General features: G+C 72.6%; 87 protein-coding genes and 3 pseudogenes. 40 read left to right on the forward strand and 50 right to left on the reverse strand.

Features of this window, described 5'->3' with window-relative positions; all coding sequences use genetic code 11:
* Positions 1-81 precede the first annotated feature (81 nt).
* The 8 genes from ACIRJT_RS26150 to ACIRJT_RS26185 form a co-directional block, all read right to left on the reverse strand.
* Positions 82-3,801 carry a ThuA domain-containing protein gene (locus ACIRJT_RS26150; RefSeq protein ID WP_403913433.1) on the reverse strand — a complete coding sequence of 1,240 codons (3,720 nt, stop codon included), beginning with the start codon at positions 3,799-3,801 and terminating at the stop codon, positions 82-84.
* Positions 3,802-4,092: 291 nt separating this feature from the next.
* Positions 4,093-5,097, reverse strand: a complete 1,005-nt coding sequence (locus ACIRJT_RS26155; protein WP_403913435.1) for a sugar phosphate isomerase/epimerase family protein — start codon at positions 5,095-5,097, stop codon at positions 4,093-4,095.
* Between the two features lie 18 nt (positions 5,098-5,115).
* Positions 5,116-6,348 (reverse strand): Gfo/Idh/MocA family protein, encoded by a 1,233-nt coding sequence (locus tag ACIRJT_RS26160; RefSeq protein ID WP_403913438.1) that lies wholly within the window; start codon positions 6,346-6,348, stop codon positions 5,116-5,118.
* Between the two features lie 71 nt (positions 6,349-6,419).
* A complete protein-coding gene (locus ACIRJT_RS26165) occupies positions 6,420-7,454 on the reverse strand; it encodes a substrate-binding domain-containing protein (RefSeq protein WP_403913441.1) in 1,035 nt (344 codons plus the stop codon).
* An 82-nt stretch (positions 7,455-7,536) separates the two neighbouring features.
* Positions 7,537-8,589, reverse strand: coding sequence for an ABC transporter permease (locus tag ACIRJT_RS26170; protein ID WP_403913444.1), 1,053 nt, complete (start codon positions 8,587-8,589; stop codon positions 7,537-7,539).
* A complete protein-coding gene (locus ACIRJT_RS26175) occupies positions 8,586-10,109 on the reverse strand; it encodes a sugar ABC transporter ATP-binding protein (RefSeq protein WP_403913447.1) in 1,524 nt (507 codons plus the stop codon). The genes ACIRJT_RS26170 and ACIRJT_RS26175 overlap by 4 nt, the downstream gene beginning before the upstream one ends.
* Positions 10,110-10,365: 256 nt before the next feature.
* Positions 10,366-11,547: an ROK family protein gene (locus ACIRJT_RS26180; protein ID WP_403913449.1), complete on the reverse strand. Its 1,182-nt coding sequence runs from the start codon at positions 11,545-11,547 to the stop codon at positions 10,366-10,368.
* A 170-nt stretch (positions 11,548-11,717) separates the two neighbouring features.
* A complete protein-coding gene (locus ACIRJT_RS26185) occupies positions 11,718-12,677 on the reverse strand; it encodes a beta-ketoacyl-ACP synthase III (protein ID WP_403913451.1) in 960 nt (319 codons plus the stop codon).
* A 252-nt stretch (positions 12,678-12,929) separates the two neighbouring features.
* Here ACIRJT_RS26185 and fdhD point away from each other — a divergent pair, with 252 nt between their 5' ends.
* Entirely contained in the window at positions 12,930-13,778 is an 849-nt protein-coding gene (gene fdhD / locus ACIRJT_RS26190) for a formate dehydrogenase accessory sulfurtransferase FdhD (RefSeq protein ID WP_403913453.1), read from the forward strand.
* A 48-nt stretch (positions 13,779-13,826) separates the two neighbouring features.
* Here the strand turns inward: fdhD and ACIRJT_RS26195 are convergent, their stop codons facing one another.
* Both ACIRJT_RS26195 and ACIRJT_RS26200 read right to left on the reverse strand, forming a co-directional pair.
* Positions 13,827-14,042: a DNA-binding protein gene (locus ACIRJT_RS26195; protein ID WP_403913456.1), complete on the reverse strand. Its 216-nt coding sequence runs from the start codon at positions 14,040-14,042 to the stop codon at positions 13,827-13,829.
* On the reverse strand, positions 14,035-15,111 hold the full coding sequence (locus ACIRJT_RS26200; RefSeq protein ID WP_403913458.1) for a bile acid:sodium symporter family protein: 1,077 nt from the start codon (positions 15,109-15,111) through the stop codon (positions 14,035-14,037). The genes ACIRJT_RS26195 and ACIRJT_RS26200 overlap by 8 nt, the downstream gene beginning before the upstream one ends.
* 249 nt (positions 15,112-15,360) lie before the next feature.
* Between ACIRJT_RS26200 and ACIRJT_RS26205 the strand changes: the two genes are divergently transcribed.
* From ACIRJT_RS26205 to ACIRJT_RS26220, 4 genes are all read left to right on the forward strand, one after another.
* Positions 15,361-16,254, forward strand: a complete 894-nt coding sequence (locus tag ACIRJT_RS26205; protein ID WP_403913460.1) for a LysR family transcriptional regulator — start codon at positions 15,361-15,363, stop codon at positions 16,252-16,254.
* 343 nt (positions 16,255-16,597) lie between these two features.
* Positions 16,598-18,397, forward strand: coding sequence for an AMP-dependent synthetase/ligase (locus tag ACIRJT_RS26210; RefSeq protein ID WP_403913463.1), 1,800 nt, complete (start codon positions 16,598-16,600; stop codon positions 18,395-18,397).
* A gap of 126 nt (positions 18,398-18,523) precedes the next feature.
* Positions 18,524-19,360 carry an aldo/keto reductase gene (locus tag ACIRJT_RS26215; RefSeq protein WP_403913465.1) on the forward strand — a complete coding sequence of 279 codons (837 nt, stop codon included), beginning with the start codon at positions 18,524-18,526 and terminating at the stop codon, positions 19,358-19,360.
* A 118-nt stretch (positions 19,361-19,478) separates the two neighbouring features.
* Entirely contained in the window at positions 19,479-19,946 is a 468-nt protein-coding gene (locus ACIRJT_RS26220; protein WP_403913468.1) for an RICIN domain-containing protein, read from the forward strand.
* 38 nt (positions 19,947-19,984) lie between these two features.
* Here the strand turns inward: ACIRJT_RS26220 and ACIRJT_RS26225 are convergent, their stop codons facing one another.
* On the reverse strand, positions 19,985-20,932 hold the full coding sequence (locus ACIRJT_RS26225; protein WP_403913470.1) for a class I SAM-dependent methyltransferase: 948 nt from the start codon (positions 20,930-20,932) through the stop codon (positions 19,985-19,987).
* On the reverse strand, positions 20,929-21,939 hold the full coding sequence (locus ACIRJT_RS26230; RefSeq protein WP_403913473.1) for a cupin domain-containing protein: 1,011 nt from the start codon (positions 21,937-21,939) through the stop codon (positions 20,929-20,931). The genes ACIRJT_RS26225 and ACIRJT_RS26230 overlap by 4 nt, the downstream gene beginning before the upstream one ends.
* Positions 21,940-22,067: 128 nt before the next feature.
* On the opposite strand from ACIRJT_RS26230, the gene ACIRJT_RS26235 reads away from it, so the two are divergent.
* Together ACIRJT_RS26235 and ACIRJT_RS26240 are read left to right on the forward strand one after the other, a co-directional pair.
* The gene (locus ACIRJT_RS26235) at positions 22,068-23,030 is read left to right on the forward strand and encodes an NmrA family transcriptional regulator (RefSeq protein ID WP_403913476.1); all 963 of its coding nucleotides are present in this window, start codon (positions 22,068-22,070) and stop codon (positions 23,028-23,030) included.
* A 185-nt stretch (positions 23,031-23,215) separates the two neighbouring features.
* The gene (locus tag ACIRJT_RS26240) at positions 23,216-24,178 is read left to right on the forward strand and encodes a LysR family transcriptional regulator (protein WP_403913479.1); all 963 of its coding nucleotides are present in this window, start codon (positions 23,216-23,218) and stop codon (positions 24,176-24,178) included.
* Between the two features lie 118 nt (positions 24,179-24,296).
* On the opposite strand, the gene ACIRJT_RS26245 is transcribed toward ACIRJT_RS26240, so the two are convergent.
* Positions 24,297-24,602, reverse strand: a complete 306-nt coding sequence (locus ACIRJT_RS26245; protein ID WP_403913482.1) for a 4a-hydroxytetrahydrobiopterin dehydratase — start codon at positions 24,600-24,602, stop codon at positions 24,297-24,299.
* A 100-nt stretch (positions 24,603-24,702) separates the two neighbouring features.
* On the opposite strand from ACIRJT_RS26245, the gene ACIRJT_RS26250 reads away from it, so the two are divergent.
* Positions 24,703-25,560 carry a helix-turn-helix domain-containing protein gene (locus ACIRJT_RS26250; RefSeq protein ID WP_403913484.1) on the forward strand — a complete coding sequence of 286 codons (858 nt, stop codon included), beginning with the start codon at positions 24,703-24,705 and terminating at the stop codon, positions 25,558-25,560.
* A gap of 93 nt (positions 25,561-25,653) precedes the next feature.
* Here the strand turns inward: ACIRJT_RS26250 and secD are convergent, their stop codons facing one another.
* From secD to ligA, 4 genes are all read right to left on the reverse strand, one after another.
* Positions 25,654-28,065 (reverse strand): protein translocase subunit SecD, encoded by a 2,412-nt coding sequence (gene secD, locus ACIRJT_RS26255; protein ID WP_403913486.1) that lies wholly within the window; start codon positions 28,063-28,065, stop codon positions 25,654-25,656.
* 35 nt (positions 28,066-28,100) lie between these two features.
* Positions 28,101-28,781 carry a hypothetical protein gene (locus tag ACIRJT_RS26260; protein WP_403913489.1) on the reverse strand — a complete coding sequence of 227 codons (681 nt, stop codon included), beginning with the start codon at positions 28,779-28,781 and terminating at the stop codon, positions 28,101-28,103.
* A gap of 38 nt (positions 28,782-28,819) precedes the next feature.
* A complete protein-coding gene (locus ACIRJT_RS26265; protein WP_403913491.1) occupies positions 28,820-29,536 on the reverse strand; it encodes a rod shape-determining protein MreC in 717 nt (238 codons plus the stop codon).
* Positions 29,537-30,119: 583 nt separating this feature from the next.
* Positions 30,120-32,258: an NAD-dependent DNA ligase LigA gene (gene ligA, locus ACIRJT_RS26270; protein ID WP_403913493.1), complete on the reverse strand. Its 2,139-nt coding sequence runs from the start codon at positions 32,256-32,258 to the stop codon at positions 30,120-30,122.
* 216 nt (positions 32,259-32,474) lie between these two features.
* Between ligA and ACIRJT_RS26275 the strand changes: the two genes are divergently transcribed.
* The 3 genes from ACIRJT_RS26275 (at position 32,475) to ACIRJT_RS26285 (ending at position 35,246) form a co-directional block, all read left to right on the forward strand.
* On the forward strand, positions 32,475-33,434 hold the full coding sequence (locus tag ACIRJT_RS26275) for a DUF1996 domain-containing protein (RefSeq protein ID WP_403913496.1): 960 nt from the start codon (positions 32,475-32,477) through the stop codon (positions 33,432-33,434).
* Positions 33,435-33,532: 98 nt separating this feature from the next.
* Positions 33,533-34,159 carry a DUF305 domain-containing protein gene (locus ACIRJT_RS26280; protein WP_403913656.1) on the forward strand — a complete coding sequence of 209 codons (627 nt, stop codon included), beginning with the start codon at positions 33,533-33,535 and terminating at the stop codon, positions 34,157-34,159.
* A gap of 34 nt (positions 34,160-34,193) precedes the next feature.
* On the forward strand, positions 34,194-35,246 hold the full coding sequence (locus ACIRJT_RS26285; protein ID WP_403913499.1) for a LacI family DNA-binding transcriptional regulator: 1,053 nt from the start codon (positions 34,194-34,196) through the stop codon (positions 35,244-35,246).
* Positions 35,247-35,319: 73 nt separating this feature from the next.
* On the opposite strand, the gene ACIRJT_RS26290 is transcribed toward ACIRJT_RS26285, so the two are convergent.
* A complete protein-coding gene (locus tag ACIRJT_RS26290; protein ID WP_403913502.1) occupies positions 35,320-37,497 on the reverse strand; it encodes an alkaline phosphatase family protein in 2,178 nt (725 codons plus the stop codon).
* 325 nt (positions 37,498-37,822) lie between these two features.
* On the opposite strand from ACIRJT_RS26290, the gene ACIRJT_RS26295 reads away from it, so the two are divergent.
* Together ACIRJT_RS26295 and ACIRJT_RS26300 are read left to right on the forward strand one after the other, a co-directional pair.
* Positions 37,823-38,599, forward strand: coding sequence for an MBL fold metallo-hydrolase (locus tag ACIRJT_RS26295; RefSeq protein WP_403913505.1), 777 nt, complete (start codon positions 37,823-37,825; stop codon positions 38,597-38,599).
* Positions 38,596-39,246, forward strand: coding sequence for a DedA family protein (locus ACIRJT_RS26300; RefSeq protein WP_403913508.1), 651 nt, complete (start codon positions 38,596-38,598; stop codon positions 39,244-39,246). Before ACIRJT_RS26295 ends, ACIRJT_RS26300 begins: the two co-directional genes overlap by 4 nt.
* Positions 39,247-39,327: 81 nt before the next feature.
* On the opposite strand, the gene ACIRJT_RS26305 is transcribed toward ACIRJT_RS26300, so the two are convergent.
* On the reverse strand, positions 39,328-40,560 hold the full coding sequence (locus ACIRJT_RS26305; protein WP_403913510.1) for an aminotransferase class I/II-fold pyridoxal phosphate-dependent enzyme: 1,233 nt from the start codon (positions 40,558-40,560) through the stop codon (positions 39,328-39,330).
* A gap of 241 nt (positions 40,561-40,801) precedes the next feature.
* On the opposite strand from ACIRJT_RS26305, the gene ACIRJT_RS26310 reads away from it, so the two are divergent.
* The 3 genes from ACIRJT_RS26310 (at position 40,802) to ACIRJT_RS26320 (ending at position 43,685) form a co-directional block, all read left to right on the forward strand.
* Complete coding sequence (locus ACIRJT_RS26310; protein WP_403913513.1) at positions 40,802-42,310, forward strand: bifunctional phosphatase PAP2/diacylglycerol kinase family protein; 1,509 nt, start codon at positions 40,802-40,804, stop codon at positions 42,308-42,310.
* Positions 42,311-42,427: 117 nt separating this feature from the next.
* A complete protein-coding gene (locus ACIRJT_RS26315; protein WP_403913516.1) occupies positions 42,428-43,237 on the forward strand; it encodes a class I SAM-dependent methyltransferase in 810 nt (269 codons plus the stop codon).
* Between the two features lie 94 nt (positions 43,238-43,331).
* On the forward strand, positions 43,332-43,685 hold the full coding sequence (locus tag ACIRJT_RS26320; RefSeq protein ID WP_403913519.1) for a VOC family protein: 354 nt from the start codon (positions 43,332-43,334) through the stop codon (positions 43,683-43,685).
* Between the two features lie 22 nt (positions 43,686-43,707).
* Here the strand turns inward: ACIRJT_RS26320 and ACIRJT_RS26325 are convergent, their stop codons facing one another.
* From ACIRJT_RS26325 to ACIRJT_RS26355, 7 genes are all read right to left on the reverse strand, one after another.
* Complete coding sequence (locus tag ACIRJT_RS26325; protein ID WP_403913522.1) at positions 43,708-45,693, reverse strand: DUF5107 domain-containing protein; 1,986 nt, start codon at positions 45,691-45,693, stop codon at positions 43,708-43,710.
* 207 nt (positions 45,694-45,900) lie between these two features.
* Positions 45,901-46,137 carry a LapA family protein gene (locus ACIRJT_RS26330; RefSeq protein WP_403913524.1) on the reverse strand — a complete coding sequence of 79 codons (237 nt, stop codon included), beginning with the start codon at positions 46,135-46,137 and terminating at the stop codon, positions 45,901-45,903.
* A gap of 140 nt (positions 46,138-46,277) precedes the next feature.
* Positions 46,278-48,035 (reverse strand): CocE/NonD family hydrolase, encoded by a 1,758-nt coding sequence (locus ACIRJT_RS26335; protein WP_403913659.1) that lies wholly within the window; start codon positions 48,033-48,035, stop codon positions 46,278-46,280.
* Positions 48,036-48,288: 253 nt separating this feature from the next.
* The gene (locus ACIRJT_RS26340) at positions 48,289-49,251 is read right to left on the reverse strand and encodes an LD-carboxypeptidase (protein ID WP_403913527.1); all 963 of its coding nucleotides are present in this window, start codon (positions 49,249-49,251) and stop codon (positions 48,289-48,291) included.
* Positions 49,248-51,263 carry a S9 family peptidase gene (locus ACIRJT_RS26345; RefSeq protein ID WP_403913530.1) on the reverse strand — a complete coding sequence of 672 codons (2,016 nt, stop codon included), beginning with the start codon at positions 51,261-51,263 and terminating at the stop codon, positions 49,248-49,250. The genes ACIRJT_RS26340 and ACIRJT_RS26345 overlap by 4 nt, the downstream gene beginning before the upstream one ends.
* Before the next feature lie 41 nt (positions 51,264-51,304).
* Entirely contained in the window at positions 51,305-52,648 is a 1,344-nt protein-coding gene (locus ACIRJT_RS26350; RefSeq protein ID WP_403913532.1) for a M20/M25/M40 family metallo-hydrolase, read from the reverse strand.
* Positions 52,641-53,474: a M55 family metallopeptidase gene (locus ACIRJT_RS26355; RefSeq protein ID WP_403913535.1), complete on the reverse strand. Its 834-nt coding sequence runs from the start codon at positions 53,472-53,474 to the stop codon at positions 52,641-52,643. The genes ACIRJT_RS26350 and ACIRJT_RS26355 overlap by 8 nt, the downstream gene beginning before the upstream one ends.
* A 337-nt stretch (positions 53,475-53,811) precedes the next feature.
* On the opposite strand from ACIRJT_RS26355, the gene ACIRJT_RS26360 reads away from it, so the two are divergent.
* Together ACIRJT_RS26360 and ACIRJT_RS26365 are read left to right on the forward strand one after the other, a co-directional pair.
* Positions 53,812-55,200 (forward strand): PP2C family protein-serine/threonine phosphatase, encoded by a 1,389-nt coding sequence (locus ACIRJT_RS26360; RefSeq protein ID WP_403913536.1) that lies wholly within the window; start codon positions 53,812-53,814, stop codon positions 55,198-55,200.
* Between the two features lie 183 nt (positions 55,201-55,383).
* Complete coding sequence (locus ACIRJT_RS26365; RefSeq protein ID WP_403913539.1) at positions 55,384-57,087, forward strand: purine-cytosine permease family protein; 1,704 nt, start codon at positions 55,384-55,386, stop codon at positions 57,085-57,087.
* Between the two features lie 6 nt (positions 57,088-57,093).
* On the opposite strand, the gene ACIRJT_RS26370 is transcribed toward ACIRJT_RS26365, so the two are convergent.
* Entirely contained in the window at positions 57,094-58,098 is a 1,005-nt protein-coding gene (locus ACIRJT_RS26370; protein ID WP_403913541.1) for an aldo/keto reductase, read from the reverse strand.
* Between the two features lie 129 nt (positions 58,099-58,227).
* On the opposite strand from ACIRJT_RS26370, the gene ACIRJT_RS26375 reads away from it, so the two are divergent.
* On the forward strand, positions 58,228-59,133 hold the full coding sequence (locus ACIRJT_RS26375) for a LysR family transcriptional regulator (RefSeq protein WP_403913544.1): 906 nt from the start codon (positions 58,228-58,230) through the stop codon (positions 59,131-59,133).
* Positions 59,134-59,182: 49 nt separating this feature from the next.
* Here ACIRJT_RS26375 and ACIRJT_RS26380 read toward each other — a convergent pair whose 3' ends face one another.
* From ACIRJT_RS26380 to ACIRJT_RS26390, 3 genes are all read right to left on the reverse strand, one after another.
* On the reverse strand, positions 59,183-61,669 hold the full coding sequence (locus tag ACIRJT_RS26380) for an MFS transporter (RefSeq protein ID WP_403913547.1): 2,487 nt from the start codon (positions 61,667-61,669) through the stop codon (positions 59,183-59,185).
* Between the two features lie 248 nt (positions 61,670-61,917).
* A complete protein-coding gene (locus tag ACIRJT_RS26385; protein ID WP_265598252.1) occupies positions 61,918-62,361 on the reverse strand; it encodes an SRPBCC family protein in 444 nt (147 codons plus the stop codon).
* 87 nt (positions 62,362-62,448) lie between these two features.
* Positions 62,449-62,841 carry a VOC family protein gene (locus ACIRJT_RS26390; RefSeq protein ID WP_403913550.1) on the reverse strand — a complete coding sequence of 131 codons (393 nt, stop codon included), beginning with the start codon at positions 62,839-62,841 and terminating at the stop codon, positions 62,449-62,451.
* 136 nt (positions 62,842-62,977) lie between these two features.
* Here ACIRJT_RS26390 and ACIRJT_RS26395 point away from each other — a divergent pair, with 136 nt between their 5' ends.
* Together ACIRJT_RS26395 and ACIRJT_RS26400 are read left to right on the forward strand one after the other, a co-directional pair.
* Positions 62,978-64,009, forward strand: a complete 1,032-nt coding sequence (locus tag ACIRJT_RS26395) for an Rv2578c family radical SAM protein (protein WP_403913553.1) — start codon at positions 62,978-62,980, stop codon at positions 64,007-64,009.
* Between the two features lie 155 nt (positions 64,010-64,164).
* Positions 64,165-65,751, forward strand: coding sequence for an alpha/beta hydrolase (locus tag ACIRJT_RS26400; protein ID WP_403913556.1), 1,587 nt, complete (start codon positions 64,165-64,167; stop codon positions 65,749-65,751).
* Positions 65,752-65,770: 19 nt separating this feature from the next.
* Here ACIRJT_RS26400 and ACIRJT_RS26405 read toward each other — a convergent pair whose 3' ends face one another.
* Complete coding sequence (locus ACIRJT_RS26405; RefSeq protein ID WP_403913558.1) at positions 65,771-66,343, reverse strand: adenylosuccinate lyase; 573 nt, start codon at positions 66,341-66,343, stop codon at positions 65,771-65,773.
* Positions 66,344-66,699: 356 nt separating this feature from the next.
* Here ACIRJT_RS26405 and ACIRJT_RS26410 point away from each other — a divergent pair, with 356 nt between their 5' ends.
* Complete coding sequence (locus ACIRJT_RS26410) at positions 66,700-68,481, forward strand: 3-hydroxyacyl-CoA dehydrogenase family protein (protein ID WP_403913560.1); 1,782 nt, start codon at positions 66,700-66,702, stop codon at positions 68,479-68,481.
* A 91-nt stretch (positions 68,482-68,572) separates the two neighbouring features.
* Positions 68,573-69,391, forward strand: a complete 819-nt coding sequence (locus tag ACIRJT_RS26415) for a TetR family transcriptional regulator (protein WP_403913563.1) — start codon at positions 68,573-68,575, stop codon at positions 69,389-69,391.
* Here ACIRJT_RS26415 and ACIRJT_RS26420 read toward each other — a convergent pair.
* Positions 69,378-70,172 (reverse strand): restriction endonuclease, encoded by a 795-nt coding sequence (locus tag ACIRJT_RS26420; protein ID WP_403913566.1) that lies wholly within the window; start codon positions 70,170-70,172, stop codon positions 69,378-69,380. The genes ACIRJT_RS26415 and ACIRJT_RS26420 overlap by 14 nt on opposite strands.
* Positions 70,173-70,350: 178 nt before the next feature.
* On the opposite strand from ACIRJT_RS26420, the gene ACIRJT_RS26425 reads away from it, so the two are divergent.
* From ACIRJT_RS26425 to pssA, 8 genes are all read left to right on the forward strand, one after another.
* Positions 70,351-71,148 (forward strand): GNAT family N-acetyltransferase, encoded by a 798-nt coding sequence (locus ACIRJT_RS26425; protein ID WP_403913568.1) that lies wholly within the window; start codon positions 70,351-70,353, stop codon positions 71,146-71,148.
* Between the two features lie 353 nt (positions 71,149-71,501).
* Entirely contained in the window at positions 71,502-72,839 is a 1,338-nt protein-coding gene (gene ccrA, locus ACIRJT_RS26430; protein ID WP_403913571.1) for a crotonyl-CoA carboxylase/reductase, read from the forward strand.
* A 9-nt stretch (positions 72,840-72,848) separates the two neighbouring features.
* Positions 72,849-74,861 (forward strand): protein meaA, encoded by a 2,013-nt coding sequence (locus ACIRJT_RS26435; RefSeq protein WP_403913573.1) that lies wholly within the window; start codon positions 72,849-72,851, stop codon positions 74,859-74,861.
* Positions 74,858-75,832 carry an HpcH/HpaI aldolase/citrate lyase family protein gene (locus ACIRJT_RS26440; protein ID WP_403913576.1) on the forward strand — a complete coding sequence of 325 codons (975 nt, stop codon included), beginning with the start codon at positions 74,858-74,860 and terminating at the stop codon, positions 75,830-75,832. The genes ACIRJT_RS26435 and ACIRJT_RS26440 overlap by 4 nt, the downstream gene beginning before the upstream one ends.
* A gap of 2 nt (positions 75,833-75,834) precedes the next feature.
* A complete protein-coding gene (locus tag ACIRJT_RS26445; protein WP_403913579.1) occupies positions 75,835-76,338 on the forward strand; it encodes a MaoC family dehydratase in 504 nt (167 codons plus the stop codon).
* Positions 76,339-76,387: 49 nt separating this feature from the next.
* Entirely contained in the window at positions 76,388-77,593 is a 1,206-nt protein-coding gene (locus tag ACIRJT_RS26450; protein WP_403913582.1) for an acyl-CoA dehydrogenase family protein, read from the forward strand.
* A 180-nt stretch (positions 77,594-77,773) separates the two neighbouring features.
* Complete coding sequence (locus tag ACIRJT_RS26455; RefSeq protein WP_371626902.1) at positions 77,774-78,421, forward strand: phosphatidylserine decarboxylase; 648 nt, start codon at positions 77,774-77,776, stop codon at positions 78,419-78,421.
* Positions 78,422-78,443: 22 nt separating this feature from the next.
* On the forward strand, positions 78,444-79,271 hold the full coding sequence (gene pssA / locus ACIRJT_RS26460; protein ID WP_371628047.1) for a CDP-diacylglycerol--serine O-phosphatidyltransferase: 828 nt from the start codon (positions 78,444-78,446) through the stop codon (positions 79,269-79,271).
* A gap of 116 nt (positions 79,272-79,387) precedes the next feature.
* Here pssA and ACIRJT_RS26465 read toward each other — a convergent pair whose 3' ends face one another.
* Genes ACIRJT_RS26465 through ACIRJT_RS26475 form a run of 3 tightly spaced genes read right to left on the reverse strand, consistent with a single transcriptional unit; the run spans position 79,388 to position 81,953 of the window.
* Positions 79,388-80,140, reverse strand: a complete 753-nt coding sequence (locus ACIRJT_RS26465) for a PIG-L deacetylase family protein (RefSeq protein ID WP_403913585.1) — start codon at positions 80,138-80,140, stop codon at positions 79,388-79,390.
* Between the two features lie 29 nt (positions 80,141-80,169).
* Complete coding sequence (locus tag ACIRJT_RS26470; protein WP_403913588.1) at positions 80,170-80,793, reverse strand: papain-like cysteine peptidase; 624 nt, start codon at positions 80,791-80,793, stop codon at positions 80,170-80,172.
* Between the two features lie 11 nt (positions 80,794-80,804).
* Complete coding sequence (locus ACIRJT_RS26475; protein WP_403913590.1) at positions 80,805-81,953, reverse strand: hypothetical protein; 1,149 nt, start codon at positions 81,951-81,953, stop codon at positions 80,805-80,807.
* 432 nt (positions 81,954-82,385) lie between these two features.
* Between ACIRJT_RS26475 and ACIRJT_RS26480 the strand changes: the two genes are divergently transcribed.
* Positions 82,386-83,243, forward strand: a complete 858-nt coding sequence (locus ACIRJT_RS26480) for a hypothetical protein (protein ID WP_403913593.1) — start codon at positions 82,386-82,388, stop codon at positions 83,241-83,243.
* Between the two features lie 32 nt (positions 83,244-83,275).
* Positions 83,276-85,468, forward strand: a complete 2,193-nt coding sequence (locus ACIRJT_RS26485) for a bifunctional serine/threonine-protein kinase/ABC transporter substrate-binding protein (RefSeq protein ID WP_403913596.1) — start codon at positions 83,276-83,278, stop codon at positions 85,466-85,468.
* A gap of 33 nt (positions 85,469-85,501) precedes the next feature.
* Here the strand turns inward: ACIRJT_RS26485 and ACIRJT_RS26490 are convergent, their stop codons facing one another.
* The 5 genes from ACIRJT_RS26490 to ACIRJT_RS26510 are packed head-to-tail and all read right to left on the reverse strand — an operon-like array spanning position 85,502 to position 90,395.
* The gene (locus tag ACIRJT_RS26490) at positions 85,502-86,755 is read right to left on the reverse strand and encodes an ABC transporter substrate-binding protein (protein ID WP_403913599.1); all 1,254 of its coding nucleotides are present in this window, start codon (positions 86,753-86,755) and stop codon (positions 85,502-85,504) included.
* Positions 86,752-87,921 (reverse strand): branched-chain amino acid ABC transporter permease, encoded by a 1,170-nt coding sequence (locus tag ACIRJT_RS26495; protein WP_403913602.1) that lies wholly within the window; start codon positions 87,919-87,921, stop codon positions 86,752-86,754. Before ACIRJT_RS26495 ends, ACIRJT_RS26490 begins: the two co-directional genes overlap by 4 nt.
* Complete coding sequence (locus tag ACIRJT_RS26500; protein ID WP_403913605.1) at positions 87,914-88,804, reverse strand: branched-chain amino acid ABC transporter permease; 891 nt, start codon at positions 88,802-88,804, stop codon at positions 87,914-87,916. Before ACIRJT_RS26500 ends, ACIRJT_RS26495 begins: the two co-directional genes overlap by 8 nt.
* Positions 88,801-89,601 carry an ABC transporter ATP-binding protein gene (locus ACIRJT_RS26505; RefSeq protein ID WP_403913608.1) on the reverse strand — a complete coding sequence of 267 codons (801 nt, stop codon included), beginning with the start codon at positions 89,599-89,601 and terminating at the stop codon, positions 88,801-88,803. Before ACIRJT_RS26505 ends, ACIRJT_RS26500 begins: the two co-directional genes overlap by 4 nt.
* Positions 89,598-90,395 carry an ABC transporter ATP-binding protein gene (locus tag ACIRJT_RS26510; protein WP_403913610.1) on the reverse strand — a complete coding sequence of 266 codons (798 nt, stop codon included), beginning with the start codon at positions 90,393-90,395 and terminating at the stop codon, positions 89,598-89,600. Before ACIRJT_RS26510 ends, ACIRJT_RS26505 begins: the two co-directional genes overlap by 4 nt.
* Positions 90,396-90,643: 248 nt before the next feature.
* Here ACIRJT_RS26510 and ACIRJT_RS26515 point away from each other — a divergent pair, with 248 nt between their 5' ends.
* Positions 90,644-91,363, forward strand: coding sequence for a PucR family transcriptional regulator (locus tag ACIRJT_RS26515; protein WP_403913613.1), 720 nt, complete (start codon positions 90,644-90,646; stop codon positions 91,361-91,363).
* A gap of 250 nt (positions 91,364-91,613) precedes the next feature.
* On the opposite strand, the gene ACIRJT_RS26520 is transcribed toward ACIRJT_RS26515, so the two are convergent.
* The gene (locus ACIRJT_RS26520) at positions 91,614-92,732 is read right to left on the reverse strand and encodes a glycerate kinase (RefSeq protein ID WP_403913615.1); all 1,119 of its coding nucleotides are present in this window, start codon (positions 92,730-92,732) and stop codon (positions 91,614-91,616) included.
* Positions 92,733-92,883: 151 nt separating this feature from the next.
* Between ACIRJT_RS26520 and ACIRJT_RS26525 the strand changes: the two genes are divergently transcribed.
* The gene (locus ACIRJT_RS26525; protein WP_403913618.1) at positions 92,884-93,381 is read left to right on the forward strand and encodes an NUDIX domain-containing protein; all 498 of its coding nucleotides are present in this window, start codon (positions 92,884-92,886) and stop codon (positions 93,379-93,381) included.
* 123 nt (positions 93,382-93,504) lie between these two features.
* Here ACIRJT_RS26525 and ACIRJT_RS26530 read toward each other — a convergent pair whose 3' ends face one another.
* Positions 93,505-93,705, reverse strand: a complete 201-nt coding sequence (locus tag ACIRJT_RS26530; protein WP_403913621.1) for a DUF2191 domain-containing protein — start codon at positions 93,703-93,705, stop codon at positions 93,505-93,507.
* Positions 93,706-94,251: 546 nt separating this feature from the next.
* On the opposite strand from ACIRJT_RS26530, the pseudogene ACIRJT_RS26535 reads away from it, so the two are divergent.
* Positions 94,252-94,563 (forward strand): annotated as a pseudogene (locus ACIRJT_RS26535) (SDR family NAD(P)-dependent oxidoreductase); the annotation flags it as partial.
* Positions 94,561-94,971: pseudogene (locus ACIRJT_RS26540) on the forward strand (PucR family transcriptional regulator); the annotation flags it as partial. The pseudogenes ACIRJT_RS26535 and ACIRJT_RS26540, both read left to right, overlap by 3 nt.
* Before the next feature lie 31 nt (positions 94,972-95,002).
* On the opposite strand, the gene ACIRJT_RS26545 reads toward ACIRJT_RS26540, so the two are convergent.
* Complete coding sequence (locus ACIRJT_RS26545; protein ID WP_403913623.1) at positions 95,003-95,407, reverse strand: (2Fe-2S) ferredoxin domain-containing protein; 405 nt, start codon at positions 95,405-95,407, stop codon at positions 95,003-95,005.
* Between the two features lie 375 nt (positions 95,408-95,782).
* Here ACIRJT_RS26545 and ACIRJT_RS26550 point away from each other — a divergent pair, with 375 nt between their 5' ends.
* Positions 95,783-96,367, forward strand: a complete 585-nt coding sequence (locus tag ACIRJT_RS26550; protein ID WP_403913626.1) for a TMEM165/GDT1 family protein — start codon at positions 95,783-95,785, stop codon at positions 96,365-96,367.
* A 65-nt stretch (positions 96,368-96,432) separates the two neighbouring features.
* On the opposite strand, the gene ACIRJT_RS26555 is transcribed toward ACIRJT_RS26550, so the two are convergent.
* The 5 genes from ACIRJT_RS26555 to ACIRJT_RS26575 all read right to left on the reverse strand — a co-directional run bounded on the left by ACIRJT_RS26555 (position 96,433) and on the right by ACIRJT_RS26575 (position 101,511).
* Positions 96,433-96,969: a methylated-DNA--[protein]-cysteine S-methyltransferase gene (locus tag ACIRJT_RS26555; RefSeq protein WP_403913629.1), complete on the reverse strand. Its 537-nt coding sequence runs from the start codon at positions 96,967-96,969 to the stop codon at positions 96,433-96,435.
* A gap of 22 nt (positions 96,970-96,991) precedes the next feature.
* A complete protein-coding gene (locus ACIRJT_RS26560; RefSeq protein ID WP_403913632.1) occupies positions 96,992-98,464 on the reverse strand; it encodes an AlkA N-terminal domain-containing protein in 1,473 nt (490 codons plus the stop codon).
* 111 nt (positions 98,465-98,575) lie between these two features.
* A complete protein-coding gene (locus ACIRJT_RS26565) occupies positions 98,576-99,109 on the reverse strand; it encodes an O-acetyl-ADP-ribose deacetylase (protein WP_403913635.1) in 534 nt (177 codons plus the stop codon).
* A 45-nt stretch (positions 99,110-99,154) separates the two neighbouring features.
* Positions 99,155-100,570, reverse strand: coding sequence for a phytoene desaturase family protein (locus tag ACIRJT_RS26570; RefSeq protein ID WP_403913638.1), 1,416 nt, complete (start codon positions 100,568-100,570; stop codon positions 99,155-99,157).
* A 95-nt stretch (positions 100,571-100,665) separates the two neighbouring features.
* On the reverse strand, positions 100,666-101,511 hold the full coding sequence (locus ACIRJT_RS26575) for an inositol monophosphatase family protein (protein ID WP_403913640.1): 846 nt from the start codon (positions 101,509-101,511) through the stop codon (positions 100,666-100,668).
* Between the two features lie 381 nt (positions 101,512-101,892).
* Here ACIRJT_RS26575 and ACIRJT_RS26580 point away from each other — a divergent pair, with 381 nt between their 5' ends.
* Positions 101,893-102,588, forward strand: coding sequence for a type 1 glutamine amidotransferase domain-containing protein (locus ACIRJT_RS26580; RefSeq protein ID WP_403913642.1), 696 nt, complete (start codon positions 101,893-101,895; stop codon positions 102,586-102,588).
* A 40-nt stretch (positions 102,589-102,628) separates the two neighbouring features.
* Here ACIRJT_RS26580 and ACIRJT_RS26585 read toward each other — a convergent pair whose 3' ends face one another.
* Together ACIRJT_RS26585 and ACIRJT_RS26590 are read right to left on the reverse strand one after the other, a co-directional pair.
* Positions 102,629-102,997 carry a Zn-ribbon domain-containing OB-fold protein gene (locus ACIRJT_RS26585; RefSeq protein ID WP_403913662.1) on the reverse strand — a complete coding sequence of 123 codons (369 nt, stop codon included), beginning with the start codon at positions 102,995-102,997 and terminating at the stop codon, positions 102,629-102,631.
* A 137-nt stretch (positions 102,998-103,134) separates the two neighbouring features.
* The gene (locus tag ACIRJT_RS26590; RefSeq protein ID WP_403913664.1) at positions 103,135-103,917 is read right to left on the reverse strand and encodes a TetR family transcriptional regulator; all 783 of its coding nucleotides are present in this window, start codon (positions 103,915-103,917) and stop codon (positions 103,135-103,137) included.
* Between the two features lie 169 nt (positions 103,918-104,086).
* Here ACIRJT_RS26590 and ACIRJT_RS26595 point away from each other — a divergent pair.
* Positions 104,087-104,169 (forward strand): annotated as a pseudogene (locus ACIRJT_RS26595) (electron transfer flavoprotein subunit beta); the annotation flags it as partial.

The raw sequence follows: 104,169 nt of genomic DNA on the forward strand, positions 1-104,169 counted from the left end.
GGGGGATGTCGGGGGTGGAGGACGACGGGCGGGGGAAGGTGTGTGTGCTTCCCCCGCCCGTCGTCGGCAGAGGCGGCCGCCCTACTTCGAGGGCAGCTCCTTCAGTTGGATGTTGCGGAAGGACACCTGGTCGTCGGCTCCGTGGTTCTGGAGGCCGATGTAGCCGTCCTTCAGACTGCGGGCCGGGTCGGTGTTGGTGAAGTCGTTGATCTTCGCTCCGTTGAGGAAGATCTGCAGACGTTCGCCCTGGACCTTGATCTCGTAGCTGTTCCACTGTCCCGGCGGCCGCAGGACGCGGTCACGGGCCTTGATGTTGGCGGATTTGAAGGTGTAGACGGCGCCGGTGGTGCGGTCGGCGGCGTCGGTGGCGTCGATCTGGATCTCATACCCGTTGTTGACCGCCGACCACGGGTCGTCGGACTCCGGGAAGCCCACGAAGATGCCGGAGTTGTCGTCGCCGGTCATCTTCCAGTCGAGCTTCAGCGAGTACGACTTCAGCTCCTTGGCCTGGTAGGTGAGCAGGCCCATGCCGCCCTCGGAGTGCAGGGCTCCGTCGCTGACGGAGAACTTCCCCGGGCCCGCCTGCTTCCAGCCGTCCAGCGTCCTGCCGTTGAAGATGGGCCGGTAGTCCTTGTCCGGCTTGCAGTCGGCCTTGACCTGACCGGTGGCGTAGCGCAGGCCGCCCAGCACGTGGCTGCGGAAGGCCGGCTCGGCGTAGGACTCCTTGGTGTGGCCGAGGCCGGTGTAGAAGGAGCGGCCGCCCTCGTAGGTCTGGCACCAGGAGATCGGGTGATCGCCCTTCATGTTCCCGCCGGTGTAGGTGGTCTCGTCCAGTGTGGCGAGGACCTTGGCCTTGTCCCGGGGGTTGGTGCCGTAGTTGTACCACTCGTCGGTGCGCTGCCACTCCTCGTCCAGGTGGGCGGTCGCGGGATGGTCGTGGTCCTCCACGCGGACGGTGGCGGGCTGGATCTGCGGGTGGGAGTCGAAGTAGGCGCCGACGAGGCCGCCGTAGAACTCCCAGTCGTACTCGGTGTCGGCGGCGGCGTGGATGCCGACGTAACCGCCGCCGGTGGCGACGTAGTTCTCGAACGCCTTCTGCTGCTCGGCGTTGAGGACGTCACCGGTGGTGGAGAGGAACGCGACGGCGTCGTAGCGGGCCAGGTTGCTGGTGGTGAACTGGGCCGCGGACTCGGTGGAGTCGACCGTGATGTTCGTGTCCTTGCCGATCTCCTTCAGTGCCGCGATGCCCGTGGGGATCGAGTCGTGGCGGAAGCCGGCGGTCTTGGAGAAGACCAGGACGCGCTTGGCCGTCTTGTCGACGGGGGTGTTGGACAGTTCGAAGTCGTCGACGTCGTAGAGCGCTCCGTCGCCGCCCTTGAAGACCAGGAAGAGCTCGGTCTGCTTCTTGGGCGCTCCGCGCAGCGGGATGTCGATGTCCTGGAAGGTGTCCCAGCTGCCGGTCACGGGCACGGGGCCCGAGCCGAGGATCTTGCCGGTGGGCGATCCGGCGCGCACTTCGAGGAAGCCGCCGGAGCCGGCCGACGAGACGCGGGCGGTGAGCTTGGTGGTGGATCCCAGGACGTACGTCTTGAAGGAGATCCAGTCGTCGTTGTGGATGTCGCCGACGGTCTTGCCGCCGTGCGCGCTGGACTTGTTCGGGGTGGTGACGCCCGAGGAGGCGTCGAAGTGCTCGGCCTGGCGGTGCTTGGGCTGGAGCCGGGAGGCGTCCTTGCCGGTCAGCTTGGCCTGGCCGCCGCCGCCGTTGTCGGTGTAGGAGGCCGAGATGCCGCCGTAGATGTTGGCGTTGGGGTCGTGGCCGCCTTCCATGGCGGTCTTGATGGTGCCCTCGCAGCCGTGCTCGGTGGTGATGTCGTGGCCGTGGCTGTCGTGGCCCAGGGTGAACTTGACCTCGACCTTGGAGCAGTCGATGGTCCCGTCCTCCGGGTCGCTGACGTTCACCTTGAACGGCACGGCGTCACCGAACTCGAAGAGCTGGCCGTCCTCGGGGAGCACCAGCTCCACGGTCGGGGCGGTGTTGCCGACGGTCACGTGGACGCTGGCGGAGCCGGTGCGGCCGGTGGGGTCCTCGGCGGTGAGGGTGGCGGTGTAGGTGCCGTTCTTCTTGTACGTGTACGTCGGGTCGGCGGCGGTGGACGCTCCGCCGTCCCCGAAGTCCCAGGCGTAGGTGAGCGGGTCGTCGTCGCCGTCCGCCGTGCCGGCCGAGGAGAACTTCACCTTCAGAGGTGCGGTGCCCGACGTCTTGTTCGCCGAGGCCTCGGCGATGGGCGAGCGGCCTCCGGTGGCGTTCTCGATGCGGTAGAGCGCGGAGTTCTCGTCGCCACCGAACCAGGCGAGGCCGTAGTCGAGGACGTACAGGGCCCCGTCCGGGCCGAATGCCATGTCCATGATCTGCGTGCCGGACCACGGCACGTCGTTGATCGACTGGACGCCGCCGTCGGCGTCCTGCTCGATGCGCTTGATCCACTGACGGCCGAACTCACCGGCGAAGAAGTCGCCGTCGTAGGCTTCGGGGAACTTCACCGGGGAGTCCAGGTCCGCGTCGTAGCGGTAGACGGGGCCGCCCATCGGGGACTCGGAGCCGGTGCCGAACTCGGGCACGGAGCCACCGTCGTACGGGATCCACGCGGCCTCGGCCGGCGGCAGGTCGACGAGTCCGGTGTTGTGCGGGGACTCGTTCTTCGGGGCGGCGCAGTCGAAGGCGGCGCCCGATGCCTTGGTGCCGAAGTCGTAGTCGATGTACGGCTCGTTGTCGCCGACGCAGAAGGGCCAGCCGAAGTTGGCGGCCTTCGTCACCTTGGCGAACTCCACCTTCCCGGCGGGTCCCCGCTTGGGGTCGGCCGCGCCGGCGTCGGGGCCGTAGTCGCCGACGTACACGGTGCCGGTGGCCTGGTCGACGGAGAAGCGGAACGGGTTGCGGAAGCCCATCGCGTAGATCTCGGGGCGCGTCTTGTCCGTCCCGGGCGCGAAGAGGTTCCCCTCCGGAACGGTGTACGAGCCGTCCTCGGCGACCTTGATGCGCAGGATCTTGCCGCGCAGGTCGTTGGTGTTGCCCGAGGTGCGGCGGGCGTCGAACGCCGGGTTGCGGTCGGGGCGTTCGTCGATCGGGGTGAAGCCGTCGGAGGCGAAGGGGTTGGTGTCGTCGCCGGTGGAGAGGTAGAGGTTGCCCTCGGCGTCGAAGTCGATGTCGCCGCCGACGTGGCAGCAGGTGCCGCGCGAGGTGGCGACGTCCAGGACCTTCTTCTCGCTGGCGGTGTCGAGGGTGCCGTCCTCGTTGAGGACGAAGCGGGAGAGCCGGTTGACGCCCTCGAACTTCGCGAAGTCGGCGGCGGTGCCGGTCTCCGGGGCGTCGCCCGCGGGGGTGTCCATCGGCGGTGCGTAGAAGAGGTAGATCGCGCGGTTCTCGGCGAAGTCGGGGTCGACGCCGACGCCTTGGAGGCCTTCCTCGTCGTGCGTGTACACGGGGAGGGTGCCGGAGATCTTGGTGTTGCCGGCGCTGTCGGTGATCCGCAGCTCGCCGCTGCGCGAGGTGTGCAGCACGCTGCGGTCCGGGAGGACCGCGAGCGACATGGGCTCGCCGGTCTCCTCGGCACCCTTGGCCAGGGTGACCTGCTGGAAGTCCTCCGCCACGGGCTCGTCGTGCCCGGGGTGTCCCGGGTGGGCGGTGGCGCCGGGGGCGGAGCCGAGGGTCAGGGTGGCGGCGGCGAGCAGGCCGCCGGTGAACAGCGCGAGCGATTTACGGACCCGGGTCCGGGCCAGGAGCCGCTTTCTGGTTCTGTGCACGTAGGTCCTCCGGGGAGTGCCGGTTGTACGGGCGGGTGTAGCCGTGCCGTGCCGCGCGGGGACTGCCGCGCATGCGTCACCAGGGACGAGAGCGACCCCGGTGACGCGAGTCATGTCGTGTACACGAAATGGACGGTAGACCTGTTCGTCCTCGACGGAAAGCCCTTGTGCGACAGGTAAGTCGAACTTCTGCTTCCGCCAGGACAAAGGAGTTTTCGGGCAGCGCGAGGCAGCCCCGGGGGGTTGGGAGGCCGTCTTTCGGGTCATGCCCCCGGGGCTGGGGTGTCCGCGCTACTCGCCGCCGCCGAAGGCCGCGTCGAAGGAGGCCGACGGCGGGTCGAAGTCGAACCGCTTGAGGCTGGCGAGCGCTTCCGGAGCACCCGTCAGCCGGTCCATGCCGGCGTCCTCCCACTCCACGGAGACCGGGCCCTCGTAGCCGATGGACCGGAGCATCCGGAAGACGTCCTCCCAGGGCACGTCACCGTGACCGGCGGAGACGAAGTCCCAGCCGCGCCGGGGGTCGCCCCAGGGAAGGTGCGAGCCGAGGCGGCCGTTGCGGCCGTCGAGGCGCTTGCGGGCCTCCTTGCAGTCCACGTGGTAGATCCGGTCGCGGAAGTCGTAGAGGAAGCCCACGGGGTCGAGGTCCTGCCAGACGAAGTGGCTGGGGTCGAAGTTCAGCCCGAACGCGGGCCGGTGGTCCACCGCTTCCAGGGCACGCTTGGTGGTCCAGTAGTCGTACGCGATCTCGCTCGGGTGCACCTCGTGGGCGAAGCGCACCCCCTCGGCGTCGAAGACGTCCAGGATCGGGTTCCAGCGCTCGGCGAAGTCCTCGTAGCCCCGCTCGATCATGTGCGGCGGGACGGGCGGGAACATCGCGACGAGGTGCCAGATCGAGGAGCCGGTGAACCCGATGACCGTGTCCACCCCGAAGGCGGCGGCCGCCCGGGCGGTGTCCGCGATCTCGGCGGCGGCCCGTTGCCGTACGCCTTCGGGCTCGCCGTCGCCCCAGATGCGGCCGGGCAGGATGCCCTGGTGGCGTTCGTCGATCGGGTGGTCGCAGACGGCCTGGCCGACCAGGTGGTTGGAGATCGCGAAGCACTTCAGCCCGTACCTGTCGAGCAGTTGGTGCCTGCTGTCCAGGTATCCGGGGTCGGACAGCGCTTTGTCGACCTCGAAGTGGTCTCCCCAGCAAGCGAGTTCGAGACCGTCGTAGCCGAAGTCCCGGGCGTGCTTGCAGACCTCCTCCAGCGGGAGGTCGGCCCACTGGCCGGTGAACAGGGTGAAGGGGCGGGGCATGGGCGGCTACCTCCTGGGTTACGAGGACGGGACCGGGGTGTGCACGGAGTTCTTGGCGGCGCTCTCCTCCACGGCGGCGAGCACCCGCTGCACCTGGAGCCCGTCCGCGAACGACGGTACGGGCGCGGTGCCGTCGGCGATCGTGTGGACCACGTCGCGGGCCTGGTGGACGAAGGTGTGCTCGTAGCCGAGGCCGTGGCCCGGCGGCCACCAGGCCTCCAGGTAGGGGTGCTCGGGCTCGGTGACGAGGACGCGGCGGAAGCCCGCGGTGGCGGCGGGTTCGGTGTGGTCGTGGAAGGACAGCTCGTTGAGCCGCTCCAGGTCGAAGGCGAGGGAGCCCAGCTCCCCGTTGATCTCCAGGCGCAGGGCGTTCTTGCGTCCCGCCGCCATCCGGGTCGCCTCGAAGGAGGCCAGTGCGCCGGAGGCGAGGCGGCCGGTGAAGATCGCCGCGTCGTCGACGGTCACCTCGCCCCGCTCCACCGTGTCGGCGCTGCCGGAGAGCCCGGCGGACGCCCCGGAGAGCAGCGGCCTCTCCCGTACGAAGGTCTCGGCGACGGCGGACACCCCGGTGAGCAGTTCGCCCGAAAGATACTGGGCGAGGTCGACGATGTGGGCACCGAGGTCGCCGAGCGCGCCGGACCCGGCGTGCTCGCGCTTGAGCCGCCAGGTGAGCGGGGAGGCCGGGTCCACCAACCAGTCCTGGAGGTAGGTGGCGCGCACATGGCGCAGCCGGCCGAGCCGGCCCTCCGCGATGAGCTGCCGGGCGAAGGAGATCGCCGGCACCTTGCGGTAGTTGAAGCCCACCATCGCCACCTGCCCGCGGGCGGAGGCCGCCTCGGCGGCGCGGACCATCGCCTCCGCCTCGGCGACGGTGTTGGCGAGCGGCTTCTCGCACAGGACGTGCTTGCCCGCCTCCAGGGCGGCGATGGCGATCTCCGCATGGCTGTCGCCGGGGGTGCAGATGTCGATCAGCTGGACGTCGTCCCGGGCGATCAGTGCCCGCCAGTCGGTCTCCGCGGCGGCCCAGCCGTGCCGGGCCGCCGCGGCGTCGACCGCCGCACGGTCGCGTCCGCAGATCGCGGCGAGAGCGGGCCGCAGGGGCAGGTCGAAGACGTGTCCCGCGGTGCGCCAGCCCTGCGAGTGGGCGGCGCCCATGAACGCGTATCCGACCATGCCGACCCCGAGCGTTCCCGGCGCCTCCTGCGGCGACGGTGCCGGGCCTTGCGTTTCCGTCTCTTGACTACGGGCCATGCGGACTTCCTCCTCGTCGATGTGCGGTAACGGGCCGGGGGGTGCGCTCCGAGCACCCCCCGGAGTCCCGGTCAGTTGAAGCCCGTCGGCAGGTACTGGTCGATGTTGTCCTTCGTCACGACCGCGGAGTACAGGGTCAGGGAGGTCGGGATCTCCATCTCGGAGAGGCCGCTGACACCCTTGCCCTGCCCCAGTGCCCGTGCGAGGTCGATCGCGGACGCGGCCATCGTCGGCGGGTAGAGGACGGTGGCCTTGATCACCGAGTCGTCGGCCTTGATGGCGTCCATCGCGGACTTGGCTCCGGCGCCGCCGACCATGATGAACTCGTCGCGGCCCGCCTGCTCGATGGCGCGGAGCGCGCCGACGCCCTGGTCGTCGTCGTGGTTCCACAGGGCGTCGAACTGCTTCTGTGCCTGGAGGAGTTGCGCCATCTTCGCCTGGCCCGACTCGACGGTGAAGTCGGCCGCCTGACGGGCCACCAGCTTGATGTTGGAGTAGTTCTTGAGGGCGTCGGCGAAGCCCTGGCTGCGCTGCTTGGTCAGCTCCAGGTTGTCGATCCCGGCGAGCTCGACGACCTTGGCGTTCGCCTTGTCCTTGAGCTGCTCGCCGATGTAGTGCCCGGCGTTGAGGCCCATGCCGTAGTTGTCGCCGCCGACCCAGCAGCGGTAGGCCTGCGGGGAGGCGAAGATGCGGTCCAGGTTGACGACGGGGATGCCCGCCCTCATGGCCTCCAGGCCGACCTGGGTGAGGGCCTTGCCGTCGGCGGGAAGAACGACGAGGACGTCGACCTTCTTGTTGATGAGGGTCTTGATCTGGCCGATCTGGGTGGCGGTGTCGTTGGAGCCCTCGGTGGTCTCCAGGGTCACGTCGGAGTACGTCTCCGCCCGGGACTTGGCGTTCACGTTGATGGCGTTGGCCCAGCCGTGGTCGGCCTGCGGCCCGGAGAAGCCGATGGTGACGGCCTTGCCCGGCTTGTCGTCGGCGGGGGCGCTGTTGCCGGCGGGCTCGGTCTTCTTGGGCTCGTTGCTGGTGCAGGCGGTGAGGAGCGCGCCCGCGGAGACGGCGGCGGTTCCGAACAGCAGCCCTCTGCGGCTGGTTTCTGGCATGACGGTCTGACCCTTCATCCGGTGGGTGCTACGAGGTGCGGGTGCGGGGGGTTTGTTCAGGGGCCGGGGGGCGCGGGGGTGCTCAGGTATCCCTGCCGCGCATGGTGCGGCGCTGGACGAGGACCGCGGCGACGATGATGGCGCCCTTGGCGATCTGCTGGACGTCGCTCTGGAGGTTGTTGAGCGCGAAGATGTTGGTGATGGTGGTGAAGATCAGGACACCGAGGACGGAGCCGACGATGGTGCCCCGTCCGCCGCTGAGCAGGGTCCCGCCGATGATCGCGGCGGCGATGGCGTCGAGCTCGTACAGGTTGCCGTTGGTGTTCTGGCCGGAACCGGCGAGCACGATCAGCATGAAGGCGGCGATGCCGCAGCACAGCCCGGACAGCAGGTAGAGGTAGAGGCGCTGGCGGCGGACGTCGATCCCGGCGAGCCGGGCGGCCTCGGCGTTGCCGCCGACGGCGACGGTGCGGCGGCCGAAGGTGGTCCGGTTCAGGATCAGCCAGCCGACGACGGTGACCACGGCGAACATGATGACCAGCGGCGGGATGCCCAGGATGTAGGAGTCGGGCAGGCCGAGTTCCAGGACCGAGTCCACGGTGACGATCTGGGTCTTGCCGTCGGTGATCTGGAGGGCGAGCCCGCGGGCCGAGGCGAGCATGGCCAGCGTCGCGATGAACGGGACCATGCCGCCGTACGCGATGAGGACGCCGTTCACGAGTCCGGCGGCGAGGCCGACGATGACCGCGGTGAACGCGATGCCCGCGAAGCCGTACTCCTGGGTGGCCAGGGTCGTCGCCCACACCGAGGCGAGGGCGACCATGGCGCCGACGGAGAGGTCGATGCCCCCGCTGATGATGACGAAGGTCATACCGACGGTGACGACGCCGATGACGGACGCCTGGGTCAGGATGAGCTGGAGGTTGCCGGTGTCCAGGAAGGCGTCCGGTTCGGTGATGCCGCCGACCAGGATCAGGGCGGCCAGGACGCCGAGCAGGGACAGGATCCGGACGTCGAGCCGCAGACCGAGGGCCGGCGTGCCACCGCCCGACTTCTGGGGCGGCGTGTCGGAGGGGCCGGTGAGGGCCCCCTTGTCCGGCCCGTTGTGCTGCGCCGACGGGGCGGGCTGTGTCATGGCGTCGGGCTCCCTTCCATCACGAGGTCGAGTACGCGGTGCTCGTCGAGCTCCTGGGCGGGGGCCGTGTGGACGACCTGGCCCTCGCGGAGCACCAGCACCCGGTCGGCGAGGCCCAGGACCTCGGGCACTTCGCTGGAGACGAGCAGTACGGCGAGGCCTTCGTCGGCCAGCCGGCGGATCACGGCGTAGAGCTCGGCGCGCGCGCCGACGTCGACGCCACGGGTGGGTTCGTCCAGCAGCAGGACCCGGCAGCCGCGCAGCAGCCAGCGGGCGAGGACGGCTTTCTGCTGGTTGCCGCCGGAGAGGGTTCGGACGGCGGCGTCCGGATTGTCGGGCCGCATCTGCAGCTCACGGGTGGCGCTCCGCGCGGCCTTCCGCTCCCCGCCCCGGTCGATCCAGCCGATCCGGGCGAAGCGGGAGAGGGAGGAGACGGAGACGTTACGGGTGACCGACTCGGTCATCAGCAGGGCCTGCGCCTTGCGTTCCTCCGGCGCGAGGCCGATACCCGCGGCGACGGCCGCGCGGACGCTGCCGGGGCGGAGCTGTTCTCCGGCGACGGTGACCGTCCCGGTGGACGCCTTACGGGCTCCGTAGATGGTCTCCAGGATCTCGGAGCGTCCCGAGCCGACGAGTCCGGCGAGGCCGACGATCTCGCCGGGCCGCAGTTCCAGGTCGACGGGCGCGAACTCGCCCTTGCGGGACAGCCCTTGGACCCGGAGTACGGGTTCGGTGGTGGCGGCGGCCGGCTCCTCGGGGCGCGGCGGGAAGACATAGGCGACGTCCCGGCCGGTCATCATGGCAACGATGTCGCGGGTGGGTGTGTCGGCGGCGGGCAGCCCGACGGCCACGGTCCTGCCGTCCTTGATGACGGTGACCCGGTCGCCGATGCGGCGGATCTCCTCCAGGCGGTGCGAGATGTAGACGACGGCCACGCCGTCGGCGGTGAGGCCGTCGACGATCCGGAAGAGGTTGTCGACCTCGTCGGGGTCGAGGGCCGCGGAGGGCTCGTCCATCACGATGAGCCGGACGTCGTGCGAGAGGGCCCGCGCCATGGAGACGATCTGCTGCTGGGCGGCGGAGAGGCCCCCGACGTGCCGGGCGGGGTCGATCTCCGGGTGCCCGAGACGCGCGAGGAGCGCCTTCGCGGCGGAACGGCCCTCTCCCGTACGGACGATGAAGCCGGCGCTGGTCGGCTCGTGGCCGAGGAAGACGTTCTCGGCGACCGACAGGCCCTCGACCAGGTCGAGTTCCTGGTAGATGGTGGCGATGCCCAGGCGCATGGCGGCGATCGGCGACTTGAGCTGGACGGTTTCGCCGCGCCAGGTGATCTCGCCGTCGTTCGGTTGGTGGGCTCCGGCGAGCACCTTGATGAGGGTGGACTTGCCCGCACCGTTCTGGCCGAGGAGGCAGTGGACCTCGCCGGCCTGGACCTCCAGGTCGACGCCGTCCAGGGCGCGGACGCCCGGGAAGAGCTTGGTGATGCCGGACATGGTGAGCAGGGGTGGTTCTGGTGCCATGACGAATCCCCTCGGCGAATGGGGTCTCCCCTGCTCGGGCGGTGCCGAGGGGCCGGGGAGGGCCGGTGAGCGGACAGGGCGCAGGGCTGGAGGTGCCGTGGAGCCGGCGGCACCGCGAACGGCTGCTGAGTGGTACCTGAGGAGCGAGTACCTGACGAGTACCTGACTAGTGCCTGACCAGTACCGGGCCAGTGCTGACTAGTACCTGGCTGACGCCGGGTACCTGACCGATGCGGTGGTGCGTACGGCCCTGTGGTCAGGCCGGTGAGAAGAGGTGGTCGCTGATGAGCCGGGCCGCGCCGATCACTCCGGCGGTGGGCCCCAACTCGCCCAGCACGATGGGGAGATTGCCGGTGGCCAGGGGCAGGGACTGCTTGTAGACCTGGGTGCGGACACTGGCGAGGAGGTTGTGACCGAGGCCGGTGACCCCGCCGCCGATCACCACCAGACCGGGATTGAAGAAGCTGACCAGGCTGGCGATCACCTGGCCGAGCCGATTGCCGCCCTCGCGGATCAGGTCGAGCGCGGCGGCGTCACCGGCAGCGGCGGCGGCCGCCACGTCGGCGGCGGTGAGGCGACCCGCCGCCTCCAGCCGGGAGGCCAGCTCGGGCGAGCGGCCCTCCCGGGCCGCGTCCTCCGCGTCCCGGGCGAGGGCGGCACCGCTGAAGTGGGCCTCCAGGCAGCCCTTGTTGCCGCAGGCGCAGGCCCGGCCGTCCGGGTCGACCTGGATGTGCCCGATGTCCCCGGCGCTGCCGGTCGTACCGCGGTAGACCTCACCGCCGACGACGATGCCGCAGCCGATGCCGGTGCCGATCTTGACGCAGAGGAAGTCGCCCACGGAGCGGGCCACGCCCGCGTGCTGCTCCCCCATCGCCATGAGGTTCACGTCGTTGTCGACCATGACGGGGCAGCCCAGCTCCTGGCTGAGCGCCTCGCGGACCGGGAAGCCGTCCCAGCCGGGCATGATCGGCGGCGCGACCGGCACGCCCTCGGGGAAGCGGACGGGGCCGGGGACCCCGATGCCCGCGCCGTCGAAGCCCTCGGCGAGCCCGGAGGCCCGGAGTTTGGCGGCCAGCGACAGGACCTGCTCGAAGACGGCGACGGGGCCCTCGCGCACGTCCATCGGGTGGGTGAGGTGTCCCAGGACCTCCAACTCCGCGTTGGTGACGGCCACGTCGATCGAGGTGGCGCCGATGTCGACCCCGAGGAAGCGCAGTTCGGGAGCGAGCCGGATGTTGTGCGAGCGGCGCCCGCCGCGCGATGCGGCGAGTCCGTCGGCCACCACCAGGCCGGTCTCCAGCAGCCGGTCCACCTCGACGGCGAGCTTCGAGCGCGACAGATCGACCTGATCACCCAGCTGCGCACGGGAGTTGGGGCCCCCGTCGCGCAGCAGTCGCAGCAGCCGCGCCTGATGCGCGTTCGCGGGTCGTGCCGTCATGCGTCTCACGTGTCCCTCCCCGCCACATCCGCCAGTCCGTCGGGCTTTCGAGGGGAACGTAGCAGCGCTTTCCCGGAGTGGGAAGAAGTTGCGCAGGAATCCGCTCCAACTTTCTCCACACTCAGGACAAAGACTCTCGGTCAGAGGCCGCCCGGACGCTCGGGAAACGGTCAGGGGCAGCGAATGACCTGACCCGCGTACGAGAGGTTCCCGCCGAACCCGAAGAGCAGGACGGGCGCGCCGGAGGCGACCTCGCCGCGCTCGACCAGCTTGGACAGGGCCATCGGGATGGAGGCGGCCGAGGTGTTGCCGGAGTCCACCACATCCCGGGCGATGACGGCGTTGACCGCGCCGATCTTGCGGGCGACCGGCTCGATGATCCGCAGGTTGGCCTGGTGCAGGACGACGGCGGCCAGGTCCTCCGGGGCGATGCCCGCCTTCTCGCAGACCCGGCGGGCGATCGGGGGTAGCTGGGTGGTGGCCCAGCGGTAGACGGACTGGCCCTCCTGCGCGAAGCGCGGCGGCGTCCCCTCGATCCGGACCGCGTTGCCCATCTCCGGCACGGAGCCCCACAGCACCGGTCCGATGCCGGGGCCGTCCGGGGTGTCGGGGGCCGTCGGGTCGGCGGTGACGACCGCCGCGCCCGCGCCGTCGCCGAGCAGGACGCAGGTGGAGCGGTCGGTCCAGTCCGCGATGTCGGCCATCTTGTCGGCGCCGATGACCAGGGCCCGGGTCGCCGCACCGGCCCGGATCGTGTGGTCGGCGGTGGCCAGCGCGTGCGTGAAGCCGGAGCACACCACGTTGATGTCCATCACGGCGGGCGAGCCCATGCCGAGCCGTGCCGCGACCCGCGCCGCCATGCTCGGGGACCGGTCGATCGCGGTGGAGGTGGCGACGAGCACCAGATCGATGTCCGCGGGCACCAGCCCTGCCGTGGCCAGCGCCTTGGCTCCCGCGTGCGCGGCCATCTCGTCCACCGGCTCGTCCGGACCACCCACATGGCGGGTCTTGATACCGACCCGGCTGGTGATCCACTCGTCGCTCGTGTCGACCATGGCCGCCAGATCGTCGTTGGTGAGCACCTTTGCGGGCTGGTAGTGGCCGAGCGCCACGACACGTGAGCCGGTCATACGGGTTCCCATCGTCAGGTAGGGCAGGAAACATCCAGTCTTGGTCGCTACCGCCGGGTACGGGGGCACGTGATCCCACAGGAATCCGGCCCACACGTTGGAGCATTGACAACTGCCTGGTCAGCGTGCTGCGGCCGCGACTACGACATGCCGGGGCGGGTGCCGGACAATGACGGGGTCAGGTTTCGGCTTCCGCCCGTACGGACGGAGACCATCGACCATCACGCACGGACAGAATCGGGGTTCACATCCATGGGACGGGCCACCGAACGCCGCCGCACCCTCCGCATCCGGGACGGTGCCGTCTCCTCCCGCGCGGACACCCTGGTGGCGGAGGAACCCCTGGAGATCCGCCTGAACGGCCGGCCGCTGGCCATCACCATGCGTACGCCGGGCGACGATTTCGCGCTGGCCGCGGGCTTCCTCGTCAGCGAGGGGGTGATCGCCGAGGGGGAGGAAGTGCAGTCGATCGTCTACTGCGCCGGGGCTACCGCCGACGGTGTGAACAGCTACAACGTGGTGGACGTGAAGCTCGCGCCCGGGGTCCGGGTCCCCGACATCACGCTGGAACGGAACGTCTACACCACCTCCTCGTGCGGCCTGTGCGGCAAGGCCAGCCTGGACGCGGTACGCACCACGACCCGGCACCCCGTGGCGGACGCTCCCCCGCTGCGGCTCACCCCGGAGCTGCTGTCCGTCCTCCCGGACCGGTTGCGGGCCGCGCAGCGGGTCTTCGACCGGACGGGCGGCCTGCACGGCGCCGCGCTGTTCTCCGAGGAGGGCGAGCTGTTGGACGTCCGCGAGGACGTCGGCCGGCACAACGCGGTCGACAAGCTGGTGGGCCGGGCGCTGACGGACCACCGGCTGCCCCTGTCGCGGGCCGTCCTGCTGGTGTCGGGGCGGGCCTCGTTCGAGCTGGCGCAGAAGGCCGTGATGGCCGGGATCCCGGTGCTCGCGGCGGTCTCCGCGCCCTCGTCGCTGGCCGTGGACCTGGCGGCGGAGAGTGGACTGACGCTGGTCGGCTTCCTGCGCGGCCCGTCGATGAACGTGTACGCCGGTGAGCACCGGATCGCGCTGGAGGCGGCGGTCCGCCGGGCCTGAGGCGCGGAGGGGCGGAGACCGGTACGGGAGACCCGGAGCGGACGGGCCTCACTCCCCCGCGAAGGCCAGCCCCTCGGCGGCCAGCGCTTCGCGCAGGACCCTGATCGCCTTCGGGCCGACCCCGTGCAGCGCGAGCAGCTCCGCCGCGGTCACGGTGGTGAGCTGGGAGAGGCGGGTGTGACCTGCCGCCCGCAGGGCGCCCCGGGCCGGACGGCCCGCCCCGTGCGGAAAGTCGTCGGCGGGCCTACCGGGCTCGTCACTCATGGCGGCTTCCTCGCTGTCGGCTACCGGCTACCGTAACCGGCGGGTCCGACAGCGTCCCGGAAGCGGAATCCGAATCCGCCGGGTCCCGGGGCGGCTCGGGATCGCGGGAGCGGCGTCTGGCGATCACCGCGCAGACCATCAGCTGCATCTGGTGGAAGAGCATCAGCGGCAGCACCGCCAGGCTCGCGTGCGCGCCGAAGATCACGCTCGCCATCGGCAGCCCGGCCGCCAAGCTCTTCTTCGACCCGGCGAACTGGATGGCGATCCGGTCCGCCCGGCCGAACCCGAGCCGCCGCGCCCCGTACCGGCTCAGGGTGAGCATCAGCGCCAGCAGGACCGCCTCGGCGACGAGCAGCGCGCCGAGCCGGGCCGGGGTGACCTGGTGCCAGACGCCGGCGACCATTCCCTCACTGAACGCGGTGTAGACGACGAGCAGGATCGACCCCCGGTCGACCAGTCCGAGAACCTTCTTGTGCCGGGTGAGGAAACCGCCGACCCAGCGGCGCAGCAGCTGCCCGGCGAGGAACGGGACCAGCAGTTGGAGCACGATCCTCAGCAGGGAGTCCGCCGAGAATCCGCCCCCGGTCGAACCGAGGAGCAGGGCGGCGAGCAACGGGGTCACGAAGATTCCGGCGAGGCTGGAGAAGGACCCGGCGCAGATCGCGGCGGGCACGTTGCCCCGGGCGATCGAGGTGAAGGCGATCGATGACTGGATCGTCGAGGGGACCAGGCAGAGGAAGAGGAAGCCCGCCTGGAGCTCGGGCGTCAGCACGTACGGCACCAGCCCGGCGCTCGCCAGTCCCAGCAGCGGGAAGAGGACGAAGGTGCAGGCCAGGACGGTGAGATGGAGGCGCCAGTGCTTGAGCCCGTCGAGCGCCTCGGCCGTGGAGAGCCGCGCCCCGTAGAGGAAGAACAACAGGGAGACCGCTCCGGTGGAGGCCCCGCCCGCCACCTCGGCGGCGGTTCCCCGGGCGGGCAGCAGCGCCGCGAGGGCCACGGTCGCGGCCAGCGCCAGGACGTAGGCGTCGACCGGCAGCCGGGCCGGTGGTCTCGGGATGCGGCGGGTCATCTGCTCGGGGTCTCCAGGGGTCGGTCCGCCGTGCCGGGCGGAGGGCCGTGCGTGCCGCTGTTCGCGGCGCCCTCCGCATACACGCGGGCCTGCGTACATGCGGTCCTCCGCACACATGCGGTCCTGCGTACACGCGGCCCCGTGTGCGGGCGGCGGGCCGTGCAGGCATCCATCCTGCTCCCGCTCGTCCCCATCGGGAATCACTCATACCGCTCTGACTGTCATCACGATTCCCGATAGCGTGGACCTGTGGACGCCACGTACGACCCCGCCCAGCTGCGTACCTTCCTCGCCGTGGCCCAGACGCTGAGCTTCACCCAGGCCGCGCGCAGGCTCGGGATCCGCCAGTCCACGGTCAGCCAGCACGTGCGGCGGCTGGAGGGTGCGGCCGGGCGGCAGCTGTTCACCCGGGACACCCATCGCGTCGACCTCACCGAGGACGGCGAGGCGATGCTCGGCTTCGCCCGGACGATCCTGTCGGCGCACGAGCGGGCCGCCGCGTTCTTCGCGGGCACCCGGTTGCGCGGCCGACTGCGTTTCGGTGCCTCCGAGGACTTCGTGCTGACCCGGCTCCCCGAGATCCTGGAGTCCTTCCGCCGCGACCATCCGGAGGTCGAGCTCCAGCTCACCGTGGAGCTGTCCGGGACGCTGCACCGGCAGCTCGCGGCGGGCCGGCTGGATCTGGTGCTCGCCAAGCGGCGGGCCGGCGACACCCACGGCGAGCTGATGTGGCAGGACGCGCTGGACTGGATCGGCGCGCCGCAACTGCGCGTCGATCCGGAGCGCCCGGTGCCGCTGGTCGTCTTCCCGCCCCCGGCCATCACCCGGGCCCGCGCCCTGGAGGTGCTGGAGGAGCACGGGCGGGCCTGGCGGATCGCCTGTACGAGTACGAGTCTGAGCGGCCTGGTCGCGGCGGCGCGGGCGGGCCTGGGCGTGATGGCGCACTCCCGGGGGATGGTCCCGCCGGGGCTGGCGCCGGTTCCGGCCAGGGCGGGGCTGCCGGAGCTGGGCGGCGTCGACTTCGTCCTGCTGCACGGAAGCCGCCGGGGCGCGGCCCAGGAGGCGGCCGACGCGCTGGCCTCCGCGATCCTGGCGGGCGGCGACCGGCTGCACCGCGGGACCGGCGGCGGGGAAGGGGCGTAGCCGCTCCACGGACCGGTCGCGGTCGCAGTGGTAGCGGAGCTCGCAGTGGTAGCGGAGCTCACGGCGATTGCGGCGGCCACGGCCGTCGCGGTGGTTGCGGTGGTCACGGCGGTCGGATTCGGTGGAGATTCCGGCGCGAGCCGCTTACCCCTCCGGCAGAACTGGACCGGCCGGACGCCCGAGCCTTGCCCATCTGGCCGGATTTCGACGGTTGACCTGGGCGGACGACAGGAGGTGCGGAGGGGTCCGGCCCCTCCCGCCGGGCCCCCGCTTGGGGTAGCGTCGCGGCGCTGTGCGGAGCGCCACGAGGAGCATGTCATTGCGCGATTTCACTGTCCCACCGATGCCGGCGGCACCTCAGGTCGGCGGTCTGGCCGATGTGGTCTTCGACTACGCGGAGGACGATCCGCACCACGTCGCGCTCGGCCGCAAGGATGTCGGTGGCCAGTGGCGTGATGTGACCTCCGGGGACTTCCGCGATCAGGTGCTGGCCCTGGCCAAAGGACTGATCGCGCACGGGGTGCGGTTCGGTGACCGGGTCGCGCTGATGTCCCGTACGCGCTACGAGTGGACGCTCTTCGACTTCGCGCTCTGGAGCGTCGGGGCCCAGTCGGTGCCGATCTACCCGACCTCCTCCGCCGAGCAGGTCCTGTGGATGCTGCACGACGCCGAGGTGGTGGCGGTGATGGTCGAGCACGAGGACCACGCGATGACCGTCGGCTCGGTGATCGACCGGCTGCCGCGCCTGAATCGGCTGTGGCAGCTGGACGCCGGAGCGGTGGACGAGCTGTTCCGGGCGGGCGCGGGCATCGACGAAGAAGTGGTGCAGCGTCACCGGCGCGCGGTGACGCCCGACTCCGTCGCGACCGTCATCTACACCTCGGGGACGACGGGCCGCCCCAAGGGGTGCGTGATCACCCACGCGAACTTCATGTTCGAGAGCGACACGATGGTCCACCGCTGGGAGCCGGTGTTCCACTCCAAGCCCGGCGACGAGGCGGCCACCCTGCTCTTCCTGCCGCTGGCCCATGTCTTCGGGCGGATGGTCGAGATCGCCGCGGTCCGCGGCCGGGTCAAGCTCGGGCATCAACCGGAGCTGTCCGCGAACGCGCTGATGCCGGACCTGGTGACGTTCCGGCCGACGTTCATCCTGGCGGTGCCGTACATCTTCGAGAAGGTGTTCAACGGGGCCCGGCGCAGGGCCGAGGCGGAGGGCCGGGCCGGACCGTTCGACAAGGCCGTCGACATCGCGGTGAAGTACGCCGAGGCCATGGAGCAGAAGGCGTTCGGGGGCGGCCCCGGGCCCTCGGCCGGGCTGCGGATGCAGCACCAGTTCTTCGACAAGGTCGTCTACAAGAAGGTCCGCGACGCGATGGGCGGCCGGGTGCGGCACGCGATGTCGGGCGGCTCGGGCATGGACCGCCGGCTCGGGCTGTTCTTCGCGGGCGCCGGGGTGAGCGTCTTCGAGGGGTACGGGCTGACCGAGTCGACCGCCGCGGCGACGGCGAACCCTCCCGAGCGCACCCGGTACGGCACGGTCGGGCAGCCCATCCCCGGCACATCGGTGCACATCGCGGACGACGGCGAGGTGTGGGTGCACGGGCCGAACGTGTTCTCCGGCTATCTGGGCAACCCGGTGGCCACCCGGACGGTGCTGCGGGACGGCTGGCTCGCCACCGGGGACCTCGGTGCGCTGGACGAGGACGGCTATCTGACGATCACCGGGCGGAAGAAGGAGATCCTGGTGACGTCCGGCGGCAAGAGCGTCTCCCCGGCCGGTCTGGAGGAACGCGTGCGGGCGCATCCGCTGGTCGCGCAGTGCATCGTCGTCGGCAACGACCGCCCGTACATCGCGGCGCTCGTCACCGTCGACCAGGAGTCCGTGGACCACTGGCTGTCGATGCAGGGCCGCACCTCGCTCGCTCCGGCCGAGCTGGTGCGGGACCCGGACCTGGAGATGGAGGTCCGCCGGGCGGTGGTGGCCGCCAACACGGCGGTGTCCCAGGCCGAGTCGATCCGTACGTTCCGCATCCTGGCCCATCCGTTCACCGAGGAGACGGGGCTGCTGACGCCCTCGCTGAAGCTGAAGCGCAAGGCGATCGAGACGGCGTACGCGGTCGAGGTCGACGCCCTGTACCACTGACCCGGCGGCGCGATACCGCTGCCCCGGCGGCGCGATCGAGGCCGCCGGAAGAGGGCGGGAATGCTGGGACCCGCCCGGTCGTTGTCGTGGGGAGTTATCAACCGACGACGTTAGGATCGACCGCTCGTGAGCAAGGTCCCCTCCATCACCCTCAACAACGGCATCGACATGCCGCAGCTCGGTTTCGGTGTCTGGCAGGTGCCGGACGACGAGGCGGAGAAGGCGGTCGCCACGGCCGTCGAGACCGGGTACCGGAGCATCGACACCGCCGCGATCTACGAGAACGAGACGGGCACCGGCAAGGCCATCGCCGCCTGCGGCGTCGCCCGCGACGAGCTCTTCGTCACCACGAAGCTGTGGAACAGCGAGCAGGGCCACGACAGCACCCTGCGCGCCTTCGACGCCTCGCTGGACAAGCTCGGCCTGGACTACGTCGACCTGTATCTGATCCACTGGCCGGTCCCGGCGAAGGACGCGTACACGGACACGTACAAGGCGTTCGAGGAGATCCTCGCCGAGGGCCGCGCGAAGGCCATCGGCGTGTCGAACTTCCATCCCGAGCACCTGAAGCGGCTGCTCGCCGAGACCTCCGTGGTCCCGGCCGTCAACCAGATCGAGCTGCACCCGCAGCTCCAGCAGGTCGAGCTCCGCGCCTTCCACGCCGAGCACGGCATCGCGACCGAGGCGTGGTCGCCGCTCGGCCAGGGCAAGGGCCTGCTGGAGGTGCCGACGGTCGTCGCCATCGCCCAAAAGCACGGCCGTACGCCCGCCCAGGCGGTGCTGCGCTGGCACCTGCAGACCGGCAACATCGTGATCCCGAAGTCCGTGACCCCGTCGCGGATCAGGGAGAACCTCGACGTGTTCGGCTTCGAGCTGGACGCCGACGACCTCGCCGCCTTCGCGGCCCTGGACGAGGGCAAGCGGCTCGGCTCCGACCCGGCTGATTTCAACGTCGGCGCCTGAGCGTCCGGCCGACGGCGCCCCCACCGGGATCACGCGGTGGGGGCGCCGTCGTCAGCCGGTGCGCCGGCGGTAGTACGGCAGTGCGGCAGCACACAGGTCGAACCGGGGAGACAGGAACATGAGCGGCGAACTCGCGCCCGTCGTCGAGGCGGGTCCGTACCGCCTGCGCAACGTCGGCAGCAAGCTGGTGCTGGAGGTGTACGGCGCGGCCAAGGGCAGTGGGGCCCGGGTCCAGCAGGGCGAGGACGACGGGACGGCCGCGCAGGTGTGGCGGCTGGCCCCGGTGCACGAGGGCGCGGCCCTCTTCCACCTGGTCAACGAGCACAGCGGGAAGCGGCTGGACGTGGCCAATGCCGATACGTCGAACGGCACCCGCGTCCAGCAGTGGAAGGCCAACAACTTCGGCGCCCAGGAGTGGCTGATCGAGCAGCACCCGGAGGCGCCCGGGACGGTGACGCTGGTGAGTTTCATCAGCGGCCTCGTCATGGAGGTCTCCGACCGGTCCACCGAGGCCGGGGGCACGGTCCAGCAGTGGGAGGACACCGACTCGCCCTTCCAGTGGTGGCAGTTGGAGCCGGTGACGTAGGGCCGGGCAGCGGGGAGCCCGGGGCGGCGTCGCCGGTATCAGCCGCGGCGGCCCAGGTGCACCGTGCGCGCCGTGAGCAGGTGGACGTCGGGGCGGTGGTGGAGGCCTTCGGGATCCTCCGGGTCCAGGAGCCGGTCAAGGACCGCGCTGTCCTCGGCCGTCAGCAGCTCGCCGAGCACCTCCCGCTCGCGGGTGATGCTCGCGACGACATGGTCGCGGGCGGTACCCGAGAGCGGGGCGGGCAGGTCGAGGAGAAAGCTCCGGGTGCCCTGCGGGACGAGGCCGACCGCGGTGAAGAGCGCGCTCCAGTCCTCCGTCTCCCGCTTCGCTCCCGGGAGTTCGGACCGCATGTGCTCGAAGCGCGTGGCGGCGGCCGCGCCCATACGGGCCTCCAGTCCGGGCTCTCCGATGCCGATGTCGCGGGGCAGCCGGCGGGTGGGCAGACCGCCCTCGACGAGCGCGACCGTTCCGCCGGGCCGCAACAGCCCGGCGAAGCCCGCCAGAGCGGCGCGCTGGTCGCCCAGGTGGTGCAGGGAGTTGCCCGCCCAGATCAGATCGGCCTCGCCCAACCGGCCGAAGTCTTCGGGGAGTTCCGCCTCCAGCGTCCGGAAGCGTTCGATCACGCCGAGGCGGCGCGCACGGTTCCTCGCGCGTTCCAGGAGGGCGGGTGTGGCGTCCACCGCCACCACTTCGGCCTCCGGGAAGACCTCGGCCAGCAGGCAGGAGACGACGCCGGGGCCGCTGCCGATGTCCAGGACCCGGCGGACGCTCGGCGCGGTGGGCAGGGCGGCGATCCAGCGGGCCGCCTCCTCGTACTGCGCGCCGCCCAGTTCGGCCTCCTGCTCCAGCAGGGGGCCGAGGACGTCCCAGTCGATGCCCGTCGCCGGATCGCCGCCCGATCCGTGCACATGGGCATGGGCGTGGACGTGTGCGGGCGTGGCGGGTGCGTGCGCGTCGTGGTGGCCGTGACCGGCGTGGCTGCTCATGGGATCAGCCTCTCCAAGGGGCGGCCGTACGGCAATCTTCTTTGCCGTTCCGGCAAATCAGGGCGGTCCCCCGGCGGGCTGCCGCGGTACTGCTGCGGGCTGACGCCCCTGACCCTCTTGAACGCCGCGCTGAAGGCGAAGGGGGTGCTGTAGCCGACCTTCCGGGCCACGGCCTCCACCGTGGCGTCGCTCTCGCGCAGCAGGTCGGCCGCGACGGCGAGCCGCAGGCCGGTCAGGTAGGCCATCGGCGGCTCCCCGACCAGCTCGGTGAACCGCCGGGCGAGACCGGCCCGGGACACCCCGGCGCGGGAGGCGAGCGAGGCGACGGTCCAGGGGTGCGCCGGGTCGTGTTGCAGCAGCCGCAGCGCCGCGCCCACGACCGGGTCGCCCATCGCGCGGTACCAGGCGGGAGCATCGGCCCCGGGCCGGGCGAACCAGGCGCGGAGCACGGCGATGAGCAGCAGGTCCAGCAGACGGTCCAGGACCACGCGCTGGCCCGGCTCCTCCTGGGCGATCTCCGCGTCGAGCAGGTCCAGCAGCGGCCCGGTACGGGCGTCGGCGGGGACCGTGAGCAGCGGGGGCACGGCGTCCAGCAGACGGCGGCTGATCTCGCCGTCCAGCAGATAGGTGCCGACGAGGACCGACGTGGCGCCGTCGGCCGCGTTTCCCCAGGTCCGTACGGACAGCACCATGTCCTGGGAGAGCGGCCGGCCGTGCAGCGTGGTGCAGACGCCGCCGGGACCGATGAGCGCGTGGGGCGTCGTCCCGGGCGCGTCGGCGACGGTGTACGGATCGGGGCCGCGGACCACCGCGATGTCCGCGGGGCCGAGCCGGACCGGTTCGCCTCCGCCGGACGGGAGGATGAAGGCCGTGCCGCGCCGGACCGACATGAGGCAGATCGGGGCCCGGTCCTCGACCCGTACCGCCCAGGGCGGCTCCATCACCATGCGGAGCAGGAACGCGCCGCGGGCGCGCGGTCCGTCCAGGAGTCCGGCGAGAGCGTCCATGGCCGCAGCCTAGACGCGTCGCCGCGTGGAGGCGCTGCCGCGTAGACGCGCTGCCGCGTAGACGGAGAAGTAGGCGCCTGAGGCTTTGGAGCATGTCCGGTCGGTCGCGGGCCCGGGAGTCTGGAGCCATGACGGAGAACGCGTTCGCACGACGAGACGACGACAACGGCACGAACAACGACGAGAGCGGGGGACGGGGCGTAGGACGGGTGGCGGAGCGGAGAGCGGGAGCGGGAGCGGGAGGGGGAGCGGCGGAGGGTACGGCCGCGGGAACGGTTCTGGTGACGAGCGGCACGGGGAAGACGGGCCGTCGGGTGGTGGAGCGGCTGACCGCCCTCGGGGTGCCGGTCCGCTCGGGTTCCCGCAGGGGCGAGGTGCCGTTCGACTGGCAGGACGCGTCGGGTTGGGCGGCGGCGCTGCGCGGCGTCCGGGCCGCCTATGTGGCGTACTACCCCGACCTGGCGGTGCCCGGAGCCGCGGAGGCCATGGCTGCCTTCGGGCGGACCGCCGCGGCGTGCGGGGTGCGCGGGGTGGTACTGCTGTCGGGTCGCGGCGAACCGCAGGCGGCCGTCGCCGAGGAGGCGCTGCGCGGGGCCGCCGGGACGATGGAGGTCACGGTCGTCCGGTCGGCGTTCTTCGCGCAGAACTTCAGCGAGGGCCCGCTGTTGGACGGCGTGCTCGGCGGCGAGGTGGTGTTCCCCGCGGGCACGTCGGCGGAACCGTTCCTGGACCTCGACGACCTGGCCGACGTGGTGGTGGCCGCGCTGACCGGGGAGGGGCACGCGGGTGCGGTGTACGAGCTGACGGGCCCGCGGAGCCTGACGTTCGCGGAGGCGGCCGGGGAGCTGGGCCGGGCGACGGGTCGGCCGGTGCGGTACGTGCCGGTGACGGGACCCGCGTACGCCTCGATGCTGGAGGAGTTCGGGGTGTTCGGTCCCGAGGCGGAGTTCCTGGCCGGGCTGTTCGCGACGCTGCTGGACGGCCACAACACGGCGACGACGGACGACGTGAAGCGGGTCCTGGGGCGGGAGCCGAAGGCCTTCTCCGTCTTCGTGCGCGAGGCCGCCGGGGACGGTGCCTGGCACGGCTGAACCGGAACGCCCCACACCGCCTCCCGGCCCGGCGGGGCAGGGCGCTCCCCGGGCTCGTCGTCGAGCCGACACCGCCCCCGGCGGACGGCAGTTCGACGACCGGGCCCACGGCACGTGTACACCGACCGAACGGTAGGCGGAGCGCACATATTGCCGGGGTGCTCCCGGGCCCATAACTTGCCCTTATGGAGCTCGAGTTGCGCCATCTGCGAACGGTCCGTGCCATTGCCGACACGGGCAGCCTCACCAAGGCCGCCGCCACCCTGGGGCTTGCCCAGCCTGCGCTCAGCGCTCAGCTGCGGCGGATCGAGAAGGCCCTGGGCGGCTCTCTCTTCGACCGCGACCACACCGGAGCGCGTGCCACCCCGCTCGGCGAACTGGTGCTGGAGCGGGCGCGGGTGGTGCTGCCCGCGGTCAGTGAACTCCAGGCGGAGGCGGTGCGGTTCGCCAACGCCACGGGGTCGCTGGACCGGTTCCGGCTGGGCGGCACGCACGGTCCGCTGCTCGGCGGTCTGGTCGACCGGATGGCCGCCGCGCACCCGTCGGTGCCGGTGTCGACGTACACCTCGTGGTCGGTGGCGGAGATCGCCTCGTTGGTCATCGACGGCAGGCTGGACTTCGCGCTGATCGGGACGTGCGGCGAGAGTCCGCCGCCGCTGGCGGACCGGCTGGTCTGGGAGGTCGTCGGGGTGGACCCTGTCTTCGTGATGCTTCCGGAGGGCCACGCCCTGGCCGGTGAGCCGGAGCTGGAACTGGCGGCGCTCGCCGACGAGTGCTGGGCGGACGTCCCCGGCGACGGCTGTTTCGCCGACTGCTTCACCGCGGCCTGTGCGCGGTCGGGCTTCACCCCGGTGTCGGTGTACGAGACGGACACCTCCTCCGTCGTCCATCTGGTGCAGGTGGGGCGGGCGATAGGACTGTGCCGGGCGACGTTCCCGCCGGCGCCCGGCCTGGTGACCAGACCGCTGGCCGGCGCGCCGCTCAGCTGGCGTCATCTGGTGGGCTGGCACCCCCACTCCTCCGCGGCGGACGCCGTGGCGGCGACGGTGGCCGGAGCGACCCGCGCGGCCTACGCGGAGGCGGTGTCACGCAGCCCGGGCTACGCCCAGTGGCTCGGCGCGCACCCGCGGTTCGGCACGGTGGCGTGAGCCCGGGCCGGGCCCGGTCCGGGCGGCCCGCATCCGGTGCGGGTGGTCCGCATCCGGGCCGCGGGGCGGCCGCCCGCCGTGGCGCGGACCGGACCGGCGGGCTGTCGGCCCCGCCGGACTATTCGGCTCCGTGGGCCGGGGCCGCGGAAGCCACCCGGGCGGCGAGCGCGAGGTCCTTCTCGGTGACCGCGCCTCCCGCGTCGTGCGTGTGGACGGAGAGGGCCACCGTGTTGTATCCGAGCGTCAGGTCGGAGTGGTGGTTCAACTCGTCCTGGATCCGCGCGATGTGGACCGTCAGCGCGGCGGCGGCGAAGTGGGAGGGGAGCCGGAAGGTCCGGGTGATCCGGTCGCCTTCCAGCGCCCAACCGGGCAGGCTCTCCATCCGGCGGTCGATCTCGGTCGGCGACAGCGGTGCTGCGCTCATGGAACGGCTCCCGTGGGTCTCGGTGGATCGGCGCATGCGTCACGGTGGGCCGGGGCGGCCCGTACCGGCCCCGGCCCGCCGGTGACGTTACGGTCTTGGCATGACGACTGTCTTGCCCGACACGGAAGTAGGGCCGCTGCTGCGGGACTGGCGGGAGCAACGGCGCATCAGCCAGTTGGAGCTGGCCCTGCGCGCGGACTCCTCGGCCCGCCACATCTCATTCATCGAGACGGGCCGCTCCCGGCCCAGCGAGGACATGATCCTGCGGCTGGCCGAACAGCTGGACGTCCCGGTCCGCGAGCGCAACGCCCTCCTCGTGGTCGCCGGTTACGCGCCCCGCTACGCGCAGACGCCGCTCGACGACCCCGCGATGGCCTCCCTGCGCGAGGGCCTCGACCGGCTGCTCGCGGCGTACGAGCCGTATCCGGCGCTCGTGGTGGACGGCACCTACGGGGTGGTGGCGGCCAATCGGGGGATCGCCCTGCTGCTGGAGGGGGTGCCGGAGAAGCTGCTGGCCCCGCCGGTGAACGCCATGCGGCTCACCCTCCACCCGGAGGGGCTCGCCCCGCGCATCGTGAACCTCCCGGAGTGGCGGGCGGACCTGCTGGCGCAGATGGACCGCCAGATCGCCCTCGTACGCTCGCCGGAGCTGCGGGCGCTGTACGACGAGGTGGCCGCCTATCCGGTCGCCGCACGAGCGGCCGGCGTGGACCGCGCCGACGGGGCGGGCGGTACCGTGCGCCGGGGCGACGGGGCGGGTGGTACGGGGCGGGAGCGGTCTGCCGCGTTCGCGCTGCCGATGCTGCTCGAACACGGGGGCCGGGTCCTGTCGTTCGTGTCGTCGATCGCGACGTTCAACACGCCGATGGACGTGACGGTGGCCGAGCTGGCCATCGAGACGTTCCTCCCCGCCGACCGGGAGACGGCCGCCTATCTGCACGCCCACGTCCCGTCCTGACCCCCTGCCCCCGGCTCCTTCCCCGGTTCCCCTGCCCCCGGCGCCACGACCTGCCGGGGGCAGGGGGCCGTGGCGCCGGAGCGCGGGATCACCTCAGACGCGCGCCCCGTTGTCGAGCGGGTCCCGCCGGTCCGCGCCCGGGCGCCCCCGTGCCGGGCCCTTCCCCTTCCGCTTCCCGGGGGTGGGCGGCGGGGTCCCGGCGTTCCGCTCCAGGAGGATGGCCCCGGGTACGGCGGTGAACACCGAGGACCAGGTACCGACGCAGATGCCGATGAGCAGGGCGAGCGCGAAGTCGGCGAGCGAGTCGCCGCCCAGCACGGCGAGGGCGGCCAGGATGAACAGGGCGCCCATCCCGGTGTTCACCGTGCGTGGAACGGTCTGGAGGACCGCCCGGCGGGCGATGGTGTCCAGCGGTGTCCGCCGGTTCGCCCCCCACAGCTCCCGTACCCGGTCGAAGACCACCACCGAGTCGTTGACCGAGTAGCCGATGACGGTGAGCAGGGCGGCCAGGAAGATGCCGTCCACCGGCCGCCCCAGCCAGGCGAAGGCCCCCACCACGAGGATCACGTCGTGCACCATGGCCCCGACGGACGCCACGGCGAACGTCCAGCGGAACCGGACCGCCAGATAGGCCAGCTGCACCGCCACCGCGACCCCCAGGGCGATCAGGGCGTTGCGCCGCAGTTCGTCGCCGAGACTCGGGCCGATCAGCTCGTCCCGTACCTTCGTCGTCTCGCCCCCCTCCTCGGCGAGGGCGGTCCGCATGGCGTGTTCGCCGTCGTTGTCGAGCTTCCCCGTGCGGACGGACAGATCGCCGTCCCCCGCCGTGGTGACCTCGGCGTCACCGAACCCCGCGTCGGTGAGCGTGTCCCGGGCGGTTTCGACGTCCACCGGGCGGCTGGTGGAGTACTCCACCAGGCGGCCCCCGGTGAACTCGACGCCCAGATCGACCCCGCGCACCACGATCCCGGCCACCGCGACGGCGACCAGGGCCGCCGAGACGACGAGCCAGCGGACCGGCTTGCGGAAGAGCTGCGGGTCCTTGCGGACCAGCCAGGTCCGTACGGCGCCGGGGCGCGCGATGCCGTTGACGCTCCGGTAGTCGCTGACGAAGCGGGAGTTCGCGGCGATCTCGGTGAGGGCGCGGGCGATGACCAGGGCGGAGAACATCGAAGCGACGACCCCGATGGCGAGCGTGACCCCGAAGCCCTTGACAGGACCCGAGCCCAGGAAGAAGAGCAGTCCGGCCGCGATCAGCGTGGTCGCGTTGGAGTCGGCGACCGCGCTCCACGCCTTCTTGAATCCGGTGGTCAGCGCGGAGCGCAGGGAGCGTTTCGGCCGTTCGGCGCACTCCTCCCTGGCCCGTTCGAACACCAGGACGTTCGCGTCGACCGCCATCCCGATCGCGAGGACGAAACCGGCGAGCCCGGGAAGCGTCAGCGTGACGCCGAGGGCGACGAGTGCGGCGTAGGAGATCACCCCGTACGCACCCAGCGCCACGGCGGCCAGCGCGCCGAAGAGTCGGTAGACGAGGGTGATGAAGAGTGCGGTGGCGGCCGCGCCGATGAGGGCCGCGCGGGCGCTCGCGTCGATGGCCGCCGCGCCGAGCGTCGGGCCGACGGTCCGCTGCTCGACGATCTCGACGGGCACGGGCAGGGCTCCGCCCTTGATGAGCAGCGCCAGGTCGCGCGCCTCGTCCGCGCTGAACGAGCCGGTGATCTGGGTGGCCCCGGACGGCAGTCCGGCCCGGCAGCCGACCGAGGGGTCGACCTGGGGCGAGGAGATGACCTTGTCGTCGAGGACGATGGCCACCCTCCGGCGGTCGTCCCCGGCGGGATGGCAGGCTGCCTCGCCGGTCAGCCGCTTCCAGTCCTGGCCTGCGTCCTTGCGGAATTCGAGCGAGACGCTCCAGCCCGCTCCCCCCTGCGCGTCGAAGCCCGCGGTGGCGTCCTCGACGCCCGCGCCGGAGAGCCGGGCGGGACCGAGGGCGAGGTTACGGCCCTGCTCATCGGGAAGGGTCAGCCGGTCGGGGTCGGCGGTGGAACCGGGGGCGTCGGTGGAGTCCGGGTCGGCTGTGGGGTCCGGGTCGGCTGTGGGGTCCGGGTCGGCTGTGGGGTCGGAGCCCGAGGCTTTCGCGTCCGGCTCCTCGACCGCCGGGCCCTCGACCGCGTGGAAGGTGAGCTGGGCCGTCCGGCCGATCACTTCGGCGGCCTGGCGCGGGTCCTGGACGTCGGGCAGTTCGACGATGATCCGGTCCTCGCCGGACCGGGTCAGGGTCGGCTCGGAGACGCCCAGCGAGTCGATGCGCTGCCGCAGCACCTCCAGGGTGCGGTCGGTGGTCTCCCGGTCCGCCTCGACGGTGGCGGTGTCCCGGGCCTGGAGCACGATACGGGTGCCGCCCTGGAGATCCAGGCCGAGTCTGGGCGACATGGTCAGGCTGATGTAGACGGAGACGAGCAGCACGGCGACAGCCAGCACCGCTCGCACCGTGGTGGCGCGAGTCATGGAAATCCTCCGGTGGGGCGTCGAGCGCCCTCACCTCAGTGAGGACGCGGCGCCGGATCGGCAGAACAGGACGGATGACCGGTCGTGGGACCGGTGGTCCTGCCCGGAGGCCCCCGTACGCCGGGGAGCTCGCCCCTGCGGCTGCCGGGTGCGTCGAAGGAGTCCGCGGCGGCGTGCCGGACGCCTGCGCGTGGCTCGACCGGCCCCGGTGCGGCGGGCGTCAGCGCGTCGTGCGGTGGCGGAGGCGCGTGAAGGAGCAGGTACGCCCGGCCGGTGCCCGCCCGGGGAGCCTGCGCCGGATCGGCCGCCGCCCTGGGCTGCTCGTGCCCGGCCTGCGCCATCGCCCCCGTGCCCGACACGGCCACGACCCCGCTCGCGTGGCCCGGCCCACCGATGTCGGACCCGCTGACGCGCCCGGACCCGTACCGGGCGTCGTGTCCGGATTCATGCCCGGTCTCGTGCCCGGCCCGGTGCCGGAAGGCGTGCTCGACGTGGTGCCGGAGGTCGTGCCCTGCGTGGCGCCGGAAGGCGTGCTCGGCGTGGTGCCCGACGCTGTGGGTCCGCGGTGCGGCGGGATCCGGGGCGGCGGCGGTGACGGCGGGTGCGAGGCTCCGGGAAGTCGGGGCGGGTGCGGCGCCCGTCACCGAGGCGGCTCCACCGACCAGGATGAGAACGGCGAGGACGGTGAGGATCAGCGCGGCCGGCGCACATCGCACCCTGGACGCGTTCGGCCGGGCCGGTGCCGGGTACGGCGTCACCTCGGTAGGCCGGGCTGCTCGGGCGACGCCGTCCGGTGGCGCAGCACGGAGCTGAGGATCTGTCCGGCGCCGCGGACGACCGTGGTCGACGGGTCGTCGGCCAGGCGCACCCGGGTGCCGAGGCAGTGAGCGATGCGATCGGTGACGTCGGCTCGCAGCGCGCCGCCGCCCGCGAGCACGGGACCCTTGCGCAGGGCTCCGCGGATCGCGCCGTGCCGGTCGTGCCGCCACATGGACGTGACCATGTCGAGCACCGTACCGACGAGGACGACCGGCAGCGTCGCCGGGTCGAGGCGGTCGAGGTCGTCGAGTCCGCTCTCGGCCTGCCGGGCGTCGGCGACCAGTCCGTTGACGAGGAGCGTGACCTCGGTCAGCTCGGCTCCCATGTCGACGACGAGGAGAGGTCCCGCGTCCCTCGGCCCGGCGTACGCGGCGGCGGCGCGGGCGCTGCTGAGGACCAGGACGCGCGTCGTCCCGAGCTCGGCGAGCAGAGCGCGCGCGGCGCTACGGTGTTCGGCCCCGGCGAGCACCGGGTGGCTGAGAACGATCACGCTGTCGCTGCGGTCGGGGCCCAGGGCCGCGTCCGCGATACGGCCGAGCAGCCGGCCGCAGGATTCGGGATCGACGATGCGCCCGCGCCGGACCGGCCGCTCGTCGCCCCCGTGGAGACCGGAACCGGGGAACGGGTCGAGGACCAGCCCCCGTCCGGGCACCCACACCCTGGTGCGGGAGCTGCCCAGGTCCAGGGCCAGCCCCCGGGCGGCCGGAGGGGCGCCCTGTGCGCGCAGCTGCTGGTGGCGCGTCCGGAGACCCGCGTGGGAACGCCCCGCCCCGAACGCCCCGGCACCGCTTCCGTCACGAAGCGGTCCGGGGCCCTTCCCCCATGGGCCCGCACCCGGGCGGAGCGGCCCTCGCCACTCGCCGGGCGCGGAAGTGAGCGGGACGCGAACGGCCGGGACCGCGGTGGTCGGAGGAACGGAGGTCGGGAGAACGGAGGTCGGAGCCGGGACGGCCGGAGTGGGGGCGACCCGGGTGAGGGCGGCCCGGGCGGGGGCCAAGCGGGCGGGCGCGGTCGAGGGGGGCGCCGCGGGAACGGCGCGACCCGGTCGCTGTCCGTCATGCACAGATCGCATCGTCCCTCACCCCCGGCCGCCCGTCGCAGCCGCCCACGCACCCGTCGGCCCCACTGATAGCGAGGCACGACCGAGCCCTCACTATGCAATACGGGGTGCTGGAACGCCACTTCCTCACTGATTCACAGGCGCGCCATCGCGGCGCGCCGGGTAACCGACCGGCTCAGGCCTCCTCCCCCACCGCCAGGAAGGCGCCGACCAGCTCAGCGAACTCCTCCGGCACCGCGATCCGGACCCCCAGCTCCTCCGCCTTGGTGCGCTTGGATCCGGCCTTCTCCCCGGCCACCAGCAGACTCGTGCGCTTGGAGACGCTGGAGGACGACTTGCCGCCCGCCCGCTCGATCAGCTCGTTCATCTGGTTGCGCGACAGCTTCTCCAGCGCTCCGGACATCGCGCCCGTGACCACCACGGTCATCCCCGCCAGGGGCAGCGTGGAGCCGGTTCCGGCGCCGCCACCGGCCTCCGGGTCCGCGCCCGCCGCCGCGGCCGCCTCCTCCTCCGTCCCGGGCTCCGGGGGCGGGGTGGCGCCCGGCTCCGTCATGGACACCCCGGCCGCGACGAGCTTGCCGATCAGCGGTGCCAGCTCCACCAGCTCGGCGACCACCGCGGCCGCCTTCTCCTTGCCGATGCCGTCGACCCGCTGGAGCGTCTCCGTGTCGGCGGCGACGATCCGGTCCATCGTGGCGAAATACCGTGCGATGCGACGTGACATGGAGCGCCCCGTGCCCCGTACGCCCAGGGCGCAGAAGACTCGGGACAGCGGCCGGGTCCGGGCGGTCTCGATGGCCGCCAGGAGGTTGTCCGTGGAGGTCTCGCCCATCCGGTCGAGAGCCAGCAACTGCTCCCGCTCCAGCGTGAACAGGTCCGCGAAGTCCGTGACTAGGCCCGCGTCGACGAGCTGGACGACCCGTGTGGAGCCGAGGCCCTCGATGTCGAGCTGATCGCGCCCCGCCGCATACGAGACGGAGGCGACCAGACGGCAGTCACGTCCCCGGGTGCAGCGCCAGCGCTGCTCGCTCGTGTCGATGTCGGAGCCGCACTGCGGGCAGCTCTCGGGAAACGCGATGGGCGTCTCGTCGCCGGTGCGCAGGTGCACCACCGGGGCCTCGATGCGCGGGATGATGTCGCCGGCCTTGTAGACCATGACCTGGTCCCCCAGCCGCAGGTCGCGGCGGGTGATGTCGGCCGGGTTGTGCAGGGTGGCGTAACCGACGGTGGAGCCGTCGATCTCCACGGGTTCCAGGACGGCGCGCGGCGCGATGATGCCCGTGCGCCCGACGTTCCACTCGACGGCCAGCAGGCGGGTGATCTTCTCCACGGCGGGCAGCTTGTAGGCGATGGCCCAGCGGGGCGCGCGGGTGCCGGAGCCGGCCTCGCGCTGGTCGGCCGCCAGATCGGCCTTGATCACGATCCCGTCGATGCCGAACGGCAGCGAGGCGCGCAGGGCGCCTATCCCGTCCACCCGCGCCTGGACCTCCTCGGCCGTGGTGGCCCGGAGCGGCGCGACGTCGGTGCCCGCGGCCGTGTGCACGCCGAGGCCGGCGACGTACGCCAGGACCTCGCTGTGGGGCAGTTCGGCGAGGGTCGCGGCGAGCTCTCCGGAATCGGGCAGCGGCAGCGCGCCGTAGGCGAAGAAGGTCGTCTCCACCCGGTAGGCGCGGTCCTTGGCGCGCAGGGTGCCCGCCGCCCCGTTGCGCGGGTTGGCGAAGGGGGCGCCGCCGTGTTCCGTACGGATCGCGTTGCCCTTTTCGAACTGCTCGTTCGTCATGAGGATCTCGCCGCGCACCTCGATGGTGACCGGGGCGGCCAGCCGCTCCGGGAGGCCGACGACGGCGCCCGCCGCGTGTGAGACGTCCTCGCCCGCCGTGCCGTCACCGCGGGTGATGAGGCGCTCGAACCGGCCGTCCCGATAGCGCGCGGCGACCGCCAGGCCGTCGAGCTTCGGCTCCACGCTCCACGCGGTCACCGGTCTGCCGATCCGTCGCTCGAGGGACGCCGTCCAGGTCACGAACTGCTCCGCCGAGAAGACGTTGTCCAACGAGAGCATGGGCCGTGTGTGCGGCACGTCCCCGACCGCGGCCCCGCCCGCGACCTTGCCCGTCGGCGAGTCGGCGAGCACCTCCTCCGGGTGGTCCGCCTCGTACGCGGCTATTCCGCGGGCCAGCCGGTCGTAGGCGTCGTCGTCCAGCGCGCTCTCGCCCGTGGCGTAGTACGCGGCGGCGGCGAGGGAGGCCTCTTCCACCGCGGCGGCGTAGGCGGCGGCATCGGCGAGCACAGCAGCTGAGTTCGTCATGGCCACCATTCTTCCGCCCACCACTGACAACACCCCCGATCCCTCTTTCCCTCCGACCCGGGGAGAGCGCTCTCTCATCTGAAGGCCCTCAACTTCTCCCCTGCCAGGCTTATTTGTTGAGCCTGCGCACCCTCTTGACATGCACACAAGGCAATTCTACGTTCTAGCGAGAGAGCGCTCTCTCACTAGATCAAGGAATCCCCCACTTCCCCGGACAGGAGTGCCGTGCTCTTCCGTCATCGACGCGACCGCCACCGCCACCGCCACCGCCACCGCCACCGCCACCAACGATCCCTGCCGCCCTGGCGGTACAGAATCGCCGGACTCGCCGCGGCCGCCCTCGCCCTTTCCCTCCTCCAGGCCAACGCGGGCAACGCGGCGGCCGAGCGCGCCGCCGCCGAAACCGCGCCGAAGGCCGCCGCCGACGTGGTGCGGGTGGCCGAGTTCCTCGCGGAATGCCCGTACACCCACCGGGCCCCCGACGACCCGATCGTCTTCCCCGGACTGCCGGGCGCCTCCCACATGCACAGCTTCTTCGGCAATGACACCACGCACGCCGGATCCGATCTGGCCTCCCTGGAGCGGGGCCGTACGTCGTGCGCCCCCGAGACCGACCTGTCGTCGTACTGGGTCCCCACCCTCTACGACGGCGACAAGGAGGTGGAACCCACCGGGACCACCTTCTACTACCTGGGCGAAGGCGTGAGCGACGACGTCATCCGCCGGATCGAGCCCTTCCCCAAGGGCCTGCGCATCGTGGCGGGCAACGCGAAGGCGACCGGCCCGCAGGACAACACGATCGCCCGCTGGTCGTGCCTGCACGCCGGTGAGGTGAACCCCTCGCAGAACTTCGTGAACTGTCCGCCCGGCACGATGATGGAGTCCTACCTGGACTTCCCGCAGTGCTGGAACGGCACGGACCTCGACTCGGCCGACCACAAGAGCCACATGGCCTACCCGGTGGCCGGAGGCTGCCCGTCCACCCACCCGGTGCCGGTGCCCAAGCTCCGGCAGGTACTGCGCTATCCGGTGAACGGCGACCCGGCGCGCTTCCGGCTGGCGTCCGGCCCCGGCTACACGATGCACGGCGACTTCTTCAACGTCTGGCCAAAGGAGGAGATGGCGCAGCGCGTCCGCGACTGCATCAACGCGATCGTGAAGTGCGGCTTCGACGGCCGCCCCTGACTGGCCATCACGAGCGTCGCGCTGCTCCACGTCCGCCCCGGAGCCCGGCTCCGGGGCGGACGCCCTCCCCTCCCGTACGAGGACACCTCTTGAGCCCCATGAACCTCCGGCCGCTCCACCGCGCGGCCGTCCTCGGCCTGTTGGCCGCGCTGGGTCTCGGCGGCGCGGCAGGCTGCTCGTCGGCGGCGGGTCCCGCGCCCCGTGCCGCGGGGGCTCGGGAGTCCGCTCCGGGCCTCTCCCCCGCGCCGTCCGGCACCGCGTCCGCCGTCCCCACCGACATCGGCTGGGTCCAGTTGATGACCCCCATGAACCAGCAGGCGGTGAAGCTCCTGACGCTCGCCGCCGAGCGGGCCGCCGAACCGCGGGTGCGCGCCTTCGCGGTGCGACTGCGCACCGGACACGAGACCGAACTCGTCCGTCTGCGAACCCTGTTGGCACGCATGGAGCTGCCCCTCACCGATGTGCACGCGGGGCACGACATGCCCGGCATGGTGACCGAACAGGACTTGGAAGCCGCGCACGCAGCCGAAGGGACCGCGTTCGACCGGTTCGTCCTCGTGCGGATCCGGGACCACCTGCGCCAGTCCGCACAGGTCTCGCGTTCCGAGATCGCCGCGGGCGGCCGGGCGGAAGCCCGGGAACTGGCCCGCGCCCTCGTGACGGCGCGCGAGGCCTTCCTCGCAGAGCTGGAACGGTTGCCGGGCGCGGTGCGGGCCCTCGGCTGAACGGGGCGGCCGGCCTGCGGGTATAAAGGGCTGCATGACAGCCGAAGTGCCGCAGCCCGTACGCCCCGCGACCTTGGAGGACGTGGCGGCCGTGGCCGGTGTGTCACGGGCGACGGTGTCCCGGGTGATCAACGGGGCGACCACGGTGGACCCCGCCCTGCGCACCGTGGTCGAGGAGGCGGTGGCGACCACCGGCTACGTGCCCAACCGGGCCGCCCGCTCGCTGGTGACGCGGCGCACCGACTCGGTGGCCCTGGTGGTCTCGGAGCGGGAACGGCGACCGATGTCCGAGCCGTTCGTCGGCCGGATGTTCTCGGATCCGTACTTCGGGCGGGTCGTCAGCGGACTGCTGGAGGTGCTGCGCCCCGCGGGCATCCAGATGGTCGTGATGCTGGCCGACGACGAGGCGTCCCGGGGCCAGTTGCTCTCGTATCTGCGCCACGGCCATGTCGACGGGGTCGTCCTGATCACCACCCACGCCGACGACCCGCTCCCCGGGCTGCTCCAGGACACCCGGATGCCCGCCGTCCTCGCGGGCCGCCCCCATCATCCGTCCCCGCTGGCCTATGTGGAGGTGGACCAGCACGCCGGGGCGCGGCTGGCGGCCGATCACCTGGCCGCGCTGGGGCGACGGCGCATCGCCACCATCTCGGGGCCCCAGGACATGCCCGCGGGGCAGGTGCGGCTGACCGGGTTCCTGGAGGCCGTCGCCGCCCACGGCATCGACGACGTGACCTGTACCGAGGGGGACTTCACGCATCTGGGCGGGGCCGCGGCGATGCGGCGGCTGCTGGTGGACCGCCCCGACCTCGACGGGGTGTTCATCGCCTCCGACCTGATGGCCCTGGGCGCGCTCCCGGTCCTGCTCCGGGCCGGGCGCGATGTGCCGTCCGACGTGGCGGTGGTCGGCTTCGACGACAGCAGCGCCGCGGCCGCCTGCGACCCGCCCCTGACCACGGTCCGGCAGCCGGTCGAGGAGATGGCGGCGGAGATGGCCCGGCTGCTGCTGAAGCAGATCGGCGAGCCGCGCGGCCCCTCGCCCTCCGTACTCTTCCCGCCGACGCTGGTACGACGGCAGTCGGCCTGATCCGACCGCGGGACGGCCGGTCGGAGAGCGGACGGTCGGATGGCGGTCTGCCTCCCGGAGGAACGTCTGCCGGTCAGGCCGTCGTACCCGGCGCTTCCCGCACCGGGGCATCGCCCGGGAACGGCTCGTCAGCCAGGCCGGCCCCGCCGAAGCCCTCGGTCCGAACCGGTACCTGGGGGCCGGAGGACTCCTGGAGCCAGCGGGTCAGCACCCGGTGCACCGCTTCGGCGCCCACCAGCCCGCCGCCCGGCGGCACGGGTGCGCCCTCCGCGGTCTCGGCGGCCACGATGTCGAGCGGGTCCGTCAGCCCACGCGGCCAGAGCAGGAACGGCCGGGACTGTTCGCCGCCGAGGCCGCCGTGCGAGCCGACCTGCTCCTCGAAGGCGTGCACGGTCCCGGTGGCGGGGTCGTACATGGAGTTGACCATGACGTCGGCGACGTGCGGAAAGGTGTCGGTGCGCTGTACGGCCGCTGCCGCCCCGGCGCCGAAGACGGCGAGCGGGCCCTCGCCGTCCGTCAGGTCGGCGACGGGCGTCTTCGCCCCGCCGGGCCCGAGCACCACGGAGCCGTGCTCACCGCAGCGGACGAGGAGGAAGCCGACCCCCGGGTGGTTGGCGAGCGTGGAGAGCAACGCCGGGTGGCGGCGCTCGATCTGTTCGCGGGAGGCGCGGCCCTCGATGTCGGGGAAGGAGATCAGCCCGAGGTTGCCGGAGGCCAGCACGATCGGGTCGGAGAGCTTGGCCGGGTGCTCGGCCTCCTGGCCCTCGACGGGGCGGTGCAGCGCGATCCGCACCGCGTCACGGGCCTCGGAGGCACTGCGGGTGCGCTGGGCCCGGCGGGGCACGGGCAGCCCGCATCCCGCCCGGACGAGGTCCTTGAGCGTGAGCCCGTACTTTCCCGCGAACGTCTCCCCCGGGCTCTGTCCGTGGTCGGACAGGAGCACGATCCGGTAGGCGCGCGGGGTGTGGTCGGCGATCTTGGCGATCAGGGCGAGGGAGCGGTCGAGGCGTACGAGGACCTTCTCCGCGTCGCGGCTGTGGGGTCCCGAGTGGTGGGCGACCTCGTCGTAGGCGACGAGGTCGGCGTAGACGGCGGTGCGTCCGGCGAACATGTCGCCGATGACGGCGGTGGCGACCACGTCGCGCTCCACGACGGTGGCGAAGGCGCGGATGAAGGGGTAGAGCCCGCCGCGCTTGATCCGCGGTGTGACCTTCCGGGCGCGGGCCCGGGTCGACTGGCCGATCTCGCGGAGGACCTCGGCGACGAAGGAGAGGGCCGTACGGGTGGCGTTGGTCGGGTCGGAGAAGTAGGCGAAGTATCCGGCGCGCGAGCGGCGGCCCTTGCCGCGCCGGGCGGCCATGGAGAGCACCAGGGCCAGCTGTCCGGCTCCGCCGCTGAAGAGGTTGCCCCGGCTCGCGCCGTCGACGGTCAGCAGACCGCCGTCGCGGGTGCGCGCGATGGCCCGGCGCTGCATTTCGAGGGCGCTCGCGGGACGGCTGGAGACCATGACGGTGCGGGTCTCCTTCTCGTACCAGCGGAACGCGGGCACGTCGTGGTTGCTGCCGTGCAGGATGGCGAGCTGGCTGGCGCCGGTCTGGCTGGACCAGTCGGTGCGCCACGGGGTGAGCCGGTGTCCGGAGGAGTCGGCGAGCCAGCCGGCGACGGTGGGCATGAGCCCGTCGGCCGCGGCCTTCACCAGCACGTCGTGGCCGACTCCGTCGAGCTGGAGGAAGACGGTGCCGGGCGGACCGTCGCGGCCCGGTTCCGGCGGGCCCGGGGAGCGGCCGCGACGGCGACGCCGGTCGGCGAGCCGGGACAGCCGGCGGCGATAGGCCTCGTCGTCGCGGACGGCGAGGGCGGTGGAGGTGGCGGAGGCGACGGCCGACATCACGGCGGCGACGACGACGGCCGTCTCCGGGTTGGCGTCGCCACGCCCGTCCGGGATGAGGCGCAGCGCTATCAGGAGCAGCGAGCCGTTGAGGAAGAAGACCAGGGCGCCCAGGACGAGCGCGGGCACGATGAGCAGGGCCCGCACGAGGACGGGCCAGACCAGGGCCGACAGGAGGCCGAAGGCGCCCGCGCCCCAGGCGGCGGTGAAGGCCGTCTTGGTGATGGTGTCGCCGTCGTCGGCCTCCAGCCGGAAGTCGGGCAGGGCTCCGGCCAGGACGAGCATGGTGAGGGTGGACACCGCCCAGACCGCGGTCACCCGCAGCAGGGCTCTGCCCGCCGTACGCCACTTCCCGTCACCCACGCCGTCCACCTCACGCCCTTTCCGCCCCCGGGCCCCGGTCGTCCGGGGCCCGCCCTTCAGCTTTTCACAGGGCTGGTGCCGGTCACCGGCTCCGGCGGGAGCGGCCTGGGCCCGGCGGGACGGTACGGGGGGCGCATAGGCTCGTACCGGTGGCGCACCCGGGTACGGGCCGCGCACGCCGCGGATTTCGGGTTCGGGTGTCCTCGGGGTCAGGGACCAGGGGCCCTCGGGACCGGGATCGGAGGTCCTCGGGGCCGGGGCCGGGATCAGGGATCGCGGACTACGGACACGGATGACGAGGGTCGAGCGAGGAGGCCGAGGCGCGGTGGAGATCACCTGGTGGGGTCATGCCACCTGCACGATCGAGGACTCGGGGGTGCGGGTGCTGACGGACCCCCTGTTCGTGCGGCGCTTCGCGCATCTGCGCCGCCGCCGGGGCGAGGTGCCGCCGCCGCGGGCCGCGGTCGCCGAGGTGGTGCTGGTCTCCCATCTGCACTCCGACCATCTGCATCTGCCGTCGCTGGCCCGGCTGGCTCCCGGCAGCCGGCTGATCGTGCCGAGCGGCGCGATGGCCGCGGTGCCGGGTCTGCGGGCGCTGCGGCGAATGCGGCAGCTGCACGTCACCGAGGTGAAAGCGGGCGACACGGTGCGGGTCGGCGAGGTGCGGGTGCGAGCGGTCCCCGCCCTGCACGACGGGCGACGGCTGCCGGTCGGGCCGCACCGAGCGCCTGCGCTCGGTTATGTGGTCGAGGGCGAGGCGCGGACGTACTTCGCCGGGGACACCGGGCTCTTCGACGGGATGGCCGACGCGGTGGGGCCGGTGGATGTGGCGCTGCTGCCGGTGGGCGGCTGGGGCCCCTACCTGGGGCACGGCCATCTGGACCCGGCCCGCGCCGCCGAGGCGCTGATCCGTCTCGCGCCGAGGTCCGCGGTGCCGGTGCACTACGGCACGTACTGGCCGATCGGTCTGGACGGGGTGCGCCCGCACGAGTTCCACGCGCCGGGCGACGAGTTCGTACGGCACGCGGCGAAGCGGGCGCCCGAGGTGACCGTGCATCTGCTGGGGCACGGCGAGCGCGTCAGACCGGAGGCCGGCCCGTGATCCAGGAGATCCAGCAGGTGGTGCGGGAGCTGCCCACCGAGTCGACCCAGCAGGCGGTCGGCTATCCGACGCTCTTCGCCCTGGTGGCGCTGGGGTCCTTGGTGCCCGTGGTGCCTACGGGCGCACTGGTGAGTTCGGCGGCGGTCGTGGCCTTCCACCAGACGTCGCCGCTCACCCTGCTCTTCGTGTTCCTGACGGCGTCGACCGCCGCGTTCCTCGGGGACGTCTGCCTGTACTGGCTGGGGCAGCGCGGGGTCCGGTCGAAGAACGGCTCGAAGTGGCTGGAGGCGATCACCCGCCGGGCCGCGCCGGAGCGGCTGGCCCAGGCGCAGGAGAAGCTGGCGGAGCACGGCGGGACGGTGCTGGTCCTGTCCCGTCTGGTACCGGCCGGGCGGATCCCGGTGATGCTGGCGTGTCTGCTGGGCAGGATGCCGTTGCGGCGGTTCGCCCGGGGCGATGTTCCGGCCTGCCTCGCCTGGGCGGCGACCTACCAGTTGATCGGCATCCTGGGCGGTTCGCTGTTCCCGGAGCCGTGGCAGGGCGTGGTCGCGGCGGTCGCCCTGACGCTGCTGATCAGCGGGGCTCCGGCCGTGTGGCGCAGGCTGCGGTCGCGGTTCGGCCGTGGAACGGGCGACGCGACGGGTTGAACGTTCTGCCACCGCCGGGGGCGGCCAGGACCCGACGCACAGGCACCGTGCCGGGCGTCCTGGGCTTCTCCCCGACCGCCCTCAGCGCAGCGCGCCGAACACCGCGGCGAAATCGTCCAGCGCCCGCGCCACGTGCGCGAGCTCCAGGGGCTTCGCAGCGGCGAGGGACTCCCTCTGCCGCTGCGGTGTGGCCCCCAGCAGTGGTCCGGTGCCCAGGCGTACGCGCAGGGCGCCCAGCTCGTCCCCGAAGCGGTGCCCGCCCGGGGCCGGTGCGCCGAGCCGGTCGGTGAGGTACTCCTCCAGCTCCATGGAGTCCGTCACGCCCAGGTCCGCAAGCCGGGAGCGCAGCGGGCCCAGGTCGGCGTAGAGGTGGCGGCCCGCCTGCGGGGGGCGGGCCAGCGCGCCGGAGCCCAGGACCGCGCGGTGGGCGGCGGCGGCGACCTCGGCCTGGAGCGCCGCGGCCCGCCGGATCCGTTCGCGTACGGACTCCGGCTCCTCCAGGGCGTGGGCGGCCGCGCGAGCGACCGGAGCCGCGACGAGGGCGCCGAGCGCGGTGAGGATGTCCAGGGCGCGGGCGTGCCGGACGGCGGCCCGGGCGGTGTCCGGGAAGCGGGCGACGGCGACCGGCCAGGCGGCCGGTACGAGGGCTCCGGACAGGTCGCCGATCACCGTGACGTCGTCCGGGCACATCTCGGCGGGGCTGAGCAGGACGGTGTCGCGGGGGCGGTGCACGGTGTCGCGCCAGGTCTCGTCGCTGATGATGTGCAGCCCTTCGCCGACCGCCGCCTCGCACGCCTCGTGGACCAGCTCGGGCGGGGCGACGGTGGCCGTGGGGTCGTCCACGACGGACAACAGCAGCAGTTTCGGCCGGCCGCCCTCCGCACGGACCCGGCGGACGGTCTCCAGCAGGGCGTACGGGTCGGGCACGCCGCCGCATTCGGCCGGGGTCGGCACGTGGTAGGCGGGACGCCCCAGCAGGCGGGCCTGCGGCATCCAGGAGGCCGGGCAGGGGCGCGGCATGAGGACGTCGCCGCCGTGTGCGGCGATCAGGGCCAGGAGGAGCGGCTGGGCGCCGGGGGCGGCGGCGATGCCGCCCGCCGTGCCGTGCAGCCCGCGCCGGTCCCAGTAACCGCGGGCCGCCTCGCGCAGCGCGGGCCCTCCACCGGGGGGTTCCGGGCGGGTCCGGTCGGAGGCGGCGGCGAGGACGGCGGCCAGTTCGGGCAGGACCGGGAGGCCGGGGTCGGGGGCGGGCGGCCCGTAGCGGACGGGACCGTGGTCCTCGTGTGCGGGTGCGTGGCCCTCGGTCCCGTGCATCCGGCCCTCCTCCGCCACTCTCCGCTCCGCGGGTACGACGTCCCGCCGATAGCCTCCGGCTTCTCCGGCCGACGGCCCCTGGCTTCTTTATACGGAGGTTCCGAGCGGCTCGCCCGCCCAGTCGCGCACCCGACCGGGGCGCTCGCCGCACGGGCTGTCCCGCCGGTCGGTGGCACAACCGTGGCCGGTGTCTCAGCGCGCCTGCTGGTTCAGCGTGGCCCGGCCGGGTATTCGCTGATCCATGTCCTCACCGAGAACCACACCCGCCACCGTCACCACCACCGCCCGGTTGCGCGGCTGGCTGCAGGCGCGGGATCTGGCCGTCTTCCGGAGCGTCGCGGACCGGCACTGGCCGGGCGCCGATCCGCTGCTGCCCCAGCTGAGCCGGAGCGCCAACCACGGGCTGCTCTGGTTCGGGGCGGCGGCCGGGATCGCGGCCCTCGGCAGCAGTGCGCGCTCCCGCCGGGCCGCGCTGCGCGGGGTGGCGTCCCTCGCCGTGGCGTCGGCGACGATCAACACGATCGGGAAGGGCGCGGTGCGCCGCGAGCGGCCGATAACGGACCTGGTGCCCGTGGTGCGGCAACTCAAGCGGCAGCCGATCACCACCTCCTTCCCCTCGGGCCACGCGGCGTCGGCGGCGGCCTTCGCCACCGGGGTGGCTCTGGAGTCCAAGGGCTGGGGCGCGGTCGTGGCCCCGGTCGCGGTGGCCGTGGCCGCCTCCCGCGTCTACACCGGGGTCCACTATCCGAGCGATGTGCTGGCGGGTGCGGCGCTCGGCGTAGGGGCGGCGTTCGCCCTGCGCGGGGTCGTGCCCACCCGGGGCCAGCTGCCCGCTCCCGGCCGCCCGCCGGGCGAGGCCCCGGCGCTGCCCGCGGGGAAGGACCTCGTCGTGGTGGTGAACCAGGAGTCGGGCACGGCCACCGCGACCGCGTCCCTGGTGCGCGAGGCGCTGCCCGCGGCGGAGGTGGTGGAGGTGCCTCCGAAGGAACTGTCGGCCGCGATGGAGAAGGCGGCGGGCCGTGGCCGGGCGCTGGGCGTCTGCGGAGGCGACGGCACGGTGAACCTGGCGGCTTCCGTGGCGGCGACGCACGGGATGCCGCTGGCGGTCTTCCCCGGCGGCACGCTCAACCACTTCGCCTACGACCTGGGCATCGAGACCGTCCACGACACGGCCGCCGCCCTCACCGCGGGCGATGCCATCAAGGTGGACCTCGGCCGCTTCCGGCCGGGCCCCGGGGGTGCGGACGGGGCGGACGGATATTTCCTCAACGCCTTCTCGCTGGGCGTCTATCCGGAGCTGGTGCGCACCCGGGAACACTGGTCGCCACGGATCGGCGGCTGGCCGGCGGGCGTGCTCGCGGCCTTCCACGTGCTGCGCGGGCGGCAGCCCCTGGAAGCAGAACTCCAGGGGCGCAGGCGGCCGTTGTGGCTGCTCTTCGTCGGCAACGGGCTCTTCCAGCGGGTGGGCCCCGCGCCGGGGCGCCGCCACAACCTGGCGGACGGACTGCTGGACGTCCGGGTGGTGCACGGCGGCCGGACACCGGCGTTGCGTCTGATGGCGGCGGCGGTGGCGGGACCTCTGACCCGCTCCCCCGCCCATGCCGCGGTGCGGCGGCGCCGGGTGCGGATCGGCGGCCTCGCGCCGGGGACTCCGTACGCGTACGACGGCGAAGTGGCCCACTCCGGATCGGAACTGACGATCGACAAGCTGCCGGAGGCGCTGACCGTCTACTGCCCGATGCCGGTCTGACCCGGACCGGTCGGTCCGTATCGCAAGACACCTATCTCACCATTCGACATCACGGCGTACGGTTGTTCCTGTCGCCGCGCCCGTCGGCGCGAGGTTTTCGGGAGAGGACACACCACCATGCCGAAGGAGACCGCCGTGTACACGCACGGCCACCACGAGTCGGTCCTGCGCTCGCACCGCTGGCGGACCGCCGCCAACTCGGCGGCGTACCTCCTCGACGAACTCCGCCCCGGCCTGGCCGTGCTGGACGTCGGCTGCGGGCCCGGCACCATCACCGCCGATCTGGCCGCACTGGTCGCGCCGGGCCGGGTCACCGCGGTGGACGCCGCCGACGGCGTTCTCGGCCAGGCCGCCGCGGTGGCCGCCGAACGGGGCCTGGAGAACATCGAGTTCGCGGTGGCCGACGTCCACGCCCTGGACTTCCCCGACGACTCGTTCGACGTGGTCCACGCCCATCAGGTGCTCCAGCACGTGGGCGATCCGGTCCAGGCGCTGCGCGAGATGCGGCGCGTCTGCCGCCCCGGCGGGGTCGTCGCGGCGCGGGACAGCGACTACGCGGCGATGACCTGGTACCCCGAGGCCCCCGGGCTCGGCACATGGCTGGAGGTGTACGGCCGGGTGGCCCGCGCCAACGGCGGCGAGCCCGACGCCGGCCGCCGGCTCCTCTCCTGGGCGCGGCTCGCCGGGTTCACCGACATCACCCCCACCGCGGCCGCCTGGTGTTTCGGCACCCCGGAGAGCCGCGCCTGGTGGAGCGGCCTGTGGGCGGACCGGACGACGGACTCGGTCTACGCCGAGCAGGCGGTGCGGGGCGGACACGCGAGCACCGAGCAGCTCACGGCCATCGCCGGGGCGTGGCGCTCCTGGGGCGAGGAGGGCGACGGCTGGTTCATGGTCCCGCACGGCGAGGTGCTCTGCCGGGCGTGAGACGGGGCCGGGCGCGGGCGGGGGAGGAGAGGAGGGGGTTCGGCCCGACCGGAATCGATCACACCGGCGGCGGCCGCCAACTACCCTCGTAGACATGGAGATCCTCGGAACCACGCTGCGTATCTGCGTCGACGACCTGGAGGCCTCGGTGGCCTTCTACGAGGGGCTGACGGGCACGTCGGCCCTGCGCTTCGAGCGCGGTGGGGTGTCGGTGGCCGCGATCGGCTGCTTCCTGTTGATGAGCGGGCCGGAGTCGGAGCTGGAGGTGCTGCGCAAGGTGGGCGCGACCATCGCCGTCAAGGACGTCGACGAGGCGAACGCGGCGCTGACCCGGGCCGGCGCGCGGGTCATCGCGGGACCGGTGGCGACCCCGGCGGGCCGCAACCTCATCGCGCTGCACCCGGACGGCTCGGTCTTCGAGTACGTGGACCGCAACGTCACCGTCTGACCGGTCGCCCGGGGCACGTTGATCACTCCTGGGGCGGGCCCATGGCGAAGTCGTAGGCGGCGGGCAGCGGCTCGTCGCTGACGGACGCCCAGAGTTCACCGAGGATTCCGGCCCCTTCGCGCAGGTCGGCGACCTCGAATCCGGCGTCGAGGATCTCCCGGGCCGCCCCGGTGTCGCCCTCGGCGACCAGGATCCGGGCGAGGAGCAGCCGGAAGCGTCCGCGCTCACGGATCGCCGCCGGCAGCCCGGCCAGCAGCGCCCGGGCCGCCCCGGGGCGTGCGGCGGACAGATGTGCCTCGACGGTCTCGCGGGCCAGGGCGACGAGGAGGGCCGTGCCCTCCTGAGACTCCGTGAGGTACCCCGCTCCCGGCGCGCCGAGGTCCGCGAAGGCCTCGGCGTACAGGTCGGCGGCGTGGTCCGCCCTGCCGCTCTCCTCGGCGGCGACGGCGAGACAGCGCAGCAGCGGCCAGCGCGGCGCGGGACCGCACTCCAGGCCGCGCTCCCAGCTGCGGACGGCCTGGGCCCGGTCGTCGGCGTGCCACTGCGCGATGCCGAGGTGGTATTCGGTGTGCGGGTCGGCGTCGGCGGTCTCCAGCATGTCGCGCCAGGGCGGCGAGACCGGTGTCGGACCGGGGATGCCGTCCGGGTCCGGCTGCGGCAGGGTGCCGTGCTCCAGCAACTCCCGCCAGGGGGCCTGCTGGGCGCCGATGTCGCCGGCGGCGAACGGAGTGCCGGGCAGCCGGTGGCCGCCGCGCAGCACCTCCAGCGCACCCCAGCCGGAGCCTGCGGCGAGCACCTCCCCCGGTTCGGTGTCGGCGTGCGGCAGCCAGGCCGCGTACGCCTCCTCCACCACGCCGCGCGGGAGTGCCTCCTCCAGCCGTGCGGCGGCCTCCTCGGTGGCTGCGGCCCAGTCCCGGCCGTGCACGGCGGCCGGGTCGGCGGAGAGCGGACCGTAGGACTCCAGCCAGCTGAACGCGGCGCCGGCCTCCAGCGGGACGTGCTCCAGCTGGGTGCGGGCGAGGCCGGCCTGGATCTCCGCGTAGCCGCCGTCCCCGGGCCCGTTCAGCCATTCCTGCCAGCGGCGGCCGCCCCTCCCGTGACCCCAGCGGAACAGTTTGCGGCCGCGCAGCAGGTCGGTGGAGGTCTGGGCGAGCCCGTGGCCGTCCTTGTCGAGCGCGGCGATCCAGCGCCGGGCGTCGTCGGGCAGCTCGTAGAAGTGGTCGGCTGGGTATGCGGAGCGCAGTGGATAGGTGTGGTCGAGGCCGCCCGCCTCCGGGACGCCGACCCGGGTGAGGGCGTGGTCGTAGCCGAAGTGCCAGGCCTCGTCGGCCGGGACCAGCACCCGGGTGTCCGGGGTCTCCGGGACAGCGATGTTGGACCACCAGTAGACCGGTGCGGGCTGTTCGTGCGGGTTGCGTATCCGTACGCCGACGTGCAGGAAGTCGGAATCGTCGGGAAGCCAGAGGTCCACCTGGAAGGGCAGGTCGCGCAGGCGCTCCCATTCCCAGAGCCGGACCATCGTGGAGCCGTCGGGGCCGGGCACGAGCGCGGCGTGCAGGGGGGCGCAGGACAGGGTCGTGTGGCCGGTGGCGCCGATGTTCCACTCGATCCCGCCGGAGAACCAGGCGCCGTTGAGGGCGAAGGCGGCGGGCTGGAGGACCGGGTTGCGGTGGAGCAGTTCGCGGCCGGTGGGTTTGTGGTGCAGGGAGTGGATCCGGCCGCCGAGTCCGGGCAGTACGGTGACGCGCAGCCGGGCGTTCTCGATGACGACGGCGTCGATGGCGGTGGGGGTGCGCTCGCGCCCGTAGCCGTCGAGCAGCCGGGTCGGCAGGACGGTGCGCAGCGGTCGGTGACCCAGTTGCCGGGCCATGTCGCGGGGCAGGCCCGCCCGGTCGCGGGGGTCGAGCACGGGTGGCGCGGCGGGTGTCCGCAGCGGCGGGAGCGGGTTCTCCGGCCCGAGCGGCGCTGCGGGCAGATTCACTACGGCTCGTCGTACGGTCGTGGCCAAGGCACCCTCGTTCCCTCGCGGCGGGCCGCCGCAGGTCCGGGCGCCCCCGGTGACCATGGAACACGCAGGTGGCCGCGGGGAACAGAGGCCCGTCGGTCACACTTCCGCGCGCCTCGGCCGCCCGCCGCCCCGGTCCGGGCCCACGCGAGAGGCCCGGGGCTCAGGCGGATGCGCGCGATCGTCCGGAGCCGGGGCTCGGAGTCCTGGTCACTTGCCCTTCCGGCGGAAGAGGTAGCCGCCGCAGCCGAGGCCGATCAGGAACATCGCCAACAGCGCGAACCACAGGGGCATCGTCACCTCGGGGATCAGCATCCTGATGGTGACCTCGTTCGTGTTCACGCAGATGAACACGATGACGAGCACGACCACCACGGCGACCACGATGCGCCCCGGAGTGAGCCATCCCGTGCCACGCCCGCTGCTCGATACGTCCTTGGGGCTCATGGTCCGGCCCTTCCGCTCGCTGCTCGCCGTCCGGCCCGCCCGTCGTGCACGCGACCGCCCCCCGGGGTCCCAGCATGTCCGGCTGCCGGGTTCGGGGGGCGGTGCAGTACGGCCGTTCGGGTGAACGGCCGTGGCGGGCGTCAGCCGGCCGGGACCACCGGGAGCTCCAGTACGCCGGTGTCCTCGGGGGCGTGGACGACGGTGACGGGCTTCACGCCCCGGTTGCCGAAGTAGGCGGTGTCGCTGGCGGCGATCACGAACTCCAGACGGTGCCCCTTCTCGTACCGGTGCACGATGCCTGGCAGCTCCACCGTGAAGGGGCGCGTGACGTCGGGTACCCGGACCGGCGAGACGAGCCGGTTCACCAGCGTACGGCTGCCGTCGGGCGCGACGTCGTAGACCTTGGCGAACAGGACGAGCTTGTCGGAGGCGTCGCCGCTGTTCTGGACCCGTTCCGCCTTCGGCGAGAGGACCTTCAGGGTGGCCTTCGGTGCGCCGACGACGTCGAGGTGCTCGGTGAGGGGTTCGCTGCGCCAGCCGAGGTAGGTGCCCTTGGTGTCGTACGGCTTGGGGTCGGGCAGTCCGATCAGCGGGGCGATGGAGCTCTCGGAGTGGCTGGTGGGCACCAGCCAGTTGGTGTACTGGCGGCTGCCGCGCGCCACCTTGGAGCGGTTGTCGACGAGTTTGCCGTCGCCGGAGAGGTACAGGGACCGGGAGAGGGCGGGGACCTCGGCGGCGGAGCCGTAGCCGCTCTGCCAGTCGCGGTAGTAGGAGAAGGCGGGTCCGGTGTCGGTGTCCGTCTTCTGGTGGAGGTAGCGGTCGAACCAGGCCAGTACCCGCTGTCCGACGTGGCTGGTCTCCAGATTGCCCTGGCTCAGGTCGAGTTCGCCGGGTACCTGACCACCGCTGTGTCCCCAGGACTGCCAGATCATCTTCGTCTCGGTGCCCTGCGCCTTGAGTGCCCGGTAGGTGGCGGTGGCCTCGTTGAGGTTGAACAGGCTGTCGGCCTGGCCTTGGACGACGAGCGTGGGGGCCTCGACCCGGTCGAGGTAGGAGACGGGCGAGACGCTGCGCGCGTAGGCGAGCATCTCCTCGGTGCGGTCGGCGGGGTAGCGGCCGGAGTTGAGCAGCCGGATGGTCTCGCAGGCGCGGGTGGCGAAGTGCAGGCACTCCAGGCTGTTGATGCGGGAGGGGTCCAGGCTCGGGTTGAGGAGTGGCTGTCCCTCGCCGATCAGGTAGAAGCCGTTGGTCCACTGCCACTTGAAGACACCGGGGGTGTCGGAGGTGACTCCTGTGCGCGCCCCGGTGTTGTTGGGGGCCAGTGCGTAGCCGAGGTCGTTCCAGGTGATCAGCGGGACGAGGGCGTCGACCCGGGGGTCGGCGGCGGCGGTCGCCAGTTGGATCGCGCCACCGTAGGAGCCGCCGATCATGCCGACCCGCGGGTCGCCTTCGGCGTCCCGGGTGACGAAGTCGGCCTTGGTCCCGTCGTCGGCCGCGCGGACTCCCCCGAGGAAGTCCAGGAGTTCGCCCGCGGCCCTGCCGTCGATGGCGGGGTCGTCGAGGGTGATCAGGCAGCCGGACCCGCCGAAGCCGAGGCCCGAGTAGACGAGCCCGACGTAGCCGCGCTCGGCGAAGGCCCTGCCGATGGCGTCGGTGGAGCCGTCGGACTTGCTGCCGCCGAAGCCGTTGGTGGCCAGGACCGCGGGGGCGGGGCTGTCCGGGTCGGCCCCGGCGGGCCGGTAGAGGTCGGCGTCCACCGTGCAGGTGCGGTCGCCCGCCTCGACGGTGAACGTCAGCGGGGTGACGGTGTACGGATCGGCCTCCGCGTGGGCCGGGTCGGCGAGGACGAGGGGGGCGACGAGGGCAGCCCCGGCGACCGCCACGAGCGGGCCGCGCACCCTGGAAACAGCACCTGACACGAAGACCTCCACACCGAGGACACCTTACCGACCGGTAAGTACTGGGCCGCGCTCATGCTGTGACACGGCTCATAGCCGTGTCAACGTATCGGCCAGGGGTTCTTGACGGATGTTCACGTTCCCCGCGCGAAAACACACATCCGCGCGGCCGCACCGACGGCGGCGCGGACAGCGGCGCGGACGCGCGTCGCGGGACGCGGATACGAGTGGGGCGGCCGAGGAGGCGGGCGGGTCAGCGCAGGGCGGGGGTCTCGACGGTCAGCGTGCAACGCCCGCCGTCCGCCGGCGCGTCGAGCACCGCGGGCACGCCCAGGGGAATCGTCAGCGCGGTCGGACCGTGGCCAAAGCCCAACTCCTCGACCACGGGTATGCCCAGCGGGCCGAGCCGGTCGGCGAGCACGGCGCGGATCTTCTCGTACGGGCCGCACTCCTGCCACGAGCCGCAGGCCACCCCGGCGACCCCGTCCAGGGCTCCGGACCGCAGGAGTCGGGTGAGGATGCCGTCCAACCGGTAGGGCTCCTCGCCGGTGTCCTCGATCACCAGCAGTCCGCCCCGGGCGTGGGTCCGGCCGCCCGGGGCGCCGGTTCCGGCGGCGAGCAGGCTGACGCAACCGCCGTACAGGACGCCCCGCGCCCGGCCGGGAACCAGCGCCCCGGCCGACTCCAGGCCGAGGGCGCGCACGGTCTCCGGGGCGAAGAGCGTGGCGCGCAGGTGCTCGCGGGCCGCCGCGTCCTTGAGGAACGCCTCGGTGGCGACCATCGGCCCGTGCAGGGTCGCGAACCCGGCGCGCAGGGCGAACGCCTCGTGCAGCACCGTGATGTCGCTGTAGCCGACGAACACCTTGGGCCCGGCGGCCCGGACCGCCGCCCAGTCGACCAGATCGACCATCCGGTGGGCGCCGTATCCACCCCGGGCGCACAGCACGGCCTCCACGGTCGGGTCGCACCACGCCCGTTCGAGGTCCTGCGCACGACCGGCGTCCGGTCCCGCGAGGTAGTCCAACTCCGGGTGCCCGGTGAGGACATGGGCGCCGACGACGGGTTCGAGCCCCCAGTCGCGCAGGACGGCGAGGCCCTCCTCCAACCGGTCGGCGGGGACGGGGCCGCTGGGCGCGACGACGGCGACCCGGGAGCCGGGGCGCAGCCGGGGCGGCCGGGCGAGGGGCATCGCCGGGCCAGGGTCCTCACGGGTCACGTGGTCAGCTCCAGGGACGGTACGTCGGGGCGTTCGAATCCGAACGTCTGTGCGTAGAGGGAGAGTTCGGCCTCCAGTGCGCGGACCAGGGTCTCCACGCGCCGGAAGCCGTGGCCCTCCCCCTCGAAGGCGATGTAGGCGTGGGCGACGCCCCGTCCGGCGAGGGCGGCGAGGAACCGCTCGCACTGGGCGGGCGGGCAGATCACGTCGTCCAGGCCCTGGAGCAGCAGGAAGGGGGTGTTCAGCCGGTCGGCGCGGTGGAGCGGCGAGCGTTCGCGGTAGCGCTCGGGCACCTCGGCGATCGGACCGACGAGGGAGTGGAGGTACTGCGACTCGAGGTCGTGGGTCTCGCCCGTGGCCCACCGTTCGAGATCCAGGATCGGGTAGAGAATCGTCCCGCAGGCGTAGACGTCCGTACTGGTCAGCGATGCGGCGGCGGTCGTGCCGCCCGCACTGCCGCCCCGGATCGCGAGCTTGTCCGGGTGGGCTGTGCCCTCCTCGGCGAGGGCGGAGGCGACGGCCGCGCAGTCGGCCACGTCGACCACGCCCCAGTGGCCGCGCAGGAGTTCGCGGTAGCCGCGGCCGTAGCCGGTGGAGCCGCCGTAGTTGACCTCGGCCACGCCGATGCCGCGCGAGGTGAAGTAGGCGATCTCCAGGTCGAGGACGAGCGGGGCGTGGCCGGTTGGTCCGCCGTGCGCCCAGACGACGTACGGGGGCTTCTCGCCCTCGGGGCCGGTGCGGTCGGGGCTGTGCGGCGGGTAGATGTGGGCGTGGATCTCGCGGCCGTCGGGGCCGGGGAAGGTGCGGTCCTCGGGCGCCGGGTAGTACGCGGGGTCGACCGCGTCGTGGTGGGGTGCGCCGATCACGCGGGTGTGCCCGGTCGCGGTGTCCAGCTCGATGATCTCGGGGGCGCTGCGGGGGCTCGCCGCGACGCCGACGACCCGGCTGCCGTGGACGGCGAGCGTGTCGGCCCAGGAGGTCCAGGGGCCCGGCGCGTCGGCGAGTTCGCCGGTCTCCGGGTCGAGGATGCCGAGGCGTGTGCCGCCCCTGCCGTGCAGGACGGCGATCAGCCCGTTGTCCAGCGGATGGAACCAGCGCAGCCCGATCTTCCAGAGCGGTCCGCCGAACTCCTCGCCCCGGGGCGGCAGGAGGCGGCTGCTGGGGACCGCGCCGCCCGGAGCCGCGTCGGGGCGGATGCGCTGGAGCTCCCACCAGCCGGCGAGGTCGGAGACGAACAGGAGACTGCCGTCGCGGTCCCACTCCACCTGGCAGACCGATTCGTCGAGGTCGCCGACGAGGGGCCGCACGCCGGTGAACTCCCCGGTGTCGCCGATGTCCGCCAGCATGACCACCGTGCCGTCCCACGGCATCCGGGGGTGGTCCCAGGCGATCCAGGCCGCCCGCCGCCTGTCGTGGGACACCTTGGGGCCGGTGACGAACCGGTGCCGGTCGTCGGAGAGTTCACGGATCGCCGCCCGGTCGCCCGCCGCCGAGCCGTCGAGCGGTACGGCGGCGAGGACGCGCCGCACGTCGGTGGGCGCGGGTCCGGTGAACTCCTCCAGCACGCACCAGACCTCGCCCGCCACCCCGTGTTCCGGGCGCACCTGCGGGTCCACCCAGCGCAGCCCGCCGCCGACGTCCGGGACGGGGGTGAGCGGCCACGGCCCGCCGGGGCCGTCCGGGGCGTAGGCGTACAGCCGCTGGTCGGTGAAGTGGACGAATACGACGAGGAGTTCGCCGTCCTCACGCACGGTGCCCGCCCAGGGCTGTCCGCCGTACTCGATCACCCGGCTGCGGGTGTTCCAGGGTGCGGGCAGCGCGGGGGCGGTGGCGCCGTCGGCGCGGCGGCGCATCAGAGCGCGCCGGCCACCCTCGGCGGGGCGCGGCTCGGTCCACCACACCTCGTCCCCGATGGTGCCGAGGTGGTCGGGGCGGCCGTCGTGCGAGGCGGCGAGCGCCGCGTCGACCGGCGACGGCCAGGTTCCGTACGGGGCTGCTGGCACGGTGTTCACGTAGTTCGGTCCCCCGGGGCGCTGATCGGGTCGGCAGGCTGTCAGGCGGTGCGCAGGTAGTGGTCGAGGACGCGGACGCCGAAGTGGAGGGCGTCGACGGGGACGCGCTCGTCGACGCCGTGGAAGAGGCGCTGGTAGTCGAAGCCGACGGGCAGCTTCAGCGGGGTGAAGCCGTAGCCGGTGATGCCGAGGCGGGAGAACTGCTTGGCGTCGGTGCCGCCCGACATGCAGTACGGGACGGTGTGCGCGTCCGGGTCGAACCGCTCGACGGCGGCGCGCAGCTTGGCGTAGGTCGGGGAGTCCACCGGGGCCTCCAGGGCCGTCTCGCGGTGGTAGAACTCCCAGGAGACCGAGGGGCCGGTGAGCCGGTCCAGGGTCGCGTGGAACTCGTCGTCGCCGCCGGGGACCATGCGCCCGTCGATGAAGGCGGCGGCGTGGCCGGGGATGACGTTGACCTTGTAACCGGCGTCCAGCATCGTCGGGTTGCTGCTGTTGCGGACGGTGTTCTCGACCAGGGACGCGGCCGGGCCGAGCTTGCCGAGGAGCTGGGCGACATCGAAGCCGGGCTCGTCCAGGTCGGCGGTGATGCCGTGCAGGGCGGCGATCTCGGTGATCGCGGCACGGACGGTCGGGGTGAGGCGGATGGGCCACTCGTGCTCGCCGATCCGGGCGACGGCGGCGGCCAGGGTGCTCACCGCGTTCTCCCGGTTGACCTTGGAGCCGTGCCCGGCCCGGCCCTCGGCGGTCAGCTTCAGCCAGCCGGTGCCGCGCTCGCCCGCCGCGATCGGGTACAGCGAGAGACCGTCGCCGGCGTGGAAGGTGAAGGCGCCCGACTCGCTGATGCCCTCGGTGCAGCCCTCGAACAGCTCCGGGTGCTGATCGGCGAGGAAGCCGGAGCCGTCGGCGGCGCTGTCCTCCTCGTCGGCGGTGTACGCGACGACGATGTCGCGCCGGGGGCGGAAGCCCTCGCGGACCCAGCCCCGTACGACGGAGAGGACCATCGCGTCCATGTTCTTCATGTCGACGGCGCCCCTCCCCCACACGACCCCGTCGCTCACCTCGCCGGAGAAGGGATGCACGCTCCAGTCGGCCGGCTCGGCGGGCACCACGTCGAGGTGGCCGTGGACGAGCAGGGCGTCGGCCGTCGGGTCGGTGCCGGGGATCCGGGCGACCACGTTGGTCCGGCCGGGGGTCCGCTCCAGCAGCGTCGGCTCGATTCCGGCGTCGGAGAGCCGCTGGGCGACGTACTCGGCGGCCGGACGCTCCCGGCAGTCGCCGCCGCCCCGGTTGGTCGTGTCGATGCGGATGAGTTCGGAGGTGAACGTCACCACCTCGTCGAGTGCCTGCCGGTCGACGGGTCCGAGCAGGTCGGGGGCCTCAGCCATACTGTTCCTCCACAGCGGCCGACACGATCGTCGTCACCGCCTTGAACGTGCGAATTCCTTCGTACATCGTCGCGCTGGTGTACGCGACGCGCCTCTCCCCGCTCGCCGCCACGCCGGGGACCACGGTCGCGGCGGCTGCCAGATGTTCGGCGTCGAACTCCAGCTCGACGGTGAACGTCTTCCCGGTGACGGGGTCCCGACGCCCCGCGAGCGCGGTGGCCGTCCTCGCCGCCGCCCTGATGTCGGCGGCGGTACGGGTGGGGGTGCGGCACACCGCGGCGTAACGGGAGACGTAGTCCTTGACGGCGACCTTCCGGGCGTCGGGGGCGTATCCCTCGGCGTCCACGCAGGTCAGATCGTCGCCGGTGACGAGGACGACGGGCACGCCGTATTCGGCGGCGACGTGCGCGTTGAGCAGCCCCTCGCTCGCGCGGACGTCGTCGAGCCAGACGCCGGTGATGGAGTTGGCGAGGTAGGTGTGGGCGAGGACGCCCTCCGTGCCGGCTCCGGTGTGGTAGCCGACGAAGGCCACCGCGTCCACGTCGCCGTGCTGGATGCCCTCGACCATGGACAGCGACTTGTGCTTGCCGGTGAGCATCTGGACGCGTTCGTCCAGGTGCTCCAGCAGCAGGTTGCGCATCGACCAGTGGGCCTCGTTGACCAGGACCTCGTCGGCGCCTCCGTCGTAGAAGCCGAGGGCCGCCGCGTTCACGTCGGAGGTGAACATCGACCGGCAGCGCTCCCACTGCGGCGTCCCCGGCAGCACGTCGGCCGGCCAGGTCACTCCGGTGGCGCCTTCCATGTCCGCGCTGATGAGGATCTTCATGCCGCCACACCGTACGCGCCGTGAGCGGTGCGGGCCAGGGAGGGGCGGCCTCTCAGAGGTCCAGTCCGCCGAAGGCCCCTCCGGTGGTCCTGCCGGTGCGCCCGGCGGCGCTCACGTCGCTGCTCCCGCCGGTTGCCCCGCCTTCGCTCCCGGCGGTGGCCCTCGTCGGGCGGCCCGCTGCCCGGCCCGGCTCCACCGAGGACCCGGAGCGCCGGTCGTCCGGGGACCGTGCGGGACGTCGACGGCCCACATGCCCGGAGCCCTCGTGTGCTGAAGACTGGGAGTGACCGACGGCTCACGTCCCCGTTGCCACGTGCGAGAAGGGCCAGGAACCAGTATGTGCGCGAAGCAGGATGACGCGGGTGCCACGCCTCACCGCGGGTCCGGCACGGAACGGGACACGGAGGGCTCGGATCGCTTCGAGGTCGACGAGGAGGTTCAGCGCGCCCTGGACCGGCTCACGCTGCTCATCAACGCGGAAGAGGCCCTTTCCAGCACGCTCGAAGTGGACCAGGGGCTCCGCCGACTCTGCCGCACGCTCGTCCCCGGCCTCGCCGACTGGTGCGCGGTCGACCTGCTGGACGACCACGGACGGCTGCGCAGGATCGTCGTCGAGCACCGGGACGCCGATGTGACATCCCCGGGCCTGGACGAGGGGCTGCTGCCTCCGGCCGAAGGGTCTGCGGCCCCGGTCGCCCGGGCGCTGCTCGGCGTGGGCCCCGTACTCCTCACGGACTTTCCCCCGGCGAAGGACGAGGACGACCCCCTGTGCCTCCGGGAGAGGCAACTCTTCGAGCGGCTCGCGGCCGACACGGCGGTCGTCGCCCCGCTGAGAGCCCGGCGGCAGGTGCTCGGCGTGCTGACCCTGGTCCGTACCCGCAGGGAGGTCCGGCTGACCGAGGACACCCTCTCCCTCGTCGAGGACCTCGCCCACCGCGTGGCGCTGGCCGTCGACAACGCGCGCCTGCACGCCGAGGCCCAGCACACAGCCGAGCGGTTGCAGCGCTCCCTGCTGCCCGAGCTACCCACGGACGGGCCGCTCGAAGTGGCCGCCCGGTACCAGCCGGCGAGCACCACCGCGCGCGTCGGCGGCGACTGGTACGACGCCTTCGTGCTGCCGGACGGAGCGATGACACTGATCATCGGTGACATCGCGGGGCATGACCTGCGGGCCGCCGTCATGATGAGCCAGACCCGCAACATGCTGCGCGGCATCGCCTGCGACCGCAAGGAACCGCCCGGCAAGATCCTCGCCCGGCTGGACGCGGCCCATCACATCCTCTATCCCCATCAGACGCTGACCTGTGTCTACGCGCTGGTCGAACGACTGAGTGCGGACGAGCCGTGGCTGCTGCACTACGCGGTCGCGGGCCACCCCGCCCCCCTGCTCGTGACGCACGACGGGGAGACCCGCTTCCTCACCGGTGGCCGCAGCGTCATGCTCGGGGTGGAGCCCGAGGTCCATCGCCCCGCCACGACCGACACGCTGCCGCCCGACTCGACCGTGCTGCTCTACACGGACGGCCTCGTCGAGCGGCGCGAGGAGGACCTGGGCCGGGGTCTGGCGCGCCTGAGGCAGCACGCGGCGGCCCTGGCCCGCGAGCCGCTCACGACGTTCTGCGACGAGATCCTCGAAGGCATGGCCCAAGCCGGCTCGGACGACGTCGCCCTGATCGCGGTCAGAACGGCACCCCCGCAGGCCGGGCCGTCCGTGGCCACCCCCTGAGCACCAGTGGTCTCTGCCGGCCGCCGTCGGTCGGCGTGGCCGGGGTGCGGCGACCGCCGGCCGAAAGCCCGGTCTTCGGCCGAGCACCGCCGTCCGCACCGCGGTGCCCCGTGAGCGCGCCGAAACTCCCCCGTCACACCGGCCGTACGCGAGGGTAACGGCGGCTGCCTACCGTCGCCCGCCATGGACACCCGCACACAGCTCGCCGAACCGGCCCCACCGGACCCCGCACCGCCCGCCGCACCGGACACCGGTCAGGCGGTGCGGGAGACGCTGGAGGACTACACCCTCCGCTTCGCGCCGCGCAGTTACCGCCGCTGGACCCCGATGGTCGTGGCGACCACCGCGCTGGGCGGCATCGCGTACATGGCCGACTTCTCCATCGGCGCCGGCGTCGCCGTGGCCCACGGCACCGGGAACGCGCTGGTCGCGATCACCGTCGCCGCGGCCCTGATCTTCGTCACCGGCTTCCCGCTCGCCTACTACGCCGCCCGCTACAACATCGACCTGGACCTGATCACCCGGGGCTCCGGCTTCGGCTACTACGGCTCGGTCCTCACCGGCGTCATCTTCGCCAGCTTCACCGTCATCTTCTTCGCCCTCGAAGGCGCGATCATGGCCCAGGGCCTCAAGCTCGGCTTCGGACTGCCGCTGTGGCTGGGCTACGCCGTCTCCACGCTCATGGTCATCCCTCTCGTCATCCACGGCATGAAGGCGCTCAGCAAGCTCCAGGTGTGGACCACCCCGATCTGGCTGCTGCTGATGGTCGGGCCGCTGGTCTATCTGGTCGCCACCGAACCGGGCACCGTCGACAGTTTCCTCGCCTACGCGGGCACGGACGGCGAGGGCGGGGTCAACACCGCGTCCGTGCTCCTCGGGGCGGGCGTCTGCCTCTCCCTCATCGCGCAGATCGGTGAGCAGATCGACTATCTGCGCTTCATGCCGCCGAAGACCGGTGCGAACAGGCGTAGTTGGTGGACCGCGGTGGTCATGGCCGGTCCCGGCTGGGTGGTGCTCGGCGCGCTCAAGCAGGCCATAGGGGTCTTCCTCGCGGTCTACATCCTCTCCGAGGTGGGACCGGCCGCGGCGACCGAGCCGATCCAGCAGTTCCGCGGGGCGTTCGACGCGATGATGCCGTCCTGGATGGTGGTCCCGCTGGCCGTGGTGCTGGTGGTGATCAGCCAGATCAAGATCAACGTGACGAACGCGTACTCCGGCTCGCTGGCGTGGACGAACTCCTTCACCCGCGTCACCAGGCACTACCCGGGCCGCATGGTCTTCGTCCTGGTCAACCTGGCGTTCGCGCTGATTTTGATGGAAGCCGACATGTTCAGCTTCCTCAACAGCATCCTGGGCTTCTACTCGAACTGCGCCATCGCCTGGGTGGTCACCGTCGCCACCGACATCGGCGTCAACAAGTACCTGCTGAAGCTCTCCCCGCACGCGCCCGAGTTCCGCCGGGGCATGCTCTACGCGGTCAACCCGGTCGGCGTGACCGCGTTCACCGCCGCCTCCGGACTGTCCATCGCGATGTACTTCCACGCCTTCGGGGACACGCTCCAGCCGTACTCCCCGGTCGCCGCCGTCGTGATCGCCTTCGTCCTCACCCCCGTCATGGCGATCCTCACCCGGGGCAGGTACTACCTGCGCCGGAGCGACGACGGCATCCCGGAGCCGCTGCTGGACGCCGAGGGCAACCCGAGCGCGGTCACCTACGACTGCCACGTCTGCCGCCAGTCGTACGAACGCCCCGACCTGGCGGCCTGCCCGGCGCACGAGGCCATGGTCTGCTCGCTGTGCCTGAGCACGGACAAGGCCGGCGAGCACGTCCTGCCGGCCTCACCGGCGGTACCGCCCTCTCCGGCCGTACCGCCTTCGCGCGCCTGACCGGTGTCAGCCCGTCCCCGTGTCCCGCAGCAGCTCCTCGATGCGGGACAGCTCGTCCTCGGTGAAGTCCAGGTTCCGGGCGGCCTCGACGCTGTTCTCCAGTTGGGCGACGCTGCTCGCGCCGACGACGGCGGAGGTGAGCCGGCCGCCGCGCAGCACCCACGCCAGGGCCAGCTGCGCGAGCGACTGACCGCGCTCCTTCGCCAGGGCGTCGAGCGCGCGCAGCCGCTGCACCAGCTGCGGGGTGACGGCGTCGGCGCTCAGGAAGGGGCTGGCGCCCGCCGCCCGCGACCCGGCCGGAATGCCGTGCAGATAGCGGTCGGTCAGAATCCCCTGCTCCAGCGGCGAGTAGGCGATGGACCCGGCGCCCAGCTCGTCGAGGACGTCCGGCAGCCCGTCGCCCTCGATCCGGCGGTCGAGCATCGAGTAGCGGGGCTGGTGGATGAGCAGCGGGGTGCCGAGGTCCTTGAGGATCGCGGCGGCCTCGCGGGTCTGCGCGGCGGAGTAGTTGGAGAGACCCACGTACAGGGCCTTGCCCTGCCGTACGGCGGAGTCGAGCGCGCCCATGGTCTCTTCGAGCGGGGTGTCGGGGTCGGGCCGGTGGGAGTAGAAGATGTCGACGTAACTGACGCCCAGGCGCTTCAGGCTCTGGTCGAGCGAGGAGCGCAGGTACTTCCGCGAGCCCCACTCCCCGTACGGCCCCTCCCACATGTGGTAGCCGGCCTTGGTGGAGATGACGATCTCGTCGCGCAGGTGGGCGAAGTCGGTCGCCAGGGCCCGGCCCAGGGTGAGTTCGGCGGAGCCGGGCGGCGGGCCGTAGTTGTTCGCCAGGTCGAAGTGGGTGATGCCGAGGTCGAAGGCGCGGCGCAGGATGGCGCCCTGCGTCTCGGGCGTCCTGTCGCCTCCGAAGTTGTGCCAGAGGCCGAGGGAGAGCGCGGGCAGCTTCAGACCGCTGCGTCCGGTGCGCCGGTAGGGCATGGCGGAGTAGCGGTCGGCGGACGGAAGGTACATACGGGCTCCGCGGGAGGGGTACGGGGGTGGCGTGCCGGGACCGGCGCGCACCCGGCCCAGGCTTCCGCAGATGGATCCAGCAGTCCAACAGGAGATTCCGCTCGGATTCATCGCCTAGATTGCTCAATCATGGAACTGCGTCAGCTGGAGCACTTCGTCGCCGTCGCCGAGGAGCAGCACTTCACCCGCGCCGCCGAGCGCCTCGCCGTGTCGCAGTCCGGGCTCTCCGCCTCCGTACGGGCGCTGGAGCAGGAGCTGCGGACCCCGCTGTTCAGCCGGACCACGCGCACGGTCCGGCTCACCGAGGCCGGGCGGGCGCTGCTGGTGGAGGCGGAGCGCACACTGGCGGGCGCGCGGGCGGCACGGGACGCGGTCGACGCCGTACGGGGGCTGCTGCGCGGGACGCTGACGGTGGGGGTCGAGCAGTGCGTGGCGGGGGTGAGCCCGGCGCGGCTGCTGGCGGCGTTCCACCGGGAGCATCCGCAACTGGAGCTGAGGCTGCGGCAGGAGGGCACCAGCAGCCTGCTGGACGGAGTGGCGGGCGGGCGCCTCGACCTGGCGTTCGCCGCGACGGTCAGCCCGGCGGAGTGGCGCGGGGAGCTGGTGCCGCTGGCCCGGGAGCCGATGGTGCTGCTGTGTGCGGCGGGGCACGCGTTCGCCGGGCGGCCGGAGGTGGGGTGGGAGGAGCTGCCGGGGGCGTCGTTCATCGACTTCCATCCGGACTGGGGTCCCCGCCGGGCCGCCGACGAGGCGTTCGCGGCGGCGGGGGTGCGCCGGACGGTGGGCCTGGAGGTCAACGATGTGCACAGCCTGCTGGAGCTGGTGCAGGAGGGGCTGGGGATCGCGGTGGTGCCGCACCACTTCTCCCGCAAGCCGGAGGCGGCCCGGCTGGTCGCCGTGGAGCTGGCGGGGGCCCGCCGGCCGGTGTACGAGAGCGTGGTGGTGCTTCCGGCCGCGCGGAGCCTGAGCCCGGGGGCCCGGGCGCTGATGCGGCTGGTGCGGGAGGACCCGCTGCGGGAGCCGACGACGGGCTGAGCGCCCGGAGCCTCACCGGTCCCGGGCGCCCGGCCCGCTCCCGTACGGCTCAGTCCTCGTGGCCGAGCTGGAGATCACGTTCGGTGCGGCCGCCGCCCGCGACCTGGAGGACGGTGGCGACCGGCGGGTATCCGGCGGCGATCACGGTGTACTCGCCGGACGACAGGTCGACGAACCGGAACGATCCGTCGGGCCCGGTGGTGAGGGTGTCCACCACGTTGCCCGCCGCGTCGAGCAGGGTGACCCGGGCGTCCTCGACGGGGCGTCCGCCGGTGGCCCGGACGACGCCGCGCAGGACGGCCCCGCCCGCCAGCTCGATGTCCTGCCGGGTCTCCCGGGCGGCCTGCACGCTGACCGGGAGGGCGGCGGGGCGGAAGGCGGGGGCGCTGGCGGCGAGGGTGTACTCGCCGGCGACCAGTTCGCCGATGACATAGCCGCCCTCGTGACCGGTGCGGGTGGAGGCGACGACCTCGCCGCGTACGTCGGTCAGGGTGACGGCGGCGTCGCGTACGGGGGCCCCGTCGGGGGTGAGGACGGATCCGGCGAGGCGTCCGGCGCCGCCGAGCACCACGTCCAGCTCGACGGGGCGCTCGCCCACGGTGACGCTGACGGCCTGCGGCTGGTGCCCGCCCGCGGCGGCGATCAGGACGTAGGAGCCCGCGCCGGGGACGCTCAGCGCGTACCGCCCGTCCTCGCCGCTGGCCCCGCGCCCGATCTGCCGCCCCTGGACGTCGATGAGGGTGAGCGCGGCGCGGGGGACGGTGGTGCCGTCGGGGTGCTGGACGCTCCCGTGGACCGGGACGCCGGAGAGGTAGCCGGAGGCGGGCCGGCCCAAGTCGGCGCGGGCGGCGGGGATCGGGGAGGCCATGGCCTCCGCGGCGGCTTCGGGGCTGTGGTGGGACACCAGCGGTTTCTCCTTGAGGAAGAGGGCGAGGATCAGGCCGAGCACGAGCACCGGCACGAGGAAGAGGAAGATGCGCGGCATCGCGTCGACGTACGCCTGGATGTAGGCGTCGCGCAGCGCGGGCTCCATCGCGTGGACGATCTGCGGGGTGATCGACTCGGGATCGGGCAGCTCCGCACCGGAGGGCAGGCGCACCCCGAGGGCGTCGGAGAGCCGCCCGGCGAACAGCGTGCCGAAGATCGCCGCGCCGACGCTGCCGCCGATCTGCCGGAAGTAGTTGTTGGCGCTGGTCGCGGTGCCGAGGTCCGCGGGGCGTACGGAGTTCTGCACGGCGAGCACGAGGACGGACATGACCAGTCCGATGCCGGTGCCGAGGACGGCCTGGTAGAAGCTGTACGTCAGGGGGGAGGTGTCCGCCTCCAGCAGGGACAGCAGCCCCATGCCGACCACCGAGACGGCGCTGCCGATGATCGGGTAGATCCGGTAGCGGCCGGTGCGGGTGATGAGCTGGCCGGAGACGATGGAACCGCCGACGATGCCCATCATCATCGGGAGCATCAGCAGCCCGGACTCGGTGGCGCTGGCCCCGTCGACCATCTGGAGGTAGGTGGGAAGGTAGCTGGCGGCTCCGAAGAGCGCGATGCCGACGACCGCGCCGACCAGACCGGTGACGTTGAAGACGGAGTCGCGGAACAGCCGCAGCGGAATGATCGGTTCCGCTGCCCGGTGCTCGGCGGCGACGAAGAGGGCCGTCGTGACGACCGCGCCCGCCGCGAGTCCCAGGATGGTGCGCGAGCCCCAGGGGTACTCGGTGCCGCCCCAGCTGGTGACCAGCACCAGACAGGTGGAGGCGACGGCCAGGAGCACCGCTCCCAGGACGTCGAGCCGGGGCCGGACGGCGGGCCTGGGCAGTTTGAGGACGACGGCGATGACGGCCAGGGTGACCAGGCCGAAGGGGACGTTGATGTAGAAGCACCAGCGCCAGGAGGCGTGGTCGGTGAAGAATCCGCCGAGGAGGGGGCCGGCGACCGAGGCGAGGCCGAAGACCGCGCCGATGAGCCCCATGTAGCGGCCGCGCTCCCGGGCCGGGACGATGTCCGCGATGATCGCCTGGACGCCGATCACGAGGCCGCCGCCGCCGATGCCCTGGAGGGCGCGGAAGGCGATCAGCTCGTCCATGGTGCGCGACCAGCCGGCCAGCGCGGAGCCGATGATGAAGACGACGATGGCGAACTGGAAGACGCCCTTGCGGCCGAAGAGGTCGCCGAGCTTGCCGTAGAGCGGCAGGACGATGGTCGAGGCGAGGAGATAGGCGGTGACCGCCCAGGACATCTTCTCCAGGCCGTGCAGCTCACCGACGATCCTGGGCAGGGCGGTGGCGACGATCATCTGGTCGAGCGCCGCGAGCAGCAGGGTGAGCATCAGCCCGAGGAAGACCATGCGGACCTTGCGGGGGCTGATCTCCGCCGCGTCCCGGCCGGGTCCGGACCCCGCCGGAGGGGCCGGCGGGGGCGGTGCGGCGGAGAGTTCGACCGTCGTCGCCGTGCCGTCCGGTCCCGTGCCGTCCGGTCCCGTGCCGTCCGGTCCCGTGCCGTCCGGCTCGTCCTTCACCAGCGTGATACCACCCACCACGTAACGCTCCCCTCGTCGCACCTGCGCCGCCCATTTCTCGCATCGCGCGGCGAGGCGGGGCAAACGTGACGAGGGGCGTACGCGGCGCGCACGGAAGGCTTATGTGCCGGTGGGAGGTGCTACGGCGCACAACCGGCCGTTCCGGAAAACCACCCGTTCCGGTGAGGCCGTTCGTCCCACGGAGGCCGGACCCGTCCGGCCCCCGGTGCGGGGAGGGGGAGCCGGAACGCCCTCGTGGCCGGTCGGTCCTACTTCTCGACCTCGGTGGCGAGGTTCTGGAGCAGCTCGTCGTAGATCCGGCCGAGGCCCTTGGGCGCGAAGGTCCGCTCGAAGAACCCGCCGATGCCGCCCGCGCCGTCCCAGACCGTGGTCACGACGGCCTTGGACTTCCCCTCGCCGGCCGGGGTGACGGTCCAGGTGGTGACCATGGAGGAGTTGCGGTCCTTCTCGACGAGCTGACCGTCGGTCGGCTCGCTGACCTCCAGCAGGCAGTCGCGGACCCGCTTGCTGGTCGCCTGGAGCTTCCAGTGCACGAGGCTGCCCTCGCCGTCGCCGCCCTCCCGGACCTCGTACTCGCTGAAGTGCGCGGTCAGCACCTTGCCGCGGACGTCCTTGTAGTCGGCCAGCGCGTCGAACACCGCCTCCGCGTCCGCCGCGATGATCCGCTCCGTCGTGGCCTCGACCTGCGCCATGGCTGTTCCTCCAGCACTCGGTTGTTCGGTGGGTGAGCTGAGCCAACCACCTCGGGCACAGCCGCTCAAAATCGGGGCCGCCCGGGCTCAGGGACGGCGGCCCCCGAGGACGCAGAACTCATTGCCCTCCGGGTCGGTGAGCACGACCCAGCTCGCGTCGCCCTGGCCGACGTCGGCGCGGCGGGCGCCCAGGCCGATCAGCTGGCGGACCTCGTCACCCTGCTCCCGGTCGCTGGGACTGACGTCGATGTGGAGCCGGTTCTTGGCGCTCTTGCCCTCGGGCACCCGCGCGAAGGTCAGCACCGGCGGCACGGGGCCGGGGCGGTCCGCTCCCTCACGCGCAGCCGGCGGGCCGATGGTGACGACGCCCTCCTCCTCACCCTCGTCCCGCACCTCGTAGTCGAGGACCGCGCACCAGAACCGGGCGAGGCCGACGGGATCTGCGCAGTCGATCGCGAGCTCGGTGAACCTACTGACCATCGTCGGGACCTCTCGGTCGGATACGGCGGGCCTGCCAGGGGTCACAGGCTAGTCGCAGGGGGCCGCGGGCTCGCGCCTCGCACGATCAAGGGAACAAATGTTCTATTCTGCGAGGAGTGCTACCGAGGAGGCGTCCATGCGCTGGGACAATCTGGTCGAGAAGAACTCGACGGCCGGGAACAGCGCGCTCTTCGCCGCGGACGCGGTGACCACGCGCACGTTCGACACCCCGGAATTCCGGGGCATCACCTTCCACGAGATCCGGGCCCGTTCGATCCTGAACCGGGTGCCCGGCGCCTCGCGGATGCCGTTCGAATGGACGGTGAACCCGTACCGGGGCTGCACGCACGCCTGTGTGTACTGCTTCGCCCGCAAGACCCACAGCTATCTGGACCTGGACACCGGCCTCGGCTTCGACTCCCAGATCGTCGTCAAGGTCAACGCCGCCGAGCTGCTCCAGCGGGAGCTGGCCTCCCGGCACTGGCGCGGCGAGCACGTCGCCATGGGCACGAACGTCGACTGCTACCAGCGGGCGGAGGGGCGGTATCGGCTCATGCCGGGCATCATCACCGCCCTGCGCGACCGGGCGAACCCCTTCTCCATCCTCACCAAGGGCACGCTGATCCTGCGGGACCTGGAGCTGCTGCGGCAGGCCGCGGAGGTCGCCGAGATCGGCGTCTCGGTCTCCGTCGGTTTCACCGACCCGGAGCTGTGGCGGACCGTCGAGCCGGGCACCCCCTCCCCCGAACGCCGGCTGGACGTGGTGCGCGCGCTCACCGACGCGGGGATCGGCTGCTCGGTCCTGATGGCCCCGGTCATTCCCTTCCTCGGCGACCGCCCGGAGCAGCTGCGCGCCACCGTCGCCGCCATCGCGGACGCGGGGGCGGCCTCGGTGACCCCCCTGGTGCTGCATCTGCGCCCGGGCGCGCGCGAGTGGTACCTGCACTGGCTGGGGCAGCACCATCCGCGGCTGGTGGAGCGCTACGAGCGGATGTACGCGGACGGGGCGTACGCCCCCACCTGGTACCAGCGCCGGATCACGCGTCAGGTGCACGAGTTGGCGGACGAGTTCGGGATCGGCCCGGCGCACCGGGGCGAGGCCCGGCGGACCGGCCCGGCTCCGGCCGCCGCACCGGAGCCGGGCCCCACCCAGCTGACCCTGCTGTGAGAACCGCGGCGGGGCCCGGGAGACCGCCCGCAGGGCCGATGGCGTGACCGTACGGGTCGGCTCCGCGCGGAGCGGGGCCTTCCGCGGGGGTGTTCGGGGAACATGCGGCGGGGACCGGTGATCCGGCGCCGCGTCCCGTCACCCCGGGAGGCCCCATGACGAAACGTGCAGGAATTCTGGTCGCCGTCGGTGCGACCGTCGCCGGTCTGCTGACCGCCGCACCCGCGCCGGCCGCCGGTGCCGCGGCGAGCCCGCCGCCCGCCCCGAAGCCGAAGTGGACGGACTGTCCGACCGACAGCTACCCGACGCTCCAGTGCGCGAAGGTCAAAACCCCGCTGGACCACCGCCGCCCCTCGGGCCGTCAGATCACGCTCGCCCTGTCCCGCGTCCCGCACACCGCGAAGACCTTCCAGGGCCCGCTGCTGGTGAACCCGGGCGGCCCCGGTGGCAGCGGCCTGTCGATGGCCGGGTTCGTGGCGTCCTCGCTGCCGAAGAAGGTCGCGGCCCAGTACGACGTGATCGGCTTCGACCCGCGCGGCGTCGGCAGGAGCACCCCGGCGCTGAACTGCCGGCCCGGACACTTCGACCCGGTGCGCCCCGACACCGTGCCGGACTCCGCCCGCTCGGAGCGGATCAACCGCGACCGGGCGGAGTCCTTCGCGCGGGCCTGCGGCGAGAAGCACGGTGACGTGCTGCCGTACATGGACACGGTCAGCGCGGCCGAGGACCTCGACGTGATCCGCCGGGCGCTGGGCTCCCGGCAGATCAACTACTTCGGCTACTCCTACGGCACCTACCTCGGCGCGGTCTACGCCAAGCTGTACCCGGAGCGTGTGCGCCGCCTGGTCCTGGACTCGGTCGTCGACCCGGACGACGTCTGGTACGAGGGCAACCTCGGCCAGAACCACGCGTTCGACGACCGCCACAAGGCGTTCGCCGCCTGGGTCGCGAAGAACGACGCCGCGTACGGCCTGGGCAGCGACCCGGCCGAGGTCGAGGCAGCCTGGTACCGGATGCGGGCGGACGTGGCGCGCGAGCCGGCGGGCGGCACGGTCGGCGCGAGCGAGCTGGAGGACACCTTCGTCCCCGGCGGGTACTACAACGGCTACTGGCCCTACCTAGCCGAGGCGTTCGCCGCGTACGCGAAGAACGGGGACGCCGAGGCGCTGGTCGAGGTGTACGAGAACTTCGGCGCGGTCGACGCGAGCGGCGAGAACGGCTACTCGGTCTACACCGCCGTGCAGTGCCGTGACGCGGGCTGGCCCGAGCACTGGAGCACCTGGCGCAACGACAGCCGCCGGATCCACGAGAAGGCGCCGTTCATGACCTGGAACAACACCTGGTACAACGCGCCGTGCGCGAACTGGCCGGTCGCGCCGCTGCACCCGGCCCCGGTGAACAACCGCCGGCTGCCCCCGGCGCTGATCCTCCAGGCCACGGACGACGCGGCGACCCCGTACGGCGGCGCGATCAGCATGCACCGCAAGCTCAAGGGCTCCAGCCTCGTCGTGGAGGAGGGCGGCGGCAACCACGGCATCACCCTGAGCGGCAACGACTGCCTGGACAAGCACCTGGCGGCGTATCTGACCGACGGCACCGTCCCGCGCGGCCGGGACGAGGTGGACGCGGTCTGCGCCGCCCTCCCGGATCCGAAGCCGCTCCCCGCCGAGAAGGCGGCGGCCCAGTCGGTGGACAACAGCGAGGGGAGCCGTCTGCACGGCCTGCTCGGCTTCCGCCGCTGAGCGGCACGGGCCCGCCCGCTCACTCCCCCGGCAATCGCCCGAGCGCCTCTGCCGCGGCCGTGCCGAGGCGCGGGTGCGGCAGGGCCGCCGTGAGGACCGGGCGGGCCTGTTCGTCGGCGAGGCGGCCGAGGCCCTCGACGCAGGCGAGGGCGACGCGCCAGTGCGGATCGCCGGGCGCCAGCAGCCGCTGAAGGGTCGCCACCAGGGCGGGGACCGACTCGGGGGCCCGCAGGTCGGTCAGCAGGCGCACCGGGTGCAGGGCGTAGGCGGTGCGCAGGGTGTTGGTGGCGAGGGCGGCGGCCGCCCTCGGGGTGCGGGGGTCACCCAGTCGGGCCAGGGCGTGGGCGGCGGAGACGCAGCGTTCGGGGTCGCGGTGGTTGAGCAGGAGCACCAGCGCCTCGAAGGCCCGCCGGTCGCCCGCGCAGCCGAGCCGGAAGGCGGCCATCTCACGGGCCCAGAGAGGGCGTTGCGGCTCCACGAGGACCCGGGCCAACTCCTCGGGGTCCTCGGCGGCGACGAGCAGGGCGTACTGCGGGGACCCGGCCGCCTCGGGTTCCAGCCGGTCCACGAGTGAACGGAACTCCTCATCCATGACGTTCAGCGTATCCACGGACACGCTCCGTACGGGGTGACATCGAGGAGTTCATGTGGCCCAGGGCACAAGGACCCAGGGGTGGCGCGCTCGTTACTCGCCAGTTACTCTCATCTGAGCGGGACACACTCCCCGCAGGCTCCGGTGGCCTGGTGACGCAGCCATCCGGAGAGTTCGTCGGTTCGGCTTTTCCGTGCGACGCGGCCCCGGGACAGGGTCCGTCACCCCACGGCCGGGCGCGCTCCCCGCGCACCGGCCCCGTGCTCCACGACACGCAGCTCCCGCACGCCACGCGCCGCTCCCTCATCGCCGCGCGTTCCGTGCTCCCCAGTCGTCACTCACCCTGGAGTCCCCTGATGGACACCTCTCTCTCCACCATCGCCGTCGTCGGCCTCGGCACCATGGGCACCGGCATCGCCGAGGTCCTGGCCCTGGCGGGCCGCGAGGTCATCGGCATCGACATCAACGAGGCGGCAGCCCTGGGGGCCGTCGCCTCCCTCGAAGCGTCCACCGCGCGGGCCGTGGGCCGTGGACGGATCACCGAGCAGGAGCGGACCGACGCGCTGGCCCGGTTCCGTACGTCCGACGATCTGCGCACCGCCGCCGGGGCCGAGCTGGTCATCGAGGTGGTGCCCGAGACGTACGAGATCAAGCAGCGGGTGTTCCGGGAGCTCGACGCGATCGTCTCCCCCACCGCGATCCTCGCCACCGGCACCAACGCCCTGTCGGTGACCCGGCTGGCCGCCGAGTCCCAGCACCCCGAGCGCGTCCTCGGCCTGCACTTCTTCAACCCGGCGCCCGCGATGAAGCTGGTCGAGGTGGTCTCCTCGGTGCTGACCGCGCCGCCCGCCGTCCAGGCCGTCACCGCACTGGCCCGGGAACTGGGCAAGGAGCCCGTCGCGGTCGGCGACCGGCCCGGGTTCGTCGCGGACGGGCTGCTCTTCGGCTACCTCAACCAGGCCGCCGCGATGTACGAGGCGAACTACGCCTCCCGCGAGGACATCGACGCCGCGATGAAGCTGGGCTGCGGGCTGCCGATGGGGCCCCTCGCCCTGCTGGACCTGATCGGCGTCGACACCGCCCGCACCGTCCTGGAGGCCATGTACGCCGAGTCCCACGACCGGCTGCACGCCCCGGCCCCCGTCCTCGGCCAGCTCAGCAGCGCGGGCCTGACCGGCCGCAAGACGGGGCGCGGCTTCTACACGTACGACGCCCCGGGCGGCCAGAGCGTGGTGCCCGACGCGCTGACCCCGGCGGCGGACGCCGCCTCCGGAGCCGGGCGCGAGGTGGCGTCCGTCGGCGTCGCGGGCTCCGGGACGATGGCCTCCGGGATCGCGGAGGTCTTCGCGAAGGCCGGATACGACGTGGTGCTCGCGGCCAGGTCCCAGGAGAAGGCCGATGTCGCCAGGGGAAGGATCGCGAAGTCGCTGGAGCGTTCGGTGACCAAGGGGCGGCTCACCTCCGAGGCCCGGGACGAGACGCTGGCGCGGATCACGGCGGCCGGCTCGCTGGACGCGTTCGCCGAGGTCGACCTCGCCGTCGAGGCGGTCGCCGAGGACCTGGAGGTCAAGCGGCAGCTGTTCGCCGCGTTGGACAAGGTCTGCCGGCCGGGTGCGGTGCTCGCCACCACCACCTCCTCGCTGCCGGTCGTCTCGATCGCCCGGGCGACCGCGCGCCCCGAGGACGTGATCGGGATGCACTTCTTCAACCCGGCGCCCGCGATGAAACTGGTCGAGGTGGTCCGCACCGTCCTGACCGCCGACGACGTGCACGCAACGGTCCGCGCGGTGTGCGCGAGGATCCGCAAGCACCCGGTGGACTGCGGGGACCGGGCCGGTTTTATCGTGAACGCGCTGCTGTTCCCGTATCTCAACAACGCGATCAAGATGGTCGAGCAGCACTACGCCTCGCTGGACGACATCGACGCGGCGATGAAGCTGGGCGGCGGCTACCCGATGGGCCCGTTCGAACTGCTCGACGTGGTCGGCCTGGACGTCTCGCTGGCCATCGAGAAGGTGCTGCACAAGGAGTTCCGCGATCCGGGCCTGGCCCCCGCGCCTTTGCTGGAGCACCTGGTCGCCGCGGGGTGCCTCGGCCGCAAGACGGGGCGCGGCTTCCGCGAATATGCCCGTCGCTGACCCGGGAGCCGGGTGGGGCGGGCTGCTGGGACCCCCCGGCGGTCCGCCCCCGCAGGCGCGCTCTCCTGCACCGATGCGTTACGTTCATGCCATGTCCCAGCCCGCCAAGTCACCCCGTGCAACCGCCGCGACCGACGCCCCGGAGACCACCACCGCGGGGACCCGCGCCGCCGCCCAACGGCTCAAGATGCGCCGTGAACTGGCCGCCGCCGCGATGGAGCTCTTCGCCACGAAGGGCTACGAGGCGACCACCGTCGACGAGATCGCGGGCGCCGCGGGCGTCGCCCGGCGGACCTTTTTCCGCCACTTCCGCTCCAAGGAAGAGGCCATCTTCCCGGACCACGACGACACCCTCGTCAGGGCCGAGGCCGTCCTCAACGCCGCGCCCGCGCACGAGCACCCGCTCGACACCGTCTGCCGCGGCATCAAAGAGGTCATGAAGATGTACGCGGCCAAGCCCGCCGTCTCCGTGGCCCGCTACAAGCTGACCCGTGAGGTACCGACCCTCAGGGAGGCCGAGATCGCGTCGGTGGCCCGCTACGAGCGGCTGTTCACCCGCTATCTCCTGGGCCACTTCGACGAGCGCGACCACCACGTGGGCAACGACGACCCGCTGCTCGCGGAGGTCGCCGCGTCCGCCGTGGTCACCGCGCACAACCATGTGCTGCGCCGCTGGCTGCGGGCGGGCGGGCAGGGCGATGTGGAGGCCCAGCTCGACCGCGCCTTCGCCATCGTGCGCGACACCTTCGGCACGGGTGTCGGAGCGGGCCGGACCGCGGGGGCCGAGCCCGAGCGCGCCCCGGCCGCGACGGTGGCCGCGGACGGCGAGGTGCTCGTCGCGGTGGCGCGCACCGACGCCCCCCTCGACGAGGTCATGCGGACCATCCAGCAGGCGCTCAAGGACCGCTGAGTCCGGCGGCGGGCTCCTCCGCGGCGACCGCCACCGCCGCCTCCCAGGGCGGTGGCGCGGCGCCCTCGCTCCAGGCGGCCAGCTCCTCGGGGCCGTAGCAGAGGATGGCGCACTGGTCCGCGTAGTCGAGCGCGGGCTCGGTGAAGCCTCCGGTGGACACGACGAGCGCGACATCCGCCCCGTGGACCGCGTAACAGGTGCCGCCGAAGCGCTGGAGGTCCTGGGAGCCGGCCCGGTTGTCCGGCCCGTAGCGCTTGCACTGCACGACCAGGCGGCGACCGTCCGGGGTGGTGGCCAGGACGTCGGCGCCAAGGTCGCCGGCGCCGCCCACCACCTCGGCGTCCGCGCAGCCGTGGCGGCGGCAGAGTTCGGCCACGGCCTCCTCGAAGGCGTAGGGGTCGAGCTGCGCGTAGTCGACGGGGTGGGCGGGCTCCGGGAGCTCCGGGAGGGCCTGCGCCCGGGCCTCCGCGCGGGCCGCCTCGGCGGCGTCCAGCTCCGCGAGGCCCGCGTCGACGATCCCGTACGCCGCATCCGCGACGGTCTCGGCGACCCGCCGGGCCCGTCGTCGGCGGCGCAGTACCAGCACGGCCACGACGAACCCCAGAAGGACCAGGAGCACGGCGGCGGCCGGGGGGAGCCCGGTGCTCCGCCAGGCGGCCCGCAGCCCCATCCCGCCGCCCGCGACGATCAGCGCGATCAGCGCGAAACCGAACGTGGTGCGCCGGAGGTCGAAAGGAGTGCGCCGCTCCCGGACGCTCCGTCTGCGGATCGGTATCGCCATCGGTTCCCCACCCCTGTCTGCTTCTGCGGCCCATTCAAGATCACTTGCCTGGACCACCTGCCCCGGGCCGGGCTTCCGACGCGTCGGCCCTGAGTCGTTCCTCGCCGGAGGCGGCCGAAATCCACCGGTCCGCCGAAATCCGCTGGTCCGCCGATCGCCGCTGTGCTGAGGTGCGCGGATGCGAACCGACGACGTACGCGACCTGTACGACCGCACGATGCGCGAGCACGCCCGCCCGGACGGCCCGGGGGTCCGGGTCGAACGCGCCGGCCCTCTGGTGCGCCAGGTCGGCGGCCCCGACGACTGGAACGGAGTCGTCTGGTCGGACCCGGAGCTGGACGCCGCGGGTGCCGACGCCGCGATCAGGGCCCAGATCGAACACTGCACCGCGCTCGGCCACGGGGAGTTCGAGTGGAAGCTCTACTCCCATGACCGGCCGTCCGACCTGGGCGACCGGCTGCGGGCGGCCGGTTTCGTGCCGGATCCGCCGGAGACCCTGCTGGTCGCCCCGGTCGAGGCGGTGACCTCCCTGCCCGGGGTCGGGCTGCCCGAGGGCGTCACCCTGTGCCCGGTGACCGACGCGGCCGGGGCCGAGCTGATGGCCCTGGCCCACGAGCGGGCGTTCGGCACGGACGCGGGCCGGCTGCGCCACCAGGTGCTGACGCGGCTGGAGCGGGCTCCGGACGACTTCGTGGCCCTGGTGGCGATGGCCGACGGGGAGCCGGTCGGCTCGGCCCGCATGGAGCTGTACCCGGGCACGGCCTTCGCCGGGCTCTGGGGCGGCGGAACGGTCGCCGAATGGCGCGGCAGGGGCCTGTACCGGGCCCTGGTCGCCCGCCGGGCCGCCGTGGCCGCCGAGCGCGGCTACCGCTACCTCCAGGTCGACGCGACGGACATGTCGGCGCCGATCCTGGGCCGGCTCGGTTTCACGGCGCTCGGCACGACGACGCCGTATGTGTACCGCCCGGCCCGGTAGCCGCCCGCCAGCAGGACAGAACGTCCTGTAACACCCATCGTGTTGCTCATGCGTGCCCACGGGATGACAAGTGAGGGAAATTGTTGGCACTCGGTGCCTTGTCAGGTGTCACGGAGTGCCATACGTTGAAGGTGTCCGGGCGGCCGGCGTGCTGAGACCTCACACGTACGCCGGCTGTCCCCGCAACCACCGTGCTGCGCGCCCGGACGCCTGCGTCACAGGCACCCTTCTGCTCCACCGGGCAGAGCCGAGCTCCACCCGCCGAACCGACGGCAACCACCTCCACACCGCTCCCCCCTGCCAGCAGGGCCCCTCAAGCGTTCCCTCGACGCCGCATCACCGGAGGCAACACCGTGAAGGAAATCCTGGACGCGATCCAATCCGAGGACAGCACCGCCGCGGACTTCGCGGCCCTGTCGCTCCCCGAGTCCTACCGCGCGATCACCGTGCACAAGGACGAGGCGGAGATGTTCGCGGGGCTCGAAAGCCGCGACAAGGACCCGCGCAAGTCGATCCACCTGGACGACGTCCCGGTCCCCGAACTCGGGCCCGGCGAGGCCCTCGTCGCCGTGATGGCCAGTTCGGTGAACTACAACTCCGTCTGGACCTCGATCTTCGAGCCGGTGTCGACGTTCAGCTTCCTGGAACGCTACGGAAAGCTCAGCGAGCTGACCAAGCGCCACGACCTGCCGTACCACGTCATCGGCTCCGACCTGGCGGGCGTCGTCCTGCGCACCGGGCCCGGCGTGAACGCCTGGAACCCGGGTGACGAGGTCGTCGCGCACTGCCTGTCGGTCGAGCTGGAGTCCTCCGACGGCCACAACGACACGATGCTCGACCCGGAGCAGCGGATCTGGGGCTTCGAGACGAACTTCGGCGGCCTCGCCGAGATCGCCCTCGTCAAGTCCAACCAGCTGATGCCCAAGCCCCAGCACCTCAGCTGGGAGGAGGCCGCCGCCCCCGGCCTGGTCAACTCCACCGCGTACCGCCAGCTCGTCTCGCGCAACGGCGCGGGCATGAAGCAGGGCGACAACGTGCTGATCTGGGGCGCCAGCGGCGGACTCGGCTCCTACGCCACCCAGTTCGCGCTGGCCGGCGGCGCCAACCCGATCTGTGTCGTCTCCAGCCCGGAGAAGGCCGACATCTGCCGCGCCATGGGCGCCGAGGCGGTCATCGACCGCAACGCCGAGGGCTACAGGTTCTGGAAGGACGAGCACACCCAGGACCCCAAGGAGTGGAAGCGCTTCGGCAAGCGCATCCGCGAGTACACCGGCGGCGAGGACATCGACATCGTCTTCGAGCATCCGGGCCGCGAGACCTTCGGCGCCTCGGTCTACGTCACCCGCAAGGGCGGCACCATCACCACCTGCGCCTCCACCTCGGGCTACATGCACGAGTACGACAACCGCTACCTGTGGATGTCCCTCAAGCGCATCATCGGCTCCCACTTCGCCAACTACCGCGAGGCGTGGGAGGCCAACCGGCTCATCGCGAAGGGCAAGATCCACCCGACGCTCTCCAAGGTCTATTCCCTCCAGGACACGGGCCAGGCCGCCTACGATGTCCACCGCAACCTGCACCAGGGCAAGGTCGGCGTCCTGGCGCTGGCACCGAGCGAGGGCCTGGGCGTGCGCGACCAGGACATGCGCGAACAGCACATCGACGCCATCAACCGCTTCCGCAACGTCTGAGGTTCTCCGATGAACGAACGTCAGAAGGACCGGCCCTGGCTCATGCGGACGTACGCCGGTCACTCGACCGCCGAGGCGTCCAACGAGCTGTACCGCCGCAACCTCGCCAAGGGCCAGACGGGTCTCTCGGTCGCCTTCGATCTGCCCACGCAGACCGGATACGACCCGGACCACATTCTCGCCCGCGGCGAGGTGGGCCGTGTCGGTGTTCCCGTCTCGCACCTCGGTGACATGCGGCGGCTGTTCCAGGACATCCCCCTGGAGCAGATGAACACCTCGATGACGATCAACGCGACCGCCATGTGGCTGCTGGCGCTCTACCAGGTGGTCGCCCAGGAGCAGGGGGCCGACCCCGACAAGCTCCAGGGGACCACGCAGAACGACATCGTGAAGGAGTACCTCTCGCGCGGGACGCACGTCTTCCCGCCGGTGCCCTCGCTGCGGCTGACCACGGACATGATCACGTACACGGTCGACCGCATCCCCAAGTGGAACCCCATCAACATCTGCAGCTACCACCTCCAGGAGGCGGGGGCCACCCCGGTCCAGGAGGTCGCGTACGCCATGTCGACCGCCATCGCGGTGCTCGACGCGGTCCGCGACTCGGGCCAGGTGCCCGAGGAGAAGTTCGGTGACGTGGTCGCCCGCATCTCGTTCTTCGTGAACGCGGGCGTCCGCTTCATCGAGGAGATGTGCAAGATGCGCGCCTTCGGCCGCATCTGGGACCGCGTCACCCGCGAGCGCTACGGCATCGCGAACGCGAAGCAGCGCCGTTTCCGCTACGGCGTCCAGGTCAACTCCCTCGGGCTGACCGAGGCGCAGCCGGAGAACAACGTCCAGCGGATCGTCCTGGAGATGCTGGCCGTCACCCTTTCCAAGGACGCCCGCGCCCGCGCCGTGCAGCTGCCGGCCTGGAACGAGGCGCTGGGGCTGCCCCGGCCCTGGGACCAGCAGTGGTCGCTGCGGATCCAGCAGGTACTGGCGCACGAGAGCGATCTGCTGGAGTACGAGGACATCTTCGCCGGTTCGCACGTCATCGAGGCCAAGGTGGACTCGCTGGTCGAGGAGTCGCTGGCGGAGATCGACCGGATCCAGCAGATGGGCGGCGCGATGGCGGCCGTCGAGTCCGGCTACCTCAAGTCGGAGCTGGTCTCCTCGCACGCGGCGCGGCGGGCCCGGATCGAGGGCGGCGAGGAGAAGATCGTCGGCGTCAACATCTACGAGAGCACCGAACCCAACCCGCTCACCGCCGACCTCGACGGCGCGATCATGACGGTCGACCCCGAGAACGAGGCCCGGGTCGTGGCCGCCCTGCACGAGTGGCGGGACAACCGCGACGAGACGCGTGCCTCCGAGGCGCTGGCCGCGCTGAAGAAGGCCGCCGCGGGCACCGAGAACATGATGGAGGCCACCGTCGAGTGCGCCCGCGCGGGCGTCACCACCGGCGAGTGGTCCTGGGCCCTGCGGGACGTCTTCGGCGAGTTCCGCGCGCCCACCGGGGTCTCCTCGGCCCCGGTGGCGGTCACCGCCGAGCCGGGCAGCACGCTGGCCCTGGTGCGCGAGAAGGTCACCCGCACCTGCGCCGACCTGGGCGTGGGACGGCTGCGCCTGCTGGTCGGCAAGCCAGGCCTGGACGGGCACTCCAACGGGGCCGAGCAGATCGCCGTACGGGCCAGGGACGCCGGGTTCGAGGTGGTCTACCAGGGCATCCGGCTGACCCCCGAGCAGATCACCGACGCGGCGATCGCCGAGGACGTGCACTGCGTGGGCCTGTCGATCCTGTCCGGCTCGCACGCCGAGCTGGTCCCCGACGTCCTGCACCGGCTGCGCGAGGCCGGGGCCCCGGACATCCCGGTGATCGCGGGCGGCATCATCCCGCCGGCCGACGCCGCCGCACTCGTCGAAGCCGGTGTGGCCGCCGTCTTCACCCCGAAGGACTTCGGCATCACCGAGATCATCGGCCGTATCGTCGACGAGATCCGGAAAGCGAACAAGCTCGACCCTCTGGAGGTCCCCGCATGACCACGCCCACCGCCCCCGTGAACCGGCTGCGCCCCCGCCGTTCGTGCCTGGCCGTGCCGGGCTCGAACCCGCGCTTCCTGGAGAAGGCCCAGGGCCTCCCGGCCGACCAGGTGTTCCTGGACCTGGAGGACGCCTGCGCGCCGCTCGCCAAGGAGGGCGCGCGCCACACCATCGTGGACGCGCTGAACAACGGTGACTGGAGCGGCAGGACCCGGGTCGTGCGGGTCAACGACTGGACGACGCACTGGACGTACCGGGACGTCATCACGGTCGTCGAGGGCGCGGGTCCGAACCTCGACTGCATCATGCTGCCGAAGGTCCAGGACGCGCAGCAGGTCGTGGCACTGGACCTGCTGCTGACCCAGATCGAGAAGACGATGGGCTTCGAGGTCGGGCGGATCGGCATCGAGGCGCAGATCGAGAACGCCAAGGGCCTGGTGAACATCGACGACATCGCCGCCGCCTCGCCCCGTCTGGAGACGCTGATCTTCGGCCCGGCCGACTTCATGGCCTCGATCAACATGAAGACCCTGGTCGTCGGCCAGCAGCCGCCCGGCTACCCGGCGGACGCCTACCACTACATCCTGATGCGCATCCTGATGGCGGCCCGTACGCACGACCTCCAGGCGATCGACGGCCCGTTCCTCCAGATCCGTGACGTGGACGCCTACCGCGAGGTGGCCGGCCGCGCGGCCGCCCTCGGCTTCGACGGCAAGTGGGTGCTGCACCCGGGTCAGGTCGACGCGGCGAACGAGGTGTTCTCGCCCTCGCAGGAGGACTACGACCACGCCGAGCTGATCCTCGACGCCTATGACTGGTGCACCTCCGAGGAGGGCGGCAAGAAGGGCTCCGCGATGCTCGGCGACGAGATGATCGACGAGGCCAGCCGCAAGATGGCGCTCGTCATCGCGGGCAAGGGGCGGGCCGCCGGAATGCAGCGCACCTCGAAGTTCGAAGCTCCGGAGGCCTGATCATGCAGTTCGGACGCACCTTTGAGGAGTTCGAGGTCGGTGCTGTCTACAAGCACTGGCCCGGGAAGACGGTCACGGAATACGACGACCACCTCTTCTGTCTGCTGACCATGAATCACCACCCGCTGCACATGGACAGCAACTACGCGGAGAGCACGACCGACTTCGGCAAGAACGTGGTCGTCGGCAACTACGTCTACTCACTGCTGCTCGGCATGTCGGTGCCGGACGTCTCCGGAAAGGCCATCGCCAACCTGGAGGTCGAATCGCTGAAGCACATCGCGCCGACCTTCCACGGCGACACGGTCTACGGCGAGACGACCGTGCTGGACAAGACCCCGTCGAAGTCCAAGAACGACCGCGGCATCGTGTACGTGGAGACCAGGGGCTACAAGCAGGACGGCACCGTCGTCTGCGTGTTCCGACGCAAGGTGATGGTCCCGACCGAGACGTACATCAAGGAGCGTGGCGGAGAGCAGCCCGGCCGCCCGACGCCCGCCAAGTAACCGTGTGCAGCCTTAAGGCCATCCGCGTGAAGCCACAGGAGAAGCAGCCATGACGCGACTCGCCCAGACCTCCGGTCTGAACGACATCCAGCGGGAAATCCTCTCCACGGTCCGGGATTTCGTCGACAAGGAGATCATTCCGGTCGCGACCCAGCTGGAGCACCGCGACGAGTACCCCACGGAAATCGTGGAGGGGCTCAAGGAACTCGGCCTGTTCGGGCTGATGATCCCCGAGGAGTACGGGGGTCTGGGTGAGTCGCTGCTCACCTACGCGCTGTGCGTGGAGGAGATCGCGCGCGGCTGGATGAGTGTGTCGGGCATCATCAACACGCATTTCATCGTGGCCTACATGCTCAAGCAGCACGGCACCCAGGAGCAGAAGGACACCTTCCTGCCGCGGATGGCGCTGGGCGAGGTGCGCGGGGCCTTCTCGATGTCGGAGCCGGCGCTCGGTTCGGATGTCTCGGCGATCTCGTCGAAGGGTGTGAGGGACGGCGAGGAGTACGTCCTCAACGGCCAGAAGATGTGGCTGACGAACGGCGGAACATCGAATCTGGTGGCCGTACTCTGCCGAAGTGACGAAGGCCACCCCGAGGGCACCGCGCCGCACAAGTCGATGACCACCTTCCTCGTCGAGAAGGAGCCCGGTTTCGGAGAGGTCCGGCCCGGCCTGACCATCCCCGGGAAGATCGACAAGATGGGCTACAAGGGCGTCGACACGACCGAGCTCATCATGGACGACCTGCGCATTCCGGCCAATCGTGTTCTCGGGGGCACGACCGGCCGAGGGTTTTACCAAATGATGGACGGCGTCGAGGTGGGGCGGGTGAATGTCGCCGCGCGTGGTTGCGGTGTCGCACAACGTGCATTCGAGCTGGGTGTTTCGTACGCGCAGCAGCGCCACACCTTCGGCAAACCGATCGCCGAGCACCAGGCGATCCAGTTCAAACTGGCCGAAATGGCCACCAAGGTCGAAGCCGCTCATGCGATGATGGTGAATGCGGCACGCAAAAAGGACTCCGGGGAACGAAACGACCTGGAGGCAGGGATGGCGAAGTACCTCGCCTCCGAGTACTGCAAGGAAGTCGTCGAGGACGCCTTCCGCATCCACGGCGGTTACGGCTTCTCCAAGGAGTACGAGATCGAGCGCCTCTACCGTGAGGCACCGATGCTGCTGATCGGTGAAGGTACCGCCGAGATCCAGAAAATGATCATTGGCCGGCGCCTCTTGGAGGAGTACCGATTCCAGGGCTGATTGTCCCTTTCGAGGTGATTTGGTGGCGAAGAACATCACACCAAGTCACCCTCGGCGGGTGCCTTTCCGCCGTCCGACTCGGCTGCTGGCTTGCCCAGTTGCGCCCGGCAACCGATACCATCGCCGGAAAGCCGCCGTCCCCCGTTGCCAGCGCGGCATCATCCGCTACGAAGGTCATTCATGCCCGACAGCACTTCCTCCGCATCCCGCGGCGGGGTCCGCATCGCCCGCGGAGCATCGCCGTGGCTCCTGCCGACCGTCGCCACCGCAGCCCTCAGCCTGGCCCGCGCCCGCAAGTCGGGGCGCTGGGCAGCAGCGGCTGTGCCCACCACCGCGCTCGCGGCGGGCATGCTGTGGTTCTTCCGTGACCCCGAGCGCGAGATCACTGACGGCCGGGTCATCTCCCCGGCCGACGGTGTGGTGCAGAGCATCATGCCGTGGAAGGACGGGCGCACCCGCGTCGCGATCTTCATGAGCCCGCTCAACGTCCACGTGAACCGCGCTCCGCTGGCGGGCACCGTGACGTCGGTCGAGCACATCCCGGGCGGCTTCGTTCCGGCGTTCAACAAGGAGAGCGAGAACAACGAGCGCGTTGTCTGGCACTTCGACACCGAGCTCGGCGACATCGAGATGGTGCAGATCGCGGGAGCGGTCGCCCGTCGGATCGTGCCGTACCTCCCCCAGGGCACGAAGGTGGAGCAGGGCGAGCGCATCGGCCTGATCCGCTTCGGCTCGCGCGTGGACATCTACCTCCCGGAGGGGATCGATGTCGCGGTCGAGGTCGGTCAGACCACCACCGCGGGGGTGACTCGAATTGACCGTGATTGATCCTGATACCAAGGCCGGCTGGGTGCCGGAAGCCGACGACGAGAGCGACGTCGACGGCGCGGAGGAGATGCCGCTCTCGATGCGGCTGTCGATAGCGGACACACTCACGCTCGGTAACGCGACGTGCGGGTTCATGGCGGTGTACTTCACCACCACGGGCATTCTGATCCCGCACCTCACGGGCAGCGACGAGACGGGCATGGCCCGGCACTCGGCCGCCACCGCCGTGATCCTCATGCTGATGGCCGCGATCTTCGACCTGTTCGACGGTCTCGTGGCGCGCAAGCTGCGCTCCTCGCCGATGGGCGCCGAGCTGGACAACCTCTCGGACCTGATCAGCTTCGGGCTCGCACCGGCCTACTTCGTGCTCGTGTACGGCATGGTCGCCGACGACGCCCACCAGCGGGTGTCGGCGCTGGCGGCGATCGTCGTGCTGCTGGCGGTGGTGCTCAGGCTTGCGAGATTCTCCTGCGTGACGCTGAAGGACGGCATGTTCCAGGGCATGCCGAGCCCCTTCGGCGCGCTGACGGTCGTCTCGATCGTGCTCCTGGAGCTGCCGTTCATCCCGACGCTCCTCGCGATCGTCGGTGTGGCGTGGCTGATGGTGAGCCGCGTGGAGTACCCCAAGCCGCGGGGCGTCCTCGCGGTGGCGATGCTCGGCTGGATCGTGGCCGCGATGGGCCTGCTCGCCGCGTGGGCGTTCGACGCGCCCGGCGGTCAGCTGCTCCTCCAGACCGGCTGCGCGCTCCAGGTGGTGCTCGGCGCGGTGATCCCGCTGTTCGCCACGGCGCGACGGGTGAACACGTTCCGTGACAACCGGCGCGAGGCGCGGGCGGCACAGCTGCCGTAGCGGCGGACACGCGCAGGACGAGGGCGAGGGCCCGGATGCTCCCCGGCATCCGGGCCTTCGTGCGTTCCCGGCACGCTCAGGCGTTCCGGACGCCCGTACGTTCCCCGGCGCCCGCGTCACTCGTCGTCGCGGGGCTCCAGGCTCCAGATCAGCTCGGCGCGCAGGGGACCCGTCCGGGAGAGGACGGCGCCGTGGACGGGGGCGAGAGCGGCGAGCTGGGAGGCATGGCACAGGACCGCCTCGCGCTTGGCCGCCCACTGCTCGTCGGAGAGCACCAGCTCATGGCGGACGGTGGGCCGGCGGGTGCGGCTCAGCTCCTGGTAGGCGGGCCCCCAGTCCTCGCTCGCGGCCAGCGCCTCGTCCGCACCGGGGGTGCCCCATTCCGGGAGGTGTCCGGTGTAGGGCAGGTCGGCGTACACCCAGGGCTCGGGCGCCCCGGCGGCGGCGAGGACCCGCTGGGTGCGCAGCCGGACGGCCCCGTGGTCGGGCTGGTTGGTGCCGAGCGGTACGAGGACCCGGGTGCCGGGGGCCAGGGTGCGCAGCAGGGGGTCGAGGCCGAAGGGCTCGTCGCCCTCGCCGACGTACGGGCCGTCGGGGTGGTCGACGAGGACCTGCTCGGCCCCGAGGAGCTCGCAGGAGCGGGCGTCCTCGGCCCGGCGCGCCCGGTACGCCTCGACGGCGGAGCTGAACCCGCAGAGGGCGTCCCAGTCCGAGACCGGGAGCCCGGGGGCCGGGGAGCCGCCGTGGACGGTGACCACCGCGAGGGGGCCGGGCAGGGTGGGCAGCAGTCCCGCGAGGGAGAGGGCGGCGTCGTCGAAGTGCGGCGAGATGACGACGGTGCGCCAGGGCGGGGGTACGGCGATGGGCACGGTTCCTCCGGAGGGGTTGCGGGCGGTGGTCAGGGGCCCGGGGTGCGGCGGGGGATGTCCAGCGGGGCCAGGGCGGCGTCCCACGCGGCGTCGTCGCCCTCCCAGCGGCTCGGGCTGAGGACGGCCGTGCCCCACAGGACGCCGGGCGGGAGCGCGGCGGTGTCCGTCGGGGGCGTACGGCGCAGCCACAGCAGGTCGAAGTCGTGGTCCGGGTAGCGGGTGCGCAACAGCCCGTGCAGGTCGGCCATTTCGGGAGCGCCGCTCTCGTCGAACGCGTCCTGGTGGACGTACAGGACGCGGGACCGGGAGGCGGTCAGGGCCCGCCAGCGGTCGGCGAGGTGGGCGAACTTGGCCCGGACCGCCGGATGCTGCTCGGCGATGAGGGCCGGGGTCAGCGGGGCGCCCTCCGGGGCGTGGAACTCGTGGAAGAAGCGGATGTTGGAGCCCCGGTCCCGTACGCAGGCGCCGTCGCTGAACGGTTCGCCGAGGCCGGGGCGGAGGACGTTGGCGAAGTCGGCCTCGATGGTCTCCTTCACGGCGATGAGATCGAGGTCGAGCCAGTCGAAGAAGTGGGCCCGCTCGACGCCGGTGATCCGGCGGAGCTGGTAGGTCGACTCGCAGTGGTAGCCGAGCCCGACGCAGACGTCGTACATCGCGGACTCCGTCAGACGCCGGTGCGCCGCAGCAGGACTCCGATACTGCCGCGCTTGCTCAGATAGGCGCGACCGCCGCAGACGGCCTCCAGCGCCGGGGCGACGAGCGGCGTCTCGTCGGCCTTCTCCCAGTGCGGGGTGTGCTCCAGCCAGGGCGTCAGCCGGGCGGCGAGCGTCTCCGGCGCCAGGGCGACGAAGACCAGGTCGGCGGGGAGGCGGTCGAGCAGGGCGAGATCCTGGCCGTAGTACAGCATCTCGATCAGGAGGTAGGCGGCGCCGGGGAGTTCCGGGTGGGCGGCCAGGTCCTCCAGGGACTGCGCGTGGACGTGCGCGCTGTCCCCGGCCCGGGTGGCCAGTCGGTGGCGGAAGACCGGGTTGGGCTCGGTCGCGTGGACGGTGAAGCCCTTGTCGACGAGCCGGGTGGTGAGGGCCCCCTCGCAGGCTCCGACCTCGACGAGGGGGCCGCTGCCGGGCGGGCAGTGCCCGGCGATCCACGCGACGGTGGTGTCCAGCCGCTCGGCCTCGTAGGCGGACGTGGCGAATTCCCAGGGGTCGGGCACCGAGGCGGCGTCCTCGTCGAGGCTGGCCAGGAGCGCGAACAGACGCTCGCGTTCGTCGGGTCCGGCCGCGAAGAAGCGTTCGGTGGCGTGGACCCGCCCGGTCCGGACGACGTACTCCTCCGAGGCGGTGCGCAGCAGGTGTCCGCACTGCCGGTTGACGAAGCCGAGCTTGGCGGTGACCTCGGCCCGGTCCAGGGGGCGGTCCAGGTCGCTGATGAACTGGAGGTAGGGCGAGTGGCCGACGGCGTGCAGGACGGGCCGTTCACCGGCGGCGAGGGCGGCGTCCCGGCCGAGCCGCCCGCGGCTGCGCCGGGTGTCGGCGGGCGAGTGGGTCCACAGACGGGCCGGGCCGCCCTGGGCCGAGGCCTCGACGAGGGCGGCCAGCGCCCCGGGTCCGGGCGAGGCGGCGTGCTCGTCGACCGGCCCGACCAGCGGGGCCAGGGCATGGAGCCGTTCGGCGAGCGGCCGGCCCGCCGGGAGCACCAGGCGCTCGCCGGTGTCGCCGCACAGGACGTGGACCTCGGCCTCCCGGCCGCTGAGCACGGAAAGGAAGTCCAGGACCGCGTCCTCGGCCCTGAGTACCGCCACGATGTCGATCACGGAAGGATCCCCTCAGCAGGACTCGTCAGGACATGGTCGGAAGCCGGCGGCCCCGGCCCGAGGGCGCGGAGTCCGGAATGAGCTAATCACCGGCACCCCATGTGGTCCAGACCAATTTTCCGCCGATCATGAAGCCCGGAAGAGCGGCCGCCCGAAGCCGGAGCCCCCACTGACGCCGTGCCGGAACCGGATTCCCGCCCACGTCCGACGGTTGAGATCCGGCCATCCGCGGTCGTCCTTCATGTCCGGCGCTTACCATCCCGCGCGCCGGGCCGCCAGAGGCGAAACCCTGCTGTCGGCTGAGCCGTTCCACCGACCGGATGAGTAGCCGCGTCCCGTCACCAGGGCACTGTCCGCTTCTAGGATCGCCTCGCTGTCGACGCCCGGACCATTCGGCCAGGGCGCGGAGCAGAGGACCAGGGGGGTCCGAAGATGAAGCTGATGCTGGTGGGGAGACACGTGGCGGCGGTCGCGGCGGCGGGGGTGCTGCTGGCCGGGTGCGGCGGGTCGGCGTCGAAGGGCGGGGACGGGCCGGACCCGAAGGCGAGCGGATCGCCGGAGCGGGGCGGCCGGGCGGCCGGCGGCGGGGAGACGGGGGCGACGGGGGCGACGGGGAAACCGGACGCGAAGGAGTCCACGCTGCCAGGGGCACTGCCCAGCGCCTACGAGTTCACGCCGGACCCGGCGCGGGTGCCGAAGGACGCGGCCCGGGCGCGGGAGCTGACCCGTGGCGCCGCGCTCGGGGAGGCCGACTGGACGGCGGGGATGGTCCGGCACACGCCGTACGAGAGCGGCGGCACCTGGCCCGTGCTGGCGGACTCCTGCGTCTGGAGTCGCTCCGCGCTGCCCGACGGGGTGCTGGACAGCTTCACCCGGCGGCTCGACGTACCGGCACGCGACGGCAGGGGCCGCGTGCAGGGGGCGGTGACCGTGACCGTGCACCGGAGCGTGGCGGGCGCCGAGAAGGAGATCGAGGACACCGTGCAGGAGAGCTTCCGCTGCCCGCGGCAGGAGTTGGGCGGTGGGCAGCACCTCAGCGGTCTGATGTCGCTGCGGTTCGACCAGAAGGACGTGCGCAACGCGGACGCCTCGCTGTTCGAGGCGGGGAAGTACACCGGCCCGGAGTCGGGCGGGATCCAGGACTACGTCTGGACCAAATCCCGGATCGGTCCGGTGACGACGGCCGTGTCGGTCAAGGGCGCGAAGGGCTACAAGAACAGCGACCTGCTGCGGATCGCCGCCGAGGGCGGCGCCAAGGTGCTCTACCGCGTCGAGCTGGAACTGAAGTGACCGCGAGCCCGGACGAAAGGCACTGACCCCTGATGGAACCGCTCCGTTCCACCGACCCGGCACGGATCGCCGGGTACCGCGTCCTCGGCCGGCTCGGCGCCGGGGGCATGGGCGTGGTGCTGCTGGGCCGGTCGGCCGGCGGCGCGCTGGTGGCGATCAAGCTGATCCGCGCGGAGTACGCCGACGACGCCGCCTTCCGCGCCCGCTTCCGGCGGGAGGTGGCCATCGCCCGGCAGGTGCGCAACCGGTGGGCGGTGCCCGTGGTCGACGCCGACACCGAGGCGCCCGCCCCGTGGCTGGCCACCGAGTTCGTGCCGGGGCCCGCCCTGAGCGAGGCGGTCGGCAGCGGGGGCGCGCTGCCGGAGCGCGGGGTGCGGGCGCTGGGCTCGATGCTCGCGGAGGCGCTGGAGGCCGTCCACGCGGCGGGGCTCGTGCACCGGGACGTCAAGCCCGGCAACGTCCTGCTGGGCCTGGACGGGCCCCGGCTGATCGACTTCGGGATCGCGCGGGCCCTGGACGACACCGTCCTCACGGCGACGGACGTGATCGTCGGCTCCCCCGGCTTCCTCTCGCCCGAGCAGGCGCAGGGGCGGCGGATCGGACCGGCGAGCGACGTCTTCTCGCTGGGCTGCGTCCTGGTGTACGCGGCGACCGGCGGGCGGCCGTTCGGCAGCGGCCCGGTGGAGGCGATGCTGTTCCGCACCGTGCACGACACGGCGGACCTGAGCGCGCTGCCGCCCGGACTGCTCCCGGTCGTCGAGGCGTGCCTGTCCAAGGACCCCGGGGGCCGTCCCGCGGCGGCGGACATCCGCCGGGCGTTCGCCGAGGACGTGTCGGGCGGCAGTTGGCTGCCCGGTCCGGTCACCCATCTGATCGCCGAGCGCTCGGCGCGGATGCTCGCCCTGCCCGACATCGACGCGACGAGCCTGGACGCCGGCACGACGGGCGGCCCGGACACCGGCACGGGCACCGGAACACGGGCCGGAACCGGTGGCCGGGACACGGTCACCGTCCCGGCCTCCCCCGCCCGTCGCCGCCTCCTCGCGTACGTCGTCGGCGGCGCGGCGCTCGCGGCGACGGGCGGCACCGCCGCGTGGCTGGCCTCCTCCGGCGACGGCGACGGCGACGGCTCGGGCGGCAGGGGCGAGGGGGACGGCGGGAAGGCGGTCCGCCCGGAGCTGCACATCGGGCTCCAGGCCGACCTGAGCGGCCCGTCGGCGGCCCTCGGCAGGGGACAGGACCGGGCGGCGCGGCTCGCGGTCGCGGAGCACAACGTTCAGGGAGACGCGCCGTTCACGCTGCGGCTGACCACGGTCGACGACGGGGGCGACGAGGAGCGGGCCAGGGCGGCGGTGCGCCGGTTCGCCGAGGACCCGCTGCTGGTGGCCGCCCTGGGCGCGACCGGCACGGCCGCGGCGCGGGAGGCGCTGGTCGCGTACGACGAGGCGGCGCTGCCGCTGCTCAGCGTGGTCGACGGGGACATCCGGCACCTCAACCGGATCTTCCTCTGCGCCCGGCCGCGCAACGACCTGCAGATGCTGCCGGTGGCCCAGTTCCTCGGGGCGTACGAGATCGACCGGATCGCGCTGGTCGACGACGGCACCGAGTACGGCCGGCAGACCACCCGCTTCCTCGGCACCGGGTTGCGCGGCAACGGCCGCACGGTGCTCGCCGAGACCGTACGGGAGGGCACGCGCGACCTGGACGCGGAGGCGGAGCGGATCGCCGCGAAGCGGCCGGGGGCCGTGGTGTACGGAGGCGGTTGGCGGGACGCCGGACGGTTCGCCAAGTCGCTGACCAGGGCCGGTTTCCTCGGGCCGAAGATCGGCACCCAGGCCGTGCACGACCCGCGATTCCTGGCGGAGGCCGGCGAGGACGCGGCGGGCTGGCTGGTCGTCTCGACGGCCGCCGATCCGGCTTCCGTGCCCTCGGTGCACCCGTTCGCCGCCGCCTACCGCAAGCGGTTCGACAGCGCGCCGCCGCTGTTCGCGGCGGAGGCGTACGACGCGGTCGGGCTGATCGCCGCCTGTGCGCGGGGGCTGGGCCGGGAGCGGATCAGCCGCCAGGACCTGCTGCCCGCGCTGCGGACGACCTCGTACAAGGGGGTGTCCAAGAGCTACGCCTTCGAGCCCGCCAACGGGACGTACACCGGGACCGGGGTCTTCGTCTACCGCGTGGAGCGCGGGCGCTTCCGGTACATCGGGATGGACGGCCGGGAGGTCTGACCGGGTGTCCCCGGCCGGACCTCCCGGCAGCGGTCAGGAACCGGCGGTGAAGGACTCCGCCGCCGCCGCGACCTCGGCCGGCCGGACCACCTTCAGCCCGCCGGCGGCGCCCGCGTCCGGCTTCATGATGACGCTCTCCCGGGTGGACGGGGCCTTCGGGTCCGAGAAGTCGTGCGACACCCCGAACTCGCTCCCGTACCCCTTGATGGTGAGCAGCGCCTTGTCGATGCCCTCGCGGGTGAGGTCCTTGTCGTCGCAGGCCTTCGACAGCGCCTCGCCGAACAGGGAGGCCGCCGTGTAGCCGGCGACGACGCCGTTGTCGAGCACGTCCTTCGGGTACTGGGCGGCGTACTCCTTCGCGAGCTTGGCGGGGCCGTCGCCCGGGTCCCCGATGGGCAGGGTGGAGGCGGCGACGTAGTAGTCCTTGAGCAGTGCGGGGCCCGCCTGGGTCTTCAACAGCTGAGGAGCGAAGGCCGAGTTGTTGCCGACGACCGGGACATCGAAGCCGGTGGCCGCCGCGACGCCGACGAGCGAGGCCGCCTGGCGCGGGCCCGCGCTGACGATCACGGCCTTGACCCCGGCCTGCTTGAGGGCGGCGACCTGGGCCGTCATGTCGTTGTCGGTCGGCTTGATCTTCTGCTCGACGACAGTCAGCCCGGCCTCCTTCGCCGCGTGCTTCGAGCCGACGAGCGCGTTCTCGCCGTAGTCGCCCTCGAAGTACACATGACCGATCTTGTCGCCCTTCGCGATGCGCTTCTCGGCGAGGAGATAGTCGATGAGGTTGATCGTCTCCACGTCGTAGGTGGCGCCGATGACCCGGATGTACGGGGAGCCCAGCAGATTCGCCGACCACGCCTGCGGCAGCACGAGGCCCTTGTCCTGGCCGTCGACGCGCTGCTCGACGGCGGCGACGAACGGGGAGCCGATGAACTGGGCGAAGCCCACCACCTCCGGCTCCAGCTCGGTGTAGGCGGCGATCGCCTTCTGCGGATCGTAGCCGTGGTCGCGGACCGTCAGTTCGATCTTCCGGTCGCAGATGCCGCCCTCGTCGTTCGTCTGCTCAACCCACAGCTGCTGCGCCTGGGTGACGCTCTTGCCCAGCGAGGCGTAGACGCCGGTCATGTCGGTCAGCACGCCGAGGGAGATCGTCGAGGAGGAGACCCCGGGGCCCGTCTTGATCCCGCCCTCGCCCTCCTCGGTCGCCTTGCCGTCGGTCGCCTTGCCACTGCACCCGACGAGGGTGACGGCGAGGGTCGCGACCACGGCCGTGAGCACTCTGAGTTTCATGACTTCTCCCCTGGATTCTTCGGAGCCGCGGGCTTCTTCGCGCGTGCGAGGCCCAGGCGGGCGAGGCCGCCGGGCAGGAACAGGACCACCGCGACCACCGCGGCGCCGTACAGATAGCGGGACGCCTCACCGGGCGCCAGCCCGCCCGTGCCGGGGGCGGAGACCAGCGGCAGGGAGTCGCTGTAGTGCGTGAACACCTGCGGGAGCAGGGTGACGAAGGCGGCGCCGATCACGGCTCCGCCGACGCTGCCGAGCCCGCCGATGACGATCATGGCGAGGTATTCGAGGGACAGGATCATGCCGAAGTACTCGGGCACGGTCCGCTGGAAGACCAGGGCGAGCAGGACGCCCGCGAGGCCCGCGTACATCGAGGACAGGACGAAGACCCCGGCCCGGTAGCGGGCCACGGGCACGCCCATCACCCCGGCCGCGATCCGGTGGTCACGGATGGCGTTCATGGCCCGTCCGGGCCGGCCGCGCAGCACGCCCCGGGCGAACAGCGCGCTCAGCAGGAGCGCGAGCAGTCCCGCGTACCAGAGCTTCTCCGAGGAGCCGAACGGGACGGCGGCGACGACGAGTTCGGTGTCGTCGAAGGTGAACCCGAACAGCGACAGCGGTGGTACGGCCCGGCCGTTGTAACCGCCGGTCAGGGAGTCCGCGTTGAACAGGACGTGCTGCCCGATGAAGATCAGCGCGAGGGTCGCGATGCCGAGGTAGGCGCCGCGCAGCCGGCCGGCGATGGGGCTGAAGAGCCCGCCCGCCGCTCCGGCGAGCAGCACGGCGAGGATCGCGGCCAGCCAGGTGGGCAGCCCGAGTCCGGTCAGCGTGTGCCCGTTCTCCGTGCTGCTCTCGCCCGCCAGGACGGAGTAGCCGTACGCGCCGACCGCGAGGAAGAACGCGTGCCCCATGGAGAGCTGCCCGGTGGCGCCGGTGAGCATGTTGAGCCCGATGGCGCCGATCGCCGCCGCCATCGCGAACAGCCCGGCCTGGAGCCAGAAGCGGTCCAGGTAGAAAGGGAGGACGAGGAGCAGGAGGGAGCCGATGAGGACGGCGTACGTACGGGGCCTGCGCAGCCGGTCGGTGAGGCCCTGGGCGCGGGTGGGTGCGGGGGCCGGTGCGGCAGGGGCTTCGGCGGCGGGGGCGGCTTCGGCGGTGGTGTCAGACACGGGCCGACTCCTTCGTGCCGAAGAGGCCCGCGGGCCGGATGAGCAGGACCGCCACCATCACCAGGTAGGGCGCCAGGTCGCCGATGCCCCGGCCGAGGAAGGCGAGGTCGCTCTGGTAGCCGGTGGCGAGCGACTCGGTGACCCCGACGATGAGCCCCCCGGCGAGCGCCCCGGTGGTGGAGTCGAGTCCGCCGAGGATCGCCGCGGGGAACGCCTTGAGCGCGGCGAGCGAGGTGGCGCGCTCCAGGCCCGGGGTCGGGAACACGGTGAGGAAGAGGGCGGCGACGGCGGCGAGCGCCCCGGCGACCGCCCACGCGGCGAGCGAGACCCGCCCCAGCTTGATGCCCATGAGCGCCGCCGTCTGCGGGTTCTCGGCGGCGGCCCGCATCGACACACCCCACGAGGTGTAGCGGAAGGCGAGCAGGAACACCGTGATCAGCAGCCCGGCGGCGAGGAACGCGGCGATCCGGGTCTGGGCGAGGGTGATGCCGCCGACGGAGACGACCTCGTTGCCCCAGGGGTCCCCGAGGGCGAGCACGTCCGTGCCCATCCGGCGGGTGAGTTCGGTGATCAGGAGGATGTCGACGCCGATGGTGACGATCGCCAGGACGCTGTGGTCGCTGCCCCGGTAGCGGCGCATCACGAAGAACTCGATGCCCGCCCCGACGGTCGCCGCCCCCGCGATCCCGACGAGCAGCGCGGGCCAGAACCCGATGTCGTCGTGGAGCACGGCGGTGACGTAGCCGCCCGCCAACAGCAGGGACGCGTGGGCGAAGTTGACGACTTCGGTGGCCTTGAAGATGACGACGAACCCGAGCGCGATGAGTGCGTAGACCGAGCCGATCGACAGGCCGCCGAGGAGGAGTTCGACGAACGTGGTCATTGAGGTGCTCCCAAGTAGGCCTGGACGACGGCCGGGTCGTTCTGGACCTCGGCCGGAGTGCCCCCGGCTATCCGTCGTCCGAAGTCGAGTACGGTCACCGCGTCCGCAAGCCGCATCACCACCCCCATGTCGTGCTCGACCAGCACGATGGAGATGCCGAGGCTGTCGCGTACGTCGGCCACGACGGCGGCGGTGCGGCGGCGCTCGATCGCCGTCATCCCGGCGATCGGCTCGTCCAGCAGCAGGACCTTCGGCTCCATGCACAGGGCACGGCCCAGCTCGACGAGCTTCTGCTGCCCGTACGGCAGTGATCCCGCCGGGCGCTCCAACTCCCCGTCGAGGCCGATGAACGCGGCGATCTCCCGGACCCGGTCGCGGTGGCGCCGTTCCTCCCGGGCGGCGGAGGGCAGCCGCAGGCCGGTGGCGACGAACCCGGAGCGGGTCAGCCGGTGGCGGCCGAGCAGGAGGCTGTCGGCGACGGTAGCGTGCGGGGGCAGCGCCAGGTTCTGGAAGGTGCGCGCGACCCCGAGGTCCGCGATGGTGTGCGGCGGGAGTCCGGTGAGCTCGGTGCCGCCGAGGCGGACGTGCCCGGAGGTGGCGCGGTAGACGCCTGAGAGGACGTTGAAGCAGGTGGACTTGCCCGCGCCGTTGGGCCCGATGACGGCGTGCACGCTGCCGGGTTCGACGGTGAACGAGACGCCGTCCAGGGCGGTGAGCCCGGAGAAGCGGACGGTGACGTCCTCGACGGCGAGCGCGGCCGTCGTGCTGTGCGCGGAGACCGTGGCGGTGGTGGTCACGCGGACCACCTGCTCAGGGTGCGGCGGTTCCGGGCCGCCGGGTCTGCGTCCGCCGCCGCGTCCTCGTCGACGACGCCGAGGTAGCGGCGGCGGACCTCGTCGGACGCGGCGAGTTCGTCGGCGGGCCCCGACAGGGCGACCTCGCCGACGTCGAGGACGTACGCCGTGGAGGCGAGCCGCAGCGCGATGGCCGCGTTCTGCTCGACGAGCATGACGGAGGTGCCGCTCGCGTTGATCTCCTGCACGGTCTCGGCGATCCTGGCCGCCATCAGCGGGGCGAGGCCGAGCGAGGGTTCGTCCAGCAGGAGCAGCCGGGGCCCCGCCATCAGGGCTCGGCCCATCGCCAGCATCTGCTGCTCGCCGCCGGACAGCAGCCCGGCCCGCTGGTGCGCGCGGTCGGCGAGCACCGGGAACAACTCGTGCACCCGGGCCAGCGCGGCACTCGCCCCCTTGCGTCCGCCGCGTGCCCCGAGGGCTCCCGCCCGCAGGTTGTCGGCCACCGTCATCCGGGCGAAGACCTGCCGGCCCTCCGGCACCTGGACCACTCCGGCGGCCACCACCTGGGCGGGCCGCAGCCCCTCCAGGGGGCGGCCGTCGAACCGGATGGTTCCGGTGCCCGTCCCGCGGTGGAAGCCGAGGGTCCGCGAAACGGCCCGCAGCAGCGTGGTCTTGCCCGCGCCGTTGCCGCCGAGTACGGCGGTGATCCCGCCGTCCGGCACATCGACGGAGATGTCGCGCAGCGCCCGGACCGGTCCGTAGCCGACGGACAGCCCGCGGATCTCTAGCGTTGCCATGCGTCCTCCTCCTTCCGCCTTGTCGTGTCGTGCTCGTCTGTCGTCTGGTTGGTGGGGGTGGTGCCACAGACCAGCACCGGGCGGGACGTGCGTCCACGGCGCGGGACCGACTCGATGCGGGCGACCAGCGAACGAAGGGCCTCGTTGTGCACGCGCACAGACGCGGTGACGGGCGGGCGCCCGCCCGTCCGGCCGCTGGCATCCTCATCGGTCATCAGGAACGCCCGGACCGGGGGACGGAGCGGCGGATGCGGTGTGGGACGCGGTACGGGGCGCTGCTCGGCCCGCTGCTGGCGGGCGGGGCGCAACCGGACCTGGTGGAGCGTGCGGCGCGCGGCCTCGGGCTGCCGGAACGGGGGCGTTACGCGGTGGTGGTGCTGGGCGCGCCCGTGCCGGAGGCCGCGGTGGCGGAGGGCGCGGACGCGGACGGGGCGCGCTGGTGGTGGTGCGGCGCGGGGGACGGGGACGTCGCGGTGGTGCTGCTGGGTGCGGCGGGTCCGGCCGGGGCGGTGGCGCGGCTCGGTGAGCACGGTGCGGGGCCGGGGGGCATGAGTCCGGTGGTGGGCTCGCCGACGCAGCTGGGCGCGGCACGGCGGCTGGCGGGCACGGCGCTGCTGACGTGTGCGCCCGGCAGCCGGGAGGTCGTCCGGCTCGACGAGCGCCTGCCGACGGCGCTGCTGGTGAGCGGCCCGGAGCTGTCAGCCCGGCTCCTCGCGGAGGTGTTCGGTCCCCTGCTGGCGCTGGTACCGGCGGAGCGCGCGGTGCTGGTGGGGACGCTGGAGGCGTGGCTGGAGTGCGGGGGTTCGGTGGGGCGGGCCGCGGTACGGCTGCGGTGCCATCGCAACACGGTGTTCAACCGGCTGCGGCGGCTGGAGCGACTGACCGCGCGCTCGCTGTCCCGGCCGCGTGAGCTGGTCGACCTGGTGCTGGCGCTGGACGTGCTGAGGCTGTCGTCGGCGCCGCCGTGAGGCGGGGGCCCGTGGCGCGGGGCCCGGCGCGGGCGCGGCGGCGGCCTCGGCTGAGGTACGGCGGGCCCGGGCGGCGGGGCGTGGGTGCCCCGGGGCGCCCGGGGTGCGGTAGCCCGGGCGCGGGAGGATCCGGCGTCGGGTAGGCCCGGGCGCGGGAGAACCCGGCGTACGGAAAAGGGGCCCGGCGTCTGTCCCCGGGCCCCTCCCTGTGCTCTTCCCGTACACCTGCTTCGCGTACGCCTGATCCGCGTCAGCGCAGCAGGAAGTCCCGGGCGATCGACTCCGCCACCCGCTCCAGCAGCGGCCCGGCCTGGGCCATGGACACCGCCGGGTCCGGTTCCAGCTCGGCCAGGGCGTAGGCGCGGCGGATGCCCGCCTTCTCCAGTGCCTCCGGGGTCAGGGCGAGCCGGCCGCAGACCGCGACGACCTCGATCCCGGCCGCGCGGGCGGCGGCGGCGACCCCGGCCGGGGCCTTACCGTGCAGCGTCTGCTCGTCGAGCGAGCCCTCGCCCGTGACGACCAGCGTGGCGCGGGCGAGCGCCGGGGCGAAGCCGAGCACGTCGAGCATCACCTCGATGCCGGGGCGGAAGCGGGCGCCGAGGGCGACGAGCGCTCCGTAGCCGATGCCGCCGGCCGCGCCCGCGCCGGGCAGCGCCGCCGTGTCCGGGCCCAGGATCGAGGCGTAGTGCGCCAGGGCCGCGTCGAGGACCGCGATGTCCTCCTCGCTCGCGCCCTTCTGGCGGCCGTAGACCTCGGGTGCGCCCTTGGGCCCCGTCAGCGGGTTGTCCACGTCGCTGGCCAGGACCAGGTCGATGTCCGCCAGCCGGGGGTCGAGCCCCGCGAGGTCCGCCTCGGCCAGCTCCGCGAGAGGGCCGCCGCCGGGGCCCACGGGCTTGCCGTCCGCGTCCAGGAAGCGGGCTCCGAGCGCGGCGAGCATGCCCGCGCCGCCGTCCGTGGTGGCGCTGCCGCCGACCCCGAACACGATCGTCGTGGCCCCCGCCTCCAGGACGGCCAGCAGCAGCTCGCCCGAGCCGTACGTGGTGGCCGTGAGCGGGGCGAACACCCCGTCGGGCAGGTGCTGGAGGCCCGAGGCCTCGGCCATCTCCACCACGGCGGTGGACCCGCGCAGCGCGTACGCCGCCGTCACCGGGTCCCCGAGAGGTCCGGTCACCCGCGCCTCGCGGCGCTCGAATCCGGCGGCCACCGCCGCCGCGACGGTGCCGTCGCCGCCGTCCGCGACCGGCAGGGTCTCCACCCGCACGTCGGGGACGACGCGCCGCAGCCCGGCCGTCACCCGCTCCGCGACCTGCACAGCCGTGAGCGAGCCCTTGAACTTGTCCGCCGCCACGAGCACGCGGGCGGTCTGCATATCTGCTCCGTCCGTCACCTTGCATCCCTTGCTTTCGAACAGGCAGTCGCGCCGCCCCGACCTTATCCGCACGCCCCCTGATCTGCCCATGGCTGTCCACGGCCGCGCGATCGGGCCCCGGGGCCGGGCCGCCACCACTACGCTGGCGGCCGTGACGACTCCCGATGCCGACTACGCCACGTACATCGCCGGGCTCCCCCGGGTCCTGTCCGGCGCCGCCTCGCTCTTCCGTGACGTGGAGGGACGACTCCTCCTCGTCGAGCCGAACTACCGCGAGGGCTGGGCGCTGCCCGGCGGGACCGTCGAGTCGGAGGCGGGCGAGGGGCCCCGGCAGGCCGCGCGGCGCGAGACGGCGGAGGAGATCGGCCTCGACGTGGCGCCGGGGCGGCTGCTCGCCGTGGACTGGGTGCGGGGCCCCGGCCGCCCGCCGATCGTGGCGTACCTGTACGACGGCGGGGTGCTCACGGCGGACCAGCTGGCGGCGATCCGGCTCCAGGAGGAGGAGCTGCTGTCCTGGAGGCTGGTGGCGCCCGCCGAGCTGGACGGCTTTCTGCTCGGCACGCTCGGGGGCAGGGTCCGGGCGGCGCTGGAGGTCCTGACGTCCGGCGGCGGGACCGTGGAACTGGAGGACGGCGAACCGGTCGGGTAGGGCCGGCCGCGTAGGACCGATCGCATAGGACCGCCGCGTCAGAGGCGAGGAGCGATCGGCCGTGCCGGGCGCAGCCCCGTACGGGGCGATCGGCCGTGCGCGGCCCGGTCCCCCGGTCGGCGATCAGCCCTGCTGCGCCTCGGGCTTGATCTCCACGTCGCGCACCGCACCCTCGCGGTCGGCGACCAGGGCCTCGGTGCGGTGGCCGCGTGCGATGTAGTCGCGCACCACGAGTTCGACGGCGTCCTGGGGGTTGCCGACCCCCGCGAGCACCATCACTTCGACGACGAGTGCGGCATCCAGACTGACGGTCACCTTGGCCATGCGCGGACCCTATACCGGCGTGCTCCGCTCGCGGGCCGGTTTCCATGAGGAGCATCGCGCCGGACCGTCGTGACCACCATCCGGCCCGGCCACGCTATGGGGTCGGCCGCCATCGCCGCGAGCCGTCACCGGTTCCTGGTCCCGTGCGCAGTCGACGAGGCGAGAGGTGGACGGATGAGCAGGGACAAGGTGGTCGCCGACGCGGCGGACGCGGGTCGCGGACATCGGGGCCGACTGCGTCCGCTCGTGCCGTGCCACCGTTCGGCGGCGACGGCGCTGGAACGCTGGCTGGACGACGGCCGGCGCCCCCCGTCGAGCCGCACCCTGGAGCTGTCCGCGGGAGCCGGTCCCGCCGAGCTGCTCGGCCGCTGCCCGCTGGACGGGGAGCCGCGCCACCCGCACACAGGTGGCGATGCCCGCCACTCCTCGCCCGCTCGCTGTGGAGATCCGCGCCATGGGATGTCCGGTCAAGTGTCTCTAGCGTTTCCGGCCATGACGAGCCAATTTCACGCAGCTCCCGGTTCCTCCGCGCCGGACACCGGGGCCGTGGACCTCAGAGGGCGTACCGCCCTGGTCACCGGCGGCGGCAGCGGCATCGGGCGGGCCACCGCCGAGGCGCTCGCCGACGCCGGCGCCCTCGTTCACGTGGTCGACCGCGAGGCCGGGAGCGCCAAGTCCGTCGCCGCCGCGATCGGCGGTGTGGCCCACATCGTGGACCTGGCCGAACCCGAGGCGATCGGGACGCTGCCGACCGGGGTGGACGTTCTGGTCAACAACGCCGGGCTGCAGCACGTGGCCGCCATCGAGGACTTCCCGCCGGACCGCTTCGAGCTGATCCAGAAAGTGATGGTGACCGCCACCGGTCCGGCCGAGCTGCCGCACGCGCACAGCGAGGCCGACCGCTGCCTTTCCGCGCTGCGCGCCCTCGGGCGCACCGGGAGCGGCGGGGCGGTCGGGGACCTCGGGTTCATCGGCGTGCTGCTGGGCGACCAGGCGGACCTGGGCGGCTACGTGCACCGGACGCTGGGACCCGTGCTCGACTACGACACCCGGCGCGGCACCGACCTCGTCACCACGCTGGACGCCTATTTCGCCCAGGGGGCGAGCCTCACCCGGACCAAGGACCTGCTCCACGTCCATGTGAACACGGTGGTGCAGCGGCTGGAGCGCATCGGCCGGCTCCTCGGCCAGGACTGGAACACGCCTGCCCGCACCCGGGAGATCCAGCTGGCCCTGCGGCTGCATCGCCTGACGCAGGGCCTGTGACGGGAGGGGTTACGCGCCCGGCCGGGCGGCCTCAGTCGTCCAGACCGGCCCGGACCCGGCGCGAGGGCTGGAAGGCGTAGAGGTCGAGGATGTCCGGGGCGTCCGCGAGCCCCGGGCCGCCCGCCGCCGCCCAGGCCACGATGTCCTGCTCGGCGTGCTCGTCGTTGACCAGGCCCAGCCAGACCGGCCGGCCCCCGGCGCGGCGGCCCTCGGACGAGGGCTGCACGACGATGACGTTGCCCTGCTCGCAGGCGTCCAGGCACTCGACCGCCCGTACGGTGGCGGCGCCCTCCAAGCCGGTGCGCAGCCGGGCCAGCTGGGCCGCGTGGTCGACGCCCGGGATCTTCTCCGTGCCGCAGCAGCACCCCCGGCAGACGCTGACGGTGGGCCGGGGGGTGCCCTGGGCGGGCACGTCGTTGCGGGGGCGGCGGCTCATGGGGCACTTCCCGTCGCGGTGGGGTGGAGTCGGATGGCTGTGGACCACCACCGGTCGGGTGATCATCACGATGCTACCGAGGTGCTCACTGTTCGAACACCAGGCCCTGCGTCCGGCGGGGTGGGGTAATGTTGACGGCTGCGAAGGGGAGTAGCCCCGCAAACCGGTCGTCGACATACTGGAGCCTTCGGGTTCCCGGTGGCCGGGCTCGTGTGTCCTGCAAGGGATGACCACGGGCGGGCGAGACCTTCGGTCCTGTATGACACGTCCACGTCCTGTGGGCGGAGCCGTCATGCCGGGCCGAGTGGTCCTCCGAAAGCCCGAGCGGCGCTTCGCGAAGATCCGGGGCCCGGCTCGAACAGAAAGCCACCCGGAATGCACCTCGACCCTCTGGCGATCCTCACCGCCTTCGGGCTGATCTTCCTCGCGGAGCTCCCCGACAAGACGATGTTCGCTTCGCTGGCCATGGGCACGCGGATGCGGCCCCTCTACGTGTGGTTCGGCACCTCGTCCGCGTTCGTCGTGCACGTCGCCATCGCCGTCGGAGCGGGCAGCCTCATCGGGCTGCTGCCCGACTGGACCGTCAAGCTCGTCTCGGCCTCGCTCTTCGCGTTCGGCGCGTTCATGCTGCTGCGCGGCAGCGGTGGGGACGACGACGAGGACGCCGAGGTGAAGACCGTGACCGGTTTCTGGCCGGTCTACACGACCGCGTTCATGGCGGTCTTCATCAGCGAGTGGGGCGATCTGACGCAGATCACCACCGCCAACCTGGCGGCGAGCAACGGCACCTGGTCCACGGCGATCGGTGCGGCCGCCGCCCTGATGTCGGTCTCGGCGCTGGCGCTGCTCGCGGGGAAGTTCATCGCGAAGCGCGTACCGCTGAAGACCGTGCAGCGCATCGGCGGGATCTGCATGCTGGGCCTCGCCGTCTGGACGACCGTGGAGATCTTCACCGGCTGAGGTCATCACCGGCTGAAGAGCGCGGGCTCGGGGGCGTACCGGCTTCGGCGCCCCCCGGCCCGCTCTCAGAACAGTGCCGCCACCCCGTCGTCCGTCCCCCCGCTCTCGAAGGCGAGCAGCCGCTGCTTGCGGTCCAGGCCGCCGCCGTAGCCGGTGAGGCTCCCGGAGGCTCCGACGACCCGGTGGCACGGCACGATGATCCCGACGGGGTTCTTGCCGTTGGCCAGTCCGACCGCCCGCGAGGCGCCCGGCTTTCCGAGCTCCTCGGCCAGCTCGCCGTACGTACGGGTCTCGCCGTACGGGATCTTCAGCAGCTCCGCCCACACGCTCCGCTGGAACGGCGTGCCCGCCAGGTCCAGCGGGAGGTCGAAGGTGGTGCGGTCCCCGGCGAAGTACTCGGTGAGCTGCTGGATCGTCTCGCCGAAGGGCTCCGGATCCGGGACGCCGAAGGTCTCCTGGGGCGGGCGGTGGCGCTGGTCGGTCATGTAGAGGGCGGAGAGGACTCCGTCGGTGGCGACGAGCGTGAGAGGGCCGTAGGGGCTGTCGAGGACCATGTGCTGCTTGGTCACCGGTGAGGTGGGAGTGGTGCTGGTGGTGGTCATGGGAGCCGTGTCCTTGTCAGCGTCAGGCGGGCAGGTGGTTGATGGGGTGGTCGTCCACCGTCCAGAGGTACTGCACGGCGTACGCCCGCCAGGGGCGCCAGTCGGCGGCCCGTGCGGTGAGGGCGGCGGGGGTGGCAGGCAGGCCCAGCCGCTCGGCCGCCCGGCGGATGCCGAGGTCGGTGGGGAGGAAGGCGTCGGGGTCGCCGAGGGCCCGCATGGCGATGGACTCGACCGTCCAGGGGCCGAAACCGGGCAGGGCGGCCAGATCGGCGCGGGCCCGCTCCCAGTCGGTGTCGGTGTCGAGCCGCAGCCGGTCCTCCGCGAGGGCGGCGACGAGGGTGGTGAGGGTCGTTCGACGGGTGCGCGGCAGGGCCAGGGCCGCCGGGTCGAGCCCCGCCAGCGCCTCCGAGGTCGGGAAGAGGTGCGTCAGCCCGCCCTCGGGGTCCTCGACCGGGACGCCGTGGGCGGTGACCAGCCGGGCGGCGTGGGTGCGGGCGGCGGCGGTGGAGACCTGCTGGCCGAGCACCGCGCGTACGGCGAACTCCGCCCCGTCCACCGTGCGGGGCACCCGGCGGCCGGGGCCCGCGTCGACCAGCGGGGCGAGCAGCGGGTCGGTGCGCAGTTGCGCGTCGACGGCGACCGGGTCCGCGTCCAGGTCGAGGAGCCAGCGGCAGCGGCTGATGGCCCGGGTGAGGTCGCGGGGGTCGGTGAGGGAGAGCCGGCAGGCGATGTGGTCGGGCTTCGGGGTCAGGGCGACGATTCCGTGGCCGTACGGGAGGGTGAGGGTGCGTCGGTAGGCGCCGTCCCGCCACTCCTCGACGCCGGGGACGCCGGTCGCGGCGAGGTGGCCGAAGAGGTTGCTGGGGTTGAGCGGGGCCCGGTACGGGAGGCGGAGCGCGATGACGCCCGGCACGGTGGCGGGCCGGGGGCCGCGGGCGGCCCGGGTGCGCAGCTCGCCCGGGGCCAGGCCGAAGACCTCGCGGACCGTCTCGTTGAAGGTGCGGACCGAGGAGAAGCCCGCGGCGAACGCGACCTCGGCCATGGGCAGCGCGGTCGTCTCGATGAGCAGGCGGGCGGTCTGCGCCCGCTGGGCGCGGGCCAGGGCCAACGGGCCGGCGCCCAGCTCGGCCAGCAGCTGGCGTTCGATCTGGCGTGCGGAGTAGCCGAGCCGGGAGGCCAGCCCGGGTACGCCCTCGCGGTCGACGACCCCGTCCCGGATCAGGCGCATGGCGCGGGCGACGGAGTCGGCGCGGGCGTTCCACTCGGGGGATCCGGGGCTGGTGTCGGGGCGGCACCGCTTGCAGGCCCGGAATCCCGCCTGCTGGCAGGCGGCGGCGCTCGGGTAGAAGGTCATGTTGCGGACCTTGGGCGGCACGACGGGGCAGCTGGGGCGGCAGTAGATCCGGGTGGTGAGGACCGCGGTGAAGAACCAGCCGTCGAAGCGGGCGTCCTTGGACTGGACGGCCCGCACGCAGCGCTCGGTGTCGGTGTGCATGGTTCCAGGATGGTGCACCGGTCAGCGGCTTGGCTGGCGGAAATCCGACAGGGTCCTCGCGCGGAAATCCGACAGGCGCCCGAACCCTTCCGGCGGTCTGCGGGCAGGGCCTCAGCGCATCGCGAGGACTTCCTCGAACTCCACGTACGCGTGGGCGTCGAAGAGCACGAAGCGCACCTCTTCGACCGGCTCCACGGTCTCCGCCAGGACCGTGCGCACGGCGATCCTGGCCCCGTCGTCCATCGGCCAGCCGTAGATGCCGGTGGAGATCGCCGGGAACGCGATGGACCTGGCGCCCAACTCGGCTGCCAGGCGCAGGGATTCGCGGTAACAGGAGGCGAGCAGGGTGGAGCGGTCCTGGGCGCCGGAGAAGACCGGGCCGACGGTGTGCACGATCCATCGGGCGTCGAGACGTCCGGCGGTGGTGGCGACGGCCTGCCCGGTGGGCAGTCCCTTTCCGTACTGCGAGGCGCGCAGGTCACGGCAGGCGGCGAGGATGTCGGGGCCGCCGCGCCGGTGGATGGCTCCGTCGACGCCGCCGCCGCCGAGCAGGGAGGAGTTCGCCGCGTTGACGATGACGTCGACGGACTGGTCGGTGATGTCGCCGCGGACCAGACGTACGGCGGGAGAGACAGAGGTGCTCATGCGGACATCATGCCGCGCGCCGGGGGGCTTCGCCGCCCGGTCCGTTCAGGAGGCCCGCAGCCTTCGCCATACGGCCTTGGCGGCGTGGTGGCCGGACATGCCGTGGACCCCGGGTCCGGGCGGGGTGGCCGAGGAGCAGAGGAAGACCGCGGGGTGCGCGGTGGCGTAGGGGACGCGCGCGAGCTTGGGGCGGATCAGCGTCTGGAGGCCGGCGAAGGCTCCGCACGCGATGTCGCCGCCGACGTAATTGGCGTTGCGCGCGGCGAGCTGGGGCGGGCCCGCGAGGGCGCGGGCGAGCACCAGGTCGCGGAACCCTGGTGCGAAGCGCTCCAGTTGGCGTTCGATGACGTCGGTCGCGTCGCCCTCCCAGCCCGCCGGGACGTGTCCGTACACCCAGAAGACGTGGCGTCCTTCGGGGGCCCGGGAGGGGTCGGTCAGGCTGGGCTGGGCGGTGATGAGGAAGGGGACGCTCGGGTCGCGGCCCGCGACGGCCGCCTTCAGCGCGGTGTCGATGGTCCCGGCGTCGGGGCCGATGTGGACGGTGCCCGCGCGGCGGGCCGCGGACGCGGTCCAGGGGACGGGGCCCGACAGCGCGTAGTCGATCTTGAAGGCGGAGGCGCCGTAGCGGTAGTGGTGGTACGCCGAGCCGAGGCCCGCGATCCGGGCGAGCGCGGTGGGCGAGGTGTCGAAGATGTAGGCGCGGGCGGGCGGCAGTTCGTCCAGGCGCTTGACCTCGCTGCCGGTGCGGATCGTGCCGCCCTGTTCGCGGAGGAAGGAGGCGAGGGCGTCGGAGATGGCCTGGGAGCCGCCGCGCGGCACCGGCCAGCCGTGCTCGTGGGCGGCGAGCGCGAAGACGAGGGCGATGGCCGAGGTGGCGAATCCGCTGGTGGGAGCTATGGCGTGGGCGGCGAGCCCGGCGAAGAGGCCGGGGGCCTTCTCACCGGAGAAGCGGCGGGAGAGCCAGGTGGCGGGCTGGAGACCGAGCAGGCCGAAACGGGCCAGCCGGTAGGGGTCGCGGGGCAGGCCGTCCCAGGGGGTGCGCAGGAAGTCGGCGGCCAGGGTGTCCCAGCGGCCGACGAAGGGGGCCATGAGGCGGCGGTAGGCCCCGGCGTCGGCGGCCCCCAGCGACATCGCGCTCTCGCCCACCGAGCGGGTCAGCGTGGCCGCGGTGCCGTCCGGGAAGGGGTGCGCGAGGTAGACCTCGGGGTGCAGCCACTCAAGGCCGTGCCGGGCGAGCGGCATGCCCCGGAACGCGGGCGAGCCGATCCCGAGGGGGTGCACGGCGGAACAGGGGTCGTGCCGGAACCCCGGGAGGGTCAGCTCCTCGGTGCGGGCTCCCCCGCCGATGGTGTCGTGCGCCTCGTGGACCTCCACCGCGAGGCCCCGGCGGGCCAGTTCGGCTGCGGCGGTCAGTCCGTTGGGCCCCGCGCCCACCACGACCGCATCGAGCATCGACGGCACCTTGGGACTCCTTCGTCGGCCGGCAGGCGGACCTCCAGGGTATGCGTCGCCACCGACCGTGCGTACGCGGGTGCCCCGGGTTCGGCCGGTACGGGTCAGCCGTCCGTGCGCAGGGCGGCCAGGACGCGCCGGGCGGTGGCCTCGTCGCGGGCGGCCGTGAACGGCAGGTCGTTGCCGCCCGCGATACGGAACGGGGCGCCGGACAGGGTCGACTGGGCGCCGCCCGCCTCGGTGACCAGGAGGAGGCCCGCGGCGTGGTCCCAGGCGTACTCCCAGTTGAAGGCGGTGGCGTCCAGATCGCCGCGGGCCACGGCGAGGTATTCGAGCCCGGCCGAGCCGCAGGGGCGGGCCGCGATGCCTTCGGTGCGCAGGCCGAGCAGGGCCCGCTTCTGGGCCTCGGTGGTGTAGTCCGGGTGCGACATCGCCACGTTCAGCACGGCGCCGGGCGCGGGCGCCCCGGAGCGTATCGGCACGCCGTTGAGTGTGGCGCCCCGGCCGCGTACGGCGATGGCCATCTCGCCCCGGACCGGTGCGTACGTCCAGGAGGCGTGCACCTCGCCGTGAAAAGCGAGGGCGACCAGGGTGCAGAAGCCGGCCTCGCCCCGGACGAACTGGCGGGTGCCATCGACCGGGTCGACGATCCAGACCGGGGCATCGCCGCCGAGGGCGTCGTAGACCGCCGGGTCGGCGTGCACGGACTCCTCGCCGACGACGACCGAGCCGGGCAGCAGCTTGGTGAGGGCGACGGTGAGGTGCTCCTCGGCCAGCCGGTCGGCGGCGGTGACCAGGTCGTGCGGGCCGCTCTTCTCGATGATCTCGTGGGCGGCGAGCTTCCGGTGGCGCGGCATGATCTCGGCCGCGGCGGCGGCGCGCACGGCGGCCTCGACCTCGGCCGGCGGTCCGGTGTGCCCGGCGGTCCCGTACAGGAAGTCATCGATCATGGCTCCAGCTAAGCACGGCCGTGCGAGCCCTCACCCCCCGGGTGAATGCGGACATCTGCGACGCGGACCGGATCCGGATTCCGGACGGTGTCCGCACCGTGACCGTGGGCGAGCGGGCCGCAGCGTGACCATGGGCAAGCGGCCCGGACCGTCGGAGCTCGGCCGCGGCGCCGGGAGCGCTCCGGACGACTGGCATGACGCGGACCGTCGCGACCGGGATGATTCGGACCGTCCGCCGGGGGCAGGCGATCCGCCGGACGGCCGATCGCCGCCGCCCCGTCGGAAGCCTCTTTCCGGCACACGTGGGCGGGAGGCGGCTCCCGGCCCGGCCGGGCCTACCGTCGGCCTGGTCAGCCACCCCGACCAACGGAGATGTACGACATGGCAAAGATCCTTTTCGTGGTGTCCGGAGCGGACCACTGGACCCTGGCGGACGGCACGGCCCACCCCACGGGCTTCTGGGCGGAGGAGGCCGTGGCTCCGTACCGGGCGTTCACCGATGCCGGGCACGAAGTGGTCGTCGCCACCCCGGGCGGCGTCGTCCCGACCGTGGACCGCGGCAGCCTGGCGCCCGACGTCAACGGCGGCCAGGAGGGCGCCGACGCGGTGGCGGCCGGTCTTGAGGCGTTCGAGGAGCTGCGGCGTCCGGTCGCGCTGGAGGACGTGGACCCGGACGCGTACGACGCCGTCTTCTACCCCGGCGGCCACGGCCCGATGGAGGATCTCGCGGTCGACCCCGTCTCCGGGCGGCTGCTCACCCGGGTGCTGGCTTCGGGCAAGCCGCTCGGTGTGGTCTGCCACGGCCCGGCGGCCCTGCTGGCCGCGACCGGCCCCGACGGCACGAACACCTTCGCCGGGTACCGGCTGACCGGCTTCACCAACGCCGAGGAGACCCAGGCGGGCCTTGCGGACAAGGCCAAGTGGCTGCTCCAGGACCGGCTGGTGGCGCTGGGCGCGGACTTCCAGGAGGGCGAGCCCTGGGCGCCTTACGTCATCACCGACCGAAACCTGATCACCGGTCAGAATCCGGCCTCCTCCGTCCCGTTGGCCGCCGAACTGCTCAACCGGCTCGGCTGACCGGCCGATCGGCGGTTAGCCTTCCGGCCGGCCCGGCCGTTCAGACCCAGTCGCGCCGTGCGGGAGGCTCGCAGAGCTCCAGGACCACCTCGCCCGTCTCCGGTTCGCCCTCGGAGACGGGCCGGACGCGCGCGCCGACCGTCACCAGGTGCGGAGCCGCCCCCACGATCCGGCAGCGGAAGACGAACCCTTCGGAGAAGCGCACGAGGGACTCGTTGCGCGCCGCCTCGGTGTAGCGGTGGACCACGGCGGTCCGGACGACCACTCCGTGGCCGGTGGTGCGTTCGGGCTCCAGTTCGCTCGACGCGCACACCGGGCACAGCAGCCGCCGGAACGAGGCGGTGCCGCACCAGCGGCAGCGGCTGAAGGAGAGGCCGCACTCCTCGTGCGCCTTCTGGACGGTGCCCATTACGGTGCCCATTGCTCTCTGGGACACGGCTCGACCCCCTGCGCTCGTCTCGGACGCGCCGCACCTGCACTGCGGGCGCGTCCGCACCATATGGCACTCCGTGCCGGGCAGTAAAGGTACTGAGTGCCCATTGATACTCAGTTCTCGCCGACGACCGCCTCGATCTGCTGCACGACGCGCCACATCGGGGTGCCCTTCCGCGCGACCATCACGATCACCTCTCCGTCGCCGGAGACGGGAAGGGCGTCGGCGGAAGAGGCCGCGGCGGGAGGGTTCGGCACGGGAAGGGTCGCGGCCGGGCCGGACACGGATCCGCCCGGCAGGCCGCCCTCCCCCTCCGGCGACAGCGCGCCCGCCCTCCCCGCGGGCCGCCGCCCCCACACCTCGCGCACCAGGGCGAGCGCGTGATCGACGGCCACCTCGGGGTCGCCCGCCCCGCCCGAACGCAGCCACAGCCGAAGCCCGTTGTTGTGCGCGGCGACCACCGAAGCGGCGATCACCTCGGCCCTCAGCTCCCCGTCCCCGCCCTCGCCGAACCGGCCGCGCAGATGACCGGCGAGGGTCTGCTCGTAACGGCGCACCACCGACAGCTCGTACGTCCGCAGCCCCGGCACCTCCCGGGTGAGACGGTAGCGCTGCACGGAGAACTCCGGGTTGGCCGCGTACATCCGCAGCACGATGCGGGCGGCGTCGCACACCGCGCCGACCGGGTCGCTGCCGTCCACGGCGGCCAGGAACTCGGTCATCTCGGCGAGGCAGCGCTCATGGTCCGGGAAGACCGCGTCCTCCTTGGACGGGAAGTAGCGGAAGAACGAACGCCGGCCCACTCCGGCCCGCGCCACGATGTCGTCCACGGTCGTCCGCTCGAAGCCCCGCTCCAGGAAGAGCTGGAAGGCCGCCTGTGCGAGCACCTCCCGCATGGGTGCCTTCTTCTCGGGTCCTCGTGCCTCGCTCATGCGGCGAAACGTAGCACCGGACGGAGCGTTTTGGCACTGCGTACCTTTACAGAGGGTACTGAGTGCCATAATCTGTCCACCCGTACGAATGACACCCAGGTGGGACCACACCCAGGTAGGCAGGAGAGCCGGCGTGAGCTTGAGGATCGTTGTCTGTGTGAAGTACGTGCCCGACGCGACCGGTGACCGGCGGTTCGCCGATGACCTGACGTTGGA

This window comes from Streptomyces sp. NPDC102283 (assembly GCF_044766265.1).
Taxonomy (GTDB): Bacteria; Actinomycetota; Actinomycetes; order Streptomycetales; family Streptomycetaceae; genus Streptomyces.

Coding starts and splice junctions, on each gene's coding strand:
- ACIRJT_RS26155 (WP_403913435.1), bottom strand. CDS start 5,097: ATGCCCCGCCCCTTCACCCTGTTCACCGGCCAGTGGGCCGACCTCCCG.
- ACIRJT_RS26160 (WP_403913438.1), bottom strand. CDS start 6,348: ATGGCCCGTAGTCAAGAGACGGAAACGCAAGGCCCGGCACCGTCGCCG.
- ACIRJT_RS26165 (WP_403913441.1), bottom strand. CDS start 7,454: ATGCCAGAAACCAGCCGCAGAGGGCTGCTGTTCGGAACCGCCGCCGTC.
- ACIRJT_RS26170 (WP_403913444.1), bottom strand. CDS start 8,589: ATGACACAGCCCGCCCCGTCGGCGCAGCACAACGGGCCGGACAAGGGG.
- ACIRJT_RS26175 (WP_403913447.1), bottom strand. CDS start 10,109: ATGGCACCAGAACCACCCCTGCTCACCATGTCCGGCATCACCAAGCTC.
- ACIRJT_RS26180 (WP_403913449.1), bottom strand. CDS start 11,547: ATGACGGCACGACCCGCGAACGCGCATCAGGCGCGGCTGCTGCGACTG.
- ACIRJT_RS26185 (WP_403913451.1), bottom strand. CDS start 12,677: ATGACCGGCTCACGTGTCGTGGCGCTCGGCCACTACCAGCCCGCAAAG.
- fdhD (WP_403913453.1), top strand. CDS start 12,930: ATGGGACGGGCCACCGAACGCCGCCGCACCCTCCGCATCCGGGACGGT.
- ACIRJT_RS26195 (WP_403913456.1), bottom strand. CDS start 14,042: ATGAGTGACGAGCCCGGTAGGCCCGCCGACGACTTTCCGCACGGGGCG.
- ACIRJT_RS26200 (WP_403913458.1), bottom strand. CDS start 15,111: ATGACCCGCCGCATCCCGAGACCACCGGCCCGGCTGCCGGTCGACGCC.
- ACIRJT_RS26210 (WP_403913463.1), top strand. CDS start 16,598: ATGCCGGCGGCACCTCAGGTCGGCGGTCTGGCCGATGTGGTCTTCGAC.
- ACIRJT_RS26220 (WP_403913468.1), top strand. CDS start 19,479: ATGAGCGGCGAACTCGCGCCCGTCGTCGAGGCGGGTCCGTACCGCCTG.
- ACIRJT_RS26225 (WP_403913470.1), bottom strand. CDS start 20,932: ATGAGCAGCCACGCCGGTCACGGCCACCACGACGCGCACGCACCCGCC.
- ACIRJT_RS26230 (WP_403913473.1), bottom strand. CDS start 21,939: ATGGACGCTCTCGCCGGACTCCTGGACGGACCGCGCGCCCGCGGCGCG.
- ACIRJT_RS26235 (WP_403913476.1), top strand. CDS start 22,068: ATGACGGAGAACGCGTTCGCACGACGAGACGACGACAACGGCACGAAC.
- ACIRJT_RS26240 (WP_403913479.1), top strand. CDS start 23,216: ATGGAGCTCGAGTTGCGCCATCTGCGAACGGTCCGTGCCATTGCCGAC.
- ACIRJT_RS26245 (WP_403913482.1), bottom strand. CDS start 24,602: ATGAGCGCAGCACCGCTGTCGCCGACCGAGATCGACCGCCGGATGGAG.
- ACIRJT_RS26250 (WP_403913484.1), top strand. CDS start 24,703: ATGACGACTGTCTTGCCCGACACGGAAGTAGGGCCGCTGCTGCGGGAC.
- secD (WP_403913486.1), bottom strand. CDS start 28,065: ATGACTCGCGCCACCACGGTGCGAGCGGTGCTGGCTGTCGCCGTGCTG.
- ligA (WP_403913493.1), bottom strand. CDS start 32,258: ATGGTGGCCATGACGAACTCAGCTGCTGTGCTCGCCGATGCCGCCGCC.
- ACIRJT_RS26280 (WP_403913656.1), top strand. CDS start 33,533: ATGAACCTCCGGCCGCTCCACCGCGCGGCCGTCCTCGGCCTGTTGGCC.
- ACIRJT_RS26285 (WP_403913499.1), top strand. CDS start 34,194: ATGACAGCCGAAGTGCCGCAGCCCGTACGCCCCGCGACCTTGGAGGAC.
- ACIRJT_RS26305 (WP_403913510.1), bottom strand. CDS start 40,560: ATGCACGGGACCGAGGGCCACGCACCCGCACACGAGGACCACGGTCCC.
- ACIRJT_RS26310 (WP_403913513.1), top strand. CDS start 40,802: ATGTCCTCACCGAGAACCACACCCGCCACCGTCACCACCACCGCCCGG.
- ACIRJT_RS26315 (WP_403913516.1), top strand. CDS start 42,428: ATGCCGAAGGAGACCGCCGTGTACACGCACGGCCACCACGAGTCGGTC.
- ACIRJT_RS26320 (WP_403913519.1), top strand. CDS start 43,332: ATGGAGATCCTCGGAACCACGCTGCGTATCTGCGTCGACGACCTGGAG.
- ACIRJT_RS26330 (WP_403913524.1), bottom strand. CDS start 46,137: ATGAGCCCCAAGGACGTATCGAGCAGCGGGCGTGGCACGGGATGGCTC.
- ACIRJT_RS26350 (WP_403913532.1), bottom strand. CDS start 52,648: ATGGCTGAGGCCCCCGACCTGCTCGGACCCGTCGACCGGCAGGCACTC.
- ACIRJT_RS26355 (WP_403913535.1), bottom strand. CDS start 53,474: ATGAAGATCCTCATCAGCGCGGACATGGAAGGCGCCACCGGAGTGACC.
- ACIRJT_RS26360 (WP_403913536.1), top strand. CDS start 53,812: ATGTGCGCGAAGCAGGATGACGCGGGTGCCACGCCTCACCGCGGGTCC.
- ACIRJT_RS26365 (WP_403913539.1), top strand. CDS start 55,384: ATGGACACCCGCACACAGCTCGCCGAACCGGCCCCACCGGACCCCGCA.
- ACIRJT_RS26370 (WP_403913541.1), bottom strand. CDS start 58,098: ATGTACCTTCCGTCCGCCGACCGCTACTCCGCCATGCCCTACCGGCGC.
- ACIRJT_RS26375 (WP_403913544.1), top strand. CDS start 58,228: ATGGAACTGCGTCAGCTGGAGCACTTCGTCGCCGTCGCCGAGGAGCAG.
- ACIRJT_RS26385 (WP_265598252.1), bottom strand. CDS start 62,361: ATGGCGCAGGTCGAGGCCACGACGGAGCGGATCATCGCGGCGGACGCG.
- ACIRJT_RS26390 (WP_403913550.1), bottom strand. CDS start 62,841: ATGGTCAGTAGGTTCACCGAGCTCGCGATCGACTGCGCAGATCCCGTC.
- ACIRJT_RS26395 (WP_403913553.1), top strand. CDS start 62,978: ATGCGCTGGGACAATCTGGTCGAGAAGAACTCGACGGCCGGGAACAGC.
- ACIRJT_RS26400 (WP_403913556.1), top strand. CDS start 64,165: ATGACGAAACGTGCAGGAATTCTGGTCGCCGTCGGTGCGACCGTCGCC.
- ACIRJT_RS26405 (WP_403913558.1), bottom strand. CDS start 66,343: ATGGATGAGGAGTTCCGTTCACTCGTGGACCGGCTGGAACCCGAGGCG.
- ACIRJT_RS26410 (WP_403913560.1), top strand. CDS start 66,700: ATGGACACCTCTCTCTCCACCATCGCCGTCGTCGGCCTCGGCACCATG.
- ACIRJT_RS26415 (WP_403913563.1), top strand. CDS start 68,573: ATGTCCCAGCCCGCCAAGTCACCCCGTGCAACCGCCGCGACCGACGCC.
- ACIRJT_RS26420 (WP_403913566.1), bottom strand. CDS start 70,172: ATGGCGATACCGATCCGCAGACGGAGCGTCCGGGAGCGGCGCACTCCT.
- ACIRJT_RS26425 (WP_403913568.1), top strand. CDS start 70,351: ATGCGAACCGACGACGTACGCGACCTGTACGACCGCACGATGCGCGAG.
- ACIRJT_RS26435 (WP_403913573.1), top strand. CDS start 72,849: ATGAACGAACGTCAGAAGGACCGGCCCTGGCTCATGCGGACGTACGCC.
- ACIRJT_RS26440 (WP_403913576.1), top strand. CDS start 74,858: ATGACCACGCCCACCGCCCCCGTGAACCGGCTGCGCCCCCGCCGTTCG.
- ACIRJT_RS26445 (WP_403913579.1), top strand. CDS start 75,835: ATGCAGTTCGGACGCACCTTTGAGGAGTTCGAGGTCGGTGCTGTCTAC.
- ACIRJT_RS26450 (WP_403913582.1), top strand. CDS start 76,388: ATGACGCGACTCGCCCAGACCTCCGGTCTGAACGACATCCAGCGGGAA.
- ACIRJT_RS26455 (WP_371626902.1), top strand. CDS start 77,774: ATGCCCGACAGCACTTCCTCCGCATCCCGCGGCGGGGTCCGCATCGCC.
- ACIRJT_RS26470 (WP_403913588.1), bottom strand. CDS start 80,793: ATGTACGACGTCTGCGTCGGGCTCGGCTACCACTGCGAGTCGACCTAC.
- ACIRJT_RS26480 (WP_403913593.1), top strand. CDS start 82,386: ATGAAGCTGATGCTGGTGGGGAGACACGTGGCGGCGGTCGCGGCGGCG.
- ACIRJT_RS26485 (WP_403913596.1), top strand. CDS start 83,276: ATGGAACCGCTCCGTTCCACCGACCCGGCACGGATCGCCGGGTACCGC.
- ACIRJT_RS26490 (WP_403913599.1), bottom strand. CDS start 86,755: ATGAAACTCAGAGTGCTCACGGCCGTGGTCGCGACCCTCGCCGTCACC.
- ACIRJT_RS26500 (WP_403913605.1), bottom strand. CDS start 88,804: ATGACCACGTTCGTCGAACTCCTCCTCGGCGGCCTGTCGATCGGCTCG.
- ACIRJT_RS26510 (WP_403913610.1), bottom strand. CDS start 90,395: ATGGCAACGCTAGAGATCCGCGGGCTGTCCGTCGGCTACGGACCGGTC.
- ACIRJT_RS26515 (WP_403913613.1), top strand. CDS start 90,644: ATGCGGTGTGGGACGCGGTACGGGGCGCTGCTCGGCCCGCTGCTGGCG.
- ACIRJT_RS26520 (WP_403913615.1), bottom strand. CDS start 92,732: ATGCAGACCGCCCGCGTGCTCGTGGCGGCGGACAAGTTCAAGGGCTCG.
- ACIRJT_RS26530 (WP_403913621.1), bottom strand. CDS start 93,705: ATGGCCAAGGTGACCGTCAGTCTGGATGCCGCACTCGTCGTCGAAGTG.
- ACIRJT_RS26545 (WP_403913623.1), bottom strand. CDS start 95,407: ATGAGCCGCCGCCCCCGCAACGACGTGCCCGCCCAGGGCACCCCCCGG.
- ACIRJT_RS26550 (WP_403913626.1), top strand. CDS start 95,783: ATGCACCTCGACCCTCTGGCGATCCTCACCGCCTTCGGGCTGATCTTC.
- ACIRJT_RS26555 (WP_403913629.1), bottom strand. CDS start 96,969: ATGACCACCACCAGCACCACTCCCACCTCACCGGTGACCAAGCAGCAC.
- ACIRJT_RS26560 (WP_403913632.1), bottom strand. CDS start 98,464: ATGCACACCGACACCGAGCGCTGCGTGCGGGCCGTCCAGTCCAAGGAC.
- ACIRJT_RS26565 (WP_403913635.1), bottom strand. CDS start 99,109: ATGAGCACCTCTGTCTCTCCCGCCGTACGTCTGGTCCGCGGCGACATC.
- ACIRJT_RS26575 (WP_403913640.1), bottom strand. CDS start 101,511: ATGATCGATGACTTCCTGTACGGGACCGCCGGGCACACCGGACCGCCG.
- ACIRJT_RS26580 (WP_403913642.1), top strand. CDS start 101,893: ATGGCAAAGATCCTTTTCGTGGTGTCCGGAGCGGACCACTGGACCCTG.
- ACIRJT_RS26585 (WP_403913662.1), bottom strand. CDS start 102,997: ATGGGCACCGTCCAGAAGGCGCACGAGGAGTGCGGCCTCTCCTTCAGC.
- ACIRJT_RS26590 (WP_403913664.1), bottom strand. CDS start 103,917: ATGCGGGAGGTGCTCGCACAGGCGGCCTTCCAGCTCTTCCTGGAGCGG.